The sequence below is a fragment of the Yersinia sp. Marseille-Q3913 genome, from assembly GCF_963892745.1.
In the GTDB taxonomy this organism is placed as follows: domain Bacteria; phylum Pseudomonadota; class Gammaproteobacteria; order Enterobacterales; family Enterobacteriaceae; genus Yersinia; species Yersinia bercovieri.
In genome coordinates, this window is sequence record NZ_CAWQAF010000007.1 from 1 (window position 1) to 100,009 (window position 100,009).

Consider the following 100,009-nt stretch of genomic DNA (forward strand, 5'->3'; position numbering starts at 1 on the left):
TAAAGTGATAACGCTATAATGATTTTAACGTGACACAGAATTCTGAACGCTCTCTGAGGTTGCTCATCTTTAGTCCATAACGGTTTATGGCATTTTCTAGCTAACTCAATTAATACATTCAGTTGTTCCTCCGTCTGTACCATCGCCGGGCCACCTTGTTTACGCAGAATTTTTATAATTGATTCCAGACTCAGAGTCGAATCTAGTTTGATTAACTCCATGGCGACAATTACTACCCCGGTACGCCCAACACCTGCACTACAGTGGATCACTGGCAGCGCCTTACCTGCAGTTTCAATTGCTCTACTGGTGTTTCCGTCCTTAGGGTTGGCATAAACATTAAACATTTTATCGTGTAATTGATGAATATGTTTTGCCAATAAATAGAGCTCGTCAACCGATAGAGAGGTTCTGTCTGGCCAATCAGTTATGCGAATCACGGGAACAGCAATACACTTTTTTTCTTTTTCATATTTATACTTTTCTGATGATTCAGTTATAGACATTTGATAGTATTTTGCATTTGGCAATGATTCAGTTGTAGGTAATTCAATTAGAAATGATTCAGTTGGCACTGGTTCAGTTGGCACTGCTACAATATGTGATTTTGTTATATATATAGAAGTATCTTTAGACTCTTTAAAATAAGGAGGGTAAGGTTTATCTATAAAGAAAGGTTTAAGATCAAATATCTTCTCTTCACCAATGACAACCAAGATTGTCACTCGTAAATCCATAAGCATGTTAATAAATGAAGGAACAGCATTTTCTGTAGGAAACTGGCAACGTATACTCCCTTTACTGGTTCCTAGATTGATATGGTTAGCGGGTAAATGCGTGCCATCTGGCGCAGTAATCGCTGTTTCTTCGAGGGTGGCTATACCTATATATCTTTTATGATTATCATCAATTTTTGATTCTGTATAACCTTTTTCTTCGTGTCGGATTTTTTCTCTAAGATCTTTTTGATCTTCTTCGAGTATCTTCATAAATTGGTCAATTTCAGTTAAATGACGAGGGGGTTCTGCTATGGGAAGAGTAAGAGTAAGATGGTTACCGGAGACTGCTCTAGGCATAGGATTTTCCTATCAGTTAGTTAATTGGCGTTTCCTGACACCTCAATATAGAGTGCGCCAATAAGTACGTATTTTATAAATAACCAGCTATTTATATTCTTGGGATATTTAAAAATATCTATTAGGCAGTTAAACCGATGCTTTTCATCTCTATCCCATGCTATCTCAATTGGCAACACGCCCCATTGTTGGTTACCCTAGATAAGCTGTCTGCTCTATCAGTCAGCATTTGGCGGTATTTTTTTGCGTAATCTCTCCCGCAGGGAGCTTTTTGTAGGATGGTTCAAATGGAAGAATTAAACGTAGTCGATGGCATCAATAACGCGAGTACCTGGTTGGTGGATAACCAAGATTTGCTGATTCAATATGCAGTCAATCTTGTCGCGGCACTGTTGATCCTGACTGTCGGTTCGATCATCGCCAAAGTGGTCTCGCGGATGTTGGGTCGGGTCATGAAGTTACGGGGCATCGATGTCACAGTAGCGGATTTTCTGGCAGCAATGGCGCGTTACAGCATTCTGGCCTTCACTATCGTTGCAGTATTGGGCCGCCTTGGTGTGCAGACCGCCTCGGTGATTGCAGTTATCGGTGCCGCCGGCTTGGCCGTGGGTTTAGCGTTACAAGGCTCACTGTCCAACTTTGCAGCCGGTGTGCTGCTGGTGGCTTTCCGTCCGTTTAAAGCGGGTGAGTATGTCGATCTGGGCGGTGTGGCAGGTACTGTGGTACAGGTGCAGATTTTCTCAACTACTCTGCGTACCGTTGATGACAAAATCATTGTAGTACCCAATGGCAAAATCATTGCCAACAACATCATCAATACCAGCCGTGAACCAAACCGCCGTACTGATATGGTTATCGGTGTGGCTTACGATGCTGATATTGATGTGGTGAAGAAAGTGCTGGGTGACATTATTGCTGCTGATAAGCGCATTATGCATGATCAGGGCGTCACGGTTCGCCTCAATGAGATGGCACCCTCTTCACTGAACTTCACCGTACGCGTCTGGACCACCAATGGCGATGCGATGGAGGTGTATTGGGATCTGATGGAGAGCTTCAAGCGCGCACTGGATGCCCATAAAATTGGCATTCCATACCCGCAGATGGATGTGCATTTGCATCAGGTAGCCAAAACGGAATCTAGCCCGTCGGCGTAAATCTCAGATCACGGTAAATCCTGTCAAAACGGGCTATTATTGGCCCGTTTATCCGCTCTTTTTCCCGCCAATGCGCTTCAATTTATTGATTATTAGTTTTACTTATAGTTGATAAGAAATATCAATTTCCTCTGATGATTATCTCCCCGTACTATGCTGCTAATCGCTCTCCTATCTTCTCAATCAGTTCTGAGTATTATTTAAAGGTAACAGTATGTTAGCTGTATTTTTACAAGGTTTCGCCCTCAGTGCCGCCATGATTTTGCCCCTTGGGCCACAAAATGCCTTTGTGATGAATCAGGGTATCAAGCGGCAACATCATTTGATGAGTGCCTCGCTGTGTGCCTTGAGTGACATCATCCTCATCTGTGCGGGCATTTTTGGCGGCAGTGCGCTACTGAGCCGCTCACCACTGCTGTTAGCGCTGGTGACGTGGGGCGGCGTAGCTTTCTTGCTCTGGTATGGTTGGGGGGCGTTAGTCGCCGCGTGGCGGGGTGAGGGCGTATCCTCTTCTGCCACTGCGGGCGCACAGGGTCGCTGGCCGATAGTGGCCACTCTGCTCGCGGTGACCTGGCTTAATCCCCATGTCTATCTCGATACTTTTGTGGTGCTGGGGAGTCTCGGTGGTCAACTGTTACCTGATGTCCGTCCCTGGTTTGCTTTTGGCGCGGTGAGTGCGTCGGTTGCCTGGTTTTTTGCACTGGCGCTGCTGGCGGCATGGCTATCGCCATGGCTTAACCGGCCCACCTCACAGCGGGTGATTAATCTGCTGGTGGGGGGCGTGATGTGGTTTATCGCCTTTCAGTTAGCGCAGCAGGGATTAAATCTGTGAGTTTTATCATTAATCCGAATCCCATGCCTCGAAAGATATGCTACGGTTGATGTGTTGATGGCGTTACCGACGGCAAATTAATCACTCTGCCAATAGGACCCCAGTAAGTGTAATTAACTGCAAATATATTTGTGGCTGATTGAATTGACTGGTTATCTGGTTGGTGTGGACTTACTTACCATGAATAATTTGCCATACATATATTAGGAGGCACCGTGAAGTTGAAGACATTGGCTTTGGCCGCAATGATGGGATTAGGGACGTTACCTTTGGCGCTACCAGTTCAGGCTGCCGAAGTGCCAGAAGGGCCGCATGTTGTCACCTCCGGTACGGCCAGTGTTGATGCGACACCGGATATCGCCACCATCGCCATTGAGGTCAGTGTATCGGCCAAAGATGCGGCCGATGCTAAAAAGCAGGCAGATACCCGCGTCGCGCAATATTTTGATTTCCTACGCAAAAGTGGCATTGATAAGAAAGATATCAATGCAGCTAATATTCACACCCAGCCTGAATACGACTACCAGAAAACCGGTGAAGCAGTATTGAAGGGTTACCGCGCGGTGCGCCAAGTTCAGGTCACCCTGCGCCAGCTTGATAAGTTGAATGAGTTGCTGGATGGGGCGCTGAAATCGGGTCTAAATGAGATCCGTGCCGTGGAGCTAGGGGTCGCAAACCCGGACACTTACCGTGAACAGGCACGTAAAAAAGCCATTGAAAACGCGATTAGCCAGGCTGGTTCTTTAGCGGAAGGATTTAAGGTCAAACTGGGGCCTGTTTACAGTATCCGTTACCATGTGGCTAACTACCAGCCGATGCCGGTAGCCCGCATGTTTAAGAGCGCTGAAGCAGCACCGGCCACGGATGCGGCCCAAACTTACGAACAACAGACCATCCATTTCGATGATCAAGTTGATGTGGTGTTTGAGCTGCAAACGGCGACCCCTGCCGCCAAATAACTCAGTCCTGCCGCAATACCTGACGCCCGTAAGATAGCAGGGCGTCAGTCACTTTCCTCATGGTCCGACTTTCCGGTGCAAAACGGTGCCAGAACAGCATCCGCCGCTGCCGCAGGCCCGGAGTCAAATCAATCAACTCCCCTGATGCCAACTCTTTTTCGATTTGCAGATGCGGGATCATGCAGCAGGTGGTGCCTTGCCTTGCCAACTGCACAAAGGCTTCCGACGAGTTAACGATATGGCAGGGCACACTGCCGGGTGATAAATCAAAATTCTGTTGTAGAAACGCCTGATGCATATCATCCAGATGGTCAAAGGCCACCGCAGGTGCTTTCAGCAATGCCGAGCGGGTCACGCCATTGGGGAAGTAGCGTTCAGCGAAGGGTTTGGACGCCACAAACAGATAGTCCAGCGCACCCAGTTGGTCAACCAAACAGCTCGGTAGTGGCTGTGGCTGGATACTGACCGCCCCCACTACTTCACCACGGCGTAGCCGCTCCTGGGTTCGGGTTTCATCTTCAACCTGCAAATTCAGCCGGATAGGGGAGTCTGCCAGCACCGGTTTCAATGCCGGTAACAGCCAGGTCGCCAGACTGTCGGCGTTGACCGCCAGTGACAGCAACAGCGGCGTGTCTACCCCGTTATCATTGCCGAGCCACTCCTCCTCCAGCAACTCCACTTGATGCAGTAATGCGAGCAGTTTCTGCCCCTGCTCTGTAGGACGAGGGGGCACAGTGCGCACTAACAGCGGCTGACCGAACAGGTTCTCCAACTGCTTAATGCGCTGAGATACCGCCGATTGGGTGATACAAAGTTTTTGTGCAGCGCGTTCAAAACCGCGTTCACGGATCACCGCGTCCAGCGCTTGTAGCGTACGGTAGTCTGGGCGTTTCATCGGAGTCATCTCTCCAAATATTAAGTCGATACCGCACTATGCCACATTTCGTCGCCACATTTTGGTCATTTTGCTTTGGCTGAAGAGTAAAGTGCCCGCCATAAATAAGCCGCTATAACTGTGATCCAGCTAGAATTAACCGCGTCGCAAGTCCGCTTTATTGAGACGTTTTATCCTGTGCATGTTCTATAATAGGTACAGTTTTTTCATATCATAGGCAGTGAACTCACCATGACTCAGGATGAACTTAAAAAAGCAGTAGGCTGGGCAGCATTAGATTACGTCAAACCCGGCACCATCGTCGGCGTTGGCACTGGCTCCACCGCAGCACACTTTATTGATGCTCTCGGCTCCATCAAAGATCAAATTGAAGGGGCGGTTTCCAGCTCTGACGCCTCTACCGCTAAACTGAAAAGTTACGGCATTCATGTCTTTGATTGCAACGAAGTGGATGTGCTGGATATCTATGTTGATGGCGCTGATGAGATTAACGGCCATATGCAGATGATCAAAGGCGGTGGTGCGGCCCTGACCCGCGAGAAAATCATTGCGGCAATCGCCCGTAAGTTTATCTGCATCGCCGATGCGACCAAACAGGTTGATCTGCTGGGTAAGTTCCCGCTGCCCGTCGAAGTGATCCCGATGGCCCGCTCTTATGTGGCTCGCGAGTTGGTTAAGCTGGGTGGATTGCCTGAATATCGCCAAAATGTGCTGACCGATAACGGCAACGTTATTTTGGATGTGCACAATCTGACCATTTTGGATGCTGTTGCGCTAGAGAATAAAATCAACGGAATTGCCGGTGTGGTGACGGTCGGGTTATTTGCCAACCGTGGTGCTGATGTGGCACTGATTGGCACCGCTGATGGTGTTAAGACGATAGTAAAATAATCGGCTAAATCATTTTCAGGATGAGGTGACACAGCTTCATCCTGATAACTTTTTTGCCTTTAAATATCTTTTCTTAAAAACGTTAAATTTGGTGATATATATCACATTCTGTCATTTCAATTTATTAACCTGCCATTAACCCTCTCGCCGCCAGTTTTTTATTCCATAAATTAACACTTGTGCTGATTGTTATGCTGATAGGTAGGCAATCGTTTGTATTGCTGCCTGCGTAATATTTGTTATGTTGACAGGGTGCTGACCGGATTCATTCGATAGCGGCAGCCACATCTGAAGTCTGAAAATAGGGTCGGGGACATGGCAAAAGTATCACTGGAGAAAGACAGAATTAAGTTTCTGTTAGTGGAAGGGGTGCACCAGAGCACAGTTGATAATCTGCGTGCAGCCGGATATAGCAATATTGAATACCATAAAGGTGCCTTAGACACCGAATCACTGAAAGAATCTATTCGTGATGCCCACTTCATCGGAATTCGATCGCGCACTCATCTGTCCGAAGAGGTTTTTGCCGCAGCAGAAAAATTGGTTGCGGTTGGTTGTTTCTGTATCGGTACCAATCAGGTTGATTTAAAGGCGGCCACCACGCGCGGCGTGCCGGTATTCAATGCACCTTTCTCCAATACTCGTTCGGTGGCCGAAATGGTGCTGGGTGAGTTACTGCTGATGTTCCGAGGGATTCCGTCGGCGAATGCCAAAGCCCATCGTGGTGAGTGGAATAAGCTGGCGGTCGGCTCCTATGAAGCCCGCGGTAAGAAACTGGGCATCATCGGTTATGGTCATATCGGCACACAGCTGGGTATTTTGGCTGAAAGTGTCGGCATGAAAGTTTTCTTCTACGATATCGAAAATAAGCTGTCGTTGGGGAATGCACAGCAGGTTCGCCATCTGTCTGATTTGCTGAATATGAGTGATGTGATTAGCCTGCATGTGCCGGAAAACCACTCCACCAAAAACATGATTGGCCCTGAGCAGTTGGCCCTAATGAAGCCGGGCGCGATGCTGATTAACGCCTCACGCGGTACTGTGGTTGATATCCCGGCCTTGTGTGAGGTTTTAGCGAGCAATCATCTGGCAGGTGCGGCAATCGACGTCTTTCCTGAAGAGCCAGCAACCAATAAAGAGCCGTTCAATTCACCATTGTGCGAGTTTGATAATGTGTTATTGACTCCGCATATCGGTGGTTCAACTCAGGAAGCGCAGGAAAATATCGGTGATGAAGTGGCCGGTAAACTGGCGAAGTATTCTGACAACGGCTCCACACTGTCTGCGGTCAACTTCCCGGAAGTTTCTCTGCCAGCCCATGGTGATAATACCCGCCGTCTGCTGCATATCCATGAGAACCGCCCAGGCATTCTGACCAGCATTAACAGAATCTTTGCTGAGCAGAACGTCAACATCGCCGCGCAGTATTTGCAAACCAGCGCTGAAATCGGTTACGTCGTGATCGACGTTGAAACTGATGATGAGGAAAATGCAGAAAGAGCGTTGCAAGCGATGAAGGCTATCCCAGGGACTATCCGCGCACGTTTGTTGTATTAATATACTTTTCGTCCTTGACGTTGCAGTGTGGTTAGCGGCTCTCGCTCACCCGAATCACTTACTTGAGTAAGCTCATCGGGACTCGTTCGTTTGCTGCCTGGCTGTATCGCCAATGACTTTGAGTATAGATAAATGTTGTACTGATATGACTAAACACCCGCTATGTATAAGATATCGGGTGTTTTTTTATCTTGAACACCCTAGCTCACCAGCGCCAGACCTTTTCGGCTGTCACAATCTCTGGTAACGGCACATCCCAATATTCACTCGGTAAATGCTCGACTCGTTGGCAATCATGGGCCAGTCCAATAGGGTAGGGGCCAGCTTGCTGCCAGTGTTGCAGTGTACGATCATAAAAACCGCCACCCATACCTAAGCGCTGCCCATGGCTATCAAAGGCCACCAGAGGGGTGATGACCACATCCAGTTGATTGAGTGGCAGAACTTCACGCACATCAAGCTGTGGTTCCAGGATTTTAAGGCGATTACGGATGAGCTGGCTATCGGGGCGATAGCGGAGAAACAATAAATTGCCGGCGCTGAAAGGGTGGAGAACAGGTAGGTAAACCTGTTTTTGCTGCTGCCACAACATCTCAATGATAGGGCCGGTATCCAGCTCACCATCAAAGGAGAGAAATACCGCCACGGTGCTGGCCTGTTGAATTTTATCATGGGCAGCGAGATGACTGGCGACCAAATCAGCAGCGTGTTGCTGTTGTTCCGGTGTTAGCAGACGTCGACGCGCACGAATTTCTTTGCGAATGTTTTGCCGCTCAAGGGCGTGTTGTGGATTCAAAGCATGTTGCGGGTTTAGAAGCATGTAGTTGACTTAAAGACATATAGTTGACTTAAAGACATGTGATTTGCTTAAAGATAGGTAACTTAAAGATGTGATGAATAGCTTATGTCAAAACGAACCTGATAACTCAAAATATAAGTTACCCGCTAAGAAAGGGATCTCCGAGATGCCGCCGCAGGCTGTAACCCTTGAACCCATGGTTCAAGGTGAACGCAGCGTCGCAACCTTAAGGCTTCTCGGCGGACCGAGCATGCGCACCGGTTACGGAGGCACTACATTCTGTTGGTATTAAATATCGGCTCAGGGGACTGGCCCGCTGGCAAACACCTCAGAGAAATTCTTTACTCCCTATTGAATCTATCATTCAACAGAGAATTATTCAAACTGTGCATCCTGACGTTCAGAGATGCGACCTTGTTCAAGCAACGCCTGTTCAATGGTCTGTTGTAACATCCGAATACGTTGTTCCATATTGGATGCATAGTCACGGGTTTTCAACCTTTCCTGAGCTAATTCGTGACAGACGTTCAATGCCGCGATAAAAACTAACTGCTCAGTATTTGTGACTCTAGTGCGAACTTTAAGATCTTGCAACCGTTGGTTAAGATCCTCTGCAGCCATATTCAACGCATCTTGTTGTTCTGGCGGACAGTTAACCCTTAACGAGCGACCAAAAACTTGAATATCTACCGGTTGTGCAGACATGCCACCTTCCTGACTAATTTTCGCGCCAGCCTTGAAAACCAGAGGCAAATTGCTCGTAGCTGCAAAGCGGGCGTCACTATATATACCTGTTTACCAAGATACAACCCCTACCCGTCATCTTTCAAGTTGCTGGTGTGTTGGCTGCTCTCACTCACCCGAATCACTTATTGGTGTAAGTTCAGCGGGATTCCTTCGTTTGCCGCCTTCCTGCATCTTGAAAGCTATAGGGTAATATGGCTATGCGTTTTCTGGTATAGGGACTGAGCTTGATGGTAGCATAACATGAACTTATCCAGCCAACGATGACCAATACGCATGTCTATAGAGAATACACTACCCACTTATCAATCCGTTGCCCTGGCATTGAGCCAGCAAGCAGTGGCATTAACCCCTGCTGAAATGCATGGCCTGATCAGCGGCATGCTCTGTGGTGGCAGTAAAGACGAGGGCTGGCGCGTGCTGGTGCATGATCTGACCAACGACGGCGTTGCCTTCCCACAAACGCTAGGTTTGCAGTTACAGCAGTTACATCAAGCAACACAAGATGCGCTGGAAAATGAAGGTTTTATGTTTCAGTTGCTGATCCCCGAAGGCGATGAAATTACGGTATTTGAGCGCGCTGATGCATTATCCGGTTGGGTGAACCATTTCCTGTTAGGGCTTGGGATGCTGCAGCCTAAATTGGCGCAGGTGAAAGGAGAAGTGGGTGAAGCCATCGACGATCTGCGTAATATCGCTCAGTTAGGCTATGACGAAGATGAAGATCAGGAAGAGCTAGCCCAATCCCTGGAAGAGGTCATTGAGTATGTGCGTGTGGCCTCTATTTTGTGCCATATCGAATTTACGCAAGAAAAACCTACTGCGCCAGAGATGCGCAAGCCGACGCTACATTAAGCGAACCAACCCGTGTGTGCGTTGGATGATGAAAATCGGATATTTCAGGAGGGTGTAATGACTCAGCAAGAGTACCAGAACCGCCGTCAGGCGCTATTGGCGAAGATGGCTCCGGGTAGTGCGGCAATTATTTTTGCGGCGCCAGAAGCCACACGCAGCGCGGATTCTGAATATCCTTATCGGCAGAACAGCGATTTTAGCTACCTGACTGGCTTCAATGAGCCACAAGCGGTACTGATTCTGGTGAAAAGCGATGAGACTCATAACCACAGCGTGCTGTTTAACCGGCTGCGGGATTTAACCGCTGAAATCTGGTTTGGTCGCCGTTTAGGGCAAGAGGCGGCTCCCGCGAAGTTAGGGGTTGATCGGGCGCTACCTTTCGATGAGATCGATGAACAACTCTATCTACTGCTCAATCGGCTTGATGTGGTTTACCACGCGCAGGGCCAATACGCCTATGCAGATAAAATTGTCTTTGCCGCACTGGAAAGATTACGTAACGGTTTTCGTAAAAACCTGCGCGCGCCCGCGACCTTAACTGACTGGCGGCCATGGCTGCATGAAATGCGCCTGTTTAAGTCAGAAGAGGAGATTGCCGTGATGCGCCGCGCTGGTGAAATCAGTGCGCTAGCCCATACCCGTGCAATGGAAAAATGCCAGCCCGGTATGTTTGAGTACCAGTTGGAAGGGGAGATCCTGCATGAATTTACCCGCCACGGTGCGCGCCATCCAGCTTATAACACCATCGTCGGCAGCGGTGAGAACGGCTGCATCCTGCATTACACCGAAAATGAGTGTGAACTGCGGGATGGCGAACTGGTGCTTATCGATGCGGGCTGCGAATATCAGGGCTACGCTGGTGATATCACCCGCACCTTCCCGGTGAATGGCAAATTCACGCCAGCACAGCGGGAGATTTATGACATCGTGCTCGCCTCCATTAATAAATCACTGGAACTGTTCCGCCCCGGCACCAGCATCCGCGAAGTGACGGAGCAGGTGGTGCGGATCATGATTAGCGGCCTGGTCGATTTGGGCATTTTGCAAGGTGATGTCGAACAACTCATCGCGGAGCAGGCTCATAAGCCATTCTTTATGCACGGGTTGAGCCACTGGCTGGGGCTGGATGTCCATGATGTCGGCGATTATATCAATAGCGATCGTGGCCGCACTCTTGAGCCAGGTATGGCGCTGACTATCGAACCGGGCCTCTACATCGCGCCGGATGCTGATGTTCCCGCGCAATATCGCGGCATTGGTATCCGTATTGAGGATGACATCGTGATCACCGCTGACGGCAATGAGAACCTGACCGCCAGTGTGGTAAAAGATCCCGATGCCATTGAAGCATTAATGGCGGCGGCGAGATAACTGATGAGCGTGATCATTGTGGGTGGCGGCATGGCCGGTGCGACACTGGCACTGGCTATCTCATCCCTGACGCAAGGAAAAGTGCCGGTCGCGTTAGTGGAAGCGCAGCAGCCGGATAGTCGGGCGCATCCGGGGTTTGATGCCAGAGCCATTGCGCTGGCGCAGGGCACATGCCAACAGCTGGATCGTATCGGTATCTGGTCGGCTCTGGCCGATTGCGCCACCGCCATTGATCATGTCCACGTCAGCGACAGCGGCCACTCCGGCTGCGTGAATTTACGAGCGCACGACTATCGCGTGCCGGCGCTAGGTAATGTCATTGAGTTGTTTGATGCCGGTAAACGGCTGTTCGCCTTGCTGCAGAAAGCGCCGGGTGTGACGCTATATTGTCCGGCGAAAGTGGTGGATGTGGTGCGCACTGCTGGATCTGCCAGTGTGACGCTGGATAACGGCCAGCAACTGAGCGCCAAATTACTGGTCGCAGCAGATGGATCGCATTCGACACTGGCCCGCGCCTGTAATATTCAGTGGCAGCAGCAGGATTACCAGCAGATTGCGGTGATTGCCAACGTCACCACATCCGAACTGCCCGAGGGCCGTGCTTTTGAGCGCTTTACCCGCCATGGGCCATTGGCGTTGCTGCCGATGTCACAGGGGCGCAGCTCACTGGTCTGGTGCCATGCGAAACAAAATCAACAGCAAGTCGATAGCTGGGACGACACCCGTTTTCTGGCTGAGTTACAGCGTGCTTTCGGCTGGCGGTTGGGAAAAATGCGCCATGTAGGGCAGCGCCACAGCTACCCACTACAGCTGCTCACCGCCTCGCGACATGTCAGCCACCGTCTGGCATTAGTCGGCAATGCGGCGCAAACACTGCATCCGATTGCCGGGCAAGGCTTCAATCTGGGGCTGCGCGATGTGATGTCGCTCGCCGAAACCATTGCGCAGGCTACCTCGTTGGGGCGCGATCCCGGTGATTACGAAGTACTTGCCCAATACCAACAGCGGCGGCGACAGGATCAGCAGGCCACCATTGGTGTCACCGATGGCTTGATTCGCCTGTTTGCCAATCGCTATGGGCCGCTGGTGGTGGGACGCAATCTGGCATTGATGTCGATGGAGTACCTGCCGGCGGTTCGTGATGCATTTGCCCGGCGGACATTGGGCTGGGTTGAGCGCTAAATTGCCGCCTCCGGCATCGAGAGATCTCTAGGGTAAGTTAAGTTCATATTTTCATGGGGAAATGTTTGGGCATGCAATCATATGACGTAGTAATCGCCGGTGGCGGAATGGTCGGTCTGGCATTGGCCTGCGGCTTACAGGGCAGCGGTCTGCGCATTGCCATTCTCGAGCAACAATCCGTGCCGGAGCCACTACCCGCGCCCTTGACCGGTGAGTTGGCGTTACGCGTCTCGGCGATCAATGCTGCTAGTGAGCGCTTGCTGCAAAAAATTGGCGTGTGGGACAACATTCAAGCACTGCGTGCCAGCCCTTACAGTGGCATGGAAGTCTGGGATCAAGACAGTTTCGGCAAAATTACTTTCCATGCGGATGAGTACGGTTTTAGCCATCTTGGGCATATCATCGAAAACCGCGTGATTCAGCAGGCGTTGTGGCAGCGTGCCAGCCAACTGGCGGAAGTCACGCTGTTAGCACCCGCCAGCCTCAAACAGGTGGCTTGGGGGGAGAGCGAAGCTTTTATCACCCTGGCGGATGATCGTATGCTCAGCGCCAAACTGGTTGTCGGCGCAGATGGCGCTCACTCCTGGTTGCGCCAACATGCTGATATTCCACTGACTTTCTGGGATTACGCTCACCATGCACTGGTGGCGACCATCCGCACTGAAGAGCCTCATCAGGCCACCGCTCGTCAGGTATTTCATGGCGACGGCATTCTAGCCTTCCTGCCATTCAGTGACCCACATCTCAGCTCAATTGTCTGGTCACTTCCCCCTGAACGTGCCGCCGAATTAGCCGCATTGCCTGCCGAGGAGTTCAACCGAGCGCTGGGCATGGCATTTGATATGCGCTTAGGGCAGTGCCAATTGGCGAGTGAGCGTCAGACCTTCCCGCTGGTGGGGCGCTACGCCCGTAGCTTTGCGGCACATCGGCTGGCGTTGGTCGGCGATGCTGCCCATACGGTGCACCCGCTGGCTGGGCAGGGGGTTAATCTGGGCTTTATGGATGCCGCCGAGCTGGTTTCAGAACTCCGGCGCTTGCAGCGTCAGGGCAAAGATATCGGTCAACATCTCTACCTGCGCCGTTATGAACGCCGCCGTAAGCACAGTGCTGCGGTGATGCTCGCCAGTATGCAGGGCTTCCGCTCCCTGTTTGCGGGGAGCAATCCGGTGAAAAAGCTGCTGCGAGATCTTGGGCTAACACTGGCGGATAATTTGCCGGGGGTTAAACCGCAGTTAGTGCGGCAGGCGATGGGGTTAAATGATTTGCCCGCTTGGCTAGAATAGTTTTGTGGGAAATTCCCTCTTCAGTTGAAATAATCTAATTTCAGCCTGTTTTCGCATTAGTTTTTTTTATGCTCAGTCAAAACCTAAAAAGATGAATCTGGCAGGGTTTTGATTGTTTGGTTATATAACATCGTTACTTTCACTGCTTAATTGTTAATTATGTGCCTATGTGCGCAGTTTTGCAGTGGAAAACTCTGCATAATAGCCCTGCACTTTATACCTTCACTGCCTGTCATTGCTTATTTTAGCTTATGGTTACCCGATAGATTCGGTGATAACGTTGGGTAAAAGGTATCGTTTGCGTAGCGGTGCTCATACCCGTTTTTACTGGGGGTTTGGAGCCGATACTAAACACTCATTACATGAAACAGTTTGAGGGAAAAGATGGCTAAGCAGACCCCGCTGTATGACCAACACGTGGCGTGCGGTGCGCGCATGGTAGATTTTCATGGCTGGATGATGCCACTGCATTATGGCTCGCAAATCGACGAGCACCAAATCGTGCGCCAGGATGCCGGTATGTTTGATGTTTCTCACATGACGATAGTCGACCTGCACGGCGCGCGTACCCGTGAATTCCTCCGCTACCTGTTAGCCAATGATGTTGCCAAACTGACCCAACCGGGTAAAGCCCTTTACACCGGGATGCTGAATGCGTCCGGCGGTGTCATTGACGATTTGATTGTCTACTTCCTCCGCGAAGACTATTTCCGCCTGGTGGTTAACTCCGCCACTCGTGACAAAGATCTGGCCTGGATCACTCAGCATGCTGAGCCGTATCAGGTTGAGATTACTGTGCGCGACGATCTGGCGCTGGTGGCCGTACAAGGCCCTACAGCGCAACAGCGAGTAGCCACTTTACTGACCACTGAGCAGCAACAAGCCGTTGCAGGAATGAAACCATTCTTTGGTATTCAGGCGGGTGATTTGTTTGTCGCCACCACTGGCTATACTGGCGAGGCGGGCTATGAAATCGCGCTGCCAAAAGAGCAGGTGGTTGAGTTTTGGCAACAACTGCTCGCCGCTGGCGTGAAACCTGCGGGCCTGGGTGCACGTGACACTCTGCGGCTGGAAGCGGGTATGAATCTCTATGGCCAAGAGATGGATGAATCTGTCTCCCCATTAGCCGCCAATATGGGCTGGACGGTGGCCTGGTTGCCGGAAGATCGCCAGTTTATTGGCCGTGAAGCACTGGAGCAGCAGCGTGCTAATGGAACTGAGCAACTGGTCGGCTTGATCATGACCGAAAAAGGCGTATTACGTAATGAGCTGCCGGTGCATTTTACTGATGCCTCGGGTCAGGCGCAGGTGGGAGTTATCACCAGCGGCTCCTTCTCGCCAACACTGGGTTTCAGTATTGCGCTGGCCCGTGTGCCTGCCGGTATCGGCGAGAGTGCCGTAGTGCAGATTCGTAATCGTGAAATGCCAGTGCGCGTCACAAAACCGGGTTTCGTGCGGGCCGGTAAGCCGGTCGTGCAGTAAGTCTATTTGTCATCATTCCAGCTTATACGAGCCTAAATATTGGCTCTATAGCCAAATTAATTGGAGTTGCAGCAATGAGCAATGTACCAGCAGAGTTAAAATATGCCTCTTCCCATGAGTGGGTTCGTGCCGATGGTGATGGCGTCTATAGTGTCGGGATCACTGAACACGCGCAGGAGTTACTGGGCGACATGGTGTTTGTTGATTTGCCAGAAGTGGGCAGTGATGTTTCAGCGGGCAGCGACTGTGCTGTTGCTGAGTCAGTTAAAGCGGCATCCGATATCTACGCGCCAATTAGCGGTGAGATAGTCGCGGTCAATACCGAACTGGAAAGCTCACCAGAGCTGGTGAACAGCGCGCCTTATACTGATGGCTGGCTGTTTAGCATTAAAGCGTCAGATGAGAGCGAACTGGAAAATTTGCTTGATGCTGATGCCTATCTGGCGGCTATCGACGAGTAAGGGCTATTTTATTTGCCATTTTGAACCTGGGCAGTGCTCGAAATCCTCACGTAGCCATGATTTACAAGGTCATGGTGTACGCTCCGGTTTCTGTGCGCTGTCCGAGTCCAAACTGTCTGCAACAATAACGCCCTTTGAAATCAGCCTAATTTCCCGTCCCATGCCCTATTCAGGAATTTGTAGCAATGACTCAGAATCTCAGCCAGCTTGAACATAACGATGCTTTTATTCAGCGCCATATCGGCTCCTCAACTGAACAGCAGCAACAGATGTTGGCCGCCGTGGGTGCCAGCTCGTTAAGTACATTGATCCAGCAGATTGTTCCGGCAGATATCCAATTGCCCAGCCCGCCACCGGTGGGTGATGCCGCCACTGAACATCAGGCGCTGGCGGAACTGAAAGGGATTGCCAGCCAGAATCAATGCTATAAATCCTATATTGGCATGGGCTACAGCCCGGTTCTGACGCCACCGGTTATCCTGCGCAACATGCTGGAAAATCCGGGTTGGTACACCGCGTATACCCCTTATCAGCCAGAAGTTTCTCAAGGCCGCCTTGAAGCGCTGCTCAATTTCCAGCAATTGACCCAAGACCTGACAGGTCTGGATCTGGCGTCCGCCTCTTTACTGGATGAAGCCACGGCAGCGGCAGAATCCATGGCGCTGGCTAAACGCGCCAGTAAGCTGAAAGACGCGAACCGCTTCTTCGTCGCCGATGACGTTCACCCACAAACTTTGGATGTGGTACTGACCCGCGCTGAAACCTTTGGTTTTGAAGTGATCATTGATCGTGCGGAAAAAGTGCTGGAGTTGGAAGGTATCTTCGGCGTACTGCTGCAACAAGTGGGCACCACCGGCGAGCTGCATGACTACAGTGCGCTGTTGGTTGAGCTGAAAAAACGCAAAATTATTACCAGTGTTGCCGCCGATATCATGGCGTTGGTGCTGCTGACTGCGCCGGGCAAACAGGGGGCTGATGTGGTGTTTGGTTCCGCTCAGCGCTTTGGTGTGCCAATGGGCTACGGCGGCCCACACGCCGCCTTCTTTGCCTGCCGTGATGAATTTAAGCGCTCAATGCCGGGCCGGATTATTGGGGTATCGCGCGATGCTGCGGGTAACACTGCGCTGCGCATGGCGATGCAAACCCGTGAGCAACATATCCGCCGCGAAAAAGCCAACTCCAATATCTGTACTTCTCAGGTGCTACTGGCCAATATCGCCAGCCTGTATGCGGTCTACCATGGCCCACAGGGCTTGCAGCGCATTGCTGGCCGTATTCATCGTCTGACCGATATTTTGGCGGCGGGTTTGCAGCAAGCGGGTCTGACTCTGCGCTTCCAGCACTGGTTTGATACCCTGACGGTTGATGTCAAAGACAAAGCCGCGGTAATGACCCGTGCATTGAGTTTTGGTATTAACCTGCGCACTGACATTCATGGCGCAGTAGGTATCACGCTGGATGAAACCACCTCTCGCGAAGACATTCAGGTGCTGTTTGCCCTGTTAGCTGGTGATAATCACGGCTTGGACATTGACCAGCTTGATGCCAACGTCAGCCAGCACAGCCAGTCGATTCAGCCTTCAATGCTGCGCCAGGAGCCGATCCTGACTCACCCGGTCTTTAATCGTTACCACAGCGAAACCGAAATGATGCGCTATATGCATCGTTTAGAGCGCAAAGATTTGGCGCTGAATCAGGCGATGATCCCGCTAGGTTCCTGCACCATGAAGCTGAATGCTGCCGCTGAGATGATCCCAATCACCTGGCCGGAGTTCGCTGAGCTGCACCCATTCTGCCCGCCAGAGCAAGCGGCGGGCTATCAGCAGATGATTGGTCAACTGTCACAATGGTTGGTGCAACTGACCGGTTATGACGCCGTCTGTATGCAGCCGAACTCGGGCGCACAAGGGGAGTATGCCGGTCTGCTGGCGATCCGCCGTTACCATGAGAGTCGCAATCAGGCGAGCCGCCATATTTGCCTGATCCCAAGCTCTGCCCACGGCACTAACCCTGCTTCCGCACAGATGGCGGGGATGTCGGTGGTGGTGGTGGCCTGTGATAAGCAAGGCAATATTGACCTACACGACCTGCGCCAGAAAGCGGGTGAAGCCGGTGATGAGCTGTCATGTATTATGGTGACTTACCCCTCCACCCACGGCGTGTACGAAGAGACGATCCGTGAAGTTTGCCAGATTGTGCATCAGTTTGGTGGTCAGGTTTACCTTGATGGCGCGAACATGAATGCGCAGGTGGGGATCACCACACCGGGTTATATTGGCGCGGATGTATCCCACCTTAATCTGCACAAAACTTTCTGCATCCCACACGGCGGTGGCGGGCCAGGCATGGGGCCAATTGGCGTCAAAGCCCATCTAGCGCCATTTGTTCCCGGCCATAGTGTGGTGCAAATTGATGGCATGACCACTCAGCAAGGGGCGGTTTCTGCGGCACCATTTGGTAGCGCGTCTATCTTGCCAATCAGCTGGATGTACATCCGCATGATGGGGGCCGATGGCCTGAAGCAAGCAAGTCAGGTGGCGATTTTGAATGCCAACTACATTGCAATCCGCCTGAAAGGGGCCTATCCGGTGCTGTATACCGGTCATGATGGCCGCGTGGCGCACGAATGCATTCTGGATATTCGCCCGCTGAAAGAGGCGACTGGCATCAGCGAAATGGATATCGCCAAGCGATTAATTGATTTCGGCTTCCATGCGCCGACCATGTCCTTCCCTGTTGCAGGGACGTTGATGGTGGAACCCACTGAATCTGAAAGCAAAGTTGAACTGGACCGCTTTATTGATGCCATGCTGGCGATCCGTGCGGAGATCGAAAAAGTGGCCCACGGCGAATGGCCGCTGGAAGATAACCCGCTGGTGAATGCGCCTCATACCCAGGCTGAATTGGTTGGTGACTGGCAGCACCCTTACAGCCGTGAACTGGCGGTATTCCCCATCGCCGGTGTGATGGAGAACAAATATTGGCCGACGGTAAAACGTCTGGATGATGTTTACGGCGATCGCAATCTGTTCTGCTCATGTGTGCCGATTGCTGATTACGAATAGCGCCTGTTGCAGTTGTCTATAAAATGGAGGGTCGCGTAAGCGGCCCTTTTGTTTTTATTGGTATTTTCTTGGTGAATGGCTACGCTTACTCCTCAAATTGAGTAAATATTTACGCTGGAATAGGGTGGTTGGGAATGGATAAGAAAGTTGCATTGGTGACGGGCGGCAGTCGGGGGATTGGCCGTGCTACCGCATTGCTACTGGCAAAACAGGGTTATCGGGTAGCGGTCAATTATATCAATGACGAACAGGCAGCTCGACAGGTGGTGGCCGAGATTGCCGCAGCGGGCGGTTTGGCGGTGGCACTACAGGCTGATATTGCCGATGAGCTACAAGTTGTCGCGCTGTTTGAGCAACTTGAAGCGCAGCTAGGGCCGCTCACCGCGTTGGTCAATAATGCCGGTATTCTGTTTACGCAATCCAGCATTGAAGGGCTAACCGCCGAGCGCATCAATCGGGTGCTGACCACCAATGTGACCGGTTATTTCTTATGTAGCCGCGAAGCCGTTAAGCGCATGGCCTTTCGCCACGGAGGTCATGGCGGCGCGATTGTTAATGTCTCTTCTGCCGCCGCTCGTCTCGGCGCGCCGGGAGAATATTTGGATTATGCCGCCTCCAAAGGGGCGATTGATACGCTGACCACCGGTTTGTCGCTGGAAGTGGCCGCCGAGGGCATCAGAGTCAATGGGGTGCGACCGGGCTTAATTTATACTGATATACACGCCAGCGGCGGCGAACCGGGGCGAGTGGATCGGGTTAAACATTTGCTACCCATGAAACGTGGGGGCCATCCGCAAGAAGTGGCGGAAGCCATTGTCTGGCTGCTGTCAGACCAAGCTTCTTATGTCACTGGCAGTGTATTGGATCTGGCGGGTGGGAGATAAATAGACCGGGGTTTGCGGCTATTCTCCTGAATGATGCGCCGCCGACATGGCAACTTACATGTGCTGACAGAATATTTAAGCGTACACGTGTACACTGGAATCATTCTCAGTTAATCTGAGTGCGGTATTTTTGTGCAACTGGATACTCTGCTACCGCGCTCACCGGATGAGATAATAGCTAAACACGATAAAACAAATAATATTCAGGATAATTAGTATTGAAGAATAAATCATCTACACCAGTAATCTCAGATATGCCAGCGGCACCCACGACCCCGCTTTACCCTTGGGCAGAAGAGATAGCCAACAGCATCAGCCATGGGATTGGTGTGGTGCTCGGTATTATCGGGTTGGTATTGCTCTTGGTGCAAGCCGTGGATAGCGGGGCTGATACCAAAGCGCTCACCAGTTATAGCCTGTATGGCGGCAGCATCATTTTGCTGTTTCTGGCCTCCACCTTGTATCACGCAATTCCACACCGCAAAGCGAAACTCTGGCTACAGAAGTTTGACCACTGCGCCATTTACATTTTAATCGCCGGAACCTATACACCGTTTCTGCTGGTGGGGCTGGATTCCCCTTTGGCGCGGGGCTTAATGGCGGTTATCTGGGGGCTGGCGCTGGTTGGCGTGATATTCAAACTGGCCTTTGCTCACCGCTTTGAAGTGCTGTCACTGGTCACTTATCTGACAATGGGCTGGTTATCATTGATCGTGATTTATCAGTTAGCGGTGAAGCTTGAGATTGGCGGGCTGGCGCTACTGGCGATCGGTGGTTTGCTGTACACCCTGGGAGTGATTTTCTACGCCTCGAAACGCATCCGTTTCGGTCATGCCATTTGGCACGGTTTTGTATTAGGCGGCAGTGTCTGCCACTTTATGGCGATCTATTTGTACGTTTGACTCCTCTAGATAATATTTTGATAAATATAGATAATATTGAGGCCAGATAACCGACCTCAATATAGGCATACCAATATTACTTATCTTCGGCCAGCGAATAAGGTAGCGGCTGAATAGAAAGCACGCTATCTGCATCATCACGCACCCGCAACACACTCTCTGCCGCCAGATCGTTATTCAGTACCGCTTGAACCCACACCTGACCATCACTGAGCTGAATTGCTGCCAGCACGCTACCGGTGCGACGCCAGTTCTCACCCAACTGCCACTCTAAATCTTCACCGGCTGCCGGTACGCGGCTGGCCTGACCCGCGAGCCAGTACAGCGCACGTTTGTTGGCACCACGGTATTTTGCTCTGGCGACCATCTCCTGCCCGGTGTAACACCCTTTACTGAAGCTAATGCCATTCAACGCCTGAATGTTCGTGGCTTGAGGTATAAATTGCGCGCTGGTGTCCGCATCAATGATTGGGAAGCCAGCTTCGATATCCAACGCCAACCATTGCTGGCTGTTGTTAAGCTGCGCACGGTCAGCCAGTTTATCAACCAGTTGCTGTGCCTGCTCTGCATCCGTCACCAACAGAAAACGTTCGGCAGGCAGCGAGAAGTGCAGCAGTGTGCTACTCCCTTGCTGGGCCACCGGATGCTCGGCATCAGGTAATTCGGCAAACAGCTCTGCCAGCGCGGCTCTGGCCTGTGCGCCCGCAACACCCAATAACACCGCCTCGGGTTGTGCGGTAATCACCACTTTAGAGAACACCGCGTATTTTTTCAGCTCACTTAGCTGGTTATCAAGCAGGCTGCGGCGTTCAATAAACGCCAACCCCTCACCACGGTGAAACAGCCGCAGGTTGCTCCACATCTTCCCTTTGGCATCACAATGGGCGCAAAGAATATGTTGATCAGCGGGCAGGGCGTCAATATCTGCGGTCACTTGCCCTTGCAGATATTTGACTCGATCAGCGCCGGTTAAGGTTACCAGTGCCCAATCCTCAAGTGAGATCAGCGTTAACGGCAGCTCGGAGGAGGCGACCGGCGGTTGTGCAGCGAACGGAGTATTATATGTCATGCTGTACCTGCAAATTGAAAAGTACCTGCCAATGAGGTGGGTGCTGTGGGCTTATGCCCTAATGGTAAAATAGCCGGGTAGCTTTGCAAGCGGTTATTCTACGGATTTACCACTATTATCCAATCTCCGCACTCCCCCTATCTGAGGTACAATAGCCGCAGATTTTGTGGCGGAGTGTTGGATATAGTTGAAAAAACAGCACTATAGCGCCTTTAACCTATCAGCATCCTTCATTGAGGAGTCAATCAGGACATGGAAATCGATAATAAAGCCCGTATTCACTGGGCGTGCCGCCGTGGTATGCGTGAACTGGATATCTCTATCATGCCGTTTTTCGAATATGAATATGATGGCTTGAGTGATAATGAGAAGCAGGTTTTTATTCGTTTACTCGAGTGCGATGACCCAGATTTATTTAACTGGCTGATGAATCATGGGGAGCCGCAGGATAGTGAGCTGCGTCAGATGGTCAAATTGATTCAAGCACGAAATAAAGCCCGTGGCCCAGTGGCGATGTGACCTGCGGGTATCCTGGCACACTCAACTTTTCTCGTTATTGACGCACGGTGTTTTGGTGATACTCACCTTGGTCGCACCCTGGCCTCAGGGCTATACCGCGCTATGGTTAGTATTGCTGACACTGGTGGTGTTTGAGTGTATCCGCAGCCAGAAAAACATCACCTCCTGTCAGGGTGAAATCAGGCTTAAACCCGGCAATCTGGTGCTATGGAAAAGGCTCGAATGGATGGTCGTTAAACAGCCCTGGATCACCCGTTATGGGGTGTTATTGAGCTTAAAACAGGCAAATAACCACTCTATCCGTAAGCGTTTATGGCTGGCGGCTGATAGCATGTCAGAAGATGAGTGGCGGCAACTCTGCCTGCTACTGCGTCACTCCTTTGATGCTGATGAGGGTTTGAATCGATGAAGCCTTTGATTTGGCTGGTGGAAGATGAGCCGAGTATTGCCGACACGCTGATTTATACTTTGGAAAGCGAAGGTTTTACCCTCCGGTGGTTTGACCGGGGGGAGCCGGCGCTAGCGGCACTGGCTAACGGGCCGCCTGCACTGGCTATCGTGGATGTCGGCTTGCCTGATATCAACGGTTTTGACCTCTGCCGCCGTCTATTGGCGCAAATGCCGGAACTGCCAGTGGTTTTTTTGACAGCTCGTAGCGAAGAGCTGGACCGGATTGTCGGCCTGGAAATTGGTGCTGACGACTATATTGCTAAACCCTTCTCGCCCCGCGAAGTGAGCGCCAGAGTTCGTACCGTCTTGCGGCGCTTACAGAAGTCACAAACGCTCCCTGTACCTGCCGCGTTACACCAATTTGGTCATTTCACGCTGAATGAAGCCAGCGCGCGCGTGACCTATCATCAACAAGTGTTATGGCTAACGCGCTATGAATATCTGCTGCTAAAAACCTTATTGCTGGCACCTGAGCGCATATTCTCACGCCAACAACTGATGGATATTGTCTGGGCGCAGGCGGAAGAGAGCCAGGATCGCACTGTCGACACTCACATCAAAACTCTGCGCTCAAAACTGCGCATGACTTACGATGAAGAGTCACCGATCCGCACCCATCGCGGGTTGGGCTATAGCCTGACGTATCAACCCTAACTTGCCGATGATGAGTCCTCGCCCATGAGCTTATTACTATGAAGATCAGTGTCCTATGAAGATCGGCGTACGTCTGCTGCTGGGTTACTTTTTGATAGTCGCCATTGCCGGTTACTTTGTGATTCGTATTTTTGTGCAGGAAGTTAAGCCCGGCGTGCGGCGCGCCACCGAAGGCACCTTGGTGGATACCGCGACCTTGCTGGCACAGTTCGCCCGCCAAGACATGCTACAAAATAGAGTTGCAGGGGGCCAACTGGCGCAAGCTTTTGCGTCGCTGAATCTGCGCCCCATCGGGGCCAATATTGAAGGTATCCGCAAGGATCGTAACGAATATCGGGTCTATCTAACCGATGCTGACGGGCGAGTAATTTTTGATTCGTCAGGCAAATCAGTGGGGCAGGATTATTCGCGCTGGAATGACGTCTGGCTGACGTTGCGCGGTGAATATGGCGCGCGTAGTAGCCGCACCGACCCCCATGATGAGCAAAGCTCGGTGATGTATGTGGCAGCACCAGTCATGGTTGAGAACAAAATTATTGGCGTGCTCAGTGTGGGTAAACCCAATATCTCCATGGCCCCAGTTATCAAACGCAGTGAACGTAAGATCTTGTTAGCTGGTGGGATTTTGCTGGGCATTGCGCTGCTGATTGGTTTGGGATTTGTCTGGTGGATCAACCGGGCCATTGGCAAATTAGTGAATTACGCCGAGCGAGTTGCCGAGGGGCAATCAGTGGCGCTGCCCGCCATGGGGAGCAGCGAACTGAATGATTTGGCGCGGGCGTTGGAAAGTATGCGGCTTAAATTGGATGGTAAAGCCTATATCGAACAATATGTTCATACGCTAACTCATGAACTGAAAAGCCCGCTGGCGGCCATCACGGGGGCTGCTGAGCTATTGCACGAATCTCCGCCACCCGCCATGGCTCAGCGCTTCCTGCTTAATATCGAGCAGCAAAGTGCGCGCATCCAGCAGTTGGTGGATAAAATGCTGATTCAGGCGCGGTTGGAGAGCCGGGTAGACCTGCAACTCTCCCCATTGGAGGTCAGCCACATCTTGCAGCAGACATTCAGCGGCAAAGAAGCACAGGCGGTCAGCCGCGGCATTCGTTTGCGGCTAATAGGTGCCGATAGTGCGCTATTAACGGGTGATGCTCTGTTGCTGAGCCAGGCGTTGACCAATCTGATTGATAATGCACTGGATTTCACCCCTGTGGGGGGCGAAGTGACATTACGTGGTGAGCGGCAAACGACTGAATATCTGATCACGGTTGAGGACAGTGGCAGCGGTATTCCTGATTATGCCCAAGAGAAGATTTTCGACCGTTTTTACTCGCTGCCCAGGGCCAATAGCCCTAAAAGCACCGGGCTGGGGCTGAATTTTGTGCGCGAAGTCGCCGCTATTCATCAAGGGAGCATTTCCCTGGAAAATCGCCAACCACAAGGGGTGCGCGCCCGTCTGACGTTGCCGCTCAATAGCGTCTGATCCGCTGACTTCACTTTCGCTTCACATAGCCTCATTCTCCTTTCACTTCACTCTCTTAAGCTGCTCCCCTGACCTTAAAAGGAGCGCAAGCCATGTTCAAATCTGTTTTGTTTTGGAAAATAGCCACACTACTGGGCTTAATTTTGTTAATGATGATCCCGAAAGAGATGTTGCTGAATGTTATCAATGAGCGCAGCGGCTATCGGCAGAGTGTGATTGATAAAGTGAGCGACAGCACCAGCCGATCGCAGAAGATCCTTGGCCCGCTGATTGTGGTGCCCTACAGCGAATGGGTGGAAACGGAAGTGGACGGTAAGAAGCAGGGCCAGCGGGTCAGCCGCCATCGCTACTTACTGCCCGAGGTCATGACAGTCAAGGGCGCGCCAAATGTAGAAGTGCGCCAACTGGGTATTTATAAAGCGCAGGTATACCAAGGTGAACTCTATTTCCATGGTCAATTTGAACCCTCCTCACTAGATGATTTAGATCGTGATGGCGTCATTATCGGCGCACCGTCGCTGGTATTGGCACTGAGTGATTCACGGGGTATCCAGCAGATTTCGCCGCTGACACTGGGCCGTGAAAGAATCAACTTCGAGCCGGGGGCTTTTCTGGGGCGCGTGGCGCAAGGGGTACATGCACCGCTGACACGGGCACAGATTCAGCAGGGCAAATTTGATATCGACTTTAAACTGACCCTGACCGGCACCAACAGTCTCTCGGTGGTGCCGGTTGGGCGTAGCAGTGAGCTGACCTTGCAGAGCAACTGGCCACACCCTAATTTTGTCGGCGAGTTCCTGCCGATGCAGCGCAAAGTGGATGAAAATGGTTTTCGTGCGCACTGGAGCAGTAACTGGCTGGCCAATAGCATGAATATCAACTTTGCCAGCGACGGTTCACTTTTTGATTTCAAGGAGTTACCGGCATTCACCACCAGCCTGATTGAGCCAGTTGACCACTATCAGCTCACTGAGCGTGCGATCAAATATGCCATTTTGTTTATCGGTCTGACATTTTTCAGCTTCTTTCTGTTTGAAAGCCTGACCTCACTGCGCGTCCATCCGATTCAATATTTGCTGGTGGGTGCGGCGCTGGTGCTGTTCTACCTGATGCTGCTGGCATTCTCAGAACACCTTGGTTTCACCTTGGCTTATATTATCGCCAGTCTGAGTTGCAGTGCACTGATTGCTATCTATCTGAGTGCTGTTTTGGGCGGCTGGTTACGTGGTCTGCTGTTTGCTGGTGGCCTATTACTGCTGTACGGGGTGTTGTTTGGCTTGCTGCAATCCGAAGACAATGCACTGCTACTCGGGGCCGGATTGCTGTTTATTGTTTTGGCGGCAGTGATGGTACTCACACGAAGGCTGGACTGGTATCAAGTGGCTTCACCACAACGTTTTACTGGCGCAAAAAATAGTGAGTCAACGGGCACGGAAGCCGCAGTTAAAGCTGAAGAGATGGCGATCGAAGCCACGCCAGCGGGTGGCGGCGCTCAAGATAAATTCCGGTTGTGGAAGTAAGGTTGGATTAAATCGGGCACACGAGTGCCCGTTTTTTTTTGATTTTCAGTGTCGGGGTAATTAGAGCAGGGCGTCCATCTCTAACAGGATCTGCTCGCACCACTGCTCGATCCGCGCGTCACTCAAATCGTATTGATTGACCTCATCCAACGCCAGGCCGACAAAGTGTTCACCATCGGTGCTGAGCGGTTTAGGGCTGGTAAATTCAAATCCTGCCGTTGGCCAAAAACCGATAAATTTCACGCCCAGCGGCGCAATATGGTGGTACAACATGCCAAGGGCATCGAGGAACCATTCGCTATAACCGAATTGATCTCCCATACCATACATGGCGACAATCTTTCCCTTGAGATTAAGCGCGGTTAACTGTGGCCAGATAGCTTCCCAGTCCTCCTGTAACTCCCCGAAATCCCAGGTGGGAATGCCCAAAATCAGGATGGAGTACTCCTCCATCAAGCGGGGGCTGACATCCTTCAGATTATGCAAATCAACCAATTCTTCGCCGAGAATGTCGCGGATTTTTTCTGCCACCATTTCGGTATAACAGGTGCTGGAGCCGTAAAAGAGACCAATCTTCATGTTGTATAGCCATAGCATTACTAATAAGGAGTAGCACCGAGTGTACCAGATTTGTCCCGTCATCAGGCATAATGGCGGCTGAGTTCAATCAAAGAGAGCAACAGCAATGCAGCAGCAAAATAACCCACTGATTGAACAGTTTCTTGATGCTTTGTGGCTGGAGCGGAATCTGGCGGAGAATACGCTGGCGTCATACCGTTTGGACTTACATGCATTAAGCGGATGGTTAGATCATCATGGCAGTGATTTATTGCGCGCCGGTTCGCAGGAGTTGCAATCTTTCCTTGCTGAGCGCATTGAGGGTGGATATAAAGCCACCAGTTCCGCCCGCTTGCTCAGTGCGATGCGGCGGTTGTTCCAATATTTATATCGCGAAAAATTACGCGACGATGACCCGACAGCCATACTTTCATCACCTAAGCTGCCGCAACGTTTACCGAAAGATCTCAGTGAGGCGCAGGTTGATGCATTGCTCAATTCACCCAATGTTGATATCCCGCTGGAGTTGCGTGATAAAGCGATGCTGGAAGTGCTCTATGCCACAGGCTTGCGGGTGTCCGAACTGGTCGGGCTAACCATCAGCGATGTAAGCTTGCGCCAGGGCGTGGTGCGGGTGATTGGTAAAGGCAATAAAGAGCGGCTAGTGCCTTTGGGCGAAGAGGCGGTGTACTGGATTGAGAACTACATGGAGCACGGGCGGCCGTGGCTTATCAATGGTCAGTCGCTGGATGTGCTATTCCCCAGCAACCGCAGCCAGCAAATGACCCGCCAGACTTTCTGGCATCGAATCAAACACTATGCGATCCTTGCCGGTATTGATAGTGAACGGCTTTCGCCCCACGTATTGCGGCATGCTTTTGCCACGCATCTGTTGAATCATGGTGCGGATCTACGTGTGGTACAAATGTTACTGGGCCACAGTGATCTGTCGACGACCCAGATTTATACCCATGTAGCGACTGAACGTTTGAAGCAGCTACACCAACAGCATCATCCGCGCGCATAGTTGCCACGCGGAAAAGGATAGGATTTTTATATGAAAAAAAGTTTATTACTGCTGCCGATGTTAATCGCGGCCCTCACTGGTTTGGCTCATGCTGACGATACTGCTATCCAGCAGACACTGAAAAAACTCGATATTCAGCAAGCGGATATCCAACCGTCGCCGATCCCCGGTTTGAGTACGGTAATGACTGAAAGTGGTGTGCTTTATATTTCGGCGGACGGCAAACATCTGTTACAAGGCCCGCTGTATGACGTAAGTGGTAGCCAGCCGGTGAATGTGACCAATCAATCGCTGGTGAAACGACTTGAAGCATTGAGCGGCGAAATGATCGTGTACAAAGCGCCGCAGGAAAAACACGTTGTTACCGTGTTTACCGACATCACCTGCGGCTACTGCCATAAATTACACGAGCAGATGAAAGACTATAATGCGCTGGGGATTACCGTGCGTTATCTGGCCTTCCCGCGTCAGGGTTTAAGCTCTCAGGCAGAAAAAGATATGCGCTCTATCTGGTGCATGGCAGATCGTAATAAAGCATTTGATGATGCGATGAAAGGCACCGAAATCTCACCAGCAACCTGCAAAACCGATATCAGCAAGCATTACCAGCTAGGTGTGCAGTTTGGTATTCAGGGAACACCAGCCATTGTGCTGCAAAATGGCACTGTCGTTCCGGGTTATATGGAGCCAAAAGAGATGTTACAGATGCTGAATAAGCATCAGGCTTCCGCAAAAGCGGCGGGTTAATCGCCCGTGACATTGAAAACTCAACTTCGTCGTCGTGAGGCGGCAGATGACAGCCATTTGCCGCCACAATTGCATCCGTTGCTGCGCCGTCTCTACGCCAGTCGCGGCGTAAAAAGTGCCGAAGAGCTAGAGCGCGGCGTCAAAGGGCTGTTGGCATGGCAGCAACTAGACGGCATTGACGCGGGTGTCACTCTGCTGCAACAGGCGCTGGCAGATCGGCGGCGCATCGTGATCGTCGGTGATTTTGATGCCGATGGCGCGACCAGTACTGCGTTGGCGGTGCTGGCATTACGTAGCATGGGCGGCAGTAATATTGATTATCTGGTGCCAAATCGCTTTGAAGATGGCTATGGACTTAGCCCTGAAGTGGTTGAGCAAGTTGCCGCCCGTGGGGCAGAACTGATCGTCACAGTGGATAACGGAATTTCCTCCCATGCGGGGGTGGAGTTGGCCCATGCCAAGGGCATTCAGGTGCTGGTTACCGATCACCATTTGCCCGGTGAAACCTTGCCCGCCGCAGAAGCCATCATTAACCCGAATCTGACCGGATGTGATTTTCTGTCCAAATCGCTGGCAGGAGTTGGGGTCACTTTTTATCTGATGCTGGCATTACGCGCCCGCCTCAGAGAGAGCGGTTGGTTTGAGCAACGTGCTCTGGCCATACCCAATTTGGCTGAATTGTTGGATTTAGTGGCACTTGGCACAGTGGCTGATGTAGTACCGCTGGATGCCAACAACCGAATTCTGGTACACCAGGGCCTAAGCCGCATACGTGCGGGAAAATGCCGTCCGGGAATTCGTGCATTACTGGAGGTGGCGAATCGCGATGCCCGCCAACTGGCTGCAAACGATTTGGGTTTCTCCCTCGGCCCAAGACTAAATGCCGCAGGGCGTCTGGATGATATGTCTATTGGGGTGGCACTGCTTCTTAGTGATGATATTGCTCAGGCCCGTGCGCTGGCAATCGATCTTGATACGCTAAATCAGACCCGCCGCGAGATAGAACAAGGTATGCAGGTCGAAGCCCTGCAACTGTGTGACCAATTGGAGCGCACCAGCACTGAATTGCCTTATGGTATCGCGATGTATCATCCTGAGTGGCATCAGGGGGTGGTAGGGATTCTGGCCTCACGGATTAAAGAGCGATTTCATCGGCCTGTCATCGCTTTTGCCCCGGCGGGGGATGGCTTACTGAAAGGATCGGGCCGCAGTGTTGCTGGTTTACATATGCGCGATGCTCTTGAGCGCCTCGACACCTTGAACCCTGGATTGATTCTGAAGTTTGGTGGGCATGCCATGGCCGCCGGATTATCGCTAGAACAGGATAAATTTGATGAATTCCGCCAGTGCTTTGCAGATTTAGTCGGTGAATGGATGGACGCTTCTCAATTAGAAGGTGTTATCTGGTCTGATGGTGAGCTGAAAGGCGGCGACTTATCAATCGAAACCGCAGAGCTACTGCGCGATGGTGGCCCGTGGGGGCAATCCTTCCCAGAACCCACATTTGACGGCAAATTCCGCATTCTGCAACAGCGGCTGGTGGGGGAACGCCACCTGAAGCTCATGATTGAGCCATTGAATGGCGGGCCGTTACTGGATGGCATTGCTTTTAATATCGATACCACCTTATGGCCGGACAGTAGCGTGCGTGAAGTTAAGCTCGCTTATAAACTCGATATTAATGAGTACCGTGGCAACCGTAGTGTCCAGTTATTGATTCAGCACTTGTGGCCTTATTAGTCCACGACTAAGCACAACCCGAATTGCTCACCTCTGCCAGTGATTCGGGGTAATACCGGCTGGTAGCGCTGCTGTAATTCTCAGTAAGCAGGAAATATAGTCAACTTGCTATAAACCGTCGTTGAGATCCGCTAGAATTACCGGTTCTAATGACATTCCGTCATCGACGACTCAACGTAAGACTTTAAATCATGTTTGAAATAAACCCGGTAAAAAACCGAATTCAGGACCTGTCTGATCGGACAGCCGTTCTCAGGGGGTATCTTTGACTATGATGCCAAGAAAGAGCGACTGGAAGAAGTAAACGCCGAGCTGGAACAGCCCGACGTCTGGAATGAACCTGAGCGCGCCCAAGCGCTGGGTAAAGAGCGTTCTGCGCTGGAAGAGATAGTCACCACTATTGATCAATTGGATCAAGGCATGGAAGATGTCACTGGCTTGCTAGAATTGGCGATTGAAGCTGACGACGAAGAGACGTTTAACGAAGCGGTTGCTGAGTTAGATATCCTTGATGGCAAGCTGGGCCAGCTTGAATTCCGCCGTATGTTCTCTGGTGAATATGATAGCGCCAACTGCTACCTGGATCTGCAAGCAGGCTCCGGTGGTACAGAAGCTCAGGACTGGGCCAGCATGTTGCTGCGTATGTACCTGCGCTGGGCTGAATCCAAAGGTTTCAAAACTGAAATCATTGAAGAGTCGGATGGCGATGTCGCGGGTCTGAAGTCTGCCACGATCAAAATCATCGGTGAATATGCATTTGGCTGGTTACGTACTGAAACTGGCGTACATCGCCTGGTACGTAAAAGCCCATTTGACTCCGGTGGCCGCCGTCATACCTCTTTCAGTTCTGCCTTTGTTTATCCTGAAGTTGACGACGATATTGATATTGAAATCAATCCAGCAGACTTGCGTATTGACGTTTACCGCGCATCCGGTGCAGGTGGTCAGCATGTTAACAAAACGGAATCTGCGGTACGTATTACCCATATTCCAACCAATATTGTGACTCAGTGCCAGAATGACCGTTCTCAGCATAAAAACAAAGATCAAGCAATGAAGCAGCTGAAAGCGAAGCTGTATGAGTTTGAGATGCAAAAGAAAAATGCTGATAAACAGGTTCTGGAAGATAACAAGTCCGATATCGGTTGGGGCAGCCAGATCCGTTCTTATGTACTGGATGACTCACGTATCAAAGATTTGCGTACCGGTGTGGAAACACGCAACACGCAAGCGGTACTGGATGGTGATCTGGACAAATTCATCGAAGCAAGTTTGAAAGCCGGGCTATAAGGAACTGAGATGTCAGAGCAAAAAACGCAAGTCGCTGAGCAAGCGCAAGAACTCAATAGTGAGTTACAAGCTCGTCGAGAAAAACTGGCAGTGTTGCGGGGAAAGGGAATAGCTTTTCCAAATGATTTCCGCCGCGAGCACCTCTCTGACCAGTTGCATGCTGAGTATGGCAGCAAAGAGAACGAAGAGTTAGAAGCACTGAATATCGAAGTAACCGTTGCCGGTCGTATGATGACTCGCCGTATCATGGGCAAAGCATCATTCGTGACACTGCAAGATGTCGGTGGCCGTATTCAGTTGTACGTTTCCCGTGATGATCTGCCGGAAGGCATTTATAACGAAGAGTTCAAAAAGTGGGATCTGGGCGATATCCTGGGTGCACGCGGTAAGCTGTTTAAAACTAAAACCGGTGAGCTGTCTATCCACTGTAGCGAACTGCGTTTGCTGACCAAAGCACTGCGCCCGCTACCTGATAAATTCCACGGCCTGGCTGATCAGGAAACCCGTTATCGCCAGCGTTATCTGGATTTGATCGCTAACGACGAATCTCGCAATACGTTCAAAGTTCGTTCGCAAGTCATGTCTGGCATCCGTAGCTTCATGGTGGAAAAAGGCTTCATGGAAGTCGAAACCCCAATGATGCAAGTGATCCCCGGCGGCGCGTCTGCACGCCCGTTCGTGACACATCATAATGCGCTGGATATCGATATGTACTTACGTATCGCGCCAGAACTGTACTTGAAACGCCTGGTTGTAGGCGGTTTTGAACGTGTGTTCGAAATTAACCGCAACTTCCGTAATGAGGGTGTTTCACCGCGCCATAACCCAGAGTTCACCATGATGGAACTCTATATGGCGTATGCGGATTACAAAGACCTGATCGTATTGACCGAAGAGTTGTTCCGCACCCTGACTGAAAATATTCTGGGTAGCAGTGTGGTGCAGTATGGTGAGCAGACGTTTGACTTCGGTAAACCTTTTGCCAAATTGACCATGAAAGAAGCTATTTGCAAATATCGCCCTGAAACCAATGTGGCGGATTTGGATGATATGGGCAAAGCTGTGGCTATTGCCGAGTCACTAGGTATCAACGTTGAGAAGAGCTGGGGCTTGGGCCGCGTTCAATGCGAAATTTTCGAAGAGACCGCAGAGAGCCACCTGATTCAGCCAACATTCATCACTGAATACCCGGCAGAGGTTTCTCCGCTGGCACGTCGTAACGATGATAATCCATTCATCACTGACCGCTTCGAGTTCTTCATCGGTGGCCGTGAAATTGGTAACGGCTTCTCTGAGCTGAATGATGCTGAAGACCAGGCTCAGCGTTTTGCCGATCAAGTTAGCGCCAAAGAAGCAGGCGATGACGAAGCAATGTTCTACGATGAAGATTATGTCACCGCACTGGAGCATGGCTTGCCGCCAACGGCTGGTTTGGGCATTGGTATTGACCGTATGGTGATGTTGTTTACCAACAGCCATACCATCCGTGATGTTATCTTATTCCCGGCGATGCGCCCGGTAAAATAAGCCACCTTGCTTAAGGGTCAACCTATTAGGGCGCTACGGCGCCCTTTTTACTGAGCGAAGTACTCTCAGAAAATAGCAGCGGTTACGGCTTATTTAAGCTAATCGCTTAAAATACCGGCGCTTAGACTATATCTTCGCTTGCCCACGACAAAGAACCGGTTATAATGCAAACCGCACACCGAAGCGGGTGTAGTTCAATGGTAGAACGAGAGCTTCCCAAGCTCTATACGAGGGTTCGATTCCCTTCACCCGCTCCAATCTCCTAATACGCCAATCTATTTATATATTAAATCTACCGGCAGTAGTGCTTATTCCCCTACCACATCTTCAGTACCATTGAATCACACCCACAACTAACGCGACTCGTTTGGTTGAACAAAAATCATATCAAAGCATTGTCGGGTGTTCTTGGTATATCTTATTATTACAAAAAATTGAGATAATCACAAAGTTGCTTTTGAGATAATCAATAAATAATAATCTGTTAACATCATGGCTATAAAGTGTTTTTTAATCTATTTTTAAGATAATGATATTTACATATTTGAGATAATCTAACTTTATGCCTAAATTTAATCACTATGATTTAGCACTGTTAAACCCCAGTTTCGACTCGCCATTGGTTGATGCGTTGACCGAGCTTGAGTTACTGAGACACCTGCGCCTTGAAACTGATGTGCATCCTCTATTGTTTGCCCAGCTAAAAAGTATTTTTCATATGCTGGAAAGCTTGGGTTCAGCAAGAATCGAAGGTAACCATACAACGTTAGCCGATTACGTTGAAAGTAAAGTTGAAGGGGCTGAGGATTCCACGGATCAACTGAAAGAGATTGGTAACATTGAACATGCCATGAACTTTATTGATGAGCATCTGCATGTTGGTGAAGATATCACGGAGTATTTTGTCCGAGAACTGCACGTCATGACGGTAAACGGGCTTGAACGGGAAGGGGATAAAACACCTGGTGCCTATCGCAGTCGCGGAGTGAGTATTGCTCAGTCAACTCATTTGCCGCCTGAATTTATTCATGTCCCTGCTTATATGCAGGAGTTGGTCGAGTTTATGAATCGCGCAGACGCGCCAAAATATGATCTGATGAAAGTGGCTCTCGCACATCACCGTTTTGGCTGGATTCATCCATTTGGTAATGGCAATGGTAGAACGGTGCGCCTGCTGACTTATTCTTTGCTGATAAAGTACGGTTTTAATGTGAAAACCAGTGGGCGGGTACTAAACCCAACGGCGGTTTTTTGTAATGACCGTGAGCGCTATTACTCGATGCTAGCCGAAGCGGATACGGGTGTTGCTGAGGGACTAGAGCAATGGTGCCTGTATGTTCTTACCGGTATATCGGCGGAGTTAAAGAAAGTCGATAAGCTCTCGAATCTTCACTTCTTAAACTCAAAAATTCTTTATCCAGCGCTTGAGTATTCGAAAGGGCGGGGGGTAATCAATGAGACGGAATCTAAAATTCTTAAGCGAACCATTAGCCAAGGGATAGTAAAAGCTAATGATTTAAAAGAGGTTTTACCGGTATTGAAGTCAGCTCAAATTACCTATCAGATTGGTAAGTTAGTTGATCGTGGCCTGTTGCAACCAGTTGAATTGGGTTCACGAATTTATACTGCCGTTTTTTCGAAATCAGATCTGATGCGTGGTGTCATTCATGCTTTGCGGAAAGAGGGGTTTATTCCAGATTTTTGATAGTCAGTGCATCAGGGAATATTGTTGCGATTTATATTTTTGTCTTCTGATTCCGTATTAGATATTCCACCTTGATGCTGGCTAGCATTGTTTGGATACCCGACGTGCTACTTATGTGTTTCGCCATGAACCGGATGGACGGTGGCTTTGCACGATTGACAACTCCTATGGCACTGCACTTCTTGATGAGCCTCATCATTAATTCTTTAATTAAATGTACTTAGCTCTATTTTAAGCATTGGTAAAAGATAGCAAAGTCACTACTCGATACTCTTTTGCCGCTTGTTGCTCTGCTACATTGGGTATAAATCAAAATGTAGTGAATCTGTGGTAATTAACTGTATTCTGTTTCTATGCCAAATTTCTATCGGTATTCCTATGTTGATAGCTTACTTAGATGCATTAAATATTTTGAGTACGCCAGTTTGGGTTGTCGTGCCCAAAAATCAAGAGTTGCTGTTTGCTAACAAGGAAGCCCGAAAGATTGCAGGCGACTGCCAGCTACCGCTAATGCGTAATGGCCGGTTTTCAGCACATGCGCAGCAACAGTTGGACGCCTACCTCCCCGCGTTAGCTGGCGACGATCAGATTGTCGAGATTTGGACTATCCAGACGGCAGGAAATGTCTTCCCCCTGAGTTGTCGGCTCTCCCTCACTCAGCTAGAGCCTTATGGTGATATTATTGTTTTTGAAGGGTTATATATCTCCGAAAAGGCACTTACTCAACCTAATATGGGGCAGCTATGCTCAAAACCCTATCGTCGAGATGAACAGGGTTTTTATGAGCAATTATTCAATACCAATACCGCCCCTATGCTACTTATTGATCCCTCGCGAGAGGGGCAAATTGTTGATGCTAATCAGGCAGCAACCCGTTTCTATGGTTATTCGCGGGATGAGATGTGCATGAAGCACACCTGGGAAATCAATACCATGGGAAAGGATGTGTTGCCGGTAATGAATGAGGTCGCCAAATTACCGGGGGGTCATAAGCCGCTAAACTTTATTCATAAATTAGCGGATGGCAATACCCGTCACGTTCAAACCTATGCTGGTCCGGTTGAGTTGGATGGCGTACGATTGATGCTATGTATTATCCATGACATCACCGAACAAAAGCGCCTTGAAGAGGCGTTGGAACATGCTGCTCTGCGCGACCCACTGACAGATTTAGGCAATCGGCGCCAGTTCTTCCCCTTAGTCGAACATGCTCATGCCCAGAGCCAACGTTACGGTCACAGTTTCAGTTTGATTTTATTGGATGTAGACCATTTCAAATCTATCAATGATCAGCTTGGGCATAATAAGGGCGACGAAGTCCTGATTTTGTTGGCAAGAACTTTAGAATCCATCATTCGTGAAAGTGATAGCATTTTTCGTTGGGGAGGTGAGGAGTTTGCGATCCTCCTGCCTTTAACCCATCTGGAGGGAGCATTGCAACTGGCTGAATCTATTAGGGAAACTATTCAGATGATATGCCAGCCTAATCTGCCACAGCTCACGGTCAGCATCGGCGTCGCACAACATCAGAGCGGCGAAGATACTGATAGCTTATTCAAACGTATGGATGAGGCCCTCTACCGCGCAAAAGCATCAGGGCGAAACCGGGTACTGGCGGCGTAGAGGGGGCAGCAGCAACTCTGCGTAAATTTACGTCAGTGGCAAGTGATCTAGCGGTTTGACTTCGCGCAGCACAATGGTGGTTTGCATCTCTTTAATCCCTGATAGTCGGCGAATAACCGACATCGCAAAGGTGGAGAAACTGTCGAGATCTTCCGCCACCACTTGCAGTAAGAAATCCGCATCCCCCGCGACAGCATAGCAAGCAATCACCGGCTTTAACGCCCCTACCTGCATTTCAAACAGCCTGGCTTCCTCTTCACTGTGACTATCAATTTTTACCCGAATAAAGGCCAAAATCCCCAAGCCAATTTTTCGCCGATCAATATTGGCCTGATAACCGGTAATGACACCACTCTCTTCAAGTTGCTTCACCCGTCGCCAGCAAGGGGAGGTTGCCATACCCACTTTATCGGCCAGCTCTTGGTTGGTCATGCGACCCGTATGCTGTAATTGCTTTAATATCTTTATATCTGCCGATGTTATCAATGATGTTGGCATATCTCACCTAATTATTATTCAATCTAGGTATAGCTTACCAGTACTGGCCGAATAAGAGTGATAAAAGAAAGCACTTACCGGCGGAGGAGAGATATGATCTTTGGCACAGACTTATCGGCAAAAAGGTACTGATGTGACAGAACAAATGCGGATCGCAATTATTGTTAATCCTGAGCTTCCTGTTGGCTTAATTGCCAATACCACCAGTGCGGTGGGGATTGGTTTGGCGGCAAGATTTCCACAACTGGCGGGGGCAGTGTTATCTGACTCGGAGGGCAAAGAGATTGATGTGAGTTCAAAATTGCCAGTACCTATTCTACAGGCGAATGCTTCGCAGATGAGAGAGGTGCTGCTGAAAGCATTGGCGGCGACTCACCCGCGGGCGATTGTCCCTTTCCCGGCATTTGCCCGTTCGATGCACAGTTTTGAGGATTATGAGGCAACCTTTCCGCTACGTTCACTTACCAATGAGCAGTTAGATGGCCTGGGGCTGGTCGGGCCGGAAAAATGGGTGCGCTCATTGACTGGCGCACTAAAACTGTTGCGCTAGTCAGACATGACTATTGAGGTGAAAAAAGCGGGTATTGGCAAGGAACCCGCTTCAGACTGCTGACAAACCCCAGTGACTCGATCTGGAACGGTGAGGAGAGGCAGAAGAGTAAAGCGTCCGCGCCAGGGATGGCGCGGTTCGAGCCATCAGGGATGATTTTACGGCGTCTTTACGATCTGCCTGTTCTCTCCGCTCAGGCGACTTTGTCGATAACCTCAAGCGGGTTATCATATGGAACCCGCTTTGTAGCTTAATTTCACTGAATTATGTCAGCTGATTTAACTGCAATGTATGGCCTGCAACGCCGTTGATCACTAACTCGCGCTGCTCATTCATCGGCAGATTAACTGTCAATTCATGCCATGCTGTTTGATAGCTCCCAGTGCGACTAAAGGTGATATTAATACGGTGATTATCGGTCGTTACCAGCCAACTCAGCCATAGCGCGTGGCCTTGCTGCCAGCGGTGACTTTCGCCGTCATCTTCAAATAACATGCCACTGGATTGCCCCGCCCCTTTGGTTGGATAGAGCGCCAGCTCACGTTGAGAATCCAGTTTGGCATCCACAAAGGCGATGCGCCGTGATAGCGGCAGTGCCGCACCGGCTCGCACCAGGAGCGGCAAACGTTCCAGTGGTGCATCTAAAGTGATTGTCTGCCCGCCGCTGTACCACTGCCCGGTGTGGAAACAGTACCAGCCGACATGATTATCCGGCAGATAGATCTGACGTTGGCGCTGACCCGCCTCTACAACACTGGCAACCAGCAAATCACGGCCCAACATAAAGTCGTCATTCTCCTTGAACGTGCCGCTATCGTGCTCGTGATCGAGGAAAGTTGGGCGCAACATCGGTTCGTCATCATGGGTAGCCTGCCATTGCAGCGTATAGAAATAGGGCAATAATCGGTAACGTAAGGCCATGGTATCCCGAATCATCGGGGTAGCTGCGGGGTACATCCAAGGCTCATTTACCGTGTTGTCGTCATTCCATGAGTGAATGGTAAAGCGCGGATGCATCACGCCATTTTGTACCCAACGAATAAATAATTCTGCTTCCGGTTTATCGCCAGAGAAGCCGCCGACATCGTGGCCCAGGTTGTACAACCCTGACAGACTCATGCCCAGCCCCATACGGATGTTATAGCGCAGAGTCTGCCAACTGGTGCGGTTGTCGCCACTCCAGGTCTGGGCATAGCGCTGCATCCCGGCACAGCCAGATCGTGATATCAGATACGGGCGCATATCTGGTGCGAATGTTTGTTGAGCCTCCATTGAGGCGCGCATCATCAGTAGAGGCATTACTGGCCTGATGTGCTTGATGGCAATTGATTCACCAAACCCATGGCATTGTGCCTCCCCATCCCACACTTCATATTCGTTATTATCATTCCAGGTCGAACCAATCCCCATTTCCAATAGCTGTTTGGTCACATTCTCCTGCCACCAATCCACGGTTGCGGGGTTGGTAAAATCAAGGTGAGAACCTTCGTCATCCCAAAATGATGAGCGCTCAGGTAACCCGGTTTCGCCGTCACGGATAAACAGCCCACGTTCAGCAACTTGCTGATATTTTGGATGATCCTGCAACAAGCAAGGTTTGATATTAGCTGCCAGCTTGATGCCAGCTTGCAGGAAAGTCTGACTCATTACCTTTGGCTGTGGCACTTTGTCGTTATTCCAGTTAAAGACATAGCGCTTGTTTTTGATGGAGGTATAGCCGGATGAGAGCTGGAAAGAGTCGCAGGGAATATCATGTTGCTGACACAGCGCAATAAACTTTTGCAATTGCACCTGGGCATCCGGGGCATCGGTGTAATGCATGGTAGAGCCACTGTAGCCGAGGCTCCATTTCGGGCCAAATTGGGTCTTACCGGTCAGACGGACAAAGGCTTTGGTGACATCCAGCACTTTCGGGCCGAGGAACAGGTAGTAATCAAGGTCACCTGCTTCAGCCTGATATCGGCGATAGGCCAGATGATAGTTATCGATCTCGTTACCCAAATCCAGCCAGCAACTGCTGAGATTGTCATAAAACAGGCCAAAACTGACGTCATCACGACGGGTGATGGTAAAGGGAATGTGCTTGTAGAGCGGATCAGTACTGGCGGCGTTATAGCCCATGGCATCTAAATTGCGCATTTCAAAGCGGCGACCGGCGCGGTTAAGATCACCGGCTTTTTCACCCAGCCCATAATATTGTTCATTGGGATAGCGGCGCTGATAGTGAGCAATCGCTTCGCCTTGCGGGCTGAGCAGATAAGCACTGGTGGGCCGATCTGCGGCCAGTGGCTGCCATTGATCCTGTGAATTTTTGTACTCCCACTCCAGATGCAAAGGCTGGTGAATAGTGACCCTAAGGCACTCGGTGGTCACTACCAGCTGTTGCTCATGCTGCTCCAATTGATAGCCCGGCACGGAGAAGCCCGCCAGACTCAATCGGTCACGCCCTGACCAAGGCACATCCCCTTGTGGTGCAATGCTCCAGGTGCGATTCAGTGCCAGTTCGCCATTGCGCTTAATCAGCACGCGGCAGAGATTTTGCTCTAACACATACAGACAAAATATATGACGGTCATCGACCAGTAGTTCTAAATGGTCAGGGAATTCATTTATTAACTGCCAGTTTTTTAATGTTTTCATCACAGCTCATCTCTTTTGGCAACAGTACTGCGGCACTGTTGCAGACAGAATTAGGGGATAGGATCAGGTTGCCGGTTGTGCCTTATTACGGCGCTCAGCAAATAGCGCAATCAGGAATACGGCACCAATCAAATCGAAGAAGCCCATGGCAATAAACAGCGGGTTAAAGCCGATAGTGTCGGAAACCGCGCCAATGAGTAAGGTAAACAGGAAACTGGCGATCCACGCGGAGGAACCCCGCAGACCATTGACAGTAGCGACTTGATTTTTATCAAAAGAATCAACCACTAATGCGCTAAGCATACAGGAGATGACCTGATGCCCGAAGCCGCCAATGGAGATTAGCGCAATCGCCAGATAGGGGTCTTTGGTGATAGCCACAAAGGCCAATGAAACCATCATAAAGGCACCGGTGACTGAGCTGGCAACCACCGAGTTGATGCGGCTGAAGCCGAACCACTTCTGATACAACCGGGTTAAATAACCACTGGCAACACTGCCGATATCTGCCGCCAGGAAGGGGAGCCAGGCGAACATGGCGATCTGCTTTAGATCCATCCCGCGTTCGGTGGCTAAGTAAAGTGGCACCCAGAAGCTAAACACGGCCCAGGCGGGTTCCGCCAGAAATGCGGGGATCGCAATGCCGTAAAATTTCTTATTTTTGCTCAGAATGGCCAATGATTTGAGGAAAGGTAGCCGCGGTAGCACCGGTTCATTGTCCTGATGAATCAGTTCAAACTCTTCTTTGCTTAGATTTGGATGAGTATCCGGCGAATGGTAGAAACGCCACCACAACAGCACCCAAATCATGGCTAAAGCACCGGAGAATAAAAACGCCCCTTGCCAGCCAAGCGCCACATGGGCCAATACAATAATCGGTGGAGCTAACATCGCACCAATAGAGAAGCCGACTCCCGCCCAACCGGCGGCAATTGGCCGCTCTTTCTTCGGGAACCAGTCAGAAATCGCCTTGGCGTTTGCCGGTGTTGCTGCCGCTTCGGCACTACCCATAAAGAAGCGCAGCACCGCCAGCTGGAACCAGGTCCCTGCGCCGGCATGCATCATGCACACCACGGCCCAAACACTGGCACAAATCAGGAACCCCATTTTTAAGCCGATGACGTCAATCAGCCAGCCACACAGCGGTTGAAAAACGGTGTAAGCCAACTGAAAAGAGGCCACGATCCATGAATATTGCTCCGTGGTCATATTCAGGCTGGTTTTCAGTTCGGGGGCGAGGATACCCAGAGAGTTACGGGTAATATAGTTAACTGTGACCCCAAGTAAAAATAGTGCCAGCATCCACCAACGTAGTGACTTTATTTTTCGCCGCCCGATAACTTTCGCGGATTGATTAATCTCAACACTCATCCAAGCCTCCTGCTGTTAGCCGGTAGTCAGTTAACCGGGCCAACTAATTATTTTGGTATGATCCATTTTCGGTTATTAAGATTTCGCTGAGTTTTAATGTGACTTTGTTCACACTAAATCGGCCAATAAAATATACTTAGTTGTTTTTTATCGTATTTTTATAATTCATCAAAACAAACCGGACTGATAAGTTTTTAAAATTGGTTTACCAAAACAAGGTAGCTAGCTTAAATTGGCTTTAATATGCGTTTTTTTGAAAGAACTTTCATAAGCTGGATAATATTTCAGCATTTATATTGTGTAATGGCCTAAATAAGGCATTTACCGGTTATGAAAATTTTTTCATTTGCTAATTTGAGAGAGATCACAAAATGAATGGAAAGCTAAAAATACAAGAGATAGCCAATCAAACTGGCCTTTCAATTAGCACGGTCTCCAGAGTCTTAGCCGGTAAAGCAAACACCAGCGCGAAGGCGAAACAGCAGGTCATGGCGTATGCGCAATCGCAGGGAATTTTGCAGAATTTGTCCAGCGGGCGATTAATGCTCAATAATATTATGGTCTTTGCACCGCACCGAGCTTTCGATGTGCGTACCGACATTTTTTACTACAAAGTCATCCAAGGCATTACCGAAGCCGTTAGCCAACATGAGGTGATGATCCGCTACTGTGGATTATCGGAAACGCAAAGTGATATCTCACTGTTTCTGGAGAAAATGACCAATCCGCAGACCGAGGCTGCAATCATCATCGGCATTGATGATCCACGTATCCATGCCTTGGCGGCTGGCGTGCATAAACCCTCGGTACTGGTGAATTGCCGCGATAAAGAGATGTCACTGGATAGTGTGTCGCCAGACCATCAATTGATTGGCGAGTTTTCTGCCAACTATCTGATTCAACAAGGGCATCGGCAAATCCTGACTTTGCAATGCTTACGCCGTAACACTATGGAATTGCGCTTGCTGGGGATTAAAGAGGCTTTCGCCAGCCATAATATAAGTTTTGATGATAACCAGCATCTGATCACTACCCATGGTTTTGGCGGCGAAGAGGCAGAGCAGGCGGTCAGCGACTTTATGGCAGCTTGTGAGGACCAACGCCAGTGGCCGACGGCAATTCTAGCCGGTGGCGACTATATGGCGGTAGGTGCCGTTAATGCGCTGAATAAGTTGAAAATAAGTGTGCCTGATAGCATATCAGTGATGAGCATGGATGGCTTTAATTTGGCTGAGATCCATGATGTCCCGCTCACGGCGGTGCATGTACCTCGTGATGAGTTGGGGGCTGAGGCTATTCAACTGCTACAACGGCGCTTATTACGCCCAGATGCCCCCTTCAGTAATATCTTATTGCAGGGGCGATTAGTGGTTCGCTCCTCGGTGAAACAGGTTAATCATAAAAGGGCGATGTCCGCCGCCAATAAGCCATCGGATCAGTTATATGATTTGTAATATTTATGCGGACAATAGTCAGAATGACAATATAAAACCCACGAATAAGCCATTGCCGCTATAGTTTAGATTTGCTTCGCTTAAGGTTTTAAACGGTTGAAATATGCACAAACAGGTTTTATATAAGTCAAATGGGGATAACTTATAGCACATTGAATTTAAGGATATTACCGCATGGAATTTAAAGACTATTATGCCGTGATGGGCTTGGAGCCCACCGCCTCCCTGAAAGAGATTAAAACCGCTTATCGTAAGCTGGCGCGCAAATACCACCCTGATGTCAGCGATGAACCCGATGCTGAAAGTAAGTTTAAGGAGGTTGCAGAGGCTTACGAAGTACTAAAAGATGCTGAACGGCGCGCTGAATATGACGAATTAAGGTTACATCGCGACGATCCTCGCTTTACCCAGCAGCAGGCCGCCTATCATTCCGGTGGTCAACAGTGGCACAGCAGTGCGGGTGGGGGGGACTTTTCGGATTTTTTCGAGTCCTTCTTTGCCAACCGAGGCGCTTCAGCTCACCGCTCGTCTCACCGAGCATCTCATGGGGTTCGGGGCCAAGATCTTGAGATGGAATTGCCTCTCTTTTTAGAGGAAACACTGGCAGAGCAGACGCGCTCAATCTCTTACAAAATCCCGACTGTCGATGCTTCAGGTTTTCCGGGCGCAGACACCACCAAGACCCTGAAAGTAAAAATTCCTGCCGGTGTGGGCGATGGTGAGCGCATTCGTCTTAAAGGACAGGGAGCGCCGGGTTTTGCGGGGGGAGCCAATGGCGACCTATTTCTGATTATTCGCCTGGCACCACACCCGCTATTTGATGTTGATGGTCATAATTTACACATTGTCGTGCCGTTAGCCCCATGGGAAGCGGCATTGGGGGCTAGCGTCGAGGTGCCGACGCTGACCGGTAAAATTAGCTTAACCATCCCGGCGGGTAGCCAAAGTGGGCAACGATTACGCATCAAAGGTAAGGGCCTGGTTAGCAAAAAAGCGACTGGCGATTTGTATGCGATCCTCAAGGTGGTGATGCCACCGAAGCCAGACGAGAAAACGCGGGCGCTGTGGCAGCAATTGTCAGAGCAGGCGGCATTTAATCCTCGTACTGGGTGGGAGTAACAGATTATGGCTGAAATAGAAATCACCTATACTGTCACTGAATTGTGTCAGTCAACGGGCATTATGCAGGAAGAGCTGGTCGAGGTGGTTGGACTGGGCGTGATTGTGCCGCTAGAACTTGCAGCTAGTGTCTGGGTTTTTGATGCTGATGCATTGAGCTGTCTGAAACGCGCCCAACGTCTGCAAAATGAGTTGGATCTGGACTGGTCTGGTGTGGCGATGACCCTAACGCTACTTGAGAGAGTTGAGCAGCTAAAAAAAGAGAACAATCAACTGCGCAGGCAGCTTGATCGTTTTTTACAAACATCCTGACGTGGCCTGAGACGGGTTGGTGCGCGGTGCTGGCCAACCCGATTTAGCGCGTAATCTATGGGGACAATGGTCCCTATATTACTTTTATTTTGAAGCGGTCATTCTCAGTCTCTGGCCTATCTTATTTTCATTAATATTTCTTAAAGGCTGCTGACGCCGCCATCAACTCGCAATTCTGTTCCGACAACAAAGCTGGACTCATCCGAAGCAAGAAAAACGGCTGCATGGGCCAGCTCAATCGAGGTTCCCATTCGTTTGATCGGCACCAGTTGGCGTATCTGCTCGGCCAGTTTTTCTTGCTCGCCACCCGATAGCCCCAATTTTTGCAGCGCCGGTGTCTGTGTTGGGCCGGGACTTAAGCCATTCACCCTAATTCCTCTTTCCGCCCACTCACCTGACAAGGTTCGCGCCAGAGAGAGTAACCCCGCCTTACTGGCGGCATAAACACTGCTTTGAGGTAAGCCGATATGGACGCTGGCAGAGCCACAAAGGATGACGGATGCAGGATTAGTTAGCAGCGGCAATAGTGATTGCAGCAGGAAAAAAGGGCCTTTCAGATTGGTTGAGAGTACCCGGTCAAAACTTGACTCATCCCACTTCTCAATTGGATTATGAGTAACATCACCTGCATTGATATAGACGATATCCAGCCGTGGCCACACTTCCGCTAGTTTTGCCGCTAACTGATATTGGTCGGTGATATTACTGGCATCACTATTTAGCAGCAAAACAGAGTCTCCCAGTTCCACACCGGCCACCTGCAAAGCGGCGTCATTTCTACCGGTGATCGCGACTGTTGCTCCCTCGGCGAGGAATTGGCGCGCCGTTTCCAGGCCAATGCCGCTGGTTCCTCCGGTAATCAACGCATATTTATGGCTTAAACGATTCATGGTGAGCCTTCTGATTAATAGCAATGGAACACCATTTTTAATACAAAAGTATCTAAAGTATAGTAGGTACTGATTGGATACTAAGGATGGAACAGGAAAGCAATGACAACCCATAAGCCATTAACAGATAAAAATAAATCGGCATCTGAGAGCGAAATCGCGGAAGAAAGGTGCCCGATGGTACAATTTGTTGAACTCATTGCCGGGAAGTGGGCAATTCCCATTCTCTATCGCTTGATTGTGACGGCTGCGCCAATTCGTTTCGGAGAGCTGCAACGGGCGATTAGGCCCATAACCCAAAAAGAGCTGACCCGCCAACTGCGCGCTTTTGAGCAGCGCGGCTTGGTCAATCGTAAAATCTATGCTGAAGTCCCGCCACGGGTTGAATATGAAATTACCCCGCTGGGTAAAACATTGCAGCCCACACTGGATTCATTGGCTCAATGGATGAGAGAGCACCATAAAGATCTCAACAATCGTTTGTAATACTCATCACTCTTACATTGAGAAATAGCGGATAATTGTTAATTAGCATTATTGTTGCCGCATAATATAAAAAACATGCACTACATTTAATCAACTGCTCACTAATTATGCAGTTGATTAAATAGCAACAAAAGCGTGGAAGCGCAGGAGGGCATTTCCAGCGGCTGTCATCCTGAACTGTATTGATTCCTGAGTACCAGTAGAAATTGTTATGGATACGGGGGGGTGAAACATATTTAGTTATATCCTGCCCCCATGATATTGACTCAAGGGGAGCATCTATGATTACGCGATTAGATAATATTACTTTATATATCCCTTTCTTTTATTTATTGCTGCTTTATGCTTGGCGGAAATTTACATTTGTGTTTATATGACTAAAACAAAATAAGCAATAGTATATCAGGTAAATCAAACGGTATGCCAATAAGTGAAACTTGAATTTATGAGTGACTACATTAGAAATATAAAGTTTATGGTGGCCTATTGGTCGGTATACAGATAGCACATATAAATGTTATTAATGTTTTTTTTAGCCAATGATGTTCCTGAGATTATTGAAAGATATTTCCCTTGAAATTTTCTATCATTATTGTATGTTAACTTCGGTGATGGCTTATGCCTTTATGGATGAATAAAATGAATTTAGAATGTTAAGGTTAAGGATGGAATTTACATTGATATAAGCTATATTATCCATGTAAGTGATTCGCATTAAGTAGTGCATTGCTATTTGATTGTTGATTTTTAATTAGCCAGTAATAGATTTGTTTTCTTATATACGTATCAGTTTTGTATGCAAATTAGCATATAAATTTCACATTAAATATAATCAAAATATATAATTTAATTTGTTTTATTCATTGAATGAAAGTAATAATAATCACTTGTTCCTTTATCACATTTGACGTGTGATTGGCTTTTATTAACTGAGTGAATATGTTTGAGGGGTTATCTATGTATGTCGATACAGTCTCTGTTGTTTCGGGTAGTAAATTTATTGATATCAATGGAAAAGGAGTGATTGATTATGAAAAAGAGATATCACTGGATTGCTGTATGAATAAAATCCATTTCCATACAAAGAAATTAACTGTGGATATTAATGAAAAGCAAAAGAGATTGGTTATGTGCTTGTTTAATGATGTTAATCGTAAACAAGATATTATAAAAGTTGTATGGTATGAGAATCATAAAAGTATATCTGATAATAACTATCACCAATTAATACATAAGTTCAGAGTCCACTTGAAAAGTGCAGGTATACCCGACGGAATAGTTAAAACCATAAATAGGTATGGTCTTAGACTAGATGCCGGGATATTAAAAGCTATGGCTTCCAATAAGATGAATGATAGATTTCTTGGTTATTAGCAGGAAATACACGAAAGTGTTATTTTCTATATCTACTTCATTATAAATGAGAGGTGCGGGTGCTATCTTTATTAAAAGGATAAATAGCACCCAACCAAGCCTTGATGAATAAAAAACAATACATTTTGATAATAGCCATAATATTAATTATATTATATCAATTCATCGTTGTATGTTATACCTTGATGACTCAGATCGAGTCTCCAACACTGGTGACATATGGCGGTTACAGTGGCGATAACGAAAGTGAAAGTAATAGCATTAAAATGATAGCGAAAATAAAAAAAATGATGCTATTTAGTCAGAAACATTTTGATAATAATTCGAAAAAAATTGTCTATGCTATAAATAATAATGATAACTATCCAGTTTATACTGGTGAACTAAAGTTAGTGGGTATTCTTAAACATGCCGATGAAACTAAATCCATTGCGATATTAAAATATAATGGCCAGCAAAAAAGCTATTTTATTCACGATAAAGTAAGTGATGGAATTACAATAGTGAAAATACTTACAGATAAAATCCTCATTAATGATAAAGGTTCTTATTATTTATTAAGTATATTATAATAAATACGGCCTAAGTTCTTACGTAAGGGGAATGTTATGTCTTATTGTTGCCGTGTCGCCATCACTCCCAATAATATATCCTTAAAATACCTTCCAACCAAAGTATTTGGAATGAAGTTAGCTATGCTGTTTTTCTTTTTGTCAATTGAGACTAGCAATGCTAATTTTTCAGTCTCTTTCGTTGATGCAGATATAAAAGAGGTTATTAATACAGTAAGCAAAAACATGAATAAGACGATAATTATAGATCCTAAAGTCCAAGGATCGGTCAGTGTCCGTAGCTATATGCTATTAGATGAAGAAAAGTATTACCAATTTTTTCTTAATTTACTTGATGTCTACGGATACACCCTGGTAGAGATGCCTAATGACATCTTAAAAGTGATACCATCAAAACGCGCTAAAGGTTCGGTTGTGCCCATGTTAAAGGAAAATGGAGAGATTCATGGTGATGAAATTATTAATCGAGTTTTTCCGCTTAAACATATCTCAGCAAAAAACCTAGTTCCACTGTTACGCCAGCTAAATGATAATGCTGAGTTTGGCAGTATTATTCATTATGATCCCTCAAATGCGATATTAATTACAGGTCGTGCCGCTGTAGTGAATCACCTACACTCAATTATTAATACATTTGACCATGCTGGAGACTCCGAGGTTGAACTCTATAAGCTAAACCATGCAGTTGCAACTGAGGTTGCTAAACTGATTAATGAAATCATTATTCCACTTAATATCAGCAAGAAAGAGACATTTAATATAGGGAAGATCATTGCTGATGATAGAACTAATTCAATATTGGTGAGCGGAGATAGTAATATCAGGAAAAAAGCCATACAAATGATAAAGGATCTTGATCATCAAGAGAATAGCTATGGGAATACAAAAGTTATTTATATGAAATATGCCCAAGCATCTAAGTTATTGGATGTGCTAAATGGGATTAGCCAAGGCTTACGAAGTGATAAAAAAGCAAGTGCGGTAGGTAAGAGCCAGAGTAGGAGTATTGCTATTAAGGCATATGATCAGACCAACGCTTTAGTTATTACGGCAGATCCAAGGATGATGAAAGAACTTGAGCAGGTTATCGAAAAACTAGATGTCAGACGTGCGCAAGTATTAGTTGAAGCTATTATCGTTGAGACTCAAAATGCCGAAGGGCTGAATCTTGGCATTCAATGGGCGAATAAATATTCTGGAGGAGTCAACCTTATTCCTGGCCCTGCAAGAAGCCATAGTGAACAGCCAATGCCGATGGTTATTGCAGGATTAACCGCTGGTTTTTACAAAGGAAATTGGAACGGACTATTTACTGCATTAGCCACTAATTCTAATAACAATATCCTTGCTACGCCGAGTATTGTCACATTAGATAATATGGAAGCTGAGTTTAATGTAGGGCAGGAAGTTCCAGTATTGACATCGACGCAAACAACAGCGACAGATAAAGTATATAACTCAATTTCAAGGCAATCAGTTGGTATTATGCTAAAAGTAAAACCACAGATTAACAAAGGTGACTCAGTTCTCCTTGAAATCAGGCAAGAAGTATCCAGTGTGGCTGACAGTTCTAATACTAATACCAATAATTTAGGTTTTATTTTTAATAAAAGAGCCATTAATAATGCAGTCTTAGTAAAAAGTGGTGAAACTGTTGTGGTCGGTGGACTATTAGATGAAAAATTAAGCAAGACAGTGAACAAAATACCGTTGCTGGGTGATATTCCACTTATAGGCGGGTTATTCAGACAGAGCAAAGAGAAGATCGATAAAAGTAATCTTATTTTATTTATTAAGCCAACAATACTGAGAGAAACGAACGACTATAGTGTAGTAACAATAGAAAAGCATACTAAATATAAAGATAGCAATTCTCGTGAAAATACTATTAATAGTAACAAACTCTATCATGATCTCTTAATAAATAATACTAATAGTGATAATTATAATCAGATTAAAAAAGATATTATGAGTTTTTATGATAACACTGAGATGCGCTTATGACTGAGGAAAAAATAGAATCAACCTTATTAACTTTTACTTGGGCGAGGGATAATGGCATTATTTTATTACCAGTAGATCAAGGTTATCAACTTATTTGCCGCGATTCAGCCTCCCTTGAGGCAATTCTTGAAGGTAACAGAATCGCTAATCAAGCAGCAGGACTTGATTTTGTTACTGATGATGAGTTTGATACCTATCTCGTGACTGTATATCAGAATAGCTCCAAGAGATCACATAACATAATTAATGCTATCAGTGATGAAATTGAAACTTACTCATTTTCAGGTGAACTACCGGACAGTGAAGACTTACTAGATACGAGTAATGAGGCTCCTGTAATTAGATTAATAAATACAATATTAGCAGAGGCAATTAAAGAGTTGGCCTCAGATATCCATATCGAATCCTTCGAAAAAAAACTGATCATAAGATTTCGTATCGATGGTGTATTAAAGAATATATTAGAGCTACAGAAAGGTGTTGCGCTATTATTGATTTCACGAATTAAAGTCATGGCAAAGCTGGATATTGCAGAAAAACGTATACCACAAGATGGACGTATTGCTCTGAATTTAGCGGGACGGGCGCTAGATGTACGAGTCTCCGTATTGCCGTCAAATCATGGTGAACGAGTCGTTATGCGGTTACTGGATAAAAACAGTATTAAGTTGGATTTACTATCTTTGGGCATGTCGAAAATAAACTGTGAAGCTATGAAAAAAATTGTGCTTAAGCCCCATGGGATCGTGCTAATTGTCGGTCCAACTGGGGCGGGGAAAAGCACCACTCTTTACGCAGCCTTAATGGAAATAAATTCACATGAAAGGAATATTATGACGGTAGAGGACCCTATTGAGTTTGATATCGATAGAATTTCTCAAACACAAGTTAACTCAAAGATTGGCATGACATTTTCCCGTAGCCTAAGAGCTATATTGAGACAAGACCCAGATGTTATTTTGATCGGTGAGATACGAGACGTAGAGACGGCTCAAATAGCAGTACAAGCTTCGCTAACTGGACACTTGGTTTTATCAACGCTACATGCTAACAGTGCAGTAGGTGCGGTAACCAGGTTAAAGGATATGGGTATTGAACCATTTATGCTTGCAGGTTCATTATTAGCTGTGCTATCTCAGCGACTGATCCGAAAATTATGTTGTGAGTGTCGACAGAAGTATTTGTTTACACAAGATACGTTAAAGGATTTAGAGATAAATTATCGGATAATAATGAATCAATATGGGTATCGGGCACTGGGTTGTAGTCACTGTAATGCAACAGGTTACCATGGACGAACAGCTTTGCATGAACTCTTGATAGTAGATAATATTTTACGAGAAGGAATATATAAAGGTGCCAGCGAATTCGATTTAGCCAATTTGGCTCAGGGAACGATGTGCAGCATTAAGCAAGATGGAGTCAATAAAATCATTGCTGGTTTAACCACTATTGAGGAGGTGATCAAGATAGGTTTAGAGGATAAGTATGACGCTATTTAAGTATGTTGCGATAAGTGATAATGGAATGAAAGTAAAAGGTAATATTGAAGCTGAAAATATACGGGCAGCTAGACATATTCTCTATCAAAGAAAAATAAATATATTAAGTATTAAAGTCAGACGAGTAACACATAACTCAATGGTTATAAATTATTTTAAAACGGTTACCAGTGCTGATTTAGTTCTACTCACTAGACAAATGTCTACATTAGTAAGTTCTGACATACCATTAGATGAAACACTCAAGATAATTGAGAAGCAAAGTAAGAAGAGATATGTAAGTACAGTAATTCATGATGTAAGAAAAAAGGTTGTTGAGGGATACTCATTATCTGATTCTCTATCATATTTCCCTAGAGTATTTAATGTATTATATAGATCCATGATTGCTGCTGGTGAGTTATCAGGTCATCTGGGGGTAGTGCTATTACAGCTTGCTGAACATATTGAACAGACACAGCGGTTGCAAAGGAAAATAATCCAGGCGCTTATCTACCCGGCAATGTTAATTTTTATATCCGCAGGCGTCATAATTATACTTTTATCTGTTGTAATACCGAACATAATAGCGAGTTTTTCTTTTGATAATCAAGTGTTGCCATTATCGACTAGAGCCATTATGAGTATTAGCTATTGTTTGAAAAATAACATGCTACTAATAGTCATAATGGCAGTGGCACTTTGGGTTGGATTGAACAGGGTATTGAAGATAAAATCGATAAGATATCTATTTGAATGTTATTACTTGAAAGTCCCAGTGTTAGGAAAAGCAATTTCCAGAGTAAATATATCACGTTATCTGAAAACATTGACAGTTTTGATCTCTAACGGTATTAGCTTAATACCTGCCATGAAAATTAGTAATCAAGTTATAACTAACTACCGCATTAAGGAAGAGTTAATTAATTCGACTAAGTTGGTTAGTGAGGGAAATAGTCTATCATCGTCACTCTCTATAAGTCGGATATTTTCACCCATGATATTACATATTATCTCATCAGGTGAGTGTAGCGGAAAACTAGACGTAATGTTAAAGAAAGTTACCGCGATTCAAGAAGAGGAGTTTGTCACTCAGATCAATATTTTCATAACATTATTAGAACCAATAGTAATGATTATCATGGCTGCTTTTATATTCATTATTGTGTTGGCTGTTTTTGAGCCAATATTGCAAATCAGTAGCTTAACTATTTGACTATTATCAACGGGGTTTTATGAATGATACAAAGGCCAGTGGATTTACACTATTGGAAATTATGATTGTTATCATCATACTCGGGCTGCTTGCTAGCCTAACAGTTCCTAGTTTGATGTCCAATAAAAATAGAGCTGATCGGCAGAAAGTACTGAGTGATATCGCCGCCCTGGAAAATGCATTGGATCTGTATAAATTGGATAATGGGTATTATCCCACCGAACAGCAAGGTATTGATTCGTTGATTATCGAACCAACAGAGTTACCTATCCCGAAAAACTATCCTCAACATGGGTATATTCGTCGGCTACCACAAGATCCATGGGGGCGCTCATATCAGTTAAGTAATCCCGGAAAATATGGAGAAATAGATATATTCTCTTCGGGGCCAGATAGAGTAGTTGGAACTGAAGATGATATTAATAACTGGTTAGATTCATCATCAGAAGAAAAATAGACAGTGGCGTTTGGTGTTATTTAAATTTTTTTTTAAAAAAAAACAGGTGAGTTTTTGTTCAACAGTAAAGGGTTTACTCTATTGGAACTTATGATTTCATTGGCTATTTTTGCATTTTGTGCCGTTGGTATTATGAAGGTCATCAGTGAAAAATTAATTTTAGCAAAAAAATTAGAAAATAGATTGGTATCTTCTTGGGTAGCAGAAAATGTTTTGTCTGAAATTAAAATTATGGGAATAGAGCAAACTGAAAACTGGCTGAAAGGGCAAGAGTTCATGATGAACAAATTATGGTATTGGCAATCTAAAGAAATTAAGTGTCAAGAAGATACAATTATTACTATTATTATTGAGGTTCGAGACCAAGAAGATGAAATAAATCCTTATTTTATATTAGAGGGATATCGTGTTATTAATAAGTAAAACCACACATTGTGGTTTTACTCTACTTGAAATGTTACTTTCTGCAGCTATTTTTACAATGATGAGTTTGATGATGTATCAGGTTCTTATGATTGTTACTAAGAGTAGTATTGCTATAAATAAAAAATACAAGCAGATTAGTGAAATGGAAAGCTTAATTAATAAGTTAGACCGCGACATGTCACATATTACAATCCACCAAAAATCATCGAGTAATCACAATGATTATCTCAATATAAGAAATAATCTACTGGAGCGTGATGAGTTTGGGGTTTATTTATTATGTGAAGAGAATGATAGTGAGAAAATTTTGCTTCACTATCAACCAAATACTCTAGCTTATAGTTTGAAAAATAAAAAATCAGAGAAAATATCGGCTAACAATTCAGAAGATTTGAGCATATCGGGTCGAGAGGTTTCCACCATATTCAATAGCATTGTAGGATTTCGCATACGTATCTATCATGAGGATAAGTGGGTAAGTGAATGGAATAATAGATCTATCCTGCCTTGGGCCGTAGAAGTGACGATGGAGTTTGAAGGTATAGGCACAATAAGGCGTGTCATTATCTTATTAAATAGTCAAACAGAGATTTTGAGTTGAAGAAGTTAGTGAAGCAGTGTGGTATTGCTCTGCTGTTAGTTCTTTGTATTCTACTATTGATGAGTGGAATAGTAATGACATCAACATATCATTGGTCAGTAATATATATCTTGTCAGAAAATAGCAAACAAAGAAAATTAGAGAAATGGTTGCTACTTGGTGCGGAAGAAAATCTTTTGGCTGAAATTATGAGAAAGAAGAAAATCAGTAACTATATAGCCGATATATCAGTAGGGATATTTAGCAAGCCTGGATCTATAAAAATGAATAATATAGATGTACATTATAAGATTATTGATCAAACAAACTGTTTTAATGTTAAGTCTCTACAAACATCATTATCTCTTAATAAAGATAGTGAAACATATTATCGAACGGTTTTAAATAACATTACAGGTGATTTAAATTTTTTATTTTCTGATATAAGTGAAATTCAAAATATTGTTTTTAATTACTTTAAGGAAAAATCAAAATGGTATACTATCAATAGCGATATCTATTCTAAAATGGTGCCATTGTTATGCGTTAGGTATGATAATTCATTAATTATCAATATTAATACACTAGAGATTCAACATAGTAAACTCATACAGGAAATTCTTATGAATTTAATCGATGAAGATAGCATTATGAGAACTATATTGTCTAAGCCTGAGAGTGGTTGGGGTAATATTCAAACTTTTCTGGATACATTGTTAGATAACTCTGAAGTAAAAATAGAGAATGTACAGAGAGTAAAAGATATTGTCATGTCAATATTTTCTCATGATAGATATTTTATATCATTGATCTTTTGGTTGAGTAATGAGTATAAGCATTATCAATTAACGAGTTTACTTGATGTAAGGCCGAGTGGAATTACGGTGCTTCACCGAAGGTTTGGTATTAGTGATAAATATGATAAGCAGAGCAACCACTCAAAATAATCTCATCATCAGGCTGGGTAGTTATGCAACAGATCCTATTTACTGGTGCATGGAGATGCAAGGTGCTGAGGGAATAACTCATGGTAAACTAGATAATCATTGTGAATTAATTAAAATTGCAGCATACGATTATACTAGCGTTAAAGTAATAGTCTCATCAACTAGAGTTATTTTTCGTAAAGTTGATGTCAAAAATAGAAAGATAAGAAATATAATTAAAGTTGTTGCATTCACTATCGAGCAATCAATAGTAGATAATATAGATGACTTTCACATCATCATATTGAAGCGCGATGATGATTTCTGCTATGTAGCGGCTGTCGAACACGAACTGATAAAAGTTTGGTTGGGGTGGTTACAAAGTGCAGGAATATTTACAGAAATTATCATGCCTGATGTTTTGACATTACCATTTAACTCAGGGGAGTGCTATACAGTTAATCTGGGAAATGAGTGGCTAATAAGAAACCATGAGTTTTCAGGTTTTTCAGTTCAGGAGGCGGTACTAAAAAAATTAGTTATATCAAGGTTCATTCCTGTATCTGAAAATCTATTTAGTCCTTCTGGTGATAAGCCTATAGACCACGATCCTATGTCGTATTGCGATGTGCTTCGCATTATGTCCGAAAATATTGAAAATTGTAATGCCAACTTTCTTCGTGGAAAGTATAATTTCTGTAACAATCAGGGTAAGGGGAGTAATTATACTTTTAAGGTTTTTTGGTTGCTATTCTTATTTTCTACTTTGATATGTTCTGACTACTTAATTGGGAACTATAAGTTAGGAAAGAGTATTGATGCATTAACTTTGATGTCAGATGAGTTTCATGATTATTTCTTCTGGAATAATAAGACTAACACCAATGAAGTCATTGATTTTAGACATTATGCTTATAGTTACAATAGACGAGTTATGAATTTTAACTTAATTGGTCTGTTACATGACTCAAGTCGCATCATTAATAATTTTGATTTAAGCATAAATAGTATTTATCTTGATAATGACAGGCAGACCATCTCTTTCAATGTCACCACGATAGTAGAGGAGAGTGTTATAGATGATGCACTAAAAAAACAGGAGGAATTTTTTTCGACCTTAAACTTAAATGCAGTTGCTGCTAATAATGATAATGGGACGTATGATATCCTATTTAAGTGTTGCCAATGAGTTGGCTAGTATACTTTATTGTTTATTTTAAGAAGAGACTAACTATTTTTTACCTACTAGTCATGCTGGTCGCTACTGTTTTTTACTTATTCACATTGGTTTTTGATAGTATTCTATTGACCCGAAAAAATGACTGGTTAGCTAGCAAACTTGAATATTACTCATTCATGACTGAAAAGTTAAAAATGAGAAAAACCCCTAAAGTATGGAATAACGATTACTCAAGTGAACGAGTTGATAATGAAATGACAGCGCTTCTCATTGAAAATGATACTGTATTTAATATTTCCATATTAGAAGAGGGGAGGATATTAATTGATATTAAAAATATAAATTTCTCCCGACTGCTGGATGTTGTTCTTATTCTGTCTTACTATCAAGATATAGAGATTAATAATATTAATATCAATAGAACGAACAGTGAAGATGGTAGTGATATTCTAAATGGTATTATTTGTATAAAACGTTTATCTAAAGGAATGTAATGAAATTATGATGGATGTGTATAAGTTAGGATATGTGTTTTTTTTCATTATTATTGGATTGTGTGTAGGGAGTTTTCTGAATGTTATAATCTATCGACTACCCATTATGTTGACTGGTGTGATATTGAAAAACTCAGTGAGATATAAAAAAACTGAAGTATTTCAAAATAACCTTACTCTCTGTTTCCCAAGATCCTTTTGCCCAAAATGTTATAATCCCTTACGGGTCTGGCATAATATACCTGTTTTTAGCTGGTTGTTTTTAAAAGGCACAACACATTGTTGCAATCAAAGAATTAACCCTCGGTACTTAATTGTAGAGATAATAACAGCTATATTAACAGTGGCGATTATATACTGCATAAAAAGTGATTATATAATGATGGCCAGTCTTTTTTTGGTTTGGGCGCTCGTTGTACTCTCTTTTATAGATCTTGATTGTTATCTTCTTCCTGATTGTATTACATTTCCACTATTATGGGGTGGGCTACTATTTAATATAAATAATGGGCTATCCCCTTTGCCTTTTGCTGTAATTGGTGCAGTGACTGGCTATCTTATTTTATGGATACCCTATCGGTTACTTAAATTTTTTAAGGGTGTTGAGGGGATGGGACATGGCGATTTTAAATTAATGTCTGCGTTGGGAGCATGGTTTGGCTTGTCTGCAATTCCTGTTTTGGTCTTGCTATCTTCTTGTCTTGGTATTATGGCTTATATTATTATTCATAAAATATTAAAAAAGAGGGGGAAGTACATCGCATTTGGCCCCTACATTGCTCTGGCAGGTGTTATTTATCTGTTCTTAAATGAGTAAATGATAGTTTTTCTGAATCTAGAACAGTTAAAAGAATACCTGTTTTTTATACTTATAACCTGCCCTATACCATAAAATTGATGACCATGTGTGTTTCTATCGATAATCTTTTTTTATTGATAGATTTTTATTTCAATGAGTTTGTTTTTTATAGTGATTATCAAGTTTTCATAGAAACTATTACTTTTAATTTTATTAATGTTTGTGGGCCACACACTCTTAGTGCTATCTCTGTTATGCTAATCAGCAATCACTGTAAGGTAAGAGAATGGATGAGATAATTATTGGCAACATTATATTTACTCCGACAAAAAGAACAATTAATAAAGGGGGGGCTGTTGTAAAAATAAGAAATAAAGAGTCTGAGGTGCTGTCTTTATTGTGTCACCATTATCCTTCATCACTCTCTCGTGAGGATATTGAGAAGGAAATATGGGGCGAGAGCTATGTCACTGACAATACATTGACACAAACCATTAGTAATTTACGTAATGCGCTTGATGATAAGGATCATGAGATAGTGACGACAATCCCTAAAAAAGGGTACTCTATTAGTATTAAGCCTAGCTTTATCTCATCAGACTTTCCGCAAGATTTGAGATTCACCCAAGCTGATTCAACAGTAGGTGTTAAACCTAAATCTATCTCTTTATCCCCCAGGTTTCTAAGTTTTCATTATAAAGTTATTATGTTGGTAGTCTCTGTTGTTTTCTTTTTTATTTCATTTGAATTAACCTCAAATCACTATCAGATTAAAATTAATGAGGTGAAATCCTTACCCATATTAGTTGGTTTAGATCTGGTCCGAGACAAAGAGTTTTTATCCTTATATAAAAAAGACCCCTATGTTTTTTTGAAAAGAAGGAGTGATGGTGGATATATTGCATGTAAATATAATGATGGAGAGTTGATGTGCGAAAAAAAATAGTAATCCCTATACTTGTTTTTGTATTTTTAGGTCTGTTTGCAGGATATATCTCAGGGAGAGTGTATTCTTATATTCACCCAATGAAAGATATAGAAGGCTATTGGGAGATGAATAGCCGTCTTAGTCATGGGATTAGTGTTTATCATATTTATTCGCGAATCAGTATTATAAACAGAGAGGTCAATTCATCTGTTGATGTTTATGATGATAATCACTATGTAAAAGCAAGGCGTAATATTGTTTTTGATGTGATGGATACTGATAGTAATATTTTAACGGGCAAGATATTATCTGTATCAATTATGAATGATGATGATCGTGACTTAAATGATTTTCTTAATACCCCCTACACGATAAGTCATCCCTCTATCTATAGGTTAAATGAAAATACTATTTTTATAGAGCAATCCCAAGGGCATCCTGTAAATAGTTTGCGATTATTGACACGTATTAATACATGATTATATATTTTTATTATTTGATTTTGCTATCAGGCCGACAGTAAAGCGTTTGTTTTATAATCAACACCTGCATTTTTTGAAATATTGCTGTTATAATTGATGGGTAATATAGATATATCAACCATAACTAAGTGTGAAAATAATGTTCTCACGCATTAAGTCTTTTGTTGTGAAATTTATATTAAATGTTAACTGTATAGGGCTATTTAGTAACGGCAGGTTTGGCATACTCTCTGGTCTGATATTGGTTATTAGCCTTTTCTCTTTATTACAGCTTTTTTCTATAGGGTATTTATCTTATATATTAGATAACACTAAAGTTAATGTTGAACGTGCAAATTATAGCCATCAACAGGAGGTGTTAATGGATCGTGCGCGAATGGAGCTATTAATTGCCAGTGATAAGCTCAATCGTATATGGTGGATAAAGAGACTGGCTCAGAAGGTAGTTGGAATAGCCTCTTGAGCGAAGCACTGGAATCCATGCAACAGTCACAGAAAAATTATAGTCAACTATTGCAACTCTCTGTCCATGATGATCGCCATGAGCTCATCGCCTTAAAGGAGAGTTATCAGCAGCTGTATCAAGGGTTAACCGAGATTGGGCAAGGATTGTCTAAAAATAGCAATATAAAAGAGAACTCGCTGAGTGCCGATCAAGCTAATTATTTGGCAAATAAGACAAAAGTGATCGCCAGTCAGGGGGGAGAGATGATGTCGAGTGTGGTGAGTTCCATGGCTGATATCTCTACCGGTTCAAGGGAGATAACCGAAATTATTACTTTGATTGAGTCGGTGGCTTTTCAAACCAATATTTTGGCGTTAAATGCAGCCATTGAAGCGGCCCATGCCGGTGAGCATGGGCGTGGATTTTCCGTTGTGGCGCGAGAAGTGGGCATGTTAGCGCATAAGAGTGGCAATTCCGCACTGAATATTAAGCAGTTGATCTATAGCTCTTCGAAATCTATATCCGCAGGCTCCGCTCTCGTCGCACGTTCTGGTGATAACTTACGGGAAATCATTGATGCAGTTAAAAAAGTGACGGATTTGATGGCAGAAATATCAGCGGCATCGCACTTTCAAAGTGAAGGTATCGAAGATATCACCACGCAAGTGGGAATGATTAATGAAGTCATAAGGTTGAATGCGGAGTTAGTTGAGCAATCAACGCGCGCATCCGAAGCATTACAAAAACAAACGTATCAACTCAATCAATCAGTGGCCCGTTTTTGTTTGCCCGCCATGAAGCGACCTGCTCAGCCTCTTGTTGAGGAGGTCGCCATCAGTTTTTAGTGCACGATACTGTTTTGCAGCATCTCAGCCCAGGCTGATGGGTTACCGTAATAGTCACTTGCGGGTAGAACAGTCATTTTTCCCTGTTCGTCTTGCAGTACAAATGTGGGAAATCCATGTCCGCGCACTTTCGCCAGTAAAGCGCGACTTTCAGCAATATGCTGGGTGGATGCTGCCTGAGCGGTGTTGAACGCGTCAATAAACGCATCCCTGCTCAGGCCAATATCCGTGGCAAGTTCAGCTAACACTTCTGGGGCAGCAATATGTCGGCCTTCTATATAATGCGCTTGCTGAATACAATGCAGCATATCGGCTCCGCGTCCAGCCAGCGCCTCTGCTGCCAGAATGGCAACAATAGGTGGCGTGGAGTCCATGACGGCTGAAGTATCATTCAGTAAATGATTATAGTAAGCGTCACCAAAGGTTTGCCCGGTTAACTGGGCAATACGTTGGTCGTGGGGCATAACATAACCGCGCCATTGGCTATCAATCTGCCGGCGATTGGCCCCAGACATCATTCCGCCGCCGTGCAATATCAGTGTTAAATTAGCAATATCTTGCGCGGCTTGAACCAATGGCGCAGCACCATAGCACCAGCCACATAATGGATCGAAAATGTAATGCAATTTTGTAGCGGCCATTATGGCTTCCTCTATTTTATTTACTGGCATATATGTTATTTGCTGGCATGGCAGAGTTGAGTGTCGATTAATTCTAGCTGCCTCTACTGAGGCCATTTCATCTCGTTTTTTAATACTTTGGCACTTAATTCCAGGCTGGATTTATCTTTTAGCTCAGGATAATGTTTTTCCATCGCCCCTATCAGCTCAGCGGAATCTTTTGCTTTAGGGATCTCTGCATTTAATGTGGTCAAATAGTTCTGAGTGAAGGTCACTGATGCCAATGTTTGTGGCGCATTATCCAGATAGTGCCCCGGAACTACAGTCACAGGTTGTAAAGCTTTAATCTTTTCTAATGTTGTCAGCCAGTGCTGGCGCGATTCTGCTGTTTGGGTATCAGCAACCCATAAATGGATATTACCGGAGACCGCAACTCCGCCGACTACCGCTTTTAATGATGGGATCCAGACAAAGGTTTTTTCTGGTGATGGGCCGTCTAAGCCTTCAACCTCAATCTGGTGGCCATCAATCGTAAAACTCTTACCTTGCAGCGGTTGTGGCACAATCACATGGGTCGGCGCGTTCTCTTTCAAAATTGGCCCCCAATAGGCCATTTTACCCGCCTGAGTGACCTCGATCTCTTCGATAGTTTGCGGCGTCGCGAGCACTTTGGCGTGTGGGAACGCTTTGGTAATCACCTCCAGACCAAAGTAGAAGTCGGGATCTGCCTGGCTGATGTAGATGGTGGTCAGTTTTTTGCCGCTTTGCTGGATTTTCTTCACTAGCGCTTCGGCGTCATTGCGCTGAAATTGGGCATCAATTAAGGCCACTTCAGTTTTGCCGCTGATAATTTCCGACGACACCGGGAAGATACTTTTTTCTCCGGGGTTGTAGACCTCCATTTTTAGGGTGTCAGCAGCATTAGCCGTTGATACCGCAGCAAAAATAGCCATACCGGCGAAGATAGTTTGTAATCGTGTTTTGTTAAACATGTGGGTTGTCCTGAGAGTGACTGGGTATGGGCTAGATAATAGATTGCATATATCGATAGAAAAACCCGATAATGAGCAATTGTTTGTTGCGTAAATCGGGCTAATCATGGATAGAATCACCGCCGCAGAGGTCTTTGTCGCGATTGTTGAGCGGGGCAGTATGATTGCCGCCGCCGAGTCGTTGGCGATGTCACGCGCCATGGTGACACGCTATCTGGCGCAGATGGAGCAGTGGGCAGGGGTGAGATTACTGCACCGGACAACCCGAAAGTTGAGTCTGACTCACGCGGGGGAGACGACACTTGAGCGCTGCCGACGGATGCTGGAGTTTGCTCAGGATATGAATGCCGTGGTGGGGCCGGAGAGCGGCGGCCTGCATGGTTTATTGCGCATCAGTTGCTCTCAGTCACTCGGGCAGAGCGCGCTGGTGATTGCCGTCACTGACTATCTGCGCCGCTATCCGCAGGTTGCGGTTGATTTGCAAATGAATAATCGCGCAGTCAATTTAGTCGAAGAACGTATTGATCTGGCATTACGTATTACCAATGAGCTAGACCCTAATTTGATAGCTCGACCACTCGCTATTTGTCATTCAGTGGTCTGCGCCTCACCAGCTTATCTATCTGCCAGGGGAATGCCAAAAGAGCCATCTGATCTGGCGGTACACAACTGCCTGACCTACTCCTATTTCGGTAAAAGTTTATGGCATTTTGACCAGCAGGGCGTGAAGTCATCTGTTGCCGTCGGGGGGAATTTGAGCGCCAATGAGTCGGTGGTTTTACTCAGCGGGGCGTTAGAGGGGGCTGGTATCACCTTGCAGCCCAGCTACTCTGCCGCGCCTTATATTGCCCGCAGGGAGCTGATTAGGTTATTACCTGATTATCAACCGCAGGCTATGGGTATTTACGGCATCTATACTTCTCGGCGACAAATGCCCGCAACATTAAGAACAATGTTAGATTTTTTGGTGGAGTGGTTCGCCACGCACCCGCTGCCTAACTGAAGTTACAGCGGTAATAACCATTACTGGTAATAATTTGATTTGCCTGCTACCTATATGGCGGGTAAATATTGTCTGACTGGGAGCTTCTATTATGCCTGTTGCGCTGTTGGCATTAGCACTGTGTGCCTTTGCTATTGGAACCACCGAATTTGTCATTATGGGGCTGCTGCCTCAGGTGGCGGGTGATTTACACATCTCGATTCCGACCGCCGGTTGGTTAATCAGTGGTTATGCGCTAGGGGTGGCGATTGGCGCTCCTATCATGGCGGTGCTGACGGCTAAGCTACCGCGTAAAAAGACATTATTGCTGCTGATGGTGATTTTTATTATCGGTAACCTGATGTGCGCCATGGCATATAGCTATGATTTCCTGATGCTGGCGCGGGTGATTACCGCGTTGTGCCACGGGGCTTTTTTTGGTATTGGGGCGGTGGTGGCCGCCAATCTGGTCGCGCCCAATCGTCGAGCTTCAGCGGTAGCACTGATGTTTACTGGCTTAACCCTCGCCAATGTGCTCGGCGTACCATTGGGGACTGCGCTGGGGCAGACTTTTGGCTGGCGATCCACATTCTGGGTAGTTTCGGTTATTGGCTTATTCTCTCTGGCCGCGCTCTACCGCAAGTTACCCTCATCTTTGGAAGAGGCTCCGACCGAATTACGTAAGGAAATTGCCGCATTACGGGGGGGCGGGATCTGGCTCTCTCTGCTGATGACGGTCTTTTTTGCCGCCGCGATGTTTGCTCTCTTTACCTATATCGCACCTATTTTGACCGAAGTGACAGAGGTTTCTGAGCAGGGTGTCAGTTGGACACTATTGCTGATGGGGGTGGGCCTGACACTGGGGAATATTGTCGGTGGGCGGCTAGCCGACTGGCGCTTATCCGTCAGTCTGACCATGACATTCTTGCTAATTGCGGTATTTTCTGCCCTGTTCAGTTGGACCAGCTACTCCTTATTCGCGGCGGAGGTGACACTGTTTCTCTGGTCTGCGGCGGCATTCTCGGCGGTGCCAGCCTTGCAAATCAACGTAGTCGCCTATGGCAAAAAAGCGCCCAATTTGGTGTCGACACTGAATATTGCGGCATTCAATGTCGGCAATGCGTTGGGCGCGTGGGTGGGCGGTATGGTCATTGCGCGCGGACTCGGTTTGACGGCGGTCCCACTGGCAGCGGCGGGACTAGCGGTTATCGGGCTGTTGCTGTGCCTGTTTACCTTCTCCCGTGCGCGGGCGGGTAAGGTGAAAGCAGCTTAGTTAAGTCAGTATCAGTTGACTATTGTTGGGTGATCACCATGTCCAGCCGCTGCTGGAAGGTGATTGCCTGCCGTTTTAAATGCTCGATAAAGGTATCCACCAAGGCGGATGATGGCCGATGTATCGGCTGTATCAGGCTGATAGTAAAGGGGATTTCGACACTGAAAGGCCGCACGCAAACCCCTTCCTCCATCCCTTTGCTGATATAATCCAATGCCGTCAGTGGGTTAACGATTGATACGCCCACCCCTTCCTGCACCATGGCACAAACCGATGCGGCGCTGTGAGTCTCCAGCACCAGCCTGCGGCTAATGCCTTGTTCAGTAAATAGATTATCCAGCAGTTGGCGATAACTGTCGGTGACTGACAGACTGATAAAGTTTTCGCCCTGGAAATCTTGTGGCGTCAGCACGGATTTTTCCCGCAATGGATGGTCGCTGGGCAATACACAGACTTCATTTACCGTCATCAGTGCATGGCGCAATGTCCCGGCTGGAGTCTGGGTATTCTCGGTCAGCCCCAGGTCATGGCGCTGGGCTGAGAGCCACTCCTCCAGTAAGGGGGACTCCTGCGGGATCACACTCAAGCTCACTTCCGGGTAGCTTTCAATAAAGGGTTTGCACACTGCGGGTAGCAGTGATTGCGAAAACACCGGCAGACAGGCAATCGATAGCTGTGCCTGTTGGAATTGGCGGATCCCCTCGGCAGCTTGCCGGATGCGGTCAAGGCCGTAATAGGAGCGCTGCACCTCTTCAAATAGCCGCAAGCCTTGTACTGTTGGGTAAAGGCGGCCGCGCACGCGATCAAAGAGTTTTAGTTGGACTAATTGCTCGAAGCGGGCCAGTTCACGGCTGACCGTGGGTTGTGATGTTTGCAGTAGCAGTGCCGCTTCCGTCAGATTGCCAGTGGTCATCACACCATGAAATATTTCGATTTGTCGTAGAGAAATGGCGGGCATCACGGCGCTCCTGCGGTGGCGTAAAAATAGTCTAACCCATATCATAAATGAATAGACTCAGGCTAAATAGATATTTTCATAACAAGAACAGGATTGTTAATAATAAGGTATCAGCGAAACCGCTCCTTTCGCCCAACATATTGATTGACCCAATTATTAGGAAAGCCCTATGCCGCGCGCACTTAACGACACCTCTTCAGCTCTGACTGCCCAAAACCTGATTGCTCTGCCTGAGCGTTTTGGCTGCCCGGTGTGGGCCTATGATGGCGATATTATTACTCAACGTATCAATCAATTACGCCACTTTGATGTGATCCGTTTTGCGCAAAAAGCCTGTTCGAATATTCATATTCTGCGCCTGATGCGTGAGCAGGGTGTCAAAGTGGATTCAGTCTCGCTGGGTGAGATTGAGCGCGCGTTAGTTGCTGGTTTCCAGCCGGGGCAAGAACCGGCTGAAATTGTGTTTACTGCCGATCTGCTGGATCAGGCCACACTATTGCGGGTGACGGAGTTAACTATTCCGGTCAATGCCGGCTCCATCGACATGCTGGATCAACTGGGGCAACACGCGCCCGGTCATCCAGTTTGGCTGCGCGTCAACCCAGGTTTTGGTCATGGTCACAGCCAGAAAACCAATACGGGGGGTGAAAACAGCAAGCACGGCATCTGGTATCAAGATCTACCGCAGGCTATCGAGAAAATAGCGCAGTACGGTTTAACCCTGGTCGGTATTCACATGCACATTGGCTCGGGTGTTGACTACCAACATCTGGAGCAGGTCTGTGACGCGATGGTTGAGCAGGTGGTAACACTGGGGCAGGATATCAGCGCAATTTCGGCAGGCGGCGGCTTGTCGATCCCTTATCAGTTTGGCGATGATGAGATTGATACCGAGCATTACTACGGCTTATGGAACAGCGCCCGTGAGCGCATCGCCGCCCACTTGGGTCATCCGGTCAGCCTGGAAATTGAGCCGGGCCGTTTTCTGGTGGCGGAGTCTGGTGTGCTAATCGCGCAGGTGCGGGCGGTTAAAGAGATGGGTAGCCGTCACTATGTGTTGGTGGATGCGGGCTTTAACGATTTGATGCGCCCTGCGATGTACGGCAGCTACCACCATATTTCGCTGCTACCGGCGGATGGGCGCTCACTCAGCGCTGAACCGCTTATTGAGACGGTGGTCGGTGGCCCGCTTTGTGAGTCAGGTGATGTCTTTACTCAGGAAGCGGGGGGCGGGCTAGAGACGCGGCCACTGCCTGCGGCCCGAATTGGCGACTATCTGGTGTTCCATGATACCGGCGCTTATGGCGCGTCGATGTCATCTAACTACAACAGCCGCCCGTTATTGCCGGAAGTGCTGTTCGAGCAAGGGCAGCCGCGTTTAATCCGCCGTCGGCAAACCATCGAAGAGCTGATCGCGTTAGAATTGGTTTAACAGCGGTAACCCCCGCTTCACTCCTCTGTCACGGCTTGCGGGCTGGCGACAGAGTGGCGGCGCACGAGTGTCGGGCTAAACATATTGGTTATCTCTGGCAACGGGGTATGGTTAGCCAGCGCCAGTGCTAACTCCGCCGCTTGTGTTGCCATCGCCACCACCGGATAGCGGATGGTGGTCAGTCGTGGCCGCAAATAGCGAGAGATCAACACATCGTCAAAACCGATCAGTGAGATCTCTTGCGGCACTTCGATGCTGTTATCACTGAGAACCGACAGTGCGCCAGCGGCCATGGAGTCGTTATAACAGGTGACGGCGGTGAAATGTTTGCCACGGCCAAGCAGGTCGGTCATGGCTTGTTCGCCACCTATCTCATCCGGTGTACCGTAAGAGATCAAACGATCATCAACGGCGATATCAAACTCTTTTAGTGCATCCAGATAGCCCTGCAGCCGGTCAATGGCATCGGAAATCTGGTGGTTGGAGCAGATAATCGCTATCCGCTTATGGCCTTGCTGAATCAGATGGCGAGTTGCCAGCCAGGCACCGTAACGATCATCTAATGCGACACAGCGGGTTTCGAAACCGGGCAGAGTGCGATTGATCAGCACCATACCGGGGATCTGCTCCATCAGTGAAGTCAATTCTTCATCGGATAATTTTTTGGCGTGAACCACCAGTGCGGCGCAGCGATGGCGGATCAGTTGCTCGATAGCCTGGCGCTCTCTCTCCGCATCATGGTAACCGTTACCAATCAGCAGGAAATTACCGGTGGCATAGGCCACTTGTTCTACCGCTTTTACCATTGAACCAAAGAAGGGATCTGACACATCAGAGACAATCATACCGACAGTTTCGGTGGATTGCTGGGCCAGCGCGCGGGCATTGGCATTGGGGTGATACTGTAACTGCTCCATGGCGCTAGATACCGCCACACGTGATGCCTCACTGGCCTTAGGCGAATTATTGATAACACGAGATACCGTCGCGACGGAAACACCCGCCAGCCTGGCAACATCCTTAATAGTGGCCATTTTTCTTCCAGAGATTTTTAGGGTAATCGCTTACATCACTCAGTTTTGCGGAAAACTGCCTTGCCCGCAAGGGGGGATGATCGCAACTTGGTGAGAAAAAACTAAAGAAAAAGCAATTAGGCGCATTAGCTGTTGCTTTCGCGAATCCAGATGCTTTATTGACCCCCGGTCGTCGACATTTTCCTTAGTACCAAAGCATCATATTTAGTCGAAATTGTGCTTTGGTTTTATGGCCTGATGAGTGTTACGTTTATGTTCTAATTAATCGTCTGAGACACCCATGTCCATCATCCGTTACCCCCAGCTTGCCCACTGGGGCGCTTATACTGCTGTCGTCGAAGATGGCAAGTTGATCCGCTGTGAGCCTTTTGCCGATGACTCCAACCCTTCGCCACTACTGGGATCCATCACGCCGATGGTTTATTCCGACAAACGTATTCGCAAGCCAGCAATACGGCGTTCATGGCTACAACAGCGGGAGAAGAGTGATCGCACCCTGCGCGGACGGGAAGATTTTGTTGAGGTAGATTGGGATGTAGCGCTGGATTTAGTGGCCGAAGAGAGTCGCCGGGTGCGGGATCGCTATGGCCCTTCAGGACTATTTACCGGCTCATACGGTTGGTCTTCTGCAGGGCGTTTACATCACGCGCGCTCATTAGTCCGGCGTTTCTATTTCGCTGGCGGTGGTGGTGTCGATCAAATGGGCAATTACAGCTGGGGATCGGCACAGTTCTTCCTGCCCTATGTGATTGGGACTTTTAGCCCGCTGACCGGCAGGGTGACATCTTGGCCGAGTGTGGTTGATCATTGCGAACTGTTTCTCGCCTTTGGCGGGCTGGCACTGAAAAATGCCCAAGTCTCTTCTGGCGGTTCGGCGGAACACTCACTGAAACCCTGGCTGGAGAAGCTGGCGCAAAAAGGCACGCCGGTTATCAACATCAGCCCGATGCGAGACGACTGCCCCGCTTTTGTTAATGCGGAGTGGATACCGATCCGCCCGAATACCGATGTGGCACTGATGCTGGCGCTGGCTTATGAAATCCAACGCTTTGATGGGCAGGATGAATCTTTCCTCGCCACTCACTGTGTGGGCTATGAGCAATTAGCGGATTACATCCGTGGCGTGAATGACGGTGTGGCGAAAACACCGGATTGGGCCAGTGAGATTACCGGCATTCCGGCGGCAAGAATTAGCCAATTAGCACAGCAACTTATTGGTGTGCGTAGCTTTATGACCTGCTCCTATTCAGTACAGCGCGCCCACCGCGGCGAACAACCTTACTGGATGGTAATTGCACTATCGGCCATGTTGGGGCAAGTGGGGCTGCCCGGCGGCGGCTTCTCATTTGGTCACGGATCGATGAATGGGGTGGGTAACCCGCGTATCGACACCCCTGGGCCAACGATGCCGGTGGGCAAAAATCCCTCCGGGCTGGCGATCCCGGTGGCGCGGATTTGTGACATGCTGCTGCAACCGGGGCAGCCTTATGAGTTTCAGGGCGAAACCCACAGCTATCCCGATATTCATTTGGTGCATTGGGCGGGTGGCAATCCATTCCACCATCATCAACAGCTGAATCGGCTGGTGGAGGGGTGGCAAAAGCCGGACACGGTGATTGTGCAGGATATCTGGTGGACACCGGCGGCTAAAATGGCGGATATCGTGCTGCCAGTGACCAGTTCGCTGGAGCGCAATGATATTGGCGGCTCATCACGGGATCGCTATGTTCTGGCGATGCATCAGGCGATTGCACCACAGCATCAGGCCCGCAACGACTTTGATATCTTTGCCGATCTGGCTGAGCGGCTGGGTTATCGCGACGACTTTACCGAGGGCCGCGATGAGATGGCGTGGATTCGGCATATCTACCAGGAGTGCGGTGTTGCCCAACAGCCGCACGGGGTTGAGTGGCCAGATTTTGCGACATTCTGGCAACGGGGCCATGTTGATCTTCCGGCACCGCAGCAAGAGTTCGTGTTCTTTGATAACTTCCGCAGCGATCCACAGGCGCATCCACTGCAGACGCCCAGTGGCAAAATTGAGCTATTTAGTGAGAAGATCGCCAGTTACCAATATGCCGATTTTGCGCCACACGCCGAGTGGAAACCGCCGGTAGAGTGGCTGGGCGCGCCGGAAGCTGAGCAGTGGCCGCTGCATTTGATCTCGATTCAACCGGCAGATCGCCTGCACAGTCAGCTCGATCCCGCACCATTAGCACAGGGGAATAAAACTGCGGGTCGTGAAACGCTCTATATGCATCCACAAGATGCGGCCAGCCGCAAGATAACTGAGGGCAGTCAGGTGCAAGTCAGCAATTTACGGGGCAATTGTCTGGCGGGGGTGCGGATTACTGATGGCGTGACCCGTGGTGTGGTGCTGATGGCAACCGGTGCCTGGTTTGATCCCGGTTTTGGTGGCAAGCAGCATAAAGTGGAGCAATCTGGTAATCCTAATGTCCTGACCTTGGATATCGGAACCTCTCCCTTGACCCAAGGGCCGAATGCGATGAGTTGTTTAGTTGAGGTCGCGCTTTGTGAATAGGGGGCCTACTGCAATGAATTACAAACCTTTTCGCCTTTTTGACAATGTTCACTGCTGGTTACACTTTGCACGCAAATGTTTCGATTGCTAGCTAGCTGTGGCACCACACAAGTGGCTATCCTGATTGTCCCAGAGGTATTAATTGGTGAGTGATCAACATACGCTGTGTGTTAAAAACCAGTTTTTGATTTGCACCGACCTACGCAGATGCGTAGGTTTTTTTTTATTTGTTCGCGCCCGCCACTTTCAGCCTCTCCCTGCAGATAAATCTTCCACTATTATAGTATTCTCTCTTTATCGGATTCATTGGCTTATAGAGAGACAGAGATGGTTTATCGCTTGCTGCGCACTCTTTTTCGTGGGTTATTTCGTGTCACCATTGAGGGGGTCACTGACCAGTTTACGCATCAGAAACTGATCATTACGCCCAATCATGTCTCTTTCCTTGATGGTATTTTGTTAGCGCTCTTTCTGCCGATTAAGCCGGTTTTTGCGGTCTATTCCAGCGTCACAGAGAGCTGGTTTATGCGCTGGCTCAAACCATACGTCGATTTTGTCGCCCTCGATCCCACCAAACCCATGGCCATCAAACAGTTGGTCAGAATGGTCGAACAGGGCAGGCCGGTGGTGATATTCCCTGAAGGGCGCATCACCGTGACCGGTTCATTGATGAAAATCTATGATGGTGCTGCATTTGTTGCCGCGAAATCTGGTGCAGCGGTGATTCCCATCCGGTTGGAAGGCCCCGAATTTAGCCGCTTTGGCCGATTAGCTGAGGTACTGAAAGTCCGCTGGTTCCCGAAAATCAGCATTTATGTCTTACCCGCCACCCATCTACCGATGCCGCAAGCGCCGCGCGCCCGTGAGCGCCGGGTGCTGGCTGGTGAGCGCTTACATGCCATTATGATGGCGGCCCGGATGGCTATTGTGCCACGGGAAACCCTGTTTGAAGCGCTGCTGGCGGCCCAAACTCGCTATGGGCGCTTTAAGCCCTGTATCGAAGATATCTCCTTTAAGGAGGATAGTTACCAAACGTTGCTGAAGAAGATCCTTGGTGTCAGCCGTATCTTGCAACGTTTTACCGCGCCGGGGGAGCACGTTGGCATGTTACTGCCAAACGCGACCATCACGGCGGCGGCTATTTTCGGGGCTTCAGTGCGCGGGCGCATTCCGGCGCTGCTGAATTACACATCGGGTGCCAAGGGGCTGAAGAGTGCGATTACTGCGGCCTCATTGAAAACTATTGTCACATCGCGCCAGTTTCTGGATAAAGGCAAGCTGACCCATCTGCCGGAACAGGTGACTGAGGCCAATTGGGTCTATCTGGAAGATCTCAAAGATACCGTGACACTCGCAGATAAGTTATGGATTTTATTCCACTTATGCTGCCCACGCCGGGCGATGCTGCCACAGCAGGCAGATGACAATGCCCTGATTTTGTTTACCTCCGGCTCTGAAGGCAATCCGAAAGGGGTGGTGCATTCGCACGCCAGTTTATTGGCGAATGTCGAGCAAATCCGCACTATTGCCGACTTTACGCCTCGTGATCGCTTTATGTCGTCACTGCCGCTGTTCCATGCTTTTGGTCTGACCGTGGGGCTATTCACCCCGCTGATGACCGGTAGCCGCGTATTTCTTTACCCCAGCCCGCTGCACTACCGCGTAGTACCTGAGTTAGTGTATGACCGCAACTGTACCGTGCTGTTTGGCACCTCAACCTTCCTGGGCAACTACGCCCGCTTTGCGCACCCCTATGATTTTGCTCGCTTGCGCTATGTGGTGGCGGGAGCCGAGAAGTTAGCCGATAGCACCAAGCAGATTTGGCAGGATAAATTCGGCATTCGTATTCTGGAAGGCTATGGCGTCACTGAGTGCGCGCCAGTGGTGGCAATAAACGTGCCGATGGCGGCGAAAGTGAATAGTGTCGGCCGCATTCTGCCGGGGATGGAGTCCCGATTGATTAAGGTGCCGGGTATCTACCAAGGGGGGCGTTTGCAGCTACGCGGCCCCAATATCATGCGTGGCTACCTGCGGGTAGAAAATCCCGCAGTACTGGAGCAACCTTCGGCTGAAAATGCGCAGGGCGAACAGGAGGCCGGTTGGTATGACACCGGTGATATTGTTGCCATTGATGAGCAGGGTTTTTGCACTATTCGCGGCCGAATGAAGCGTTTTGCCAAATTGGCGGGCGAAATGGTTTCACTGGAGAGCGTGGAGCAACTGGCACTGCGGATCTCGCCAGAAGGGCAACATGCCGCGGCGGCTAAAACTGACAGTACCAAAGGTGAAGCTTTGGTGCTGTTTACCACCGACAGTGGAATGACCCGCGAGCAATTGATAAAAGCTGCGCGCGAGAGCGGCGTGCCGGAGCTGGCCGTTCCGCGTGATATTCGGGTGGTGAAAGCGTTGCCGCTACTCGGCAGTGGCAAACCTGACTTTGTGACGTTAAGCAAAATGGCGGAAGATCCGGAGATGAGTCTATGAGTCAGCAAGCAATAGCCGATAAACCTTTGTTATCCCGAGGGATGATCGCAGTACTCTGCGCGCAGTTTTTCTCGGCGTTTGGCGATAATGCACTGCTTTTTGCCACTCTGGCACTTATTAAGCAGCAGCTATATCCCGACTGGAGCCAGCCCATTTTGCAGATGGCTTTCGTCGCGACCTATATCATTCTGGCACCTTTTGTCGGGCAGTTTGCTGACAGCTTCGCGAAAGGGAGAGTGATGATGGTGGCGAACGGCTTGAAGTTAGCGGGCGCGCTGGTGATCTGCTTTGGTTTCAATCCATTCTTAGGCTATAGCCTGGTGGGTGTAGGAGCTGCGGCTTATTCACCGGCTAAATATGGCATCTTGGGTGAGGTAACCTCCGGCGAACAACTGGTGAAAGCAAATGGCATGATGGAAGCCTCGACTATCGCCGCTATTTTACTGGGTTCAGTGGCCGGCGGTGTGCTGGCCGACTGGAATTTGATTGCCGCCTTAGGGGCCTGTGCGCTGGTGTACGCCATTGCAGTGGTCGCCAATTTATTTATTCCACGTTTAGCGGCTGCCCGAGCAGGCAGCTCATGGCGGCCTCGGGCGATGACGAGCAGTTTTTTTACCGCCTGTCGGCTCCTATGGCGTGACGGCGAAACCCGCTTCTCACTGGCGGGAACCAGCCTGTTTTGGGGGGCAGGGGTCACGCTGCGCTTCCTGTTGGTACTCTGGGTGCCTATCGCGTTAGGGATCACCGACAACACCACGCCGACCTTACTCAATGCCATGGTGGCGATAGGGATTGTGGTTGGAGCTGGGGCTGCCGCGCGCTTTGTTACCCTTAAAACCGTGAAACGCTGCCTACCCGCAGGTGTGTTGATTGGGGTGGTGGTGGCCATTTTTGCCCTGCAACACAGTATGCCAATGGCTTATTTATTGTTGATTATCATTGGGATTTTGGGCGGATTTTTTGTGGTGCCACTCAATGCCTTGCTTCAAGAGCGCGGTAAACAGAGTGTTGGTGCGGGTAATGCTATCGCCGTGCAGAATCTGGGTGAGAACACCGCCATGCTGCTAATGCTGGGTTTGTTCTCAATGGTGGTCAAACTTGGGGTGCCCGTGGTGGCAGTCGGCGTGGGGTTCGGTGTGATATTTGCACTGGCTATCGCACTACTTTGGGGCTGGCAGTGGTGGCAACTGCGGCATAAAACGGTGGAGTGATGATAACCAAGATAAAAGCCGAATTAATGCCGCACGTGAATGTAAGGGGTGGATCAATCAGGGAATTTTGTCGGTATTGGCTCAGGGGTTAAAGCGCCCCGGAGCCAGATATTATGCCTTCGGGGGCGTCGGTTAATGGCCCTTGGCCGCCTCTTCAATCAACGCGATGATCTCATTGGGATGGGAAGCCAGAGAGGCATGGCTGGAATCCAGACGAATGGTTTTCTTCGGTTTCATCCGTTCGGTAAACCACTGCTGAGTTTCTGGCGGGATCATATTGTCCTGATTGGAAATCTGATACCAACTGGGTTTAGTTTTCCACGCCGGTTCTGCCGAGACGTCTTCAAAGCAGTGGCCTGAGGTCGGTTTCTGCGCCACGGCCATCACGATGGCTTCGGTTTTATCTAAGTCGTGACAGAAACTTTCGTGGAATTTATCCCGCTTAATCCAAAGAAAACCATCCTGATCCGGAACCAGATTGGCCGCACCGGAAGGGAGGTCACGCAGTTGAAAAATAGAGCTAAGGCTTTCGCCTTTATCTGGCGCAAAGGCAGCAACATAGACCAGCCCAACAACCTGCGGCAGGTCGCCAAGTTGCGAAATCACCATCCCACCATAGGAGTGGCCTACCAGAATGGTGGGGCCTTCCAGTGATGCCGCTAGCTTTTTCGTACGCTCCACGTCATCTGCCAATGATGTTAATGGGTTTTGCACCGCGTAGACAGGATAGTTTTTGTTGTGTAGCGCAGGAATAACATGACGCCAGTGAGAGCCGTCGCCCCATGCGCCGTGTACCAATAGGATATTCGGTTTTTTTGCCATTTTATGCCCCGTATTATCAGTAAAGAACATGAAATAGGGATGTGGGTAGGGCTGATATCAGCCCTATCACAGTCGCCTAAAGTATAGTTCAGGCATAGCTTTCCTGGAAACGTCGGCCTATATCACGGGCGGATGATGTCTTGACCCAGCGAAACTGAGCGGATTTTTTCCATTTTAATTCAGTTGCTTATGGTGCAGGGAAGGTGAAGCGAGTATGAATCTCTTCCAAGGCATCCAACACTTCCTGACCCAACACCATATTCTGGCTATCAATATTACTTTTCAGCTGTTCCAACGTGGTTGCGCCTAATAATGTGCTGGCAACAAAGGGTTGCTGTCGCACGAAGGCCAGTGCCATCTGCGCCGGATCGAGGCCGTGACATTTTGCCAGTGCCACGTATTCAGCGACAGCTAACTGAGGTTGGGTTCCGGTATAGCGGGTGAAGCGGCTGAACAGGGTATTGCGTGCACCAGCAGGTTTTGCGCCATTAAGATATTTGCCACTCAGGGTGCCGAATGCGAGGCTGGAGTACGCCAGCAGTTCAACCCCTTCGTGCTGGCTAATCTCAGCTAAACCCACTTCAAAGCTGCGGTTAAGCAGGCTGTAGGGGTTTTGAATTGACACAATGCGCGGGAGATCATGCTTCTCTGCCAGTTGCAGATAACGCATTACCCCCCATGGCGTCTCATTCGAGACACCGATATAACGAATTTTACCGGCCCGCACTTGCTCATTCAGCGCTTCCAGTGTCTCAAGCAGGGTCACAACCGCGGTCTGTTCGCTGTAGCGATAGTTCAGCTTGCCAAAGCAGTTGGTCTCCCGTTGCGGCCAATGTAATTGATAAATATCGAGATAATCAGTATTGAGCCGCCTGAGGCTATCTTCCAGCGCGATACGGATATTTTTCCGGTCCAGCGCCATATTCGGGCGAATCGGCTGATCGCTCCCGCGAGATGGCCCGGAGACTTTGCTGGCTAAAATGATTTTATCCCGGCTACCGCGTGCTTTTATCCAATTACCAATGTATTGCTCAGTCAACCCTTGGGTTTCTGGCCTTGGGGGAACGGGGTACATTTCTGCGGTATCGATTAAGTTAATACCGGCTGCAACGGCATAATCCAGTTGAGCATGGGCATCGGCTTCACTGTTTTGCTCACCAAAAGTCATGGTGCCCAGACCCAACAGGCTGACTTCTAGTGAACTGTGGGGGATACGATGATATTGCATTGCCGACCTTCCTTAATGTCTGAAATTATCAGGCCATACCCTGGGTACATGGCGTTGCTGTCTCGCCAATGATTTGGGTATAAGTCTAACTCGCCTTATTCGACTATAACGAAGCGCAGCAGTAGGGGGAAGCCTGTAAGGCGAAAGTGTAAAAAAAAGTGAGAAACGGGTGCGTTGAACCGCACCCGGAGGTGATTATGCTTTTTTATCAGCAGGCTTACTTTTCTTTCCGCGCATTAGATTCAGGGTTTCAACACCCATTGAGAAGAACATTGCGAAGTAAATGTAGCCTTTTGGAATGTGGATCTGGAAACTTTCCAACATCAGCGTGAAGCCGACCAGGATCAGGAAAGAGAGTGCCAGCATTTTGACTGATGGGTGACGGTTAACAAATTCACCAATCGGCCTGGCAGCAAACATCATCACACCCACAGAAATAATCACCGCAGCCATCATAATGAACAGATGGTCTGACAGCCCAACAGCCGTGATGACTGAATCCAGACTAAAGATGATATCCAGCAGCATGATTTGCACGATGGCACCGAAGAATGAGCTAACGTTGCTGCTGTGCTCAGTATCGCTGCCTTCGATGGTTTCATGAATCTCTTTACTGGCTTTCCAAATCAGGAATAGTCCCCCTAACAGCAGGATCAAATCTCGCATGGAGACACCATGGCCCGCTAAGGTAAACAGCGGTTCAGTCAGGCGAATTACCCAAGCTATAGACGCTAGTAATGCCAAACGCATTAACATTGCCCCTGCTAAGCCTATGCGGCGGGCTTTGTTCTGCTGTGCTTTAGGTAATTTTGCGACCACCAAAGAGAGGAAAATAATATTGTCTATCCCGAGAACAATCTCAAGGATAGTTAACGTGCCCAGCGCCAACCAGGCATTTGGATCGGCAATCCATTCAAACATTGCGCCTTTACACCTTACGGAAACACAAAAATACAATTATACGCTTTTATTTATCAATCGGAACATATCTGGCGTAATTAGCGGAGCGACTGAGCCGCAAGCAGAATCAGTTCCGATGAAATGTTACAATAGAAAGTGGCGAGCCAGCATAGGACCGGTAAAAGTTTTTTTCAGATAAAATCCACGGGGTAAGGTCATGATAGGCTGCCCCTGCTCGCCGATGGCTTCAGTCAATGCGCGGCTATTGGCCGCCTTCGGGCGTAACTGCAACACCTCGCCATGGCGCGCGGTGATGGTTTCGACTCTACCCAAAACGATAAGGTCCATTAACTCTTCCCAGTCGCGACGCAGCAACTCCTCTTCTTGCGCATTCGGGCTCCACAATAAAGGTGCGCCAACCCTACGTTCTGCCAACGGAATTTGCCGCTCCCCTTCGACCGGCACCCACAAGACTCTGGCCAATTTATGCCGCACATGGCTATTTTCCCAAGTGATGCCGCTATTCCCGGTCAATGGTGCGACGCAGACGAAGGTGGTTTCCAGCGGTTTGCCTTGGCCGCTGATCGGAATGGTTTTAAGCTCAATCCCGATATCTGCAAAGTCCTGCTCAGGTTTACTGCCCGCGCTGGCCCCCAGATAGAACTCCAGCAACATGCCAACCCAACCCTTGACGCGTTTTAAATCTGCCGGGATGACCCATTGCGCACGTGCCGCCAACTCACCTAGGGTAAAACCTGACAAAGCTTGAGCGCGTTGAAAAAGTTGAAGTTCATCGGTAGGAGGGGCTGGTGGCAGTGAATAGACAGACATTGATGAAAACCTGCTAAAGTCGGTTAAAAAACAAACTGAATTAAAAGTGATGGTATCTGTGTTGTTGCTTAATGCAGTATAAATGAATAATAGCATGATTTAACGGAAGTTTTCTTGGCTTCGGCGAAGGGAATATTTTTACTCTGGCTATCTTGTGCACCTACTGACAGTAATAATGAACAGGATCTTACACCTATTTATCCACAGATTTCTTGGATAACCTCAGTAAATCACGATCACTGGTTCAATTTACAGCCTTGACGAGCGCTTTTTTTGCGAGTTTTGCTATTTTTTGCATAACTTTGCTTCATTATCTGTGGATAAAAACTGCATTGATGGATCTTTAGCCAGCACCAGATCCAAAACGGATGTAGGTCACATTTTGGTGTTGTAGATACCGGTGTTAAACCTGTTACCTGATTGAAATTAATCATTTATTTTTTTAGATATTTTTGTCGTATTATTAGTTTAAAATGAGTTGTACCCGCTTTACCCTAGAGTTCTGCACACCTATATCCACAGAAAAAGTGAATAAAACCGCGTGTCGGTCTCTTAGGGTGTTTATAACTTTGCTAATATCTGTGAGTTATCCCAAAGTTATCAGGTTTTACTGTCTGATAAGCAGTGGTTTACCGCCTGTTCCTAGTGTGAAACAATCAGGGCATCTTTGCGTTTTTAAGTTTATCGAGGTAGTCCGGTGATCGATGATGATGGCTACCGCCCGAACGTGGGTATCGTAATTTGTAATCGGCAAGGCGAAGTGTTGTGGGCCAGGCGCTACGGTCAGCACTCTTGGCAGTTTCCTCAAGGGGGAATTAACCCCGGTGAAACACCAGAGCAGGCTATGTATCGCGAACTTTTTGAAGAGGTCGGACTGAACAAAAAGGATGTCCGAATTCTGGCTTCAACCCGCAACTGGTTGCGTTATAAATTACCGAAACGTTTGGTGCGTTGGGATACAAAGCCGGTGTGCATCGGCCAAAAGCAACGATGGTTTCTGCTACAGTTAATGTGCAATGAAGCCGATATCAACATGCAACGCAGCAGTACCCCGGAGTTTGATGGCTGGCGATGGGTCAGTTATTGGTATCCGGTGCGTCAGGTGGTCTCTTTTAAACGTGATGTTTATCGTCGCGTAATGAAAGAGTTTGCTCCAACCGTCATGCCTGTGCAGGAGATTGCTCCGCCACGGGTGCCGCCTGCTTATCGCCGTAAAAGAGGTTAAGTTAAGCCGATCATGCTCATGCGTTTGCGAGAAATAGTTGAGAAAGTGGCGATGGCAACCAGCCTGACGGATGCGTTAGAGCTGTTGGTCAATGAAACCTGTCTGGCGATGGACACGGAAGTTTGCTCGATTTATCTGGCAGATAATGACCGCCGCTGTTACTACCTGATGGCGACGCGGGGTTTGAAAAAACCTCGTGGTCGCATTATTACGCTGGCTTTTGACGAAGGTATCGTCGGGCTGGTGGGGCGTTTGGCTGAGCCAATTAACCTGGCTGATGCTCAGAGTCACCCCAGTTTTAAATATGTTCCGCAAGTCAAAGAGGATCGCTTCCGCGCGTTTCTCGGGGTGCCTATTATCTATCGCCGACAGCTACTCGGCGTACTGGTGGTTCAGCAGCGTGAGCATCGTCAGTTTGATGAGAGCGAAGAGTCGTTCATGGTCACGCTGGCGACACAGCTGGCAGGTATTCTTTCTCAATCTCAACTTAATGCCATTTTTGGTCAATATCGTCAAACGCGCATTCGTGCTCTGGCTGCGGCACCCGGCGTGGCTGTTGCTGAAGGGTGGCAGGACACCTCCCAGCCCTCCCTCGATTTGGTTTATGAAGCCTCAACGCTCGATCCTGTTCAGGAGCGCGAACGCCTGACTCAGGCGTTGGAAGAGGCCGCGGCTGAATTCCGCCGCTTCAGTAAGCGCTTTGCTGCCAGCTCACAAAAAGAGAGTGCAGCAATTTTCGATCTCTACTCCCACTTGCTAAATGATGCCCGCTTAAAGCGTGAGCTTTTCGCACAAATTGACGCTGGCTCTGTGGCCGAATGGGCGGTTAAACAGGTAGTTGAACAATTTGCTGCGCAATTTGCCAACTTGCAAGATACCTACATGCGCGAACGTGCCAGTGATCTGCGGGCATTAGGTTTGCGTTTGCTGTTTCACCTCGACGACAGCACTTCCGGGGCCAGCCAATGGCCTGAGCGGTTTATTCTGGTCGCCGATGAGCTAACCGCCACATTATTGGCTGAGGTGCCACAGGATCGTCTGGTCGGTGTGGTAGTCCGTGACGGTGCTGCTAACTCCCACGCCGCTATTTTGGTGCGCGCCATGGGTATCCCGACGGTAATGGGCGCGGATATCCAGCCATCATTGCTGAATCAGCGGCTATTGATTGTCGATGGCTATCGTGGCGAGGTGCTGGTCGATCCTGAGCCAGTGCTGGTCAAGGAGTATCAGCGGCTGGTCACCGAAGAGATTGAACTCAGCAAGCTGGCTGAGGATGACGTCGAACAGCCTGCGGCCCTGAAAAGTGGTGAACGGATCCAGGTCATGCTGAACGCCGGTCTTAGCCCGGAACATGAAAAACTGCTGGGTGGACGAGTCGATGGCGTGGGTCTCTACCGCACTGAAATTCCATTCATGTTGCAAAGCGGTTTCCCTTCAGAAGAGGAGCAAGTCGCGCAATATCAAGGCATGTTGCAGCTTTATCCCAACAAATCCGTGACTTTGCGTACCCTGGACATTGGCGCAGATAAGCAACTGCCTTACATGCCCATTAGTGAAGAGAACCCTTGTCTGGGCTGGCGCGGCATCCGTGTTACCCTCGATCAGCCGGAGATCTTTTTGATCCAGGTCAGAGCGATGCTTCGGGCCAATGCTGGCACCGGGAATCTGGGTATTTTATTACCGATGATCACCAGTCTGGAAGAGGTCGATGAAGCCAAACGTCTGATTGACCGCGCTGGGCGCGAGGTTCAGGAAGTTCTGGGTTATGAGTTACCACAACCGAAATTGGGTGTGATGATTGAAGTCCCCGCCATGATCTTTATGTTGCCTTACCTGAAGTCGCGAGTCGATTTCATCTCGGTGGGTACCAATGATCTAACACAATATTTGCTGGCGGTAGATCGCAACAATACTCGTGTTGCCTCGTTGTATGACAGCCTGCATCCGGCGGTGCTGCAAGTGCTAAGCCACATTTTGACGCAAGCGACACAATCAGGTTTGCAGGTGAGTCTGTGTGGTGAAATGGCTGGCGATCCTATGGGCGCGCTGCTGCTGGTTGGTTTGGGCTATCGCAATCTCAGTATGAATGGCCGCAGTGTGGCACGAATTAAATATCTGCTGCGCAATATTGATTTGGCGGATACACAAGCATTGGCTGAGCGGGTATTAACCGCACAAATGACCACTGATGTGCGTCACTTAACAGCGGCGTTTATGGAACGCCGAGGGTTGGGTGGGTTGATTCGCGGCGGTAAGTAACTTTATCCTTTGAAACTCATCGGCATTCATAGGTTTGCTCGATGGTCGCAACGTCAATGAGTTCGGGGATATCCATAAAGGCTTTTGGCGGACAATCCTCACTTTCAGGATCACTGTTGTTTACAGAACTTTTCCTTCTGGTGCGCCCCTGAGTGACCGCCTATGCTATTATGCGCAACCTGTGGCCCTAAGCGGCAAGAACACCTGTTTTCCCAAAAACAATAGACATTCCATGGTGATAGATGAGCAATAGCTATCTGGCGTTTCCTAAATTCGATCCGGTCATCTTCTCAATTGGCCCGGTTTCACTTCATTGGTATGGCCTGATGTACTTGGTCGGCTTCGTCTTCGCCATGTGGTTGGCGGTTCGTCGGGCCAACAAACCAGGCAGCGGCTGGACTAAAGAAGAGGTCGAAAATCTCCTTTACGCCGGTTTCCTCGGTGTGTTTGTTGGTGGCCGTGTCGGTTATGTTCTGTTCTACAACCTGCCGATGTTCCTTGATAACCCCCTCTACCTGTTTAAAGTCTGGGATGGCGGTATGTCATTCCACGGCGGTTTGATTGGTGTTATCTGCGTAATGCTGTGGTTCGCTCGCCGCACCAAGCGCCATTTCTTCCAAGTTGCCGACTTTATGGCACCGCTTATCCCCTTTGGTTTAGGTGCAGGTCGCCTCGGTAATTTTATCAATGGCGAGCTATGGGGCCGTGTCACTACCGATACCCCGTGGGCGATGCTCTTCCCAACTTCCCGTGGCGAAGACATTGCGATTGTTGCTGCTGATCCGGCAAAATGGCAGGCAATATTTAACCAATATGGAGTATTGCCGCGTCACCCTTCGCAACTGTACGAAATGCTCCTTGAAGGGGTGGTGCTGTTTATCATCCTGAACTTGTTTATCCGCAAGCCGCGCCCAATGGGCAGCGTTTCTGGCCTGTTCCTGATTGGTTATGGTGCATTCCGCATCATTGTGGAGTGTTTCCGCCAACCAGATGCTCAGCTCGGCTTGTTCGACGGCGTGATCAGCATGGGGCAGATCCTCTCTGTACCTATGATTCTGGCCGGTATCATTATGATGATTTGGGCGTATCGCCGTCCTGCGCAACAACTTTCGTGAGGTAACATGAAACAGTATCTGGATTTGATGAAAAAAGTGCTGGAAGAGGGCACCCCTAAAGATGACCGTACCGGTACAGGTACAGTATCGATTTTTGGGCATCAGATGCGTTTCAATTTACAAGACGGTTTTCCGCTAGTAACCACCAAACGTTGCCATTTGCGCTCGATCATCCATGAGCTGCTATGGTTCCTCAATGGCGATACCAATATTGGTTATCTGAAGGAAAATAGTGTCTCAATCTGGGATGAGTGGGCCGATGAAAATGGTGATCTTGGCCCAGTATATGGCAAGCAATGGCGTGCCTGGGGCGCTGCCGATGGGCGTCAGATTGACCAATTGAGCAACGTAGTAAAGCAGCTTAAGCAAGATCCTAATTCACGTCGCATTATTGTCTCTGCCTGGAATGTGGGTGAACTGGACCAAATGGCACTAGCACCTTGCCATGCTTTCTTCCAATTCTACGTGGCTGATGGCAAGCTCTCTTGTCAGCTATATCAACGTTCTTGTGATGTGTTCCTTGGCTTGCCATTTAACATTGCCAGCTATGCATTACTGATACATATGATGGCGCAACAATGTGATTTGGACGTGGGTGATTTTGTCTGGACGGGGGGCGATACTCACTTATACAGCAACCACATAGAGCAAACGAACCTGCAATTGAGCCGCGAACCTCGGGCATTGCCGAAGCTGATTATCAAACGTAAGCCTGACTCCTTATTTGATTATCACTTCGATGATTTTGAAATTGAAGGATATGATCCGCATCCTGGGATTAAAGCTCCGATCGCTATTTAATTTTCTGACCTTCTGACCTTCTGACCGGAGCCACAATGGCTCCGGTTTTGTATCTGTTATCTTGATAACCCTCCATAATTGCCTCCTACCCTGCAATAAAAATGCGAGCCGTGCCGCACTCTTTTCTGCATTTATGTCGTCGTAAATAAAATTTTGCGCACCGTTTCTAGCCCTGATAATTAGCCACTAGACCTCAAATTCTAACGCCGTAAACTTGCGGCATGAAAATCGACATTGCACTCAATAAAATAGGGTTCATAAAGAACAATCACCTGATAAAACAAAAAGGTATCAGCCTGATTGAAGTATTGCTGGTTATTGCATTGGTCGGCATTATGGCGACATGGGGGGCGCAAAGTTGGCACCAGTATCGGCAAAGGGAAAGGCTGGCTGATAGCGCACGCCAGCTACTTGCCTTCTTAACCCATTTGCAGGTACAAGCGAATCGCAGCAACGACACGGCACTATTGTGGGTGCAGCAACATGGGAAGGGGTGCCTGGGCAGTGGTGATAAACCCACAGAGCCTTGTTCCGTATTAACCGGCAGAGTGTTTATTCCACCTTATCCTGATGTGGCTATCACTATGTCATTGCAAAAGAGTATTGGCTTCTATGGGGTAAGAAACACCGCGCAAGCAGGAAGCATCCTACTCAATAACCCCGCAGGAAGTATCCGGCTAATCATTTCCAGCCGGGGGCGAATGAGGCTGTGCAGTGAAGGTCAGTCAATATCCGGTATTCACGTATGTTAAGAGTAACTAAAAAGCTGATGGGGCTAATGCCGGAACAGACTTGGCATAAATCTATTTCAGGTTTTACGCTGCCGGAAATGATGCTGGCACTAAGCATTGGCAGCATGATTGTGCTTGGCTCGACACAGGTTTTCCCCAAATTACGCCAGCAGATATCAATATTACAGCAACACTATCGGTTGGAACTGCTACTCAGTCAGGCGATGGCGATGCTGGAAAAAGATTTGCGGAGAGCTGGTTTTTGCCACGGAGAGTGTCAAGGGAAGGCTATCACTACACATCATTATCCAGGTGAAACCACCGACTCTTGCCTGATAGCTGCGTATGACCTTAACCGTAATGGCTGGTGGGAGGGGGAAAAGCATCAGGAATCCGAATACTTTGGCTATCGTCTACGTAATAAGGCGTTGGAAGCCCAGCGTGGGGAGCTGAATTGCGCTGGCGGTGGTTGGGAGAGAGTGTTTGACCCAAAAGAGGTCACCATAACGCATTTTTCTGTTCGTCGATTACCCGAGCCAACCTCTGCCCAGATTTACAGAGTGAAATTAGCTGGGCAAAGCACAGGTAATGCAACAGTCCATCATCAGCTTATTTATATGATTCGTGGGAATAATCTATGAAGCTGAATCATCAACAGGGGGCCAGCACCTTAGCTGCTGTCGCCACGCTTTTTGCTCTGGGCTTGTTTCTACTATCAGCTTTACACCGCCAATTGGACAATATTCAGCAAATTACAGCTGAAGAACAGCGCCATTTACGGGCTTTTAATCAGGCGACATCATCGTTGGTGTGGGGAATCAATCAGCATTGGTCTTTCACTCTGCCGTGGCGTGCTGGAACTGCATGGCACTGTAATGAGCATCCACACTATGGCTTAAAAGCTTGTATTAAACCGGCATCGCTGACTGGATTTTTTATCTTGAGAGGGGAGAGCCAACCCTTTGGGGCACAGTTACCCGTGATGCTCTATCAGCGGGTCAAACTGAATGCTAATAAAATAAATAAGGAAAGCTATCAATTGGTTAAGGCCGCTCATGGCTGGTTGGATTTTTGCCCGGATAAGGATGAAAAATTTTGTCTTTATTAAGATATTGCCACAGACCGCAGTTTATCAGGGAGTTAGCCCATTCGCGGGAACCGTCAGGATTTAGCCTGCCCGAAGCCTTAATTGCAGCACTGTTTTTCTCGGTTTCTCTATTGGGATTGCTGCAATACCATCAGGCACTTTTACAGGGTTTTTCTACTTTGTGGCAACAACGTCAGGCTTGGTCTCTGCTCCATCAGCATATTGAAAGTATCGGAGGCGACACGCCTGATAGGCCACTTATCTCTGGAATGAAGCCTAACTGGCTATATCGTCAATCGGTCGGCAGAGTTGAAGGGGAGTGCACCGAGTTTAATTTCACTATTGTGGTACGGCACAACCAACAAGCAGAACTAAGCCGTTGGGTTTGCCCGGCGAGTGAGAGCTAGCCTCTGTCACGTCAAGTACCAAGGGTGATAATGACGATAACCTATTGCACTCACTCATTATCAAGTTAGAGTATTAAACCTCAGGATTGATTCACAAGTGATAATCAGGTGGTTTAATCATTTATGAATGTTATCCATAGTGCCTTAAGGGAGTCATCATGTTCACGGTTTATCATTCTAATCAACTGGATTTACTCAAAGCGCTAACCACTGCGCTGATAGAACGAGAGCCGTTGGATAACCCTTTCCAGCAAGAAGTAGTGCTAGTGCAAAGCCCCGGTATGGCCCAATGGTTGCAAATGCAACTGGCACAACAATTTAGCATTGCAGCCAATATTGAGTTTCCACTGCCAGCGACTTTTATCTGGGATATGTTTACCCGTGTCTTGCCGGGAATTCCCAAAGAGAGCGCATTTAGCAAAGATGCCATGACGTGGAAACTCATGTGGTTACTGCCAGATTTACTGGATGACCCCGTGTTCTCGCCGATGAAACGCTACTTAAGTGACGATGGCGATAAACGTAAGATTCACCAACTTGCGGCACGGGTAGCTGACCTTTTCGACCAATATTTGGTGTATCGTCCTGAATGGCTTGAGGCATGGGAGCGTGGTCAACTCATTGAAAAACTGGATGATGCCCAGCAGTGGCAAGCCAAGTTATGGGTTGAACTGACACGCTACACCCGTGAACTGGAACAACCTGAATGGCACCGCGCCAATCTCTATCAGCGTTTTATCCGTACACTACTCGAAACGGATATTTGCCCTGTTGGGCTACCAAAACGGGTATTTATTTGCGGCATATCGGCACTGCCTCCCATCTATTTACAGGCACTACAAGCACTGGGTAAGCATATTGATATCCATCTAATGTTTACCAACCCTTGCCGCTATTTCTGGGGTGATATTCAGGATTATGCCTTTTTGGCTAAGTTGCAAAGCCGCAAACGTAGGCATTATCGTGAAGTAATTGAAGGCAAATCAAACGAAGTAAAACTGTTTCGTCACCCAGAACAAGCCGAACAACTATTCAATGCTGATGGAGAGCAGGATCTCAGTAACCCGCTATTAGCTTCATGGGGGCGATTAGGCCGGGATCACATGTATCTATTGTCACAAGTTGATGATATCCAAGAGGTACATGCTTTTGTCGATATTGAGGCAGACAATTTATTGCATGGTATTCAGCACGATATGCTGGAGCTGGAAGATCACGCCATCATAGGTGCTACACCGGAAACCTTAGCCCATAGCGACCAAAAACGGGTATTAGATCCGGCTGATCGATCTTTGAGTCTACATGTTTGTCACAGCCCGCAAAGGGAAGTTGAGGTTCTGCAAGATAACCTGTTGAGATTATTAGCCGCCGATCCTGAGCTAACCCCACGCGACATCATTGTGATGGTCGCCGACATTGACAGTTATACCCCCTATATTCAGGCTACATTTGGTAATGCGACGGGGGGGCGTTATCTGCCCTTTGCTATCTCTGATCGTAAAGCCAGTCAGGCCCATCCGGTGTTACAAGCTTTTATTACCTTACTTGATCTCCCCCAGAGCCGCTTTACCTCCGAGCAAGTATTGGCGCTGCTGGAAGTTCCTGCCTTAGCCAATAAATTTGCTATTACCGAAGATGGATTGCGCCGCTTGCGACAATGGGTGGGGGAGTCGGGTATTCGTTGGGGGCTGGATGATGACAATGTTCGAGAGCTATCTTTGCCCGCCACGGGGCAGCACACTTGGCATTTTGGCATAACCCGCATGTTGCTCGGTTATGCCATGGACAGTGCGGCCGGGGATTGGCAAGGTGTCTTGCCATATGATGAATCAAGTGGTTTGGCGGCGGAACTTGCCGGGCAACTGGCTGATATGTTGATGCACTTGAGCCAATGGCGGCTACTGTTAAGTGAATCGCGCTCACTCAGCGACTGGTTACCATTATGCCGCAGCTTATTGGATACTTTCTTCGAGTCCGATAATGATACTGAGGCTGTTTTGGTGCTGATTGAACAGCAGTGGCAGAAGGTTGTCAGCTATGGTATTGCCGCTCAGTATCCAGATGTTGTGCCGCTTAATTTGTTACGTGATGAACTGGCCTCACGTTTGGACAATGAGCGCATCAGCCAGCGTTTCCTCGCGGGGCCAATCAACTTCTGTACCCTGATGCCAATGCGCTCTATCCCGTTTAAAGTCGTTTGCTTATTGGGCATGAACGACGGTATTTACCCACGAACACTTCCGCCGCTGGGATTTGATTTGATGGCAAAACAGGTTTGGCGTGGTGATCGCAGCCGCCGTGATGATGACCGTTATCTGTTCCTCGAAGCACTTCTTTCTGCCCAGCAACAGCTTTATATCAGTTATATCGGGCGTTCAATTCAAGACAACAGCAAGCGCTACCCTTCAGTGCTGGTGAGTGAATTGATTGAATATATTTCGCAAAGTTATCATTTGCCGGGAGATGAAGAGCTTAGTGCTGATGACAGTGCCAAACGAGTCATTAAGCACCTGCTCTGTTTACATGCTCGCATGCCATTTTCGGTAGAAAACTTCATCGAAAACAGTGAATTACAGAGTTACGCTGCGGAGTGGTTACCCTCCGCTGAATCCAAAGGGCTGGCACATCCAGAGTTTAATCAACCTCTGTTGCCTGAACCCTTACCTGAAATTACCTTAGATGAGTTAATTCGTTTCTTTCGTCATCCTGTCAGGGCATTCTTCCAGCTACGGTTAGGGGTGAATTTTGTTATTGAAGAAACGGAATTGCCAGATGAAGAGCCATTTACCTTAGATAACCTCAACCGTTATCAGTTTAACACCCAGTTGCTGAATGCACTTATAGATGATGGTGATATTAGCACCGTGTTTACTCGTGCCCGAGCAGCTGGCAGCTTGCCTTATGGGGCCTTTGGTGAGCTTTACTGGGAAAGTCAGCAAGAGGAAATGGTGCCATTAGCTGAACAGATTCGTACTGAACGTAAAGAGAGCCATAGTATTGAGCTTAATATTGAATTTGGTGACACCACTCTTACGGGCTGGATTCATCAGGTTCAGGAGGATGGACTTATTCGTTGGCGACCAGCGGCATTGACAGCTGTCGATGGGCTTTTATTGTGGGTTGAACATTTGGTGTATTGCGCCGCAGGTGGTGAGGGTGAAAGCCGAATGTATGGCCGCAAAGGAACCGCCTGGCGCTATGATTCTTTGGGTTGCGATGAGGCTCGGCAATATTTACAGCAGCTAATGACGGGATATCAGCAAGGGATGTGTGAACCTCTGCTACTGTTGAGTAAAAGTGGTTGGGCATGGCTGAGTTACTGCTTTGATAGCGAATCTGGTCAGATTCTGTGGGATGAAGAAACGCAGACTAAAGCAATAATGAAACTTTTACAGGTCTGGCAAGGGGATCAGCGAGTTGCCGGAGAGGGGGAGGATCACTACGTAAAAAGAGTACTCCGCCTGATGGATAACCAACATCTCGACATAATATTGCACGAAACGGAACGTTATTTATTACCAATTGCCCACCATAATAAGGCATGAAAACTGCGCGTCACTCAAGTAGATGTTCGTACATATTCAATACAAGAACGCTGGATATGTATTTTAGCGGCAATTTTAAAGGGGTTAGGGGAGAAACGGAATGCATAAACAGTTTGCCCGCACTATTGGCATATTTTTCTTATTAGGCTTGCTGGCACCACTGAGCTGGGCGGCGGCATCTGCATGGCAACCACTGGCAGAAGCTATTCACAAAAGTGAACATGATTTACGTAAATATCAGGCAATAAGACTGCCGAATGGTATGACCGTATTATTAGTTTCTGATGCACAAGCACCTAAATCATTGGCCGCACTCGCATTGCCGGTCGGTTCATTGGAGGACCCTAATAATCAGCTAGGTTTAGCTCATTATCTGGAGCACATGTTATTGATGGGCTCAAAACGTTTTCCTGAACCAGGTAGTTTCTCTGAATTTCTCAAGAAACATGGTGGCAGTCATAATGCGAGTACCGCTTCTTACCGAACCGCCTTTTACCTTGAAATTGAAAACGATGCATTAGCCCCTGCGGTTGACCGACTGGCGGATGCCATTGCAGAGCCATTGCTAGACCCGATTAATGCAGATCGCGAACGAAATGCAGTCAATGCAGAATTGACGATGGCCCGCTCCCGCGATGGGATGCGTATGGCACAGGTTAATGCTGAAACCCTTAATCCAGCACACCCGAGTGCACGTTTCTCTGGCGGTAATCTCGATACGCTGAAAGATAAGCCTGATGGCAAGTTACACGATGAATTATTGAGTTTCTATCATCGTTACTACTCCGCCAATTTGATGGTAGGCGTGTTGTATAGCAATCAGTCACTGGAACAGTTAGCACAATTAGCGGCTGATACATTTGGCCGAATTCCTAATCGGGATGCAAAAGTACCACCAATTACAGTACCGGCAGTCACCCCGGATCAAACTGGCATTATTATCCATTATGTTCCGGCCCAGCCTCGTAAACAGCTAAAAGTAGAGTTTCGCATTGAGAACAACAGTGCAGAGTTTCGCAGTAAAACAGATACCTACATTAGTTATTTGATCGGCAATCGCAGCAAAGACACACTATCTGACTGGCTGCAAAAGCAGGGATTGGCAGATGCAATCAATGCTGGCGCTGACCCGATGGTAGACCGCAATGGAGGGGTATTCTCCATCTCTGTGTCACTCACCGATAAAGGCTTGGCCAAACGTGATGTGGTGGTTGCGGCCATCTTCGATTACATCAATATGTTGCACAAAGACGGCATTAAAAAGAGCTATTTTGATGAGATCGCTCATGTCTTAAATCTTGATTTCCGCTATCCCTCAATCACGCGAGATATGGATTACATCGAGTGGCTGGTGGATATGATGCTGCGAGTGCCTGTTGCACATGTACTCGATGCGCCTTATCTGGCTGATCATTATGATCCTAAGGCCATTGCCGCCCGCTTGGCTGAAATGACGCCAGAAAATGCACGAATCTGGTTTGTTAGCCCTGAAGAGCCCCACAATAAAGTGGCGTATTTTGTCGATGCACCTTATCAGGTCGATAAAATTAGCCCTAAAGAGATGAAAGAGTGGCAACAATTAGGTGGGGATATCTCGCTGAGCCTACCGGCACTTAACCCTTACATTCCGGATGATTTTGAGCTGATTAAAGCAGATAAAAATATTACCCACCCACAAAAAGTGGCTGAACAACCGGGCTTACGGGTTTTTTACATGCCAAGCCAATACTTTGCTGATGAACCGAAAGCTGATATCTCAGTAGTTTTTCGTAATCAGCACGCCTTGGATACTGCCCGTAATCAGGTTCTGTTTGCCCTAACCGACTATTTGGCCGGCCTTTCACTCGACGAACTGAGCTACCAAGCCTCTATTGGTGGAATTAGCTTCTCAACGGCACCAAACAACGGTTTGTATGTTAGCGCTAATGGCTTTACGCAGCGGATGCCGCAGTTGTTAACCACACTGGTTGAAGGCTACTCCAATTTCACACCAACGGAAGATCAACTGGTGCAGGCCAAGTCTTGGTATCGTGAGCAACTGGAAGTTGCCGAAAAGGGCAAAGCTTATGAACTGGCGATCCAGCCGGCCAAGTTGTTATCTCATGTGCCCTATTTTGAGCGCAATGAGCGGCGTGAACTGCTCAATACGATTAGTGTGCAGGATGTCGTGACCTACCGTAATAATATGCTCAAGCAATCTGCCATTGAGGTATTGGCGGTGGGTAATATGACTGCCCCGCAGGTTACTGCGCTGGCGGAGTCATTGAAGAAACAACTAGGTTTGACGGGAACCACTTGGTGGACTGGCGAAGATGTTGTGGTCGATAAGGCCCAGTTGGCCAATATGGAACGAGTTAGTAGCAGCTCTGATGCTGCGCTGGCTGCAGTTTATGTACCTACCGGTTATTCAGAAATTGATGGTATGGCGCACAGCGCCTTACTGGGGCAAATTGTTCAGCCGTGGTTCTATGATCAACTGCGCACGGCAGAGCAACTTGGTTATGCGGTATTTGCCTTCCCAATGTCGGTTGGACGCCAATGGGGGTTAGGCTTCTTACTGCAAAGTAACAGCAAACAACCTGATTACCTTTATCAGAGATATCTGACTTTCTATCCACAGGCTGAAAAACGACTGCGTGAAATGAAGTCGGCTGACTTTGAACAATATAAGCAGGGGCTAATCAATCAATTGCTACAACGACCACAAACACTGGATGAAGAAGCTAGCCGTTATAGTAATGATTTTAATCGTAATAATTTTGCCTTTGATAGCCGTGAGAAAATGATTGCTCAAGTGAAGTTGCTAAATAGCACCGCGCTGGCTGATTTCTTCCAGCAAGCAGTCATTAAGCCGCAAGGTCTGGCACTGCTTTCTCAGGTGAAAGGCCAAGGGCAAACGACGGGTGGGTATGCGGTACTTAAAGGGTGGACCACCTATCCAACCGCTTCCGCCTTGCAGGCGACCTTTCCGCAGAAAGTGTTGGCTCCATGATATCAATGACTCCTCAGCGGCTGGAGCCGCTAACGCTCCCCCTATATGGCGAGAGGCTAATTGAAGCTTCTGCCGGAACGGGTAAGACTTTTACCATAGGGGTGCTTTATCTAAGGTTGCTACTTGGCTTGGGCGGAGGGGCTGCGTTTAGTCGTCCCCTTATGGTAGAGGAGATCCTGGTGGTGACCTTTACCGAAGCAGCAACTGAAGAGTTAAGAGGGCGGATCCGCGACAATATTCATGAGTTGCGGATAGCTTGCGTGCGGGGAGTCAGCGATAACCCAATGCATAAGACCTTATTAGCCGAAATCATTGATTTAAGTGAGGCCGCCGCACAACTGCTGGCGGCTGAACGCCAGATGGATGAAGCTGCAATTTATACCATCCATGGCTTTTGTCAGAGAATGCTGGCGAATAATGCTTTTGAATCTGGCATTTTGTTTGAACAAACACTGATACAGGATGAACTGCCATTACGTAGACAAGCTTGTGCCGATTTCTGGCGGCGTCACTGTTATCCGCTCCCCTTGGCTGTCGCTCGAGCTGTTAGTCAGGAGTGGAGCGGGCCAGAAGCACTACTCAAAGATCTCTTAGCTTATCTACAGGGCGAAACGCCAAAGTTTCGGCAAGCGCCCGGTGATGATGAAACGATAGTTAGTCGGCATCAGCAGATCATAGTGCAAATTGATGCGCTCAAAACGCAATGGTGCGAAGCCGCGCCTGAGTTAGAGGCCTTGATCAGCAGCTCTGGTGTTGATAAACGTAGCTACAGCGCTCGATATTTACCTAGCTGGCTGGAAAAAGTCGGTGCATGGGCAGAGCAGGAGACGGCTGATTATCAGTTACCTAAAGAGCTGGAAAAATTCCGTCAGTCAATATTAGCTGAAAAAACTAAAAAGGGTACCGCTCCACAACATGCCCTATTCGGTGCCATAGACCGCATATTCGAGCAACCACTGACGTTAAGAGACTTGATTTTAGCCCGAGCGATCAGTGAGATACGAATGTCCGTCCAGCAGGAAAAACGGCAACGTGCGGAGCTGGGATTTGATGACCTGCTTAGCAAACTGGATGTGGCGTTACAGCAGCCGGGTGGTGAGTTATTGGCCCAATCTATTCGTAGCCGTTATCCCGTCGCAATGATTGATGAGTTTCAGGATACCGATCCTCAACAATACCGCATCTTCCACACACTTTATGGTGGGCAAAAAGAGTGTGGCCTATTGCTGATTGGTGACCCCAAACAGGCTATTTATGCTTTCCGTGGTGCAGATATCTTTACCTATATCCGCGCCCGTTCTGAAGTAAACGCCCACTACACTCTAGAGACTAACTGGCGCTCCTCCTTCCCGATGGTGCAATCAGTGAATCGGCTGTTTAGTTTGGTCGACGTGCCTTTCCTGTTTGAACAAATTCCTTTTATAAAGGTGTCTGCTGCGAAAAAAAACAGCCGCTTATCTTTCGAAATTAAAGAAAAAAAACAGCCCGCTATCTCTTTTTGGTTGCAACCTGGAGAGGGTGTCGGGGTGAGTGAGTATCAACAATTGATGGCGCGACAGTGTGCGGCGCAAATTCGTGACTGGTTAACCGCAGGCCAAAATGGGCTGGCTCAATTAGTGACAGTAGATGGCTCAAGGCCGGTTCAAGCGTCTGATATCACCATTTTGGTACGCAGCCGAGCAGAGGCTGCATTAGTGCGTGATGCACTGAGTGCATTAGCCATCCCATCGGTTTATTTATCTAATCGTGACAGTGTGTTTGATACCGCAGAAGCCAAAGATTTGCTGTGGTTGTTGCAAGCGGTGCTGGCTCCAGAACAGGAGCGGGCATTGCGTAGTGCGATGGCGACAGGAGTGCTCGGGCTGGATGCAAAAATGTTGGATGCACTGAATCACGATGAACGTGCTTGGGATGCTTTGGTCGAGGAGTTCGATGGCTATCGGCAACATTGGCAGCGCCGCGGCGTACTGCCTATGTTGCGGGAGATTATGGCTCACCGCCATTTAGCTGAAAACCTGCTTGCGACACAGGGTGGCGAGCGCCGGCTGACAGATGTGCTGCATTTAGGGGAGCTATTGCAGGAAGCTGCATCACAGCTTGATAGTGAGCACGCACTTATCCGCTGGCTGGCACAACAAATAGCGCAACCCAATCATCAGTCAGATAATCAACAGCTGCGTTTGGAAAGTGACCGCCATTTAGTGCAGGTCATTACAATCCATAAATCGAAAGGGTTGGAATACCCGCTGGTTTGGTTGCCCTTCGTTGGCAATTTCCGCCAACAGCAGGACGTGTTGTACCACGATCGACTCAGCTTTGAGGCATTACTTGATCTGAATGCGGATGCAGAGAGTCAGGCTCTGGCAGAAGAGGAGCGGCTGGCGGAGGATTTACGGTTACTCTATGTTGCGCTGACCCGTGCGGTTTACCATTGCAGTATCGGTATTGCGCCGCTGATTAAAGGCGGGCGGAAAAAACAGGGCGAGAGTGACATACACCGCAGTGCGTTAGGTTATCTGGTGCAACAGGGGCAGGCGGGTGATGCACAATATTTGTCCGATAAATTAGCAGAATTAACCGCAGTAGCAGACGGCGATATTTCTGTTTCACTGGCAGAGCGCCTGGACGATACGCCGTGGCAGCCACAGCCGGAGGTTTTGCCGGCGCTTGCTGCGCGCCAGTTTAACCGACAAGTGCAGGATTATTGGCGTGTCACCAGCTATTCTGGCTTACAGCAGCATGGCTCAGGTAAAGGTGGTGCTGCATCACAGCCCCTTAATGTGCCACTGCAAGAATTGCTTCCACGGCTAGATACCGATGCTGTTGGTGAGCAGGCACTGATCACCGAAGCGTATTTAACTCCCCATACTTTTCCACGCGGCGCAGCACCGGGGACTTTCCTGCATGACTTACTCGAGCAGATGGATTTTAGTCAGCCCATTGAGCAAAGCTGGTTAGCTGAGCAGTTGCAGTTACAGGGTTTTGGCGAGCAATGGTCGCCAATGCTGTATCAGTGGCTAAATGACACTCTACAGGTTCCTCTCAATACAAGCGGTGTGACCTTAGCTGGATTAACCCCACAGAGCAAACAGGCAGAATTACAATTTTATCTGCCAATCGACACCTTGCTCCGAGCCAGTGAATTAGATGCTTTAATCAAAAGCTATGACTCACTATCTCGACAGTGCCCAGAGCTGGATTTCCAGCAAGTTAGAGGGATGCTTAAGGGGTTTATTGACTTGGTTTTCTGCTGGCAGGGCAAGTATTACTTATTGGATTACAAATCAAACTGGTTAGGTGAGGACAGCAGCGCCTATACCCAAGACGCGATGGCGCAAGCTATGGCTGAGCATCGTTATGATCTGCAATATCAGCTCTATACGCTGGCATTGCACCGCTATTTGCGCCACCGATTGGCTCATTATGACTATCAGCGCGACTTTGGTGGCGTCATTTATCTCTTCCTGCGTGGTGTCGATAAGCAATATCCCGATAACGGTATTTTTAGTTGTCGCCCTGAACTGGGGTTGATTGAAGGAATGGATTGTTTGTTCAGTGGTCGTGAAATCAATCATGATGCTATCCAGGCAGATGAGAGGGCATCACTATGATAGCGTTGCTGAATCAGGCTGTTGGTAACCACTTACTGCGTCCGCTGGATCTTCAGTTTTCACGAATGATCGCGGGCGACAATGACCCAATGCTGCAATTGGCCACCGCTATTCTCAGTGCAGAAGCGGGGGCTGGGCATGTGTGCCTACCATTAAACTATTTGCAGCCAGATCAGCTATTTGGTGGGCGGCAGCCGGCATTATCACAAGCTCTGTGGCAGGCGGTGGGGGCGCCAGATGAGGCGTGTTGGGTACAGGCATTTAATCACTCTCCTGCTGTGAGTGACGGCTCACAACCAACGCCGCTGGTTTTGCAAAATGACCGTTTGTATCTGCAACGAATGTGGCAGTACGAAGGGGATGTAGTTCGATTTATTGCCAGCGACAGTTCGGCTGCATGGGTTGATAAACCTCGAGAGGTAAACGAAGCGCTATTAAGAACCACGCTAGACCGGTTGTTCGGCTTGGCGGGGACTGAGGTCGACTGGCAGAAAGTGGCCGCCGCCGTTGCTGCTACCCGCCGTATTTCCGTGATCTCCGGTGGGCCGGGAACAGGGAAAACGACCACAGTAGCCAAGTTATTGACCGCGCTGATACAGCTGAGTCAGGGGCAACGTTTACGTATCCAGCTTGCCGCACCAACCGGTAAAGCGGCTGCGCGATTGACCGAGTCACTGGGCAATGCCATTCGACAACTTCCACTAACTGATGCTGAGCGCAAGCTATTGCCAAATCAGGCATCCACGTTGCACCGTTTGTTAGGGGCGCAGCCTAACAGTCAGCGCTTGCGTTACCACCGTGGCAATCCGTTAAATCTTGATGTGCTGGTGGTCGATGAAGCATCGATGGTGGATTTACCGATGATGGCGCGGCTAATTGCAGCTCTGCCCGCTAAAGCTCAAGTTATTTTTCTTGGCGATCGTGACCAGTTGGCCTCGGTTGAGGCCGGAGCGGTATTGGGTGATATTTGTCGTTTTGCTGAATGGGGTTACAGCGAACCACGAGCTGAACAATTAGCGCGGTTAACCGGATGTACATTAACTGATAGTACATTAACTGATAACACATTGACCGGAATCATCCCCATTGGTGATGTGCCAACAGATACACTCAATGTCCGTGATAGCTTGTGTTTACTGCGCAAAAGCTACCGTTTTGATGAAAAATCAGGTATTGGGCAGCTCGCTTTAGCAGTTAATGCTGGGAAGTATCACAATGCACTATCAGTTTTAAGTGGCACCTATTCTGATATCGAATGCTTCTCTCTGGCCGATTCAGATGACTACCAGGTATTGCTGGAGGATTGTGCCGCTAGCTATCAGCACTACCTTCAGCTGGCGACATCAGGTGCTCATGCGGTTGATGTGTTGGCAGCATTTGGTCGCTACCAGCTACTGTGTGCATTACGCACCGGGCCATTTGGGGTCAGCGGTTTAAATGAACGAATTGAGCAGTTGTTGCATCGCAAGCGGCTAATTGAGCGAACATCTGGGCCTGTAGGGCGTTGGTATGTTGGCCGACCAGTGATGATTGGGCTTAATGACAGTGCTCTGGGCCTGTTTAATGGGGATATTGGTATCGCGCTATATGACTCAGAAGGCGAGCTTCGGGTGCATTTCCAGTTGCCCGATGGCAATATCAAGTCGGTACAGCCTAGCCGTCTTCCCAGTCATGAGACCGCTTATGCAATGACAGTTCATAAATCTCAAGGATCAGAATTTGAGCACACGGCATTGGTACTGCCCAGCACCTTTATGCCGGTGCTCACTCGTGAATTGGTCTATACCGCGATCACCCGTGCTCGTCAGCGATTAACACTCTATTGCAGTGATGCGGTATTGAGTCATGCGATACGGACACCCACGCAGCGTCGTAGCGGGTTAGTTGATCGTCTGAATGAGTTGAATAAATAAAATTGAGGGGACAGCAGCCCCCTTGATGTCATCGACGAGGCGTTACAAATCAGCCAGCAGAATCTTTGAGCGCCGTTGATAGTTATATAGCTCCTGCTTCTGAATCGGTAAAACTTCGACCTCTGCTGGAGTAAAGCCGCGCTCCTGGAACCAGTGAATGCTACGGGTGGTTAACACAAATAGCTTTTTAAGGCCCATTTGGCGCGCCTGATTCGCGACTCGCTTGAGAAGCATCTCCCCACGGGAGGAGCTGCGATAGTCCGGATGCACGGCCACACAGGCCATTTCACCGATTTGCTCCTCGGGGAATGGATAAAGTGCAGCGCAGGCAATCGTTAGGTTATCTCGCTCAATAATGGTGAACTTATCGATCTCCATCTCAAGCTGTTCCCGTGAGCGGCGCACTAAAATCCCTTGTTGTTCCAGTGGGCGAATCAGCTCCAGTATGCCGCCAATATCATTAATGGTTGCACGCCGCACTTGTTCCGCACTCTCCATAACAATTTGAGTACCGATACCATCACGGGAGAAAAGCTCTTGCACTAGAGCTCCATCCTCCTGATAACTAAGTAAATGGCTACGGCGCACACCGCTACGGCAGGCTTTTACTGCCCCACGTAGAAAGCGTACGGTGCCTGAGTTGTAATCACCTTCTTGCTCAAGATCCTCAATTCGTTTTTGAGCATCATTGGGGAACAGTTCTGAAATAATATTGCCTTCGCTATCCGTCACCCCTTGGGATGAGCAGAAACCAATCATTTTTTCGGCTTTGAGTTTGATGGCTAATTGTGTCGCCACCTCTTCTGAAGTGAGATTAAAACTCTCGCCAGTCACCGAGACAGCAACCGGCCCCAGCAATACGATAGCGCCATTATCCAATTGACGATGGATAGCCTCTTCATCGATCCTCCGAATGCGTCCGCTATGGCAATAATCTACGCCATCATCAACGCCTAATGGTTGAGCAATAATAAAGTTGCCGCTAACCACATTAATATGCGCGCCTTGGAGCGGAGTATTATTCAAACTCATTGATAATCTGGCGGTGATATCCAGCTGCAATAAGCCCGCTGCCTGCTTAACCATTTCCAGTGTCCGGGCATCAGTGACTCGGGTATGCTTGTGATAAATAGGTTCGTAGTGATGCTGTGCCAGATTGCTATCGATTTGTGGACGTGCGCCGTATACTACGACCAGCCGGATGCCAAGACTATGCAGCAAACCGATATCGTTGACGATGCTAGAGAAGTTCTCATGTTCAATCGCCTCACCACCCAACATGACGACAAATGTCTTGCCACGGTGTGCATTGATATAGGGAACTGAGTGACGAAATCCCTGGACCAGTTCAGTACTACGTTCCTTCACGGCAGACCCTCATTGAATTTTTATTCGCTATTTTTGTATTTTTATTCTTTTTTGATCAAGATGGCAAGTAACAAATTACGATCAATTGCATATGTATGGTGCATAGCTATTAATAAATTGAATAACATAAAAATATTTTTCTAATGACAGCATTGAATTGATTAGTTAAAGTTTTTCCTCATAAAACTTTTTGTTTGTTTTTTATTCATATTTTGGTAGTTACTTTGGAGTTACATGGCAGATTCAAATCATAATTCTGGGCGTCGCCGTCTACTACAAGGTGCTGCCGCAGCCTGGATGCTGAGTGTCAGCCGGGTTGGATTTGCTGCTTCCTCACATATTATCGCCGTCAGGGTCTGGCCCTCTTCAACTTATACCCGGGTGACGCTGGAATCCAATACGCCGCTGAAATATCGCCAATTTGCACTGAAAAATCCTGACCGCATTGTGGTTGATATTGAAGGTGTGCATCTCAATAGCGTACTAAAAGAGATCAGTAGTCAGGTGCAGTCCGGCGATCCTTACCTCAAGCAGGCACGAGTTGGGCAGTTTGATAAAAATACTGTCCGTCTGGTTTTGGAGTTGAAACAAAGCATCAGTCCACAATTATTTACACTGAAACCCTTCGCTAAGTTTCGTAACCGCTTGGTTGTGGATTTATATCCCGAACAGGGCAGTACCTCGATTGAAGACGATCCCTTACTGGCATTATTGGAAGATTATAATAAAGGTAACGTGGAACGTAATTTACCCGCAGAGACACCCAAAGTGGGTAAAGCAGGGCGGGATAGACCGATTGTTATTATGCTGGACCCAGGGCACGGCGGTGAAGATCCCGGAGCTATTGGACGAAATAAGACTCGCGAGAAAGATATTGTGCTGCAAATTGCCCGTCGGCTGCGGGCGTTGATTCAGAAAGAAGCGAATATGCGGGTGTTTATGACCCGCAATGAAGATGTCTTTATCCCGCTGAAAGTGCGAGTAGCAAAAGCCCGTAAACAGCGCGCGGATTTATTCATTTCGATTCATGCCGATGCATTCACCAGTCAGGCCGCCAGAGGTTCCTCCGTTTTTGCGCTATCGACCAAGGGAGCAACCAGTACCGCCGCGCGTTTCCTGGCCCAAACACAGAATGAAGCAGACCAAATTGGTGGGGTCAGCAAAAGTGGGGATCGCTATCTGGACCATACCATGATTGATTTACTGCAAACGGCGACCATCAATGACAGCCTGAAGTTTGGTAAAGAGGTGCTTAACCGCATGGGTAAAATTAATAAGCTGCATAAGAATGGTGTCGATCAGGCGGGCTTCGCCGTCTTGAAAGCGCCTGATATTCCATCAATTTTGGTTGAAACGGCATTTATCAGCAATCTGGAAGAAGAACGGAAGTTGCGCACCAGCCATTTTCAGCAGCAAGTCGCGGAATCTATTTTTGCTGGTATCAAAGCGTATTTTGCTAATGGTGGGGCGGTGGCCCGGGTGTAATAAGTTGGGGAGTTACTATTGATATGCCGCAGGGGTGAGATAGCCCTTGCTGGGGAACTCTCGACACTCATTGAAAGTCAGAAACAAAAAAACACCCTTTAGGGTGCCTGATGTTGGTCTGAAAATGATTAAGAATTGGTTGCGGGGGCCGGATTTGAACCGACGACCTTCGGGTTATGAGCCCGACGAGCTACCAGGCTGCTCCACCCCGCGTCCGTCTTAATACTATTTTCTATCTTACTCTTTATTACTTACTGCATAATGTGTAATTGGTTGCGGGGGCCGGATTTGAACCGACGACCTTCGGGTTATGAGCCCGACGAGC

The 100,009-nt window shown here is 47.9% G+C and carries 83 protein-coding genes, 2 tRNA genes, 1 other RNA gene and 2 pseudogenes; 67 read left to right on the plus strand and 21 right to left on the minus strand.

The window, feature by feature from the left end; translation table 11 throughout:
- Positions 1 to 1,076, minus strand: a 1,076-nt coding sequence (locus AACW11_RS03425; RefSeq protein WP_212585963.1) for a protein-tyrosine phosphatase family protein, incomplete at its 3' end; no start/stop codon positions are given.
- A gap of 287 nt (positions 1,077 to 1,363) precedes the next feature.
- On the opposite strand from AACW11_RS03425, the gene mscS reads away from it, so the two are divergent.
- The 3 genes from mscS to AACW11_RS03440 all read left to right on the plus strand — a co-directional run bounded on the left by mscS (position 1,364) and on the right by AACW11_RS03440 (position 4,024).
- Positions 1,364 to 2,233, plus strand: coding sequence for a small-conductance mechanosensitive channel MscS (gene mscS / locus AACW11_RS03430; RefSeq protein WP_212585964.1), 870 nt, complete (start codon positions 1,364 to 1,366; stop codon positions 2,231 to 2,233).
- 214 nt (positions 2,234 to 2,447) lie between these two features.
- Complete coding sequence (gene argO, locus AACW11_RS03435; protein ID WP_212585965.1) at positions 2,448 to 3,065, plus strand: arginine exporter ArgO; 618 nt, start codon at positions 2,448 to 2,450, stop codon at positions 3,063 to 3,065.
- A 215-nt stretch (positions 3,066 to 3,280) separates the two neighbouring features.
- Positions 3,281 to 4,024 carry an oxidative stress defense protein gene (locus tag AACW11_RS03440; protein ID WP_212585966.1) on the plus strand — a complete coding sequence of 248 codons (744 nt, stop codon included), beginning with the start codon at positions 3,281 to 3,283 and terminating at the stop codon, positions 4,022 to 4,024.
- A 1-nt stretch (position 4,025) separates the two neighbouring features.
- Here the strand turns inward: AACW11_RS03440 and AACW11_RS03445 are convergent, their stop codons facing one another.
- Positions 4,026 to 4,919: a LysR family transcriptional regulator ArgP gene (locus tag AACW11_RS03445; RefSeq protein ID WP_005277835.1), complete on the minus strand. Its 894-nt coding sequence runs from the start codon at positions 4,917 to 4,919 to the stop codon at positions 4,026 to 4,028.
- Between the two features lie 231 nt (positions 4,920 to 5,150).
- On the opposite strand from AACW11_RS03445, the gene rpiA reads away from it, so the two are divergent.
- Together rpiA and serA are read left to right on the plus strand one after the other, a co-directional pair.
- Entirely contained in the window at positions 5,151 to 5,810 is a 660-nt protein-coding gene (rpiA, locus tag AACW11_RS03450) for a ribose-5-phosphate isomerase RpiA (RefSeq protein WP_212585967.1), read from the plus strand.
- A 315-nt stretch (positions 5,811 to 6,125) separates the two neighbouring features.
- Positions 6,126 to 7,367: a phosphoglycerate dehydrogenase gene (serA, locus tag AACW11_RS03455; protein WP_212585968.1), complete on the plus strand. Its 1,242-nt coding sequence runs from the start codon at positions 6,126 to 6,128 to the stop codon at positions 7,365 to 7,367.
- Positions 7,368 to 7,572: 205 nt separating this feature from the next.
- Here serA and AACW11_RS03460 read toward each other — a convergent pair whose 3' ends face one another.
- The 3 genes from AACW11_RS03460 to zapA form a co-directional block, all read right to left on the minus strand.
- Positions 7,573 to 8,187, minus strand: coding sequence for a 5-formyltetrahydrofolate cyclo-ligase (locus AACW11_RS03460; protein ID WP_212585969.1), 615 nt, complete (start codon positions 8,185 to 8,187; stop codon positions 7,573 to 7,575).
- A 133-nt stretch (positions 8,188 to 8,320) separates the two neighbouring features.
- A non-coding RNA gene (ssrS, locus tag AACW11_RS03465) (6S RNA) lies at positions 8,321 to 8,504 on the minus strand.
- 37 nt (positions 8,505 to 8,541) lie between these two features.
- Positions 8,542 to 8,871 (minus strand): cell division protein ZapA, encoded by a 330-nt coding sequence (gene zapA, locus AACW11_RS03470; RefSeq protein WP_004715962.1) that lies wholly within the window; start codon positions 8,869 to 8,871, stop codon positions 8,542 to 8,544.
- 315 nt (positions 8,872 to 9,186) lie between these two features.
- Between zapA and AACW11_RS03475 the strand changes: the two genes are divergently transcribed.
- From AACW11_RS03475 to trhA, 9 genes are all read left to right on the plus strand, one after another.
- Positions 9,187 to 9,765, plus strand: a complete 579-nt coding sequence (locus AACW11_RS03475; protein WP_212585970.1) for a YecA/YgfB family protein — start codon at positions 9,187 to 9,189, stop codon at positions 9,763 to 9,765.
- Positions 9,766 to 9,822: 57 nt separating this feature from the next.
- Positions 9,823 to 11,136 (plus strand): Xaa-Pro aminopeptidase, encoded by a 1,314-nt coding sequence (gene pepP, locus AACW11_RS03480; RefSeq protein WP_212585971.1) that lies wholly within the window; start codon positions 9,823 to 9,825, stop codon positions 11,134 to 11,136.
- Positions 11,137 to 11,139: 3 nt separating this feature from the next.
- A complete protein-coding gene (gene ubiH / locus AACW11_RS03485) occupies positions 11,140 to 12,318 on the plus strand; it encodes a 2-octaprenyl-6-methoxyphenyl hydroxylase (RefSeq protein ID WP_212585972.1) in 1,179 nt (392 codons plus the stop codon).
- 71 nt (positions 12,319 to 12,389) lie between these two features.
- Positions 12,390 to 13,601 (plus strand): FAD-dependent 2-octaprenylphenol hydroxylase, encoded by a 1,212-nt coding sequence (gene ubiI / locus AACW11_RS03490; RefSeq protein WP_212585973.1) that lies wholly within the window; start codon positions 12,390 to 12,392, stop codon positions 13,599 to 13,601.
- A 384-nt stretch (positions 13,602 to 13,985) separates the two neighbouring features.
- On the plus strand, positions 13,986 to 15,083 hold the full coding sequence (gene gcvT, locus AACW11_RS03495; protein WP_212585974.1) for a glycine cleavage system aminomethyltransferase GcvT: 1,098 nt from the start codon (positions 13,986 to 13,988) through the stop codon (positions 15,081 to 15,083).
- 74 nt (positions 15,084 to 15,157) lie between these two features.
- The gene (gene gcvH, locus AACW11_RS03500; protein WP_005279332.1) at positions 15,158 to 15,544 is read left to right on the plus strand and encodes a glycine cleavage system protein GcvH; all 387 of its coding nucleotides are present in this window, start codon (positions 15,158 to 15,160) and stop codon (positions 15,542 to 15,544) included.
- A gap of 185 nt (positions 15,545 to 15,729) precedes the next feature.
- Positions 15,730 to 18,609 (plus strand): aminomethyl-transferring glycine dehydrogenase, encoded by a 2,880-nt coding sequence (gene gcvP / locus AACW11_RS03505; RefSeq protein ID WP_212585975.1) that lies wholly within the window; start codon positions 15,730 to 15,732, stop codon positions 18,607 to 18,609.
- A 134-nt stretch (positions 18,610 to 18,743) separates the two neighbouring features.
- A complete protein-coding gene (locus AACW11_RS03510; protein WP_212585976.1) occupies positions 18,744 to 19,493 on the plus strand; it encodes an SDR family oxidoreductase in 750 nt (249 codons plus the stop codon).
- 218 nt (positions 19,494 to 19,711) lie between these two features.
- A complete protein-coding gene (trhA, locus tag AACW11_RS03515) occupies positions 19,712 to 20,395 on the plus strand; it encodes a PAQR family membrane homeostasis protein TrhA (RefSeq protein ID WP_212585977.1) in 684 nt (227 codons plus the stop codon).
- A gap of 76 nt (positions 20,396 to 20,471) precedes the next feature.
- Here trhA and ygfZ read toward each other — a convergent pair whose 3' ends face one another.
- Complete coding sequence (gene ygfZ / locus AACW11_RS03520) at positions 20,472 to 21,464, minus strand: tRNA-modifying protein YgfZ (protein WP_212585978.1); 993 nt, start codon at positions 21,462 to 21,464, stop codon at positions 20,472 to 20,474.
- 252 nt (positions 21,465 to 21,716) lie between these two features.
- Between ygfZ and sdhE the strand changes: the two genes are divergently transcribed.
- The 5 genes from sdhE to creD all read left to right on the plus strand — a co-directional run bounded on the left by sdhE (position 21,717) and on the right by creD (position 26,090).
- A complete protein-coding gene (sdhE, locus tag AACW11_RS03525; RefSeq protein WP_004706797.1) occupies positions 21,717 to 21,983 on the plus strand; it encodes an FAD assembly factor SdhE in 267 nt (88 codons plus the stop codon).
- A complete protein-coding gene (locus AACW11_RS03530; RefSeq protein WP_212585979.1) occupies positions 21,964 to 22,392 on the plus strand; it encodes a protein YgfX in 429 nt (142 codons plus the stop codon). The genes sdhE and AACW11_RS03530 overlap by 20 nt, the downstream gene beginning before the upstream one ends.
- Positions 22,389 to 23,087, plus strand: coding sequence for a two-component system response regulator CreB (gene creB, locus AACW11_RS03535; RefSeq protein WP_212585980.1), 699 nt, complete (start codon positions 22,389 to 22,391; stop codon positions 23,085 to 23,087). The genes AACW11_RS03530 and creB overlap by 4 nt, the downstream gene beginning before the upstream one ends.
- A gap of 55 nt (positions 23,088 to 23,142) precedes the next feature.
- Positions 23,143 to 24,570, plus strand: a complete 1,428-nt coding sequence (creC, locus tag AACW11_RS03540; protein WP_212585981.1) for a two-component system sensor histidine kinase CreC — start codon at positions 23,143 to 23,145, stop codon at positions 24,568 to 24,570.
- A 92-nt stretch (positions 24,571 to 24,662) separates the two neighbouring features.
- Positions 24,663 to 26,090, plus strand: coding sequence for a cell envelope integrity protein CreD (gene creD / locus AACW11_RS03545; protein WP_212585982.1), 1,428 nt, complete (start codon positions 24,663 to 24,665; stop codon positions 26,088 to 26,090).
- A 60-nt stretch (positions 26,091 to 26,150) separates the two neighbouring features.
- Here creD and fldB read toward each other — a convergent pair whose 3' ends face one another.
- Positions 26,151 to 26,669: a flavodoxin FldB gene (gene fldB, locus AACW11_RS03550; protein ID WP_212585983.1), complete on the minus strand. Its 519-nt coding sequence runs from the start codon at positions 26,667 to 26,669 to the stop codon at positions 26,151 to 26,153.
- 106 nt (positions 26,670 to 26,775) lie between these two features.
- On the opposite strand from fldB, the gene xerD reads away from it, so the two are divergent.
- The 9 genes and pseudogenes from xerD (at position 26,776) to AACW11_RS03595 (ending at position 36,307) form a co-directional block, all read left to right on the plus strand.
- Complete coding sequence (gene xerD / locus AACW11_RS03555; protein ID WP_212585984.1) at positions 26,776 to 27,675, plus strand: site-specific tyrosine recombinase XerD; 900 nt, start codon at positions 26,776 to 26,778, stop codon at positions 27,673 to 27,675.
- Positions 27,676 to 27,705: 30 nt separating this feature from the next.
- Positions 27,706 to 28,422, plus strand: a complete 717-nt coding sequence (gene dsbC, locus AACW11_RS03560) for a bifunctional protein-disulfide isomerase/oxidoreductase DsbC (protein ID WP_212585985.1) — start codon at positions 27,706 to 27,708, stop codon at positions 28,420 to 28,422.
- A 6-nt stretch (positions 28,423 to 28,428) separates the two neighbouring features.
- Complete coding sequence (gene recJ, locus AACW11_RS03565; protein WP_212585986.1) at positions 28,429 to 30,162, plus strand: single-stranded-DNA-specific exonuclease RecJ; 1,734 nt, start codon at positions 28,429 to 28,431, stop codon at positions 30,160 to 30,162.
- Between the two features lie 191 nt (positions 30,163 to 30,353).
- Positions 30,354 to 31,452, plus strand: a protein-coding gene (gene prfB / locus AACW11_RS03570) for a peptide chain release factor 2 (RefSeq protein WP_099460520.1) whose coding sequence is annotated in 2 segments (ribosomal slippage) — positions 30,354 to 30,428 and positions 30,430 to 31,452 — 1,098 coding nt in all. Because the reading frame shifts where the segments join, the coding sequence is not laid out codon by codon here.
- 9 nt (positions 31,453 to 31,461) lie between these two features.
- The gene (gene lysS, locus AACW11_RS03575) at positions 31,462 to 32,979 is read left to right on the plus strand and encodes a lysine--tRNA ligase (RefSeq protein WP_212585987.1); all 1,518 of its coding nucleotides are present in this window, start codon (positions 31,462 to 31,464) and stop codon (positions 32,977 to 32,979) included.
- A 183-nt stretch (positions 32,980 to 33,162) separates the two neighbouring features.
- A tRNA-Gly gene (locus tag AACW11_RS03580) sits at positions 33,163 to 33,236 on the plus strand.
- Positions 33,237 to 33,541: 305 nt separating this feature from the next.
- The gene (locus AACW11_RS03585; RefSeq protein ID WP_212585988.1) at positions 33,542 to 34,684 is read left to right on the plus strand and encodes a Fic family protein; all 1,143 of its coding nucleotides are present in this window, start codon (positions 33,542 to 33,544) and stop codon (positions 34,682 to 34,684) included.
- Between the two features lie 97 nt (positions 34,685 to 34,781).
- Positions 34,782 to 34,886, plus strand: a pseudogene (locus AACW11_RS03590) (DUF4440 domain-containing protein); the annotation flags it as partial.
- Between the two features lie 176 nt (positions 34,887 to 35,062).
- Positions 35,063 to 36,307, plus strand: a complete 1,245-nt coding sequence (locus AACW11_RS03595; protein WP_212585989.1) for a sensor domain-containing diguanylate cyclase — start codon at positions 35,063 to 35,065, stop codon at positions 36,305 to 36,307.
- A gap of 27 nt (positions 36,308 to 36,334) precedes the next feature.
- Here AACW11_RS03595 and AACW11_RS03600 read toward each other — a convergent pair whose 3' ends face one another.
- Complete coding sequence (locus AACW11_RS03600) at positions 36,335 to 36,805, minus strand: Lrp/AsnC family transcriptional regulator (protein ID WP_212585990.1); 471 nt, start codon at positions 36,803 to 36,805, stop codon at positions 36,335 to 36,337.
- A gap of 145 nt (positions 36,806 to 36,950) precedes the next feature.
- Here AACW11_RS03600 and AACW11_RS03605 point away from each other — a divergent pair, with 145 nt between their 5' ends.
- On the plus strand, positions 36,951 to 37,355 hold the full coding sequence (locus AACW11_RS03605) for a DUF2000 domain-containing protein (protein ID WP_212586032.1): 405 nt from the start codon (positions 36,951 to 36,953) through the stop codon (positions 37,353 to 37,355).
- Positions 37,356 to 37,619: 264 nt separating this feature from the next.
- On the opposite strand, the gene AACW11_RS03610 is transcribed toward AACW11_RS03605, so the two are convergent.
- On the minus strand, positions 37,620 to 39,995 hold the full coding sequence (locus AACW11_RS03610) for a glycoside hydrolase family 31 protein (protein ID WP_212585991.1): 2,376 nt from the start codon (positions 39,993 to 39,995) through the stop codon (positions 37,620 to 37,622).
- 63 nt (positions 39,996 to 40,058) lie between these two features.
- Positions 40,059 to 41,366 carry an MFS transporter gene (locus AACW11_RS03615; RefSeq protein WP_005272831.1) on the minus strand — a complete coding sequence of 436 codons (1,308 nt, stop codon included), beginning with the start codon at positions 41,364 to 41,366 and terminating at the stop codon, positions 40,059 to 40,061.
- A gap of 371 nt (positions 41,367 to 41,737) precedes the next feature.
- On the opposite strand from AACW11_RS03615, the gene AACW11_RS03620 reads away from it, so the two are divergent.
- From AACW11_RS03620 to cbpM, 3 genes are all read left to right on the plus strand, one after another.
- The gene (locus tag AACW11_RS03620; RefSeq protein ID WP_212585992.1) at positions 41,738 to 42,820 is read left to right on the plus strand and encodes a LacI family DNA-binding transcriptional regulator; all 1,083 of its coding nucleotides are present in this window, start codon (positions 41,738 to 41,740) and stop codon (positions 42,818 to 42,820) included.
- A gap of 174 nt (positions 42,821 to 42,994) precedes the next feature.
- Positions 42,995 to 43,939, plus strand: a complete 945-nt coding sequence (cbpA, locus tag AACW11_RS03625; protein ID WP_212585993.1) for a curved DNA-binding protein — start codon at positions 42,995 to 42,997, stop codon at positions 43,937 to 43,939.
- A 6-nt stretch (positions 43,940 to 43,945) separates the two neighbouring features.
- Complete coding sequence (gene cbpM / locus AACW11_RS03630; protein WP_212585994.1) at positions 43,946 to 44,251, plus strand: chaperone modulator CbpM; 306 nt, start codon at positions 43,946 to 43,948, stop codon at positions 44,249 to 44,251.
- Positions 44,252 to 44,391: 140 nt separating this feature from the next.
- Here cbpM and AACW11_RS03635 read toward each other — a convergent pair whose 3' ends face one another.
- Entirely contained in the window at positions 44,392 to 45,141 is a 750-nt protein-coding gene (locus AACW11_RS03635; protein ID WP_212585995.1) for an SDR family oxidoreductase, read from the minus strand.
- Between the two features lie 102 nt (positions 45,142 to 45,243).
- On the opposite strand from AACW11_RS03635, the gene AACW11_RS03640 reads away from it, so the two are divergent.
- The 16 genes and pseudogenes from AACW11_RS03640 (at position 45,244) to AACW11_RS03715 (ending at position 59,836) form a co-directional block, all read left to right on the plus strand.
- Positions 45,244 to 45,627, plus strand: coding sequence for a winged helix-turn-helix transcriptional regulator (locus AACW11_RS03640; RefSeq protein ID WP_212585996.1), 384 nt, complete (start codon positions 45,244 to 45,246; stop codon positions 45,625 to 45,627).
- 957 nt (positions 45,628 to 46,584) lie between these two features.
- The gene (locus tag AACW11_RS03645; RefSeq protein ID WP_212585997.1) at positions 46,585 to 47,001 is read left to right on the plus strand and encodes a winged helix-turn-helix domain-containing protein; all 417 of its coding nucleotides are present in this window, start codon (positions 46,585 to 46,587) and stop codon (positions 46,999 to 47,001) included.
- Positions 47,002 to 47,186: 185 nt separating this feature from the next.
- Positions 47,187 to 47,573: a type II secretion system protein N gene (locus tag AACW11_RS03650; RefSeq protein WP_249192867.1), complete on the plus strand. Its 387-nt coding sequence runs from the start codon at positions 47,187 to 47,189 to the stop codon at positions 47,571 to 47,573.
- Positions 47,574 to 47,684: 111 nt separating this feature from the next.
- Complete coding sequence (gene gspD, locus AACW11_RS03655; RefSeq protein WP_249192871.1) at positions 47,685 to 49,577, plus strand: type II secretion system secretin GspD; 1,893 nt, start codon at positions 47,685 to 47,687, stop codon at positions 49,575 to 49,577.
- A complete protein-coding gene (gene gspE / locus AACW11_RS03660; protein ID WP_212586000.1) occupies positions 49,574 to 51,079 on the plus strand; it encodes a type II secretion system ATPase GspE in 1,506 nt (501 codons plus the stop codon). The genes gspD and gspE overlap by 4 nt, the downstream gene beginning before the upstream one ends.
- Entirely contained in the window at positions 51,066 to 52,274 is a 1,209-nt protein-coding gene (locus AACW11_RS03665; protein WP_212586001.1) for a type II secretion system F family protein, read from the plus strand. Before gspE ends, AACW11_RS03665 begins: the two co-directional genes overlap by 14 nt.
- Positions 52,275 to 52,293: 19 nt before the next feature.
- Positions 52,294 to 52,731, plus strand: coding sequence for a type II secretion system major pseudopilin GspG (gspG, locus tag AACW11_RS03670; protein ID WP_212586002.1), 438 nt, complete (start codon positions 52,294 to 52,296; stop codon positions 52,729 to 52,731).
- A 54-nt stretch (positions 52,732 to 52,785) separates the two neighbouring features.
- Positions 52,786 to 53,154, plus strand: a complete 369-nt coding sequence (gene gspI / locus AACW11_RS03675) for a type II secretion system minor pseudopilin GspI (protein ID WP_212586003.1) — start codon at positions 52,786 to 52,788, stop codon at positions 53,152 to 53,154.
- On the plus strand, positions 53,138 to 53,758 hold the full coding sequence (gspJ, locus tag AACW11_RS03680) for a type II secretion system minor pseudopilin GspJ (protein ID WP_212586004.1): 621 nt from the start codon (positions 53,138 to 53,140) through the stop codon (positions 53,756 to 53,758). Before gspI ends, gspJ begins: the two co-directional genes overlap by 17 nt.
- A gap of 74 nt (positions 53,759 to 53,832) precedes the next feature.
- Complete coding sequence (locus AACW11_RS03685; RefSeq protein WP_212586005.1) at positions 53,833 to 54,684, plus strand: type II secretion system protein GspK; 852 nt, start codon at positions 53,833 to 53,835, stop codon at positions 54,682 to 54,684.
- Entirely contained in the window at positions 54,656 to 55,852 is a 1,197-nt protein-coding gene (gene gspL / locus AACW11_RS03690) for a type II secretion system protein GspL (protein WP_212586006.1), read from the plus strand. The genes AACW11_RS03685 and gspL overlap by 29 nt, the downstream gene beginning before the upstream one ends.
- Positions 55,849 to 56,337, plus strand: a complete 489-nt coding sequence (locus AACW11_RS03695; protein WP_339379038.1) for a hypothetical protein — start codon at positions 55,849 to 55,851, stop codon at positions 56,335 to 56,337. The genes gspL and AACW11_RS03695 overlap by 4 nt, the downstream gene beginning before the upstream one ends.
- A 7-nt stretch (positions 56,338 to 56,344) precedes the next feature.
- Positions 56,345 to 57,154, plus strand: a complete 810-nt coding sequence (locus AACW11_RS03700; protein ID WP_212586008.1) for a prepilin peptidase — start codon at positions 56,345 to 56,347, stop codon at positions 57,152 to 57,154.
- A gap of 268 nt (positions 57,155 to 57,422) precedes the next feature.
- Complete coding sequence (locus tag AACW11_RS03705) at positions 57,423 to 58,082, plus strand: winged helix-turn-helix domain-containing protein (protein ID WP_212586009.1); 660 nt, start codon at positions 57,423 to 57,425, stop codon at positions 58,080 to 58,082.
- Positions 58,067 to 58,543: a hypothetical protein gene (locus AACW11_RS03710; protein ID WP_212586010.1), complete on the plus strand. Its 477-nt coding sequence runs from the start codon at positions 58,067 to 58,069 to the stop codon at positions 58,541 to 58,543. Before AACW11_RS03705 ends, AACW11_RS03710 begins: the two co-directional genes overlap by 16 nt.
- A gap of 142 nt (positions 58,544 to 58,685) precedes the next feature.
- Positions 58,686 to 59,836: pseudogene (locus AACW11_RS03715) on the plus strand (methyl-accepting chemotaxis protein).
- Here the strand turns inward: AACW11_RS03715 and AACW11_RS03720 are convergent.
- Entirely contained in the window at positions 59,833 to 60,477 is a 645-nt protein-coding gene (locus AACW11_RS03720) for a DsbA family protein (RefSeq protein ID WP_212586011.1), read from the minus strand. The pseudogene AACW11_RS03715 and the gene AACW11_RS03720 overlap by 4 nt on opposite strands.
- 83 nt (positions 60,478 to 60,560) lie before the next feature.
- Positions 60,561 to 61,448 carry an MBL fold metallo-hydrolase gene (locus tag AACW11_RS03725; protein ID WP_212586012.1) on the minus strand — a complete coding sequence of 296 codons (888 nt, stop codon included), beginning with the start codon at positions 61,446 to 61,448 and terminating at the stop codon, positions 60,561 to 60,563.
- Between the two features lie 106 nt (positions 61,449 to 61,554).
- Here AACW11_RS03725 and AACW11_RS03730 point away from each other — a divergent pair, with 106 nt between their 5' ends.
- The gene (locus AACW11_RS03730; RefSeq protein WP_212586013.1) at positions 61,555 to 62,451 is read left to right on the plus strand and encodes a LysR family transcriptional regulator; all 897 of its coding nucleotides are present in this window, start codon (positions 61,555 to 61,557) and stop codon (positions 62,449 to 62,451) included.
- A 91-nt stretch (positions 62,452 to 62,542) separates the two neighbouring features.
- The gene (locus tag AACW11_RS03735; protein WP_212586014.1) at positions 62,543 to 63,703 is read left to right on the plus strand and encodes an MFS transporter; all 1,161 of its coding nucleotides are present in this window, start codon (positions 62,543 to 62,545) and stop codon (positions 63,701 to 63,703) included.
- A 19-nt stretch (positions 63,704 to 63,722) separates the two neighbouring features.
- Here AACW11_RS03735 and AACW11_RS03740 read toward each other — a convergent pair whose 3' ends face one another.
- Entirely contained in the window at positions 63,723 to 64,661 is a 939-nt protein-coding gene (locus tag AACW11_RS03740; protein WP_212586015.1) for a LysR family transcriptional regulator, read from the minus strand.
- A gap of 169 nt (positions 64,662 to 64,830) precedes the next feature.
- On the opposite strand from AACW11_RS03740, the gene lysA reads away from it, so the two are divergent.
- Positions 64,831 to 66,093, plus strand: coding sequence for a diaminopimelate decarboxylase (lysA, locus tag AACW11_RS03745; protein ID WP_212586016.1), 1,263 nt, complete (start codon positions 64,831 to 64,833; stop codon positions 66,091 to 66,093).
- A gap of 17 nt (positions 66,094 to 66,110) precedes the next feature.
- Here lysA and galR read toward each other — a convergent pair whose 3' ends face one another.
- A complete protein-coding gene (galR, locus tag AACW11_RS03750) occupies positions 66,111 to 67,127 on the minus strand; it encodes an HTH-type transcriptional regulator GalR (protein ID WP_212586017.1) in 1,017 nt (338 codons plus the stop codon).
- A 280-nt stretch (positions 67,128 to 67,407) separates the two neighbouring features.
- Here galR and AACW11_RS03755 point away from each other — a divergent pair, with 280 nt between their 5' ends.
- The 3 genes from AACW11_RS03755 (at position 67,408) to lplT (ending at position 73,364) form a co-directional block, all read left to right on the plus strand.
- On the plus strand, positions 67,408 to 69,669 hold the full coding sequence (locus AACW11_RS03755) for a molybdopterin guanine dinucleotide-containing S/N-oxide reductase (RefSeq protein WP_212586018.1): 2,262 nt from the start codon (positions 67,408 to 67,410) through the stop codon (positions 69,667 to 69,669).
- 327 nt (positions 69,670 to 69,996) lie between these two features.
- Positions 69,997 to 72,153, plus strand: coding sequence for a bifunctional acyl-ACP--phospholipid O-acyltransferase/long-chain-fatty-acid--ACP ligase (aas, locus tag AACW11_RS03760; RefSeq protein WP_212586019.1), 2,157 nt, complete (start codon positions 69,997 to 69,999; stop codon positions 72,151 to 72,153).
- Positions 72,150 to 73,364: a lysophospholipid transporter LplT gene (gene lplT, locus AACW11_RS03765; RefSeq protein ID WP_212586020.1), complete on the plus strand. Its 1,215-nt coding sequence runs from the start codon at positions 72,150 to 72,152 to the stop codon at positions 73,362 to 73,364. Before aas ends, lplT begins: the two co-directional genes overlap by 4 nt.
- 132 nt (positions 73,365 to 73,496) lie before the next feature.
- On the opposite strand, the gene AACW11_RS03770 is transcribed toward lplT, so the two are convergent.
- From AACW11_RS03770 to mutH, 4 genes are all read right to left on the minus strand, one after another.
- Positions 73,497 to 74,186 (minus strand): alpha/beta hydrolase, encoded by a 690-nt coding sequence (locus tag AACW11_RS03770; RefSeq protein ID WP_212586021.1) that lies wholly within the window; start codon positions 74,184 to 74,186, stop codon positions 73,497 to 73,499.
- 187 nt (positions 74,187 to 74,373) lie between these two features.
- Entirely contained in the window at positions 74,374 to 75,414 is a 1,041-nt protein-coding gene (locus AACW11_RS03775; protein ID WP_212586022.1) for an NADP(H)-dependent aldo-keto reductase, read from the minus strand.
- Between the two features lie 195 nt (positions 75,415 to 75,609).
- Positions 75,610 to 76,335 carry a TerC family protein gene (locus AACW11_RS03780; protein ID WP_005272887.1) on the minus strand — a complete coding sequence of 242 codons (726 nt, stop codon included), beginning with the start codon at positions 76,333 to 76,335 and terminating at the stop codon, positions 75,610 to 75,612.
- A gap of 123 nt (positions 76,336 to 76,458) precedes the next feature.
- Complete coding sequence (gene mutH, locus AACW11_RS03785; RefSeq protein ID WP_212586023.1) at positions 76,459 to 77,145, minus strand: DNA mismatch repair endonuclease MutH; 687 nt, start codon at positions 77,143 to 77,145, stop codon at positions 76,459 to 76,461.
- A gap of 697 nt (positions 77,146 to 77,842) precedes the next feature.
- Between mutH and rppH the strand changes: the two genes are divergently transcribed.
- The 12 genes from rppH (at position 77,843) to recD (ending at position 96,831) form a co-directional block, all read left to right on the plus strand.
- On the plus strand, positions 77,843 to 78,370 hold the full coding sequence (gene rppH, locus AACW11_RS03790) for an RNA pyrophosphohydrolase (protein ID WP_005272897.1): 528 nt from the start codon (positions 77,843 to 77,845) through the stop codon (positions 78,368 to 78,370).
- A 12-nt stretch (positions 78,371 to 78,382) separates the two neighbouring features.
- On the plus strand, positions 78,383 to 80,629 hold the full coding sequence (ptsP, locus tag AACW11_RS03795) for a phosphoenolpyruvate--protein phosphotransferase (protein ID WP_212586024.1): 2,247 nt from the start codon (positions 78,383 to 78,385) through the stop codon (positions 80,627 to 80,629).
- A gap of 242 nt (positions 80,630 to 80,871) precedes the next feature.
- A complete protein-coding gene (gene lgt / locus AACW11_RS03800; RefSeq protein WP_048617298.1) occupies positions 80,872 to 81,744 on the plus strand; it encodes a prolipoprotein diacylglyceryl transferase in 873 nt (290 codons plus the stop codon).
- Between the two features lie 6 nt (positions 81,745 to 81,750).
- Positions 81,751 to 82,545, plus strand: a complete 795-nt coding sequence (gene thyA, locus AACW11_RS03805; RefSeq protein ID WP_212586025.1) for a thymidylate synthase — start codon at positions 81,751 to 81,753, stop codon at positions 82,543 to 82,545.
- 221 nt (positions 82,546 to 82,766) lie between these two features.
- Complete coding sequence (locus AACW11_RS03810; protein WP_212586026.1) at positions 82,767 to 83,297, plus strand: prepilin peptidase-dependent protein; 531 nt, start codon at positions 82,767 to 82,769, stop codon at positions 83,295 to 83,297.
- A 26-nt stretch (positions 83,298 to 83,323) separates the two neighbouring features.
- Positions 83,324 to 83,917: a prepilin peptidase-dependent protein gene (locus tag AACW11_RS03815; RefSeq protein ID WP_212586033.1), complete on the plus strand. Its 594-nt coding sequence runs from the start codon at positions 83,324 to 83,326 to the stop codon at positions 83,915 to 83,917.
- A complete protein-coding gene (locus tag AACW11_RS03820; protein ID WP_212586027.1) occupies positions 83,914 to 84,384 on the plus strand; it encodes a YgdB family protein in 471 nt (156 codons plus the stop codon). The genes AACW11_RS03815 and AACW11_RS03820 overlap by 4 nt, the downstream gene beginning before the upstream one ends.
- Positions 84,372 to 84,770: a prepilin-type N-terminal cleavage/methylation domain-containing protein gene (locus tag AACW11_RS03825; RefSeq protein ID WP_445285797.1), complete on the plus strand. Its 399-nt coding sequence runs from the start codon at positions 84,372 to 84,374 to the stop codon at positions 84,768 to 84,770. Before AACW11_RS03820 ends, AACW11_RS03825 begins: the two co-directional genes overlap by 13 nt.
- 158 nt (positions 84,771 to 84,928) lie before the next feature.
- Positions 84,929 to 88,315 carry an exodeoxyribonuclease V subunit gamma gene (recC, locus tag AACW11_RS03830; RefSeq protein WP_212586028.1) on the plus strand — a complete coding sequence of 1,129 codons (3,387 nt, stop codon included), beginning with the start codon at positions 84,929 to 84,931 and terminating at the stop codon, positions 88,313 to 88,315.
- Between the two features lie 100 nt (positions 88,316 to 88,415).
- Positions 88,416 to 91,307, plus strand: coding sequence for a pitrilysin (ptrA, locus tag AACW11_RS03835; RefSeq protein WP_212586029.1), 2,892 nt, complete (start codon positions 88,416 to 88,418; stop codon positions 91,305 to 91,307).
- Positions 91,304 to 94,918 carry an exodeoxyribonuclease V subunit beta gene (gene recB, locus AACW11_RS03840; protein WP_212586035.1) on the plus strand — a complete coding sequence of 1,205 codons (3,615 nt, stop codon included), beginning with the start codon at positions 91,304 to 91,306 and terminating at the stop codon, positions 94,916 to 94,918. Before ptrA ends, recB begins: the two co-directional genes overlap by 4 nt.
- Positions 94,915 to 96,831, plus strand: a complete 1,917-nt coding sequence (recD, locus tag AACW11_RS03845) for an exodeoxyribonuclease V subunit alpha (RefSeq protein ID WP_212586030.1) — start codon at positions 94,915 to 94,917, stop codon at positions 96,829 to 96,831. Before recB ends, recD begins: the two co-directional genes overlap by 4 nt.
- A 42-nt stretch (positions 96,832 to 96,873) precedes the next feature.
- On the opposite strand, the gene argA is transcribed toward recD, so the two are convergent.
- Positions 96,874 to 98,199 carry an amino-acid N-acetyltransferase gene (gene argA, locus AACW11_RS03850; protein WP_032813786.1) on the minus strand — a complete coding sequence of 442 codons (1,326 nt, stop codon included), beginning with the start codon at positions 98,197 to 98,199 and terminating at the stop codon, positions 96,874 to 96,876.
- A gap of 234 nt (positions 98,200 to 98,433) precedes the next feature.
- Here argA and amiC point away from each other — a divergent pair, with 234 nt between their 5' ends.
- On the plus strand, positions 98,434 to 99,684 hold the full coding sequence (amiC, locus tag AACW11_RS03855; RefSeq protein WP_212586031.1) for an N-acetylmuramoyl-L-alanine amidase AmiC: 1,251 nt from the start codon (positions 98,434 to 98,436) through the stop codon (positions 99,682 to 99,684).
- Positions 99,685 to 99,820: 136 nt separating this feature from the next.
- On the opposite strand, the gene AACW11_RS03860 is transcribed toward amiC, so the two are convergent.
- Positions 99,821 to 99,897 (minus strand) — tRNA-Met (locus AACW11_RS03860).
- Between the last annotated feature and the right edge of the window lie 112 nt (positions 99,898 to 100,009).

Coding starts and splice junctions, on each gene's coding strand:
- cbpM (WP_212585994.1), top strand. CDS start 43,946: ATGGCTGAAATAGAAATCACCTATACTGTCACTGAATTGTGTCAGTCA.
- AACW11_RS03700 (WP_212586008.1), top strand. CDS start 56,345: ATGATGGATGTGTATAAGTTAGGATATGTGTTTTTTTTCATTATTATT.
- AACW11_RS03725 (WP_212586012.1), bottom strand. CDS start 61,448: ATGTTTAACAAAACACGATTACAAACTATCTTCGCCGGTATGGCTATT.
- AACW11_RS03610 (WP_212585991.1), bottom strand. CDS start 39,995: ATGAAAACATTAAAAAACTGGCAGTTAATAAATGAATTCCCTGACCAT.
- AACW11_RS03445 (WP_005277835.1), bottom strand. CDS start 4,919: ATGAAACGCCCAGACTACCGTACGCTACAAGCGCTGGACGCGGTGATC.
- zapA (WP_004715962.1), bottom strand. CDS start 8,871: ATGTCTGCACAACCGGTAGATATTCAAGTTTTTGGTCGCTCGTTAAGG.
- AACW11_RS03770 (WP_212586021.1), bottom strand. CDS start 74,186: ATGGCAAAAAAACCGAATATCCTATTGGTACACGGCGCATGGGGCGAC.
- AACW11_RS03595 (WP_212585989.1), top strand. CDS start 35,063: ATGTTGATAGCTTACTTAGATGCATTAAATATTTTGAGTACGCCAGTT.
- AACW11_RS03620 (WP_212585992.1), top strand. CDS start 41,738: ATGAATGGAAAGCTAAAAATACAAGAGATAGCCAATCAAACTGGCCTT.
- AACW11_RS03475 (WP_212585970.1), top strand. CDS start 9,187: ATGTCTATAGAGAATACACTACCCACTTATCAATCCGTTGCCCTGGCA.
- AACW11_RS03695 (WP_339379038.1), top strand. CDS start 55,849: ATGAGTTGGCTAGTATACTTTATTGTTTATTTTAAGAAGAGACTAACT.
- aas (WP_212586019.1), top strand. CDS start 69,997: ATGGTTTATCGCTTGCTGCGCACTCTTTTTCGTGGGTTATTTCGTGTC.
- ubiH (WP_212585972.1), top strand. CDS start 11,140: ATGAGCGTGATCATTGTGGGTGGCGGCATGGCCGGTGCGACACTGGCA.
- gspD (WP_249192871.1), top strand. CDS start 47,685: ATGAAGTTAGCTATGCTGTTTTTCTTTTTGTCAATTGAGACTAGCAAT.
- AACW11_RS03735 (WP_212586014.1), top strand. CDS start 62,543: ATGCCTGTTGCGCTGTTGGCATTAGCACTGTGTGCCTTTGCTATTGGA.
- ptrA (WP_212586029.1), top strand. CDS start 88,416: ATGCATAAACAGTTTGCCCGCACTATTGGCATATTTTTCTTATTAGGC.
- AACW11_RS03775 (WP_212586022.1), bottom strand. CDS start 75,414: ATGCAATATCATCGTATCCCCCACAGTTCACTAGAAGTCAGCCTGTTG.
- creB (WP_212585980.1), top strand. CDS start 22,389: ATGAAGCCTTTGATTTGGCTGGTGGAAGATGAGCCGAGTATTGCCGAC.
- AACW11_RS03585 (WP_212585988.1), top strand. CDS start 33,542: ATGCCTAAATTTAATCACTATGATTTAGCACTGTTAAACCCCAGTTTC.
- sdhE (WP_004706797.1), top strand. CDS start 21,717: ATGGAAATCGATAATAAAGCCCGTATTCACTGGGCGTGCCGCCGTGGT.
- cbpA (WP_212585993.1), top strand. CDS start 42,995: ATGGAATTTAAAGACTATTATGCCGTGATGGGCTTGGAGCCCACCGCC.
- creD (WP_212585982.1), top strand. CDS start 24,663: ATGTTCAAATCTGTTTTGTTTTGGAAAATAGCCACACTACTGGGCTTA.
- AACW11_RS03645 (WP_212585997.1), top strand. CDS start 46,585: ATGTATGTCGATACAGTCTCTGTTGTTTCGGGTAGTAAATTTATTGAT.
- rpiA (WP_212585967.1), top strand. CDS start 5,151: ATGACTCAGGATGAACTTAAAAAAGCAGTAGGCTGGGCAGCATTAGAT.
- AACW11_RS03615 (WP_005272831.1), bottom strand. CDS start 41,366: ATGAGTGTTGAGATTAATCAATCCGCGAAAGTTATCGGGCGGCGAAAA.
- AACW11_RS03510 (WP_212585976.1), top strand. CDS start 18,744: ATGGATAAGAAAGTTGCATTGGTGACGGGCGGCAGTCGGGGGATTGGC.
- AACW11_RS03730 (WP_212586013.1), top strand. CDS start 61,555: ATGGATAGAATCACCGCCGCAGAGGTCTTTGTCGCGATTGTTGAGCGG.
- AACW11_RS03810 (WP_212586026.1), top strand. CDS start 82,767: ATGAAAATCGACATTGCACTCAATAAAATAGGGTTCATAAAGAACAAT.
- gspG (WP_212586002.1), top strand. CDS start 52,294: ATGAATGATACAAAGGCCAGTGGATTTACACTATTGGAAATTATGATT.
- gcvP (WP_212585975.1), top strand. CDS start 15,730: ATGACTCAGAATCTCAGCCAGCTTGAACATAACGATGCTTTTATTCAG.
- pepP (WP_212585971.1), top strand. CDS start 9,823: ATGACTCAGCAAGAGTACCAGAACCGCCGTCAGGCGCTATTGGCGAAG.
- gspL (WP_212586006.1), top strand. CDS start 54,656: ATGATAAGCAGAGCAACCACTCAAAATAATCTCATCATCAGGCTGGGT.
- amiC (WP_212586031.1), top strand. CDS start 98,434: ATGGCAGATTCAAATCATAATTCTGGGCGTCGCCGTCTACTACAAGGT.
- creC (WP_212585981.1), top strand. CDS start 23,143: ATGAAGATCGGCGTACGTCTGCTGCTGGGTTACTTTTTGATAGTCGCC.
- recD (WP_212586030.1), top strand. CDS start 94,915: ATGATAGCGTTGCTGAATCAGGCTGTTGGTAACCACTTACTGCGTCCG.
- AACW11_RS03650 (WP_249192867.1), top strand. CDS start 47,187: ATGACTCAGATCGAGTCTCCAACACTGGTGACATATGGCGGTTACAGT.
- lysS (WP_212585987.1), top strand. CDS start 31,462: ATGTCAGAGCAAAAAACGCAAGTCGCTGAGCAAGCGCAAGAACTCAAT.
- AACW11_RS03665 (WP_212586001.1), top strand. CDS start 51,066: ATGACGCTATTTAAGTATGTTGCGATAAGTGATAATGGAATGAAAGTA.
- AACW11_RS03740 (WP_212586015.1), bottom strand. CDS start 64,661: ATGCCCGCCATTTCTCTACGACAAATCGAAATATTTCATGGTGTGATG.
- AACW11_RS03460 (WP_212585969.1), bottom strand. CDS start 8,187: ATGCTTCTAAACCCGCAACATGCTTTGAATCCACAACACGCCCTTGAG.
- serA (WP_212585968.1), top strand. CDS start 6,126: ATGGCAAAAGTATCACTGGAGAAAGACAGAATTAAGTTTCTGTTAGTG.
- AACW11_RS03685 (WP_212586005.1), top strand. CDS start 53,833: ATGACATCAACATATCATTGGTCAGTAATATATATCTTGTCAGAAAAT.
- thyA (WP_212586025.1), top strand. CDS start 81,751: ATGAAACAGTATCTGGATTTGATGAAAAAAGTGCTGGAAGAGGGCACC.
- dsbC (WP_212585985.1), top strand. CDS start 27,706: ATGAAAAAAAGTTTATTACTGCTGCCGATGTTAATCGCGGCCCTCACT.
- lysA (WP_212586016.1), top strand. CDS start 64,831: ATGCCGCGCGCACTTAACGACACCTCTTCAGCTCTGACTGCCCAAAAC.
- AACW11_RS03640 (WP_212585996.1), top strand. CDS start 45,244: ATGACAACCCATAAGCCATTAACAGATAAAAATAAATCGGCATCTGAG.
- recB (WP_212586035.1), top strand. CDS start 91,304: ATGATATCAATGACTCCTCAGCGGCTGGAGCCGCTAACGCTCCCCCTA.
- ptsP (WP_212586024.1), top strand. CDS start 78,383: ATGCTCATGCGTTTGCGAGAAATAGTTGAGAAAGTGGCGATGGCAACC.
- xerD (WP_212585984.1), top strand. CDS start 26,776: ATGCAGCAGCAAAATAACCCACTGATTGAACAGTTTCTTGATGCTTTG.
- mutH (WP_212586023.1), bottom strand. CDS start 77,145: ATGTCTGTCTATTCACTGCCACCAGCCCCTCCTACCGATGAACTTCAA.
- AACW11_RS03705 (WP_212586009.1), top strand. CDS start 57,423: ATGGATGAGATAATTATTGGCAACATTATATTTACTCCGACAAAAAGA.
- mscS (WP_212585964.1), top strand. CDS start 1,364: ATGGAAGAATTAAACGTAGTCGATGGCATCAATAACGCGAGTACCTGG.
- ubiI (WP_212585973.1), top strand. CDS start 12,390: ATGCAATCATATGACGTAGTAATCGCCGGTGGCGGAATGGTCGGTCTG.
- AACW11_RS03600 (WP_212585990.1), bottom strand. CDS start 36,805: ATGCCAACATCATTGATAACATCGGCAGATATAAAGATATTAAAGCAA.
- gcvT (WP_212585974.1), top strand. CDS start 13,986: ATGGCTAAGCAGACCCCGCTGTATGACCAACACGTGGCGTGCGGTGCG.
- gcvH (WP_005279332.1), top strand. CDS start 15,158: ATGAGCAATGTACCAGCAGAGTTAAAATATGCCTCTTCCCATGAGTGG.
- galR (WP_212586017.1), bottom strand. CDS start 67,127: ATGGCCACTATTAAGGATGTTGCCAGGCTGGCGGGTGTTTCCGTCGCG.
- lplT (WP_212586020.1), top strand. CDS start 72,150: ATGAGTCAGCAAGCAATAGCCGATAAACCTTTGTTATCCCGAGGGATG.
- AACW11_RS03720 (WP_212586011.1), bottom strand. CDS start 60,477: ATGGCCGCTACAAAATTGCATTACATTTTCGATCCATTATGTGGCTGG.
- gspE (WP_212586000.1), top strand. CDS start 49,574: ATGACTGAGGAAAAAATAGAATCAACCTTATTAACTTTTACTTGGGCG.
- AACW11_RS03820 (WP_212586027.1), top strand. CDS start 83,914: ATGAAGCTGAATCATCAACAGGGGGCCAGCACCTTAGCTGCTGTCGCC.
- AACW11_RS03755 (WP_212586018.1), top strand. CDS start 67,408: ATGTCCATCATCCGTTACCCCCAGCTTGCCCACTGGGGCGCTTATACT.
- lgt (WP_048617298.1), top strand. CDS start 80,872: ATGAGCAATAGCTATCTGGCGTTTCCTAAATTCGATCCGGTCATCTTC.
- AACW11_RS03605 (WP_212586032.1), top strand. CDS start 36,951: ATGCGGATCGCAATTATTGTTAATCCTGAGCTTCCTGTTGGCTTAATT.
- AACW11_RS03780 (WP_005272887.1), bottom strand. CDS start 76,335: ATGTTTGAATGGATTGCCGATCCAAATGCCTGGTTGGCGCTGGGCACG.
- ygfZ (WP_212585978.1), bottom strand. CDS start 21,464: ATGACATATAATACTCCGTTCGCTGCACAACCGCCGGTCGCCTCCTCC.
- AACW11_RS03815 (WP_212586033.1), top strand. CDS start 83,324: ATGCCGGAACAGACTTGGCATAAATCTATTTCAGGTTTTACGCTGCCG.
- AACW11_RS03635 (WP_212585995.1), bottom strand. CDS start 45,141: ATGAATCGTTTAAGCCATAAATATGCGTTGATTACCGGAGGAACCAGC.
- recC (WP_212586028.1), top strand. CDS start 84,929: ATGTTCACGGTTTATCATTCTAATCAACTGGATTTACTCAAAGCGCTA.
- fldB (WP_212585983.1), bottom strand. CDS start 26,669: ATGAAGATTGGTCTCTTTTACGGCTCCAGCACCTGTTATACCGAAATG.
- argO (WP_212585965.1), top strand. CDS start 2,448: ATGTTAGCTGTATTTTTACAAGGTTTCGCCCTCAGTGCCGCCATGATT.